Raw genomic sequence first — 115,343 nt, forward strand, 5'->3', positions numbered from 1 at the left:
GCGGGGCCGGAGGGGCGCTTCTGCCCGGCGGCGGTGTACGAGTTCGTGAAGAACGACGACGGCAGCGACCGGCTGGTGATCAACGCGCAGAACTGCGTGCACTGCAAGACGTGCGACATCAAGGACCCGACGCAGAACATCGTGTGGGTCACGCCGGAAGGCGGCGGCCCGAATTATTCACGCATGTGACATGGAGGCCGCTCAAATCCGCCCGACACGTATATCCAGCCTGGTTGGGATTTTTTGCCGCCGCTTTCCCCGGGTGGGTTAGATCCCGTGAGCGCTCGCAGGAACCACAAATTCCAACACGCGCCGACAGTATTCGAAATGAGCGCAATTGATTCCCCGTTCGCAATCCTGAATTCTCTAGTTCCGCGTGCCGCAGGTATGCTCGCCTTCGTCCGCGAGAGGAGCGATGCCGCCCGATTCTACGACGCTCTCGATGAGAGCCGTCTCACCGTGTGAGTCATGAGCGCGGGGCCCGATGTCCGCGGTTCGCACGCGCCAGAACGTCCGCCTATCGTCGCTGGTCGAGCGTGCGGACATCGGCGCCGCCCTCTCCGAATCAATCGAACCGCTATCCATCGTGGCTGTCCAGATCGGAGCGGCCGCCGCTCGTCGAACGGTGATCGACCTCGGCAACGGAAACAACGGCGTGCTCGATGCGCGCGCCGGGTGTAATTCGGACGATTCACCATCCGAGACCTTGAATACCGACACGGCATCGTTCAGGTTCGTCGCCTCATCTTCCAGCGAATGCGCCGCCGCTGCCGCCTACTCGACGAGCGCCGCGTTCTGCTGCGTGACCGTGTCCATTTGCACGACGGCTTGCTTGACCTGCCCCGTCGTCGCGCCGACCGCCATTGCCTGTTTCGCACCGTACTGAATCATGAAAACGGACGTGACGATCAATTCCTTGACTTCCTTCTCCGCTGATCCGGAATGCAGTGCGAGGCGGCGCACTTCGCTCGCCACCACGGCGAAACCGTGCCGACCATCGCACCGATGTCCTGCGTCCTACCCAGTTCACTCGGGATTCAACGCAGAACGCTACCGCGCCCGGCCGCAACCCACGCCTCGTAGTCCGCATACGCCTGCGAACTCGGCGGATAGATACCCCACAGCGGTTCACCGGCCGCGATCCGCAGCGTAAGATACGCCTCGATGTCGTCCTGCTTCTCGCAGATGTCAGCGAGTTCTTCGGCAAGATGCGCCGGCACGACCGTCAGGCCATCCTGGTCGCCGACGATCACGTCGCCCGGATAGACTGCCACGCCGGCGCAGCCGATCGGCACCTGCAGATCCGCGACATGGTGGTACGAGATCCGCGTCGTTGCGGTCACTTCGCGGGCATAAGCCGGCAGCGCCATCGCCGCGATTTCGGAACCGTCACGCAGCGCGCCATCGGTGACGATCGCACGTGCACCGCGCGCAAGCAATCGCGTGACGAGGATGTTGCCGGCCGATGCCGCGCGCGGATCATCACGGCTGTCGATCACGAGCACGTCCCCTTCCCGCACCTGTTCGACCCCCTGCCACTGGAGATTGTCCACGTTTGGCCGCGTCGTCATCGTGCCGTATGTATCGATGTCCTCGCGCGCCGGAATGAAACGCATCGTATACGCGCGCCCGGCGAACGGCTTGACTTCGTGATTCAGTGCGCGCAAACCAACGAGCGCCGGCTGCCGGAAGCCGCGCTTGAACAACTGGGTCGTCAGGGAGCCGCTGCTCACCTTCGCGAGACGCGCAAGCGTTTCGTCGCTGACATGGACGGCACGATCGATTTCGCGATCGAGCCCCTCGGAATAGGAGTGAATGGTCACGTGATGTCCTCGCTCTGAAGAGAAATGCATGGCGAGTTCCAGAATATGGAACCCGGTCGACTCAAGCGCCGACTCGGAATCGATGCTACTGCTAAAGTTTCGATCATGAATCGACCTGTTCTGCCCTACAGGCAGACGAATTCCAAAAGGTGGAAATGTGGGTATCGGAGACGGAACCGCATCGCTCGGCAAGGCGCTGACGGTGCTCGAACTGGTGGGCGCGGCCCCGCAGGGCATGACGAACGCGGAGTTGCTGGAACAGGCAGGCCTGCCGAAAACCACGCTGTATCGCATACTCGCGACACTGATCGAGCACGGATTGCTGAGGCGCGACGCGAGCCATCGCGTGTACCGGCTCGGGTTCCGCTATCTGGAACTCGTCCGCAACGCGTACCTGATGCCGGATCTTGTCGCAGCGGCCACACCCGAATTGCGCGCGCTACGCGACCTCACCGGCGAGACGACCTATCTGGCCGCACTGGACGGCAACGAGGTGATTTCGCTCGAACGCTGCGACGGCGCGCATTCGCAACGATCGGCCGCTGCGCTTGGCCGCAGCAAGCCGCTCTACTGCACCGGCCAGGGCAAGGCGATCCTGTCGCGGATGCCGCGCGACGAACGCGAAACGTTGCTGCGCAGCGTCACGCTTGCGCCGCTCACGCCACGCACGATCACGGACCGGCGGCGCTTGCACATTGAGTTACGGATCACCTCGACGCGCGGCTGGGCAGTCGACGACGAGGAGATCGTGCTCGGCGTGCGATGCGTCGCGGCGCCAATTGTCGATCCGGAGGGCCGCGTGCGTGGCGCGCTGAGCGTGGCAGGCCCCGCGTACCGGATGTCGCTCGCCCGGCTCGAGCTGCTCGGGCCGGAGTTGGTGGAGGCCGCGCGCCGCGTTGGCGCCCAACTGAATCCGGCGCGCGCGACCGCCGAGCCGGAGGAGGTGACCGCCGCAAGCCGGTCGTGGGCATTTCACGGCGCGTTCCCGGTATATTCGTCCGCGCGCCGCCTGATGTACTGGGCCGATACGCTCGCGCCGGCCATCCATGCATTCGACGGCAAAAGCGACCAGATCGTCGCGCAGCTCGATGCACCGATCGTCGGGATGCAGTTGCATCCCGACGGGCTGCTGGTCGCGCTCGCGGGCCGCCATGTGATCCTGGATGCGAAACACGAGGCGGTCGCACACGACAGCCCGAGCGTCTGGAGCGACCCTTCCGTGACGCTGCTGTGCAGCGACCCCGGCGGACGCGTATGGGGCTGGCTGCAGCGCGACGGCGGCGGCCACCTCGGTTTCGTGAACGACGCGGAACGCTTCGACGCGCGCTGGCAATTCAGCGAAGCGATCGACGCACTCGCGTGGACGGCCGACGGCACGACCGCGTATGCGACCGGCTCCGGGTCCGGCACGATCTATGTGTTGCAGCGCGGCGCGGCGGCGGTACGCCGTTTCGCGTCGATGCCGCCGGGCTCCGGCAGGCTGTCCGGCATCGCGCTCGACGATCGCGGCGGGATCTGGGTCGCGCTGAAGGACGGCTGGAGCCTGATGCGCTTCACGGGCGAAGGTGTGCTGGACCGGATAGTCAGCCTGCCGGTGGCCGCGCCAACCGGCCTTGCATTCGTCCGCGACGCGACCGGCGCGTCGATCTATGTCACCAGCGACCGCAATCATCAGCAGATCGAATCGCTCGCCAGTGCGCCGCTGTCCGGCCATCTGCTGCGGCTGAGGATCGACGGTTGATTCCCGCTGCGTCCTTCCCCTCTCCTCACACCGTGCTTCCCTGAATGATCGAATCCTCCCGTCTCACGATCGCGAACGATGACCTTCGTGCTGATGTCGCTCCGCAATTCGGCGCGCGCGTCACCCGTCTCGTCACGATCGAATCCAGTGTCGAACTGCTCGTCCCGCTCGACGCGTGGCAGGCGCCACCGCACGGCTGGCCGAAAGCCGGCGCGTATCCGTTGATTCCATACTCAAACCGGATCGCCAACGCGCAACTCCACTTCGAAGGCGAAATCCATCCATTGCCGCCGCATCCGCTCGATCCGCCAAACACGCTGCACGGTGTTGCGCAAACACTGCCGTGGGAGGTAGTCGCGCATCGGGCCGACGATATCGAGCTCGCGCTGCGCTATGACGGCGAGCACTGGCCCTGGCCATTCGAGGCCAGGATCGGCTTTCGGCTCGTGCACCGCACGCTGCACGTCCGGATGTCGGTGCGCAATGCGGGCGATCGGCCGATGCCGGCTGGCGTTGGCTGGCATCCGTTTCTCGCCGTCGATCCCGGCTCGGCGGTCCGCTTCGACGCACGCCGCCGCTGGACGCTCGACGCGCGCTTCCTGCCGACCGGCGCATCGCAGATCCAACCGGCACCGACCGTACTCGGCACGCGCGACTGGCAGGATCGTGACTGCGCAGTCTACGCGAGCGACTGGCACGGCGACGCGATCGTCGAACGGGCGGCAGGCCGCGTTCGACTGCGTGCCAACGAGCCGCTGACGCACGTCGTCGCATACGTGCCGCAGGGCGCGCCGTTCCTGTGCGTGGAACCAGTCAGCCACGTCGCGAACGGCTTCAACTTCGCTGCGGCCGGTATCGCGGATACCGGCACGTGCAGGCTCGCGCCCGGCGAAACGCTTGCCGCGCACGCGTCGCTCGAATGGGAACCGGCGGCCGGCTGAGCGTCGTTCCAGATACTGGAACTCCCCGGTCGGTATCGATACGGAGGCGGACGACACCGGTGCGACCGGCCCCTACACTCATGACGTGATTCCACGCGCGGCCTGTGTTGCCGTTGCCCGTCATTCCTGGAGGAGGCCATTCAATGGCAGAGTTCGACCCCGCCCAATCCGCCCGATATGCGGCGCTGATCCGCCGCTACTTCGACGCATGCAACGAAGCCGACTACGACAAGCTCGTATCGTGTTTCACGCCCGACGCCGTTCATTATTTTCCGGCCGGCCTGCCCGACATTCCCTGGCGCAGCGCCGATACGATCGCGCGCAAGTGGCAATGGTGCGTCGCGGAACTCGGCTCGCAATGGACGATTGAGAAGATTCTCGTATCGCACGATTCGCACGAGGCGGTGATCGAGTGGACCCACTGGAAGACCAAGCTCGGCACCGCGCTGCGCGGCGACGAGTGGTATGTGTTCGATCCCGAAACGTGTCGGATCAAGGAGATTCGCGCGTACTACGCGGCGCCGGCCGACAAGCAGGTGCCGATCAACGAAATCGTCGAATTCGATTACGCGGGCCGTGGCTACCATCTGGGGCCGCAATCATGAGCGCCGTGAACGACAATCCGACGGCATTCCCGATCATCGAGCACGAAGTCGCGCTCGCCAGCGATGCTCAGGCCTCGTACGCGGCCGCACCCGCCGCGGTGCGCAGCCAGTTGCTGCGCGGGCTCGCCGATGCACTCGAACAGCATGCGGCCGAACTCGTCGCGATTGCCGACGACGAAACGCATCTCGGCGCGCCTCGCCTGACGGGTGAGGTTGCGCGCACCGCTTTCCAGCTGCGCGGTTTCGCTGAGCGCATCGAGGCCGGAGCGCCGTTCGCCCTGACAGACGACGCGGCAGTGGCCGGCGCACCTCCTTCCGGCCGGCCGCGCCTGACGCGCGTACTCGAACCGCTCGGCCCCGTCGCGATGTTCTCCGCGAGCAATTTCCCGTTCGCTTTCTCGGTACTCGGCGGCGATACAGCGTCCGCGCTTGCAGCCGGTTGCACCGTCGTCGTGAAGCCGCACGCCGGCCATGCGGCGTTGTCGCGCCGCGTCCACGCGCTCGCTGCCGCCGTACTGCGTGAACAGGCGCTGCCGCCCGGCGTGATCGCGTTCGTCGATCAGGTGTCACGCGAAGCAGGCACCGCGCTGGTAACGCATCCGGCGATCGCCGCGGTCGCATTCACCGGCTCGTATCAGGGCGGCGTTGCGTTATGGCGTGCGGCGAATGCACGGCCTCGTCCCGTGCCGTTCTATGGTGAACTGGGGTCGATCAATCCGCTCATCGTGCAACCCGCCGCGCTCGCGGATGGCCCGAATACACCGGCCGCAACGCTCGCCGCATCGATCACGCTCGGCTGCGGCCAGTTCTGCACGAGCCCGGGCCTGATTCTCGTTCGCGACGATCCGGCTGGCGAGCGTTTCGTCGTCGCACTAGCCGATGCGCTCGCGGCTCAAGCGCCACACCGGATGCTCACGGACGGAATGCGCAGTGGGTTTGAAAGCGCGTCGGCCGTGATCGCGTCGCAGCCCGGCGTACGCACGCGGCTCGCGACGGCGAGCGCCAATGCGCCGGTTGCGCCGCCCGCGCCACGCCTGTACGAGACGGATTCGGACAACTTCGTCGCGCAACCCACATTGCACGAAGAGATGTTCGGCCCGGCGGCGCTCGTCGTGCGGGTACGCGACGATGCGGACGTGCTGCGCGTGCTCGCCGCTGTCAGCGGAACACTGACCGTCACGCTGTGGGGTGCGGACGCAGACACACCGGCAAACCGCACGCTTGCGTCGGCGGCAGCGCGGATCGGCGGACGGGTGCTGTTCGGCGGCGTGCCGACCGGTGTCGCCGTATGCGATGCGCAGCAGCACGGCGGCCCCTGGCCGGCGTCGACGCAACCGCAAACGACGTCGGTAGGTTATGCGGCAATCACTCGATTCCTCCGGCCCGTCGCGCTGCAGGATGCGCCGGACTGGGCGATCGCCGCCTGGCGTGGAGGGTTGCCGTCATGATGCAGCATGTCGTGATGTTCCGACGCCTCGCGCACGTCGACGCCGATCCGGTTCGGGAGGCGGCGCTCATCGAACGGATGCGTAGCCTCGACAGCGAGATCGAATACATTCGTGCATGGCGCGTGTCAGCGAACGAACTCGATCGCCCGATCTGCTGGGACTATCTGCTTGAGGCGACGTTCGACGACGCAGCAGCCGTCGAGCGCTATCTGCCGCATCCGGCGCATCAAGCGCTGGTCGCGGACCTGAAGACGTACTTCGAGTGGGTCGCCTGCGACTACACTCGATGATATCCGGGAGGGCGGCGCGGCAGGTCGCGCCCCCCTCCCCGCCGGCTGCGCGCTCGCACGGCCGGCGACGATTCGAACGACCATACGAGACGTACCCCGATGAAAACTCTTCTTGTGACCGGCGCGGCCGGCGGCGTCGCCACGCGCGTTCGCCCGTACCTGCGCAACAACTACCGGCTGAAGCTGCTCGACCTGCGGGAAGCGGTCGACCTGAGCGAGAACGAAACCGCGCTGGTCGGTGATATCACCGATCCGGCGCTCGTCCAGCAAGCGGCCGAAGGTGTCGACGGCATCCTGCACCTCGCATGCAGCTACGGCCTCGACATCGATTTCGAAGCGACGCTCGACGCAAACTACCGCGCGCAGTTGTATCTGCTCGACGCATGCCGCCATTTCGGCGTTCCGCGCTTCGTGTTCGCGAGCAGCCATCACGTGGTCGGCCATCACCGCATCGAAGGTTTCGCGGGCGACGCGGCGCCCGTCGCACCGGATGGGTTCTACGCGCTCAGCAAAGCGTTCGGTGAAGCCGCGTGCTCGCTGTACGCACACCGGCACGGAATCAAGGCGCTGTCGATCCGGATCGGCAATGCCGATCCCGAAATCGCGGACGGGCGTCGCCAGCACATCTGGGTCAGCGGCCGCGACCTCGCGCAACTGATCCGGATCGGGCTCGAACACGACGCGATCACGCATGATGTCGTGTACGGCGTGTCGCGCTGCCCTGCCCCGTTCTTCGACAACGCACGCGCAACCGAGCTCGGCTACGTGCCGCAGGACGATGCGGCCGCGCATCTCGCCGCGAACTTCGTGCCGCGAGAGAAGATGCCCGCGCAAAGCGGACCGGATTTCGTCGGTGGTCCGTACGTGCCGCAACCGCTGAACATACGGAGACCGGCATGAAGATCCGTTCGGTCGAATCGCGCGTCGTCGAGATTCCGTTCGAAGATCACGGCTCCGGGCTTGGCATCACGCCGTCCGCGTGGAGGACGCTCGAAACGGTGCTGATCCGCGTCGAGGATACCGACGGCAACGTCGGCTGGGGCGAGGCGTTCGGCTATTTCGTCGCCGACGCGACGCGCAGTGTCGTCGAGACCCGCGTGAAGCCGCTTGCCGAGGGTGCAACGATCGACTCGATCGCCGACTGGAACCGGCTGACGCAGCGGGCGCTGCACATCTTCGGTCGCTACGGGATCACGATGTTCGCCATCTCCGGCGTCGACATGGCGCTGTGGGATCTTGCCGCGAAGCGCGCGCGGGTGCCGCTGTACCGGCTGCTCGGCGGCGAAGCGCCGGTATCGCTGACGACCTATGCGAGCCTCGTTCGCTACGGCCAGGCCGATGCGGCGGCGGCAATGTGCCGGCGCGCGCTCGACGAAGGCTTCGGCAACATCAAGCTGCACGAAATCGCGATGCCGGTGGTCGAAGCATGTCACGCGGCGATCGGTGGCCGCGCGCCGGTATCCGTCGACGTCAACTGCGCGTGGGACGAGGCATCGTCGATCGCGAACCTTGCACGGCTGCGGGAACTCGGCGGGATCGAATGGCTCGAGGAGCCCGTTTTTCCGCCCGAGGATTTCGCGTTGCTCGCGCGGCTGCGCGGCCACGGCGTGCCAATCGCGGCCGGCGAGAACTGGTGTACCGCGATGCAGTTCCGGCATGCGATCGACGCATGCGCCGTCGACTATCTGCAGCCCAGCATCAGCAAAGTCGGCGGCGTCACCGAGTTTCTCGACGTCGTCGCGCGTGCGCGCGACGCGGGGCTCGGCGTGCTGCCGCACAGTCCTTACTTCGGCCCAGGCTTTCTGGCGACGCTGCATCTCGCGACGGCCCACCACGAACTGATGCAGCTCGAGTATTTGTATGTCGATCCCGCCGCGCAGTTGATCGATTTGTCGTCGATTCGCAATGGGCATCGATTCACCGTCGGTGACGCACCGGGGATCGGGCTCGAACCGGATGAGGCGGTGATCCGACAGTTCCTGCGCGCTCGGTAGCCAATGCGACGCTCGCGATGCCGGTACCGGCATCGCGAGCCGACAAGCTGGATAATCCCGTACGCAACACAACGGGATCGATCGCGCCTGCTTGCGTGCGACGCGAGGGTCGCGTCGCACGCCGTCTCATTCCGCTGATGCGGGTGACTCCCCATACGACACAGTTCGCTCGCCGTCACGGGCGGCCGCGATTCCGCACGCGACGAGAAACGTCGCGATCCGCTCGTACAGTTCGGATACCTTGGGCAACGTCGGTGCACGCAAGCAGCCGTGCACGAGCCCCTTTCCGACCCACACATCCGCGATGCCACCCGACGCGCGCAACCGTTCCGCGTAAGCGATTCCCTGATCGCGCAGCGGATCGTACTGGGCGACGGCGATGAAAGCGCGCGCGAGTCCATCGCCATCGCCCTCGAGCGGCATCGCAAGTGGATCGCGACGATCTTGTTCGCACGGCAAATACAGCGCGATCGATTCGGCGAGCCCGCGTGAATTGAGCATCGGTGCTTCCGCGTTCTCGTGCATCGACGCGAAGTCGGTTCTCGCACTCAGAACCGGATACAACAGCAACTGCGCATGCGGTTGCGCGTCGCCGCGTACCTGCAATGCGACGCAGAGCGCCGCGGCCAACGTGCCGCCGGCACTATCCCCCGCCACGACGCGCCGCGACGCATCGAGCGGCAGCCCGACGCCGGCCATCGCATCCCATACCGCGAGCCCGTCGACGATTGGCGCCGGAAAGCTCGCTTCCGGTGCGAGTCGGTAATCGACCGTCAGCACCGCGATGTCGACACGCGACAAAAGCGCGTGCGCGAACCAGTCGTGCGTCGTGTGATCGCCGGCCGTCCAGCCGCCACCATGGAAGAAAACGAGCACAGGCCAGCCCGTCGCGGGCGCCGGTCCGGCCGGCACGAAGCAGCGCGTACGCACGCCGCCGAGCGTGGTGTCGATGACCGTTACGCCAGCCGGCGGTGGCGGCGTGAAATGCGCGCACTGCCGCGCGAACGCCGCACGCCGGGACGGCCAGTCGTCTCGCTCGCTCGCGAAAGACGACGCGGTATCGATGAATGCTTGCATGCCGTCGCTGAGATTCGACAAATCAAAATTCATTGGGCTGGATTCCGGATATGAAAAAGCGCATGCCAGGCAATGGCATGCGCGTTCGGTGTCGCCGCGTGCTCGCGACGACGCGGATTCGCGGTATCAGGCGAGCGAAGTCTTGGGGGCCGCACCCGGACGACCGACAAAGATCGCGAGGATCAGCGAGCCGACCAGCCCGAGCGCACCGGCGAGCGCGAACGCGCTCACGTAGCTGCCGGTACCCTGGATCAGAAAGCCCGTCGCCGCAGGCCCGACGATGCCCGACACATTCGCAAGCCCGTGCATGAAGCCGCTTGCCGTACCAACCTGGTGACGCGGCACGCTATCCTGGATGATCGCCCAATATGCAGGCGCTGCGAGCATCAGGAAACCGATCGCGATCGTCATCACGGTGACGGCGGTCGCCACGGCGTCGACCAGGCCGGTCAGCCCGATGCAGACGGCGGAGATCAGCAGCGACGTGACGAGCACGACCTTGCGCGAAAACATCTGCCTGCCCGTACGCCTGAAGATCGCGTCGACGAGGAAGCCGCCGGACAGGAAGCCGAGCGCGCCGGTGATCCACGGCAGCGAACTGACGAGGCTCATATCCTTCAGGCTGATCCCCTTTGCATCGACGAGGTAGCTCGGAAACCAGGTGATGAAGAAGAACAGGATGTAGTTGTAGCAAAACAGCGAGATGCCGGTCGTCAGCACCGCGCGCGTGGTGATCACATCGAGAATCGATACGCGCTTGCCCGTCGCGGCCGTCACCGGTTCCTGCCCCGCGTCGATATCCGCGAGTTCGGCCGCACTCACCATCGGATGCTGCGCGGGCGTCTCGGTCGCGAGCCGATGCCACAGGAACGCCCACGTCAGGCCGAGCCCGGCCATCACAATGAATGCCGCGCGCCAGCCAAAGGACAGCGCGAGAAAACCGATCACCGGTCCCGCGAGTGCGCCGCCAATCGGGCCGCCCGCCTGGTTGACGCCGGCCGCGCTCGCGCGCTCGCCGATCGGGTACCACGTGTTAACCACCTTGTTTGCAGTCGCCGAGTTCGGGCCTTCGCCGGCACCAAACGCGATTCGCACGAGCAGCATCGACCAGAAGCCGGACACTGCCGCTGTCAGCCCACATGCAATCGACCAGAACGTCATCGACACGCTGAGCACGCGCTTGCCGCCGAAGCGATCCGAAAAATAGCCGCCGAGGAAATTGAACAGCGCGTAGCCGACGGAGAATGCACTGAAGATCAGGCCCTTCTCGCCTGCGGTCAAGTGAAAGTCGCGTGTGATGAACGGCATCGCGATCGATAGCGCCGCGCGATCGATGTAGTTGATGATCATCGCGGCCATCAGCATCGCAAGGATCGTGGTCCGGTACTTCCGGTAGGGTTTTCTCACTTCGTGTCTCCAAGGTTGTCGGGCCCGGCGCATCCGCTGCATGGCCGGCCCGGCGATTTCGTTCATCGTAGTGCGTGCCGCGGGCGGTTGACCCGGGCGTTGGCCGGAGCCGATCGAGCGCGTCCCAGCATCTGGAACTGCGTCAGAAACTGTGTCGCATGCCGAGCGCGACGGCGAGCTGGTTCGCGGTCGTCGACGCGGTAAACCCATAGATCGAAGCGACCGCGTTGCCGCCCGTCGAATCGTGTCCCGTTGCGTGTTGCCAGATCCCGACCAGATACAGGTCCGTGCGCTTCGACAGGAAATAGTCAACACCCGCATTGGCCTGGAGATAGCCGGCGCTGCTCGCATTGCCAGTCACGTGGCTCGCACGCGTGTACTGCACCGAGGTGCCGAACATCGTCGTCGCTGCCCAGGTCTTGCGCAGGTTCAGTTCCCAGGTGTTGAACACCGCGCTGCCCGAATAGCCGTGCGGATTCAGGCCTGCTTCGGCGCCGAGATCGCGCAGTTGCGTGTTCGTGTAGACGACGCCCGCCGTCCAGCCGCCGAACGTGTAGGCGCCTGTCGCACCGGCAATCTGCAGCGTCCTGGCCGACGCGTAACCGGAGTAGATCGGCGCCGCGGTCATGTTGTTGCCGGTCACGCTCGACGACGGGTTCGTGCCGAAGAACGAGAAGTTCGGATCCTGAGCGTTCAGGTACGCGGCGCCAAGCTGCAGCGGGCCGTTCGAGTAACCCGCACCGAGCGAGAACACACGCTTGCGGCGGAAATCGCCGGCCACGCCGCCCGGGCTGAATACGCCGCCGAACGTCACGCCGCGGACGGTCGGGCTCGTGTATTTGATCGCGTTGTTCACGCGGAAGTTGTTGCCGGTATTGTCGAGGTCGCCCGGATGGTTAGCGTAAGCACCGGCCGTATCCCCGCCGGCCTTCAAAACGCCGACATAATCGACGATCGAATCGTATTGGCGGCCGGCCGTGATCGTGCCGTACGGCGAGGCGAGGCCAACATACGCCTGCCGGCCGAACATCGCGCCGCCCTGACCGAGCGCGCCGTTGAGCGCGGAAAAGCCATTTTCAAGCCGGAAGATTGCGCGCATGCCGCCACCGAGGTCCTCCTTCCCCAGCAGACCGACACGATTGCCTTTCAAGGGACCCGCACTCAATCCGGTCACCGAGGCGCCACCTGCGTTGTTCACGTAAGTGACCGCCGTATCCATGATTCCGTAAATTTGAACGCTGCTTTGCGCCAACGCCGTACCAGACAGAGCAGACCCAATTGCAATTACCACGAATGCGTGTCTTGTCACCACCAGTCTCCACGTTGTTTTTGAACTGGACGGATGGTATTGACGAGCGTGGACAAAGAAAATGAGGGTGACGGCGCGTAATGGCCGTGATTTCCCAAGATGCGGGAACAGTTGGGCGATCCCCTGGAGACACACGAAGCGCGGCAGACACCGCTGCCGCGCAGGCAAGTACCTCATCCGCGAATCACGGATGCCGCAATTCGGAAACTGAATGATCCACTGACCTGCCTACGCCAGATCGCCATCGCCGACATGCAGGGTACCTCACTTTGGGTCAACCAAAGCTGACCTCGGGTCGTTGTGGAGTCGATCATCGATTCCCGTAGGAGGCGCGCCCGCGGCACCGAACGTGACGAAACGCACCATCCGTTCGAAATCAGCGTGACCTGACTCGTATATGGATTGCCAGAGCGAATCGATGTCCGCCATTCTTCACAGGCTGCCTAGCGATATCGCATCGTTGCTCCTCATAGAAAATCGACACGCACGTGACAAATGCCCCCCCGCCGGACACCAAGCCCTCTCAAGCTACTTCCCTTGTGACCTGCGAGCCGGCTCGCTACGATGAAGATAGACCGCATATGTGTCCCACGGCAACACAACTTCTCGACCGGACCTGGCGGACGCCTGAATCATAATGCGTCCCACCTCGCCGCGATGATATCCCCCATGGGTAACAACATGCGTCAACATCTCTTCCCGCGTCATGTACCCCTTGTCCCCATCCGTAAACTCGAACGGAACCGACTCGTGCAGCATCGCTGATGTGATTGCTTCCGCATAACGGAGATACCAGCGGTCGACTTCTACTGTTTCTGCATGCAGTTCATCGAGCTCCGGAGTGTCGGAAGTATTGGCTGAAATGAAGCCATGCCTGTCGCCAACCAGGTGCGCGGAAAATATCTTGTTGACCACGAGACAATGGTTCATCAGACGAAGCGCCAGTTTCCGCTCCTCGGCATGGTGCTCAACGTGGAGATCCCTCATTGCCTCGAGGATTTCCTTATGGGCCCATGCCTGGTAACTGAGCATCCTGAACAGAAGGTCACTTGCATCCATACGGTAGCTTCCTAGTTTCCAATGACGTGTGAGTGATGTTGTGAGCGCCTCACGACGGCCATTGGCCGTCGAATGTACGGGTCTGAGAGTGTCGATGCTCCCCGATCGAGCTTCGCAGTCTTTTGAAGACTGCGCCACTCAGCCGCGGGACGAGTCAGGCCCCGGACGTGACCTTCAGCCCGACAAGTCCGAGCACGATAAGCGAAGCACTTGCCACACGAGCGACACTCGCTGTTTCGCCCATCATGACGATGCCGAGTATGAAAGCGCCCACCGCGCCGATACCGGTCCATACCGCGTATGCAGTGCCGAGCGGCAACTGCCGCATGGCCAAAGCGAGGAGCCAGAAGCTGCCGAGTGCAGTGACGATCGTGAATAGCGACGGCCAAAGCCGCGTAAATCCCTCGGAAGACTTGAGCCCGGCGGCCCAAGCCACCTCGAGCAGACCAGCGATAACGAGAAGAAGCCAATGCAACGGGAATACTCCGTAAAGAAAGGGGTCGTCCCCGAGAAATGGACGAGCACAAGTACATTCTCGCACTCGATGTGAGGTCGTCCAAACACGAAAAGATTCTAGCAGCCCGCCAATCAGAATGAAAACATGTGAGTTAAACTCACCAATAATGTCAGTTTTTTTCGCTTTTCTAAATATTTACGATTTTTTATAATGACTTTACGTGACGATGCAGAGCGCTCGAAATTCACGCTCAACAGCGCTGCCGGATCAAAATAGATCGTGTCACTTGTACCAGATTTGAGGCAAACGATGGTTGATACGCTAACCAACTTGGAAGAAGAGGCAAATCGCCGTGCTGCTGCCATCCTGGCCGGCAGTTCGCCGATTCCACTTCAAGACGGACCAAAGTGGATAGGAAGAATTTCGAGTGAAAGAAAAAGTGATGGGGTGAACCTCGGCTACCCGCTGCAGGCCAACCTCTCCGGCCTGCTGCTTGCAATGAGGCCAGCCAATGTGATGCTGAGCGGCATCGAACCGTATGAGAACGGTTGGCTAGCCAAGTCAACCCCAGACAGCGATGGAGAATACAGCGGATATGTCTACATCGACGGTAACAAATCCATCGAAATGGTCGGCGTATTGCACGTGGGTCCGTGGCTGACCGAATCCCGAACCTGGTGGCCGGGTGTTTACGAGTTGCAGCTATTGAAGGAACTCCCCACAACAGTCAAGCAACTCATTAGCCAGCTTGATCTGCCTGCACCGCTCTATCTCTTCATGAATCTAGTCGACGTTTCAGGAACAGCAATCGTGACTGAGTCTGACGATGGCATTGAGCGCCCATTCCCCATTCCTACAGACTCCGGCACTATCAACTTCACGCCTGTTCTGCTGGACAAGCTGACCTATCACGAGTCGGTCGTGAACTCCCTCAACAAGATCCGACGGGTTATCGGATTAAAGAGCAGTCGGCCGTTTTATCTATAAACGCACCAGAGCGCGAAGACATTGGAGTTGCCTTCGCGCGCCATGCGACTCCGCTTGAATGGCGGAGCGTCATCGGTCGGATCAGTTACTTCGTAAACGTCGCCTCCAGCGCCGCGGAGATATCGGCGATGAGATCGTCCGGATCCTCGAGGCCGATCGAGAGGCGCAGGTGGCCGTACTTCTGGAACTCGGCAGGGTACTTCTCTGCCCCGCCTCGGCCATCGCCACCGACGTGAACGATGAGCGTCTCATCATGCCCCAGCGACACCGCGGAAGTGATCACGCGCAGGTTCGCGACAAAGCGGTTCTGAATATCCGGGCTACCCTCGACGGCGAACGCCATCATTGCACCGAAGTTCGTACCGCCGAACTGACGAACCGCCACTTCGTGCTGGGGGTGCGATGCGAGTCCGGGGTACATCACGTACGCCACCCGAGGATCTGCGTCGAGGAACGCTGCTACTTTCTTTGCCGACGACAGCTGGCGCTCGAAACGCAGCGGCAAGGTCACCGAGCCGCGCATGATTAGCCAGGCGTTGAACGGCGATATGGTTCCGCCGAGATCGACAAGAGCGTTGTGCTTCAGCTCGCGGATCAGCTCAGAGCGCCCGATCACCGCACCGCCCATCGCGTCGCCGTGACCGTTGATGTACTTGGTCAGCGAGTGAACCACGAAGTCGGCGCCATGCTCCGCAGCGCGATACATCGGTGCAGGCGTGAATGTGGCGTCGACCGACAGCAACGCACCACGCCGGTGTGCGATTTCAGCTACGGCCTCGATATCCGCAACCTTTGTCGTCGGGTTCGCAATCGTCTCCGTATGGACGAGCTTCGTGTTCGGTCGCATTGCCGCCTGGACAGCCGCGAGATCGCCCATGTCCACAAACGTCGCTTCGATCCCGTACCGCTCCGGCAGAAGCTCCGCAAACAACCGCCACACTGCTTCGTAGGTCACGTCACCGAGCACCACATGATCGCCGCTCTTCAAGAACGTGAAGAAAATCGCGTGAAGCGCTGCCACGCCAGTCGCGAACACGGCTGCTTCTTCACCATGCTCCATCGCAGCCAGCTTCTTCTCGAGGCAAACCTGGTTGTGGCCGGCATTGCGCGTATACGTAAGGCCGTCCGGGCTCGACCAATCCATGGTCGACGGATCCTCAGGCAGCAGATACGAATTCGCCATCACGAGCGGCGTCCGAACCGCGCCGGTCGTCACGTCAGCGACGTTACCACCGTGGACCGCCTGAGTCGAAAACGAAAGGGTCGACAGATTCCCCTTGTCCGGGCGTTGTTGCTTGCTATTGGTTGACATGTTCCACCTGTTACACGATGAATGGGAATGCATTCCCGGGTTAGTCGTTCGACGCCAGTGCTTGCCCGCCGTATTCGCGCGGCTCGGCTTGTCCACTGACCCTCAGTTCGCCGTTTGCAATGGCCTTGACGCGCTTGCGTACCAGATACCATCCAACGACCAGCGCCGCACCGTAGAAGGGAACGGACGCGATGGTGAAGGTTCCGACCGGATAGTCGAACCCGATCAGCACCAGAATGAACGCGAAGAACGCAAGCGTTGTGTAACCGCTGTAAGGGGCAAATGCCATCCTGAATTCCGGCCGTTCGACCAACCCGTCTCGCGACCATCTCCACAGCTTGATCTGGCACAGGATTATCGTTGCCCACGAGCCGATCAGCAGCACTGCAGTCAGCGTCATTGCAATCTCGAACGCTTCGCCAGGAACCAACGCGTTCATGACGACCCCGACAGAGGATGCAGCGGTGGTCAGCATGATTCCCGAGAACGGCACGCCCTGACGATTCATCTTCGCAAGGAATGCGGGTGCGGAGCCGGACATGGCGAGCGAGCGCAAGATGCGACCGGTCGAATAGATGCCTGCGTTGACGGAGGAAAGCGCCGCGGTCACAAGAACGAGGTTCATGAGCGCGTCTGCCCCCGGCACGCCGATCGAGCCAAAGAACGTGACGAACGGGCTGACGCCGGCACGATAGGCGGTGTGCGGCAACAGCATCGCGAGGAGAAGGACCGAACCGATGTAAAACACGACGATTCGAAACAGCACGGCCCGAATCGCCTTCGGCATGACGGTCTTGACGTCCTTTGCTTCACCGGCCGCGGTGCCGATCAGCTCGATGCTGCCGTACGCGAAGATTACGCCCTGTACCATCACGATGGCGGACAGCACGCCATGCGGGAACCATCCTCCGTTACTGTTGATCAGCGTGATCCCAACTTCATGTCCTGGAAGCGGCGTACCGAAGAGCACCATGTAGCTCCCGACACAAAGAAACAACAAAAGAGTCGCCACTTTCACGAACGAGAACCAGAACTCGAGCTCGCCAAAAATCTTGACCGACAGCAAGTTCAACGATGTGATGAACACTAGGGTTCCCAGTGCCAATACCCATTGCGGTATGCCGTCCAGGAACGGCGCATAGGCTTTGAAGAAACCGATGTACAACGCGATGGCCGTCAGATCGGCAATTGCAACTGTCACCCAGTTGGTCCAGTACATCCAGCCAGCCGCATAGGCCAGTTTCTCGCCGTAAAACTCGCGAGCATAGGAAACGAAAGACCCGGTAGTCGGCCGGTACATCACCAGCTCTCCCAGCGCCCGAATGATCAACCAGGCGAAGAAGCCACACACCGCGTACACAAGAACCAACGACGGTCCTGCTGCTGCCAGGCGCGCGCCAGCCCCCATGAACAGCCCGCTTCCGATCGCGCCGCCAATGGCGATCATCTGTACCTGACGTGGCCGCAACGTCTTTTGGTAGCCTTGATCCTCGCTTCCCAGAAGCACGTCTGAAACCGCTGAGCGCGACGCTTCAGCCTTCGATTGATTGGCGTGAATATTCGAACTCACTAATATCGTCTCCTTCCTGTGTGTCTCCGGAACTGGACCGGCGATGCCGATCGAGTTCCGTTTGCAAGCAAAGCGGCTCACCATTTACGGTGAGCCGTTGGGGCAAAACGTCTACTGCGCTAAATCAACGCCCCGTCTTGCGGATGCAGACGACCTTCGGTTGCGTCATGTCCTCGTACGCGAATCGCACGCCTTCACGCCCGAGGCTCCCATACTTGAAGCCGCCGAACGGCATTGCATCAAAGCGATAGTCCGAAGAGTCGTTGATCATGACCCCGCCTGCCTCGAGCTTGTCGGCGGCCTTCAGGGCGACCTCCAGGTCCTTGGTAAAAATACCGGCATGCAGGCTGTACTCGGGGCGATTCGCCAGGTCCAGTGCTTCATCGATCGAGTCGATCTTCTGCAGCACAACGACCGGGCTGAAGATTTCCTGAATCCACAGATCGCAATGGAAGCTCACGTCCTCGAGAACGGTCGGCGCATAGACTGAGTCGTCACGAACGTTGCCGCACAGCAGATTCGCGCCTTGACGAATCGCATCGTTGACAACGCCTTCAGTACGTCGCGCGGCTTGAGCCGTGATCATCGGGCCGACATCGGTGTCAGGCAGCGCCGGATTGCCGACCTTCAACGCCTGGGTGAGTGCAACGAAGCGCTCCTTGAATGCGTCGTAGATTCGCGAGTGGATGAGGATCCGTTGCGTGCCGATGCAGTTCTGGCCCGCGGCCCAGTAGGCACCCGACACGCACGATTCGACTGCGTCCTCGAGGTCGCAGTCGTCCATCACGATGACGGGTGCGTTACCGCCAAGGTCCATCGCGAGTTTCTTCAGCCCGGCAGAGCGCGCGATCTTTTCACCCGTCACGAATCCACCCGTGAACGAGATCATCCGGACATCTCGAGCGGAAACAAGCGCTTCGCCAAGGGCCGGACCACCAGTTGCGATCGAGATGACATTCGACGGCAAACCGGCGATGTTCAAGTAGTCGACCAGCTTGATTGCCGACAAAGGGGCGAGCTCCGACGGCTTAAGCACGATCGAGTTGCCGCCTGCAATCGCCGGCCCCAGCTTGTGAGCAACCAGATTGAGCGGATCGTTGTACGGCGTGATTGCAACGATGACGCCCAGCGGTTCGCGCGTGAACCAGCCTTGACGGTTTTCCGAGCCAACGTACGAAGCGAACGGCACGACCTCCCCGCCGTTGTGGCGGGCCTCATCGGCTGACAGCTTGAGCGTATTGACGCAACGAAGCACTTCTTTCCGTGCCTGCTTCAGCGTCTTGCCAGCCTCCGCGACGATGAGCTCCGCAAACGCCTCCTTGTCCCGCTCGACCAGTGCAGCACAGGTCTCCAGGATGCGAGCCCGTTCGTGACGCGGCAGATCGCGAGACACCTTTGCGCCGTCTCGTGCGATGTCAATGAGGGACTCAGCACGCTCCGCCGGCATATTCACGACGGTTCCAACTTGAGTGCCATCGAACGGATTGTTGACAGCAATTACGCTATGGGACGAGGTGACGGGAAACGCAACGTTACTCATGCTCATTTCCCCTGTGCGACTTTCGCTTTGTGAATGCTGATAATGTCGGCAAGCAGCGCGTATGCAGTTTCCACACGGCCAGCGCCCGGGCCTCGCACCGTCACATCGCCCAACATACCGGTCCGGAACGTCACGGCATTGATGGCATCACCCACTGCAGCCAGCGAGTTTTCCAGCGGCAGCAGTTTGGGCTCGACGCTGGCTCGCACCGTGCCGTCAGCCAACTTGGACGCGCTACCGATCAGCTTCCACCGCGCATTTGCCGCAGAAGCATCGTGGATGCTCTGCAGCGTCAAGCCGCTGATGCCCTTGCACGATACGTCGGTCGGTTTGAGTTTTGCACCGAGCAATTCGTTGGCCAGGATCACGACCTTCAGGCGAACGTCATGCCCTTCGATATCGGCAGTCGGATCGGCCTCCGCGTAGCCAAGACGCTGGGCCTTCTCGACCGCCTCTGTGAAGCTCAGGCCGGACTCCATGCTCGACAGCACGAAGTTCGACGTGCCATTGAGAATGCCTTCGAAGCCTTTCAAATCGGACCCGGCAAGCAGTTCCTTTGCGAGGCGAATGACAGGCGTGCCGCTCATGACCGAGCCTTCGTACTCGAAATGCACACTGTTCGCCGCAGCTTCGCGCTTCAATGCTTCCGCATGGAAGGCCACAGGCCCCTTGTTGGTCGTGACAACGCTGATGCCCTTGCTCAGCGCAAGCCGGCAGTACGACGTTGCCGGTTCACCGTTGACTGCATTGGTGAAGGTCGCTTCAGCCACGATGTCTGCTCCGGACGTCTCAATGACATGTTCCGTAGCGGCGTCGACATTGCCACCCGACAGCTTCGCCAGAGCCCCTTTCTCCGTCGGGAGATCGCGCAGTACATTCAGATCGATGCCCTCGGGGCGAACGACCGACCCCAGGTGCAAGTCGCTGATACCAACGATCTTCAACTGAAAGCCCAGCTCGCTTTGCCACTTGGCATTGTTGTCCGCTGCCAACTGCGCAAGCGCCCTGTTCACGCCGCCAAACCCGATCAATGCAACCTTGTATTCGCTCACTTCAGCACCTTCGTCGTAGTGGAAAGATGACGAAAATGTTATCCAACACGATTGGCAGTCCAAATATGGCAGCTTGAACAAAATGACGAGCAATTTGCTCGCAAATGTTCAAAGCGCTCGACTTGGGCGCGAAAGCGTTCAGGCGCCGTGCTGATTGCCCTTTGCACGGGTCAGGACGAACGAGGTGACGGTATTGAGTACCTCGGGAAGCGCAGATATTTCGTCCCAGAGCTTGTGAATTCGATCAACACTGACTGCTTCAACATGGAGGACAACGTCCAGGTCGCCACTCATGACGTCGCATGTAACGACTTCCTGCACGGACCGCACGTACTTCAATACATCCCCGCCGCGCATACGGTCCTTCCGGTACACGAACATCAGGGCTCGAATGCGCTCGGACTCCGGCGTCGCCGACCCCTTCCTGATTGTGTAGCCGCGAATGAAGCCATCGCGCTCTAATCGCTCGATTCGCAAACGTACAGCGTTGCGCGAGAGGTTCACCGTGAGGGCGATATCGTTATGAGACAGTCTCGCGTTCTCCGCCAGTTGTGCGAGGATCTTCTCGTCAACCTTGTCCAGTACACGCTTCATGATCTTCCTCGCAACGCTCCAGACATTCAGATGGTCGCCAGACCGGTGATCTCCCTGGGCAGCGCCCGACGGGACCGCACGACATCGACGAAGATTTTCCGACCGCACCGGAAGTTCAATATGCAACCCATTGTAGAACAATATATTGAACTATGCTAGCATTTTGACTGCTGCCCGAGCAACGTGCTCGCCGGAGGCCCCTCATGAGGGCAGCCCAGCAGGTCGGCACGAGGAATACGGTCTACAGCATGAAAACGAGAGAGGTCCGCGCGTGCAAGATGCGCGCCCTCAGGTCGAATGGATCCACGTCACCAGGGAAAGCCCAATGTTCTCTTCCACTTTCATTTTCAAGGCTGGCCAGTATGACGACGAGTTTCACGAACTCGATCAGCAGATCGCCAAGGTCGCCCGCAGCCTCCCGGGATATCTCGGCGAAGAGACATGGGAAAACGCCGTCGCTGGACTGATCCAGAATATTTACTACTGGGAATCTGAAGAGGCTCTATTGCGGTTGGTCAAGCACCCCGCCCACCTTGAAGCCAAGGCGAAGCAAGCCCGTTGGCTCGACGGGTATCGGGTTGTCATTGCACAGGTGCTGCGGGAGTATGGCGACGATCGCCTGAGAAAACCGACCTTCTCAGCTTAAATCTCAAGGTTTCTGGTCTGCGCATGGGTAGCACAATCGCCGCTCAGGCGTGAGGAGATGAGCCTCCCCTTGAGCGGCGAAAAGACACATTGCAGTCACAAAGGTCAGGGGTACTACTCGGATACTAAATTCAAGAGCCAGTCTCTTACCACACGGCCGACCTTATTCTCCTCAACGGGAGTACGCGCCAGCAGATAATAGGCAGAGCCGTCCTCGACAAAATCCATCGGGGCCGCGAGCAGACCGCTCTCCATTTCGCGCCTCACCAATTGCCAGGGGCCGATAGCAACCCCTACGCCTGCAGCAGCGGCTTGAAGGCTGAAATAGAAGTGTTCGAAGACCTTGCCAGCTGCCGGAACGGCATTCCCTGCACGAGAGGCCAGAGCCGCCCACGTTTGCCAAGCATCGGGCCGCGTTCTCGTGTGCAGCAGGGTCGCAGAATCTTTTAGGCTCCAGCCGTCATCCGAGGCGTCGAAAAAATCAGGCACGTACTCCGGACGACATACCGGTCCCACTCGCTCAGCAAATAAGCACGTCGCCTCGACATCCGCAGACCACTGAACGTCGTTACGGCGAATCGCCATATCGATTCCGTCTCCGAGTGCTGGACCGGATGCCGCGACAAGTCGCAGCTCGAGCTGCGGTAACTGCGCCTGCAACGAAGTCATGTTCGGAATTAGCCAACGCATCATCAGCGTTGGTTCGCACGATAGCGTCAAGACGGTATCGACGGCTCGCTCGCGAAATTCACGACACACCGCCCCAATCCGATCGAAGCTCTGCCGCACCGCCTCGGCCAACCTTTGCCCATCCGGCGAGAGAAAAACACGTCGGTTGCGGCGAGAAAATAATTGAACACCTAGATCATCCTCCAACACCCGGACCGCACGACTTACCGCACCGTGTGTCACGTGCAAAGATTCTGCAGCCCGACTGAAACTCTCCAGGCGAGCAGCCGCCTCGAAGCAAACGAGAGCCTGCAATGATGGCAAAGCTCTCGTTGTCGCCTGGGTGCTGGATCCGTCCTTGATGTCAGAATTCATCGCTTGTTCCTACCAGACTCACCGACAGACTCGACACGCCCTACTGATACCTGCGTCACCCATTCCAAAGTGCCACAACCATACAGCCGCACGCGGTCGGAAGCGCTGCAGATAACCGAGAATCGGCATTGTGGCCGACTTCCGCCTCTCACACATTCATACAGAAACAAGGCGCGCCAGGGTAAGAATTATTTCAATCGCCCCGACAAAAACTGTCCCAGTCTCTCGCTCTTCGGGTTGACGAGGATATCCTGCGGATTCCCTTCCTCCTCGATCTTTCCTTTGTGCAGGAAAATTACATGATTGGACACGTTCCGCGCAAACCCCATCTCATGCGTAACGACGACCATCGTTCGGCCCTCTTCGGCCAGCGCCTGCATGACTTTCAGTACTTCTCCGACCAGTTCGGGGTCGAGCGCCGACGTCGGCTCATCGAACAGCATCACCTCCGGTTCCATCGCAAGTGCACGCGCAATCGCGACACGCTGCTGCTGGCCACCCGACAGGTGTGACGGATACATGGTCTCGACGCGCGCGGGCAGGCCGACCTTCTCGAGATACTTTCGCGCGCGCGACATGGCTTCGTCCTTGCCGATCCCCAGTACCGCCATCGGCGCTTCGATGACATTCTCGAGGACGTTCATGTGCGCCCACAAATTGAAGTGTTGAAACACCATCGCAAGCTTGGTACGCATCCGTTGCAATTGCTTTTGGTCAGCGACTTGCAACGCACCGCGCCTGTCTTGCGTCGTTCGGATCAGTTCCTTCCCGATCGTGATCTGCCCCGAGCACGGTTGCTCGAGAAAGTTGATGCAACGGAGGAACGTGCTTTTTCCCGAGCCGCTCGAGCCGATGATGCTGATGACGTCGCCGGCCTTTGCCTTCATCGAAACGCCCTTGAGCACCTCGTTGTCCCCGAACTTCTTGTGCAGATCCTCAACGATAAGCTTGTACATACGTGTGTCCTTCTTGATTCCTCAGTGACCGCGGGGTGCGAGATAGGCGAGCCATCGGGCTTCCAGCTTTCGGAATGCCCAGATCAGCCCGAAGACGACGGTTGCATACAGAATCGCCGCGAGACCATAGGCCTGGAACGACATGTAGGTCGCAGAGTTCACATCGCGCGTGACTTTCAGGATGTCCGGCACGGTCGCCGTGAACGCAAGCGTTGTCGCGTGCAACATCAGGATCACCTCATTACTGTAGCTCGGCAACGATCGCCGCAGCGCCGACGGCAGAATGATCCGCGTATAGAGCTTGAAGCGCGACATTCCATATGCAATACCAGCTTCGATTTCTCCAGCCGCGGTCGACTTGATCGCGCCCGCGAAAATCTCCGTGGCGTACGCACACTCGTTCAGCACGAACGCAAGCAACGTACAGTTCATCGCATTGCGAAAGAACGTGTCGAGCAACACATTTTCGTGAACGACCTGCAGGCTGTAGATGCCGGTGTAGCACATCAAGAGCTGCACATAGAGCGGCGTACCACGGAACACGTACGTATACAACCACACGGGCCGCGAAATCCACTTATTGGACGATACTCGCGCGATTGCAAGAGGTATGGCAAGCAGGAATCCAAGCACAATGGATATGACCAAGAGCCACAAGGTGACAGCGAGCCCACTGAAGCCGTACCCGTCGGTGTACAGATAGTTTTGCCAGTATTGGCTGATGAGACTAATCACAGTGCGAGCCTCCGAACGCCGACCGAATAACGCTTCTCGAGGTTGTGCAGCACGATGTTCGAAACGGTCGTGATTGCGAGGTAAATTGCACCTGCCGCAAGCGTGAAGAAGAAGAAATTCAATGTGGTTTTACCCGCGTCCTGAGACGCCTTCACAACGTCGGCGAGACCAATGATCGACACCAGTGCAGTTGCTTTCACCAGCACCTGCCAATTGTTGCCGATTCCAGGCAGCGCGAAACGCATCATCTGCGGGAACAGGATTCGTCGAAATACCCGCCAGCCGCCCATCCCATACGCGAAGCCCGCTTCGACTTGACCGCGCGGCACCGAGAGAAATGCTCCACGGAACGTTTCAGTGAAGTACGCGCCATAGATGAAGCCCAGAGTCACGACTCCTGCCACAAACGGATCGATGTCAATCTGGTCCCAACCGAGCGTGTCAGTCACGTTGTTCAGCAGAATTTGCATCCCGTAGAACAACAGGAGCATCAGAACCAAGTCAGGAACAGCACGGATCAGTGTCGTATAGAAAGTCCCGAGTGCTGCCAGAACGCGATTTGACGACACCTTTGCGGCAGCACCAAGCAACCCAAGCACAAACGACGCAGCGAGCGATAGCACCGCAAGCTTCACGGTCTCGACCGTGCCGGCCCACAGCAGCGGACCAAATCCTTGGAAAAGCATGTCAAAGTATCCAGAAAGGGATGCGGCGCAACAAGGTCATTGCCGTGTGCGCCGCAAAAAGGTCAGTTCCCGTAGATATCGAATGCAAAGTACTTCTGCTCGATCTTCTTGAACGTGCCGTCCTTCTGCATGTCGGCGATCGCCTGATCAAGCTTCGCTTTCAGGTCGGCATCTTCCTTGCGCAGACCGATACCTGCACCTTCGCCGAGCGTCTTCGGATCGGTGATATCCCCACCGGCGAACTGATAGGCAGCCCCGCGCGGCGTCTTGAGAAAACCGATGTCAGCTTGCACCGCATCCTGCAGCGATGCGTCCAGTCGCCCGGCGAGCAAGTCGGAATAAACCTGATCCTGGTTTTGGTACGCAACGACGCGCACACCCTTGGGTGCCCAGTAGGTCTTTGCGTACGTCTCCTGAATCGTGCCCTGCTCGACGCCTACCGATTTGCCTTTCAGCGAATCGGCCGTCGGCTGCAGCGTGACGCCCTTCTTCGTCACTAGTCTCGTCGGCGTGTTGTACAACTTCGCGGAGAACGCGATCTGCTCCGCGCGCTGCGGCGTCATCGACATCGACGACAGCACGCCGTCGAATTTCTTCGCTTTCAATGCCGGGATCAAGCCATCGAAATCATTCTCGACCCACACGCACTTTGCCTTCAATCGCGCACAGATCTCGTTGCCGAGATCGATATCGAAGCCAACGACCTTCCCATCCGAGCTCTTCGACTCAAACGGCGCATAGGTCGCATCCACACCAAATCGGATTGTCGACCACTCTTTCGCAAATGCACTGGATGCAACGACGGCAAGCGCGACGCACGCAACGAGCTTCTTCATGACTGTCTCCGGGTAATTTTGCTTTTCAAGTACATCACTACAAGGGGGGGGCGCCTCTGCTCGATGCTGCCCCCGTTCCACCACAAATTTCGTATGCCTAATTAAATTATTAATATCGAATTACACCGCTACATACGGAACTATTGGCCTCTACATCTCAATATGTCGCTATCCTGGATAGGAGACTATCCAGGATCGGTAATGTGTGCGGTCGAATGTCGCTCTGCTCGAGCTACATCGCACCTCGGCTACGTTCGAGCGCCGATGCCACCATACCGCTGTAGGCCCCGCCACTTTTTATTCCAATACAGAAGAATCACTGGCCACTGCCGCCAGCACTTCGATTTCGCTCCCGGTGTCAGCGACGCCAGGAGCCAGTACATCAAAGTGGCACGTTACCGACCTTGATGAGTCGATAGCCAACCTTCTCCGCGCCCGCGTGAACACGGAGGATGTCAATCAACTCTTTGACAATTTGTACGATTTCCTTTCCGCCAGTCGACGGAATAGCAGCATCAATAATGAAGTAGGCATTCTTCGTCTCTTCCGTGAGCCTCGTACGTCGCCCTTGGCGCCAGTTCCAGCGCCGGCAGGTTGCGCCGAGATCATCCGTCCAGATGACTTCCCCTTCGGGCACGATCACATGGTCCGCAGAAGAGTCGTCGGCAATGTCGAAACTCTCTCGCCCCGTTGCCGGCCGCAGTTCGAGCACGCCTTGAAGCGTGTCGAGATCCTCGCCACCGATCGGCACAAGGTGACGAAGGCTCAGTGCGTTATAAAAGTCGACCAGGCAGTTGATCGTCGGAACGGTCGAGTCCGGCCGGAGCGCGCGTCGCGCAAGCGATTCGACCGAACACGGATACTTTCGCGGCTTTGCGTTAAAACGCTTGTAGATTTCGTGCCAGCAAGCAATTTTAGGGTGGTCACGGAGCCCGTCTGCATCGACGACTGTGTGCAAGGCTGCAGCAGCATCAGCAAGTGCCTTGCTGCTTTCGGCGTTCGACGGGCTGTTGTTCAGCCCGATCGCGACAATGACGGCAATCGTTGCTTCCGGGTACGTATCATCAATTGCAGCCGACACGCGGAATTGCTCCAGCGCGGCTGCTACAGGATCTTCGATTTCAACTGACACGACTCACTCCCAAGTACATTCCGGGAACGACTATAGCCCGAAAAAATCGAGAGTTCAATATATTTGTCTTTTAGTTCAGTTTGATGTCATCAGCTAAACGTTCCAGCCCCTGCGCGAGCGACCGTCCGTGGCTCGACGACCACCATCATGAAGACAACTTCGTGGTCCAGTTCGTTGGCATACCGATGCGGGACGTCCGCCGAGAACACCAACGCCTCCTGGGTAGCCACCGTTTCGCACACCGGCCCCGCGGTAACCGTCAGAGTTCCGGCCGTGACAAACAGTAGCTCCTTGGTACCCGGCGGATGAGCAATACCGTCGTAAGATTCACGCGGGCTCAGGCGCCATTCCCAGAACTCGAGTACGGATGGTTCATCGAAGCCAGTGATGAGGCGTCCAAGACCGCCCGCCGCCCCGCGCCACAGCTCGGAGGCATCAGAAAGCTTCGTTTTGTACGCAGCGGGGCGCAAATCGGTCTCGATCAGCTTGGAGATCGGAACGACAAGCGCATTGGCCAGCCTGCATAGCGTCGCGACACTAGGGTTGGTCTTGCCCTGCTCGATCTGGACGACCATTCCGCGACTGACTCCGGATGCCTGCGCCAGCTGATCTAACGTCAGCCCACGAGCCTTCCGCTGCGCAACCAGATTTCTTCCGACGATGGTGTTGATTGCGTCGACGTCGTTCATGCGAGAACCGGTACATGTTGTGAGATCAATATAATGTACCACGCATACAGATTGCTGTTGGCGCTGGACGGCGTATGCTCGTCATGGCGCGCCAAATGACAGCAAGCCGTAATCTCAGACAAGAACCTCGATGCCCAGAGGCTCGCCGCCGGCCGGCAGTGCGTTTCGTCCCCGGATCCCTCTCACGTGCAAGCGCTGCACATTCGAACGCCCTTCGACTTCATCCGTTCTGGATGCCACGTCCCAGAGCGTGCCGCCCCCGCCTTTCTATTCGTCCGGTATGCGTTCAAGGTGGTCGAGAACGCCTCCCATCGACGCGCCGTGTCACGCATGCTGCGTAGACGCAGATCCTCGGCAAATCACCCCCGATTGATCCCCAATGCCCGGACCAGATCATTTTGATTGACTAACGTGCAATATATTGTACTATTTGGCCGATACGTTGCGGTTTGTTCCACTGCGTTCGATCACGCAGCTTCGAACGATTTCTCAACCTTTCTGGCAAAAAAATGGGCTCGATACTCGCGCTTCTCTCGTCCGTCTGTTACGGGTCGGCTGACTTTCTGAGCGGTTACTCGACGCGTCGTGTATCGATCGGGCATGTGATGCTCTTCAACCAGGTCCCGGCACTTGCAATCACGGCTTTGCTCGCTATCGCGACCCATGGGCAGATGGCAGGAGCAACCGACTGGTGGTGGAGCGCCGCAGCCGGTGTGAGCATTGCAATCTCGCTACCGGCTCTCTATATGGCACTTGGAATCGGACCTATGGCCGTGGTCGCGCCTGTAACGGCTCTAATCGGGATCGTTTTGCCGGTTCTGTTCGGTGTACTGGTTGCGCACGAAAGACCGTCCCTGCAAGCCTATATCGGCTTCCTTCTCGGTGCTCTGGCTGTCGTGATTGTCAGTGGCGCAGAACATGGTGACAGTACTGCCGAAGACAAGACCCGTCTCACCAAGGGTTTGCTTCTCGCTGTTGTCGCCGGCAGCGGGATTGCGGCAACCTACATTTGCCTGAAACAGGTTTCCCTGCAGGCAGGATTCTGGTCGCTGGCCGTGGCACGCTCCGTATCCCTATCTCTGCTGATAATTGCTGCCCTCTTCAGCTATCGCGTCACACTCGAGGCACGACCCGATTTTCGCGGTGCCATCTTCATCGCTCTGGCGGGCTGTCTCGATGCTTCCGGCACGATGCTGTACAAGTCCGCGCTGATCTATGGCCAGCAATTGTCGATTGTTGCAACCCTCGTCTCCCTCTACCCACTGACCACGGTGGTACTGGCCACAACGATTCTTCGCGAACAACTCACTTGGCAGCGGGTGCTAGGTGTCCTGCTTGCTCTGTCAGGGATCGGACTATTGGTCAGTTAACTCGACGCGTTTCGTCGAGACCGGTCAGATATTCCCCCTGACATGCCCTCTTTCGGCAAGCAGTAGCGCTTCAACGCGCCCACTCACGCCTCCGTCTTGAATATCTTGTCTCTGCCAGTTATCGCCCCCCCCCAGGAGAACTTCTAACGATTGGGGTCCGGCAAATCACAAAGTCGACGACAATCGTTATTACCCACACCCCGACCCCAGCCAGATCTTGTCAATTTGGCGACCACATCCACAAGGCAGTGTGCGCTCAGCACCACCGGTATTGAGCGCGGTCGCAACATAACTTAATTCGCTTGATAGAACGTGTATCGCAGCCGACTAAATCAATCGATCGAGGCTATGCTCAAGATCAGCCCAGATGTCCTCGACATCTTCAAGCCCGACCGACAGTCTGATCATGCCGCGCGACACGCCTCTGGCGAGCTTTGCCGATGGAACAATTCGCTGCCGCGCCTCGACGAGTGCCGCAGGATGCGTGATCAGCGACTCGGTATCTCCGAGACTCACAGCCTTTCCAATCAGCGTGAGACCGTCGATCAACTTCGTTGCGCCGTCGAAGCCCGACTTCAGCTCGAACGACAGCATCCCCGAGCCCGCGCTCATTTGCGTCCGTGCCAGTTCGTACTGCGGGTGTATCGGCAGGAGCGGATAACAGACCGTCGCCACTGCAGCATGTTGATCGAGTAGCTTTGCGATCTGGAGCGCGCTTTCCCCATGCTGACGCATCCGGATCTTCAGCGTCTTCAACCCGCGCAGGACCAGAAAGCAACTCATCGGCGAGAGGCTCGAACCGGTCATGTATCGCATGCCCTTGGCTCTGATCCTGTCGATCATTTCTGCGCTGCCAATAACCGCGCCACCGAGCGTGTCCCCATGACCATTGATGTATTTCGTCAACGAATGGATGACGAGATCCGCGCCAAATGAAACCGGCTGTTGCAACGCCGGCGACGCAAATGTCGAATCGATCACCACGAGCAGACCCGCTGCCCTGGCTCGGTCTGCGATGGCGCGGATATCAAGTACCTCGCCCGACGGATTCACGGGACTTTCGAAGTATACGATTCGCGTCTTGTCCGTGAGCGCCGCGGAGAACTCGTCAGGGTTCATCAAATCGACCTTCTTGACGCCGATGCCGAGGCCAGGCAGCCCGTCATCGAGATAGCTTGATGCGGTTGAATAGATCGTATGGTGCGAAATGATTTCGTCGCCGCACTGAAGCAACGTCATCAACGTCGAACAGATGGCGCCCATCCCGGTACCCGTCACAAGCGCGGCCTCAGCTCCTTCCAGCGAGGCCAGACGAGCCTCAAGCAGCGCTTGCGTCGGGTTGTGCTGCCGACCGTACACGTATCGATCACTCTCGCCAGCGAATACCGCTTCCGCATCCGCCATCGTGTCGAACGAGTAAGTCGATGTCATGTAGACCGGCGCGTTCACCGCACCGTGAGCCTCTTGGGCATCGTAGCCAAGATGGATGGCCCTCGTCATGAAGCCCATCTTGTCGTAATCGTGCTTCTTGCTCATTGCATGCTGTCCATGTGGAATTGACCGTTTTCGAGCACCCCCGCTCGGTCTTGGCCAGATTACAGAATTTGGTTCAGAAACTGCACCGCGCGTTCGTTTTTCGGCCGCGTGAAGAACGTTTGGGGATCGTTCTCCTCGACGATTTGCCCCTGGTCCATGAAGATCACTCGGTCCGCCACCTTCCTCGCAAATGCCATTTCATGGGTCACGCAAAGCATCGTGACCTTGCTCTCCTCGGCGAGTGAGACCATGACATCAAGCACCTCCTTGACCATCTCAGGATCGAGAGCGGAAGTCGGTTCGTCGAACAGGATCACCTTGGGTTGCATACATAGCGATCTGGCGATGGCCACGCGTTGCTGTTGGCCGCCCGACAACTGTCCGGGATATTTCTCGGCTTGATCCGGGATCCTCACACGCGTCAAGTACTTCATTGCCATCTCGCGCGCCTCGTCCAACGGCTTCTTGAGCACCCAGGTCGGGCCGAGCGTCAGGTTTTCGAGCACCGTCAAATGCGGGAACAGATTGAAGTGCTGAAAAACCATTCCGACCTTCTGCCGGACAGCCTCGACCTGACGCAGGTTGTCCGTCAACTCGGTTCCGTCGACGACGATTCGCCCCTGTTGATGTTCTTCCAGCCGATTGATGCAACGAATCATCGTGGACTTGCCGGAACCGGACGGGCCGCATATCACGATACGCTCACCGGCGCGCACTACAAGATCAATCTGACGCAAAACTTGGAACCCACCGTACCACTTGTTCACCCCTTGCAGGGTGATCATCGCCTCACGTGGCGAAGCCGCCTGGGATGCCGTACTCATTTGTGCTCCTTCGAGAGAGTCGCCTCGAGCGCCCGGCTGAAGCGGGACATCGAATAGCAGAAAACGAAATAGATCGCCGAGATGAACACATACGCCTCGATGTCGAATCCTCCCCATGCCGAGTCCGCCAATGCCGCGCGCGCGCTTAGTGTCAGATCGAATATGCCGATGATTACGACGAGCGATGTCTCCTTGAACAGCGTGATGAAGGTACTGACCAGCGGGCCGATGACGACTCTAAGCGCTTGTGGCAGGATGATTTTTAAGGTCTTCTGAGCGAACGTCAGACCAATCGAGTCAGCCCCCTCATACTGCCCCTTGGGAACCGCTTGAAGCCCGCCTCGCACAACCTCGGCCACATATGCCGCGGCAAAGAAGATGATGGCCAGCTGCGCGCGCAGCAACTTGTCGATCGAAAAGCCTTCCGGCAGGAAGAAAGGCAACATCACGGACGACATGAACAACACACTGATCAACGGCACGCCGCGGATCAGCTCGATATACATCACGCACAGGGTCTTGATTGCAGGCATTCTCGAACGGCGCCCCAAAGCCAGCAAGACGCCGAGTGGAAAGGCAACCCCGATTCCGAAAGTTGCGAACATCAACGTAACAGGCAAGCCACCCCAGTTCTCGTCCGCCACATACTTGAGCCCGAGCACGCCGCCCCACATGAGCGTCGCGGCAAGCACCAGCCCCATGCCCCACAAGCCAACGATCCTGCGGTTCCAGAAGAAGCGATGCCCGCTTCCGACAATCACCCCGACCAGAAGCACCGTTGCAACAAGTGGGCGCCATTGCTCCTGATACGGATAGGTGCCGAACAGAATCAGGCGGTACTTCTCCGCGATGAATGCCCAGCAAGCCCCTGACGCATGCTGTCTGCACGCGTTCGCGCTTTCAGCCACGAAGGTCGCGTCGAAGACGGCCCAGTTTGCGAGCGGTACCAGCGCAATGCAGATCACAACCGCCAACACTAGCGTCAACGCTGCCTGCAGTGGGCTGGCAAACAAGGCTCGCCGGATCTTCTTCATGCGGGAATGCCCGGCAATGCGGGCGGCCGGCACCATCTGGCGGTCATCAGGAGACAAGGTGTTCATGCTATCGCTCCGTTAACGCCAGGCGGTCGTTGTACCAATTCATGAAGAGGGAAATCGAGAGGCTGACAGTCAGATAGGCCGCCATCACGATCAGAATGCATTCGATGGCTTGGCCGGTCTGATTCAGGACAGTGTCGACCACGGCGACAATGTCGGGAAAACCGATAGCCACAGCCAGCGAGCTGTTCTTGACAAAATTCAGATACTGGCTCGAGAGAGGGGGAATGATGACGCGCAATGCCTGCGGCAAGACCACCAGCCGGAGCACCTTCCCGTTCGACAAACCGATCGACCGGGCCGCCTCCCACTGACCACGATCGACAGCACGGATTCCTGCCCGTACGATCTCTCCGATATATGCCGTGGTGTAAATGACGAGTCCGAGCATCAATGTCGTAAATTCCGGCGAAACTGACGCGCCACCGGTGAAGTTGAATCCGCTCAACGCAGGGACCTGAAGCCGGAGATCGAGTCCGCTGATGAGGTAGGCGGCGAACGGGACCGCAACGACTGCAACAACGACGTATCGCCAGTACGGGTGCACGGCGCCCATGCGCACGCGATGGCGCTCTCGCAAACGCCACAGAACGGCAGACAACATCAGGACTCCCACAAGGCTGCCCACCATCGACGACGCCGATGCACCAGCCACCGTTGGAAATGCGAGACCGCGGTTCGAGAGAAACACGTCGGGCAGCAGGACATGCGCGTCGCGCGGCGCGGGCATGACCTGCGTGATCAGGACGTACCAGAAAAAAAGCTGAATCAACAGCGGAATGTTCCGTACGACTTCAACGTATGCCGACGCAATGCTTGACAGCAACGGATTCCGGGAAACGCGTGCGATGCCGGTCAAGGTGCCGAGGATCGTCGCCGCGACGATCCCGATCACGGCCACCCGAAGCGTATTGGTCAGGCCGACCAAAATCGCATACCCATACGTATCAAGCGGTGAATACGGCAGCCAGGATTCACTGATAGCGAAGCCCGCAGGCTGCGTCAGATATCCAAACCCGGAGGCAATGTTGTGCGCAGCCAGGTTATGAATCGTGTTGGTAACCAGAAACCAGACCAGCGATATCACCGCCACGACTGCGACAATCTGGTAGATGACGGATCGCAACTTGGGATCCGTCCACGAGAACCTTATGGAAGATGATGGTCTCATCGCAGCTTTCATGTCGAGCACTCAGCAAAAATCCCGGCGTCAATCCTGGACGGAAGTTTCACGTCGCGTGGCCCATCCGGCACTGGGTCGACCACGGACGCAGTTCCGTCATCGACTATCGAATAGGCCATCCATACATCAGGCCGCCCTGCGTATAAAGCGCATTCATACCGCGAGGCAGCTTGACAGCGCTTTCCATCCCCATCGATCGCTCGAACGTCTCGCCATAGTTTCCGACCTGCTTCACGATGTTGTAAGCCCATGCATCGCTCACCCCAAGCCCCTTTCCAAGGCCGGGCGTTACGCCCAGCAGTCGCTGCACGTTGGGATTCGAGCTCTTGCGCATCTGGTCGACGTTTTTCGAGGTGACCCCGTACTCCTCCGCTTCAAACATTGCATTGAGTGTCCAGCGCACGACGTTGAACCATGCCTCATCGCCCTGTCGGACCATCGGGCCGAGCGGCTCCTTCGAAAGCGCATCAGGCAAGATCACGAACTGCTCGGGGTTCTGGAGCGTGACACGTGCCGTCGCGAGCTCGGACTTGTCGGCAGTCACGGCGTCGCATCGGCCCGCGACAAACGCCCGCAACAACTCCTCGTACTTGCTCAACACGACCGGTCGGAACTTGAGGTTGTGGGATCTGAACCAGTCCGTGAGATTCAACTCTGTCGTGGTGCCCGGCAGCACACATATCGCGCCGCCATCCAGCCCCTTCGCGTCCTTCACGCCAAGGCTCTTTTTGACCATCAGGCCCTGTGCATCGTAAAAGTTGACGCCCGTACCGACCAAACCCAGTGTCGAATCGCGACTCAGGGTCTGCGTCGTGTTCCGCGTGAGCACATCGACTTCGCCGGCCTGCAACGCGGTAAAGCGTTGTTGAGTCGTCAACGGCGTGATCTTTGTCTTGCCGGCATCACCCAACGCAGCGGCCGCGATGGCTCGACACATGTCGACATCCAGGCCCTGCCAGTTCCCTTTACTGTCCAGATAGGCGAAGCCCGGAAGGTTCGTCGACACACCGCAAGTCACGACACCCTTCTTCTTGACACTGTCGAATGTGGTCCCCGCGATTGCGGTTGCAGACGTAGCAAGAATCACGGTACCGAGAATCCATTTCAAACCCTTCATGTCGCCTCCATTTAATAGGTGAAATATTGCGCTTGCCCGGACCAACAAACGGGCGAGACCGCTTGGGCGTGCGAACGACTCTCCAGCCTTCGCTTGGCCCGTCCACTAACCCGATTCGGTGCCGTGTTGCAACCGGTATTTGGGACGGAGTATTCGGGTCCAATTTCCTACTGGCTATGGCGGTAAATTCATACCTGCTATGACGGGAGCCGCCGCTGCTCCACCAGTAACTCGAGCAGGAGGCGGTGACGAGATTCATACGAGCTATGAGGGCAGCCCCATAGCTCCGAGTACTTGGCCCGTCTACGCTCTGCACACGTTTTTCCCTTACTTGTGTGAGACGATCCAAATGGACTTGAGAGCAAAGGAGTACTTCGACGAACGGGCCACCCGCGAGATGCATGAACATCTCAAGCCGGCCAATCGCACTCTGCAGGAAACGCTTGCGTTTGCATGTCGGATCCTCGCGATGACGGGTCAGGAAGCCGGCCTCGCCGGTCAGATCAGTGCGAGATCCGAGCGGCAAGACGCCTACTGGACCCTGCGCTTCGGGCTTGGATTTGACGAGGCAACGCCCCACGATTTCATCGAGGTCGACCGTGACCTGAATACGCTCTCAGGGGACGGCATGGCGAATCCAGCGACACGCTTCCACCTGTGGGTCTACAAAGCACGCCCCGATATCCAGAGTATCATCCATACGCATTCCCCTTACGTGTCCGCCCTCGTCGCCGCCCGCCAGCCGCTCATCGTCTCCCAGATGGACATGACGCCGTTCCATGACGATTGCGCGTTCCTCGCTGATTGGCCGGGTGTCCCCATCGCAGATCAGGAAGGCGTCATCATCTCGCAAGCCCTAGGACAAAAGCGCTCGATCCTGTTGGCGCACCATGGCCAACTGACCACCGGCAATTGTATTGAGGAAGCAACCTACCTGTCGGTCTATCTCGAACGAGCAGCACGCATGCAGATCCGCGCGCAGACATTCGGGCCGCTCACTCCGTTGTCGGATTCTCTGGCCAAGGAAGCGCACGACTACCTGCTGAAACCGTCCATCGTTCGAGGGACATTCGACTATTGGTGTCGCCAGACGGAAAAAGTCGCCTGACATGGCAACGGGGCTACTTCGCGCCGTTTTCGTGGGGTAGCCCGAATAGAGTCGGGAATGTCGACGTGATACGATGATCGCCACCATAGCCCGCCGGCCTGGCATCCCGAACGCGGCACACTTGACTCACGCGTGTCACCCTCATGTCGGATCCATAACCCGACGCACGCGACCAGTGAGAATGAAAGGGGCGTGGAAACTCTACTCACGAAAGTGACAGCCCCGATGAAATACATGGATCACCAACTGCGATTGTTCCTCGTAATCGCAAAGTCTCAGTCTTTGTCAGCCGCAGCGGAGTCGCTGGATCTCACTCAATCGAGCTTGAGTAAGCAGCTCAGCGCCCTCGAGTCGTATGTTGGCCAGCCGTTGTTCGAGCGACACGGCCGAGGCGTCTCGCTGTCCGACGCCGGGCAACGATTGCTCAATGCGGCTCGCCCTGCTTACGAGCTGATCGACAATTGCATCACGCAGATGCGGGAGCAACAAGGCATCACCGAAGGCTCGCTTCGCGTCGCAACGATCCACACACTGAGCTACTACTTTGTTGCGGATGTCATGGCGAAGTTCATGGGGCAACGCCCGAAGGTCAATATGACCCTGCTCGGGCGAAGCTCTCCGGAAGTCGTTGATCTGGTTGAGACGGGTAAGGCAGATTTGGGCTTCGTCTACGATACTGCAGTCGCGTCGGACGAAGTCAGCATCACACCTCTGTTTGACGAAGAGATGTGTCTTGTCGTGCACGAGGACTCAAACTTCGCCGAACTCGATCAGATCTCCCTGAACGAGCACGATGTTCCTCTCATTGTTTTCCCGCAGCACTATGCTCTACGGCGCATGTTGACGGGCCAGATTCCACACTTCAATATCGCTGCCGAAGTCGATACGGTGGACGCCATGCTCCGGCTCGCCTCCGTCACGACCGGCCAGTGCATTTTGCCGAGCCGCATGCCGACCAAACTGCTGCAGGACTACCACCTCAAGCGCGTCAAGATCGTCAGCCCGATACTTACTCGCAGAATCGTCGCAATCACCCGACGCGGACGAGTTCAATCGCCATTGCTGACACTCCTCCTCGACATAGCCCGGACAACACTTGAATAAGAATCGGCTGTCATAGCAGCTATGACGGTTACGTCATGGCTGCCCATGTTTTGGTTTCGCATACTGCCTTCGGTCCCGCATCGCTTCACGGTGCGGGTATTCCAATGGCACTCTCCTCCGATGCGAAGCTATGGCGCCCCCAGCCAATCATTCCGCAACAAACGCGACGACCGAACCATCGCCTCGTGCCAGTCAATCGAGAATTGTCGGCATCGCGAGCATGTTGGGTACCACGATCGAGTGGTACGACTTCTTCGTCTACGGCACCGCTGCCGCGCTGGTTTTCAATCGGATCTTCTTTCCCGCAGTCGATCCGCTGACCGGCACACTTGCCGCGTTTGCGACCTACGCCGTCGGATTTTTCGCGCGACCTCTGGGCGGCATCATCTTCGGTCACTTCGGCGACCGCCTTGGCCGGAAGTCGATGTTGCTCGTGACACTGCTCATGATGGGCGTGCCGACGATTGCTATCGGCCTCATACCTGACTACAACGCAATCGGCTACTGGGCTGCAGTCGGCCTCGTAGCCATGCGTGTCATCCAGGGTATCGCAGTCGGCGGTGAATGGGGCGGCGCAGTGCTCATGGCGATCGAACATGCACCGGCAGGCAAACGTGGTTTCTTCGGGAGTCTTCCGCAAACTGGCGTGGCTCCGGGCCTGATTCTGTCCTCGCTCGCCATGGCGGCGGTTTCCAAGCTTCCCGAGCAAGACATGTTGTCGTGGGGATGGCGGGTGCCATTCCTCGCGAGCGTTGTCTTGTTGATCGTGGGTTGGGTCATCCGGATCAAGGTCGAAGAATCGCCGGCGTTTGAAGCAATGAAGCGGACCGGCAACGCCGTTGCGATGCCGCTCGTCGCGGTCATTGAAGAGCATCTGGGCTCCGTGCTGAAAGTTGCCGGTGCGCGCATGGCAGAGGTGACCTGGTTCTACACCGTCGTCACGTTTGCTCTCTCGTATGGCACCACCACGCTCCGACTATCCAAGTCGACGATGCTGGATGGCGTGATGTGCGGAGCTGCAGTCGCCCTACTGGCCATGCCCGCGACCGGAATGCTCGGAGATCGCTATGGCCACCGCCGTGTCTTCGCGATCGGCTGTGTCGCTGTCTGTCTATTCGGCTTTCCGTTCTTCGCGATGCTGCGCACCGGAACTGCCGGGATGGTGTATCTGGCGATGGTGGTAGCGATCGGCATCATCTATTCGATCCTGTATGCGACCGAGGGCGCGCTCTTTTCAGCTCAGTTTCCCGCCCCCGTGCGATACAGCGGCATCTCGCTGGCCGTCCAGGTGTCTGGCGCGCTTGGCGGGGGGCTGGCTCCGATCCTCGCTACATGGCTTCTCAAGCTGGCCAACGGCAGCCCTTCACTGATTGCGCTCTACCTTGCGTTTCTCGGGGTTGTCGGCATAACGAGTACCTGTCTGATGAGGGAGACATCGCCATCATGAAGCGTATCGACTACTACTATTGGATCAACTCCGATTGGGCCTATCTCGGCAATGATCGCCTGGAAGAGATCGCGTCACGTCACGGAGCCGAGCTGAACTACTTACCGGTCGATCTACCGCATGTCTATTCGCGCACCGGCGGCGTATTGCTGTCCCAGCGCTCGAAGGAACGCCAGGCGTATCGGGAGGCCGAGCTCGCTCGGTGGTGCAGAAAGCTCGGGACACACGTCAATCCCACTCCGAGGTTCATGTGTCCCAATGGCGATCTCGCGTCCTGTGTCGTCATTGCGGCAAAGCTGGCCGGATTGCACCTAGCCCCTCTATCACAGGCGATCTTGCGTGCTGAATGGGTTGACGAGCAGGACATCTCCAGTGAAGCCACGTTGGCACGTGTTATTGATAGCGTCGGATACGACAGTCTGAATTTGTTGATCGACGCGCGCACTCCAACCGTGACCGCGGAATACCGCTCGTACACCCAGCGCGCAATCTCTGCCGGCGTCTTCGGGTCGCCGAGCTATGTCTTCGATGGCGAAGTTTTCTGGGGACAAGACCGGCTCGAATTTCTCGACGCTGCGCTGGCATAACAACAGCCTCGGCTAAACCGGTTGCGTGTCACCGAGCACGAACGCGCGGCGCATAGCGCTGCATGACAGGAATTCAACATAGGGCGACTGACGATGTCAGGAGCAATTGCAGGAGACTCAAGTAGCATGACAGATCTTTCGAATGGCGCGCGACTGCGCCTGGACAGCGCCCTTCATCAAATCGACCAGGATCCGGTCGAGACCGAAGAATGGCTCGAAGCGCTTGATGGCGTGGCCCAGTGTGTCGGCCCCGAGCGTGTTCGGTTCTTGATGGAGCGGTTGGCAAAACGAGCGGCTTCGCTCGGCATCGCTGTCATTCAGCCCGCCATGACGCCCTACCAGAACACGATCGCGGTGGCGGAACAACCGCCCTACCCGGGAGACGCCACACTAGAAGAGCGTCTGTCTGCCGCATTGCGTTGGAACGCCCTCGCGATGGTCGTTCGGGCCAACAAGGCCTATGGGGAACTCGGCGGGCATATCGCGAGTTATGCATCCGCAGCCGATCTGTTCGAAGTGGGCTTCAACCACTTCTTCCGCGCGGCCGACGCAGAAGGAGGTGGAGACCTCGTCTACTTCCAACCTCACTCTGCGCCGGGTGTGTACGCTCGCGCCTATCTGGAAGGCTTCCTGTCCGAGCAGAACCTCGAACACTACCGCCGGGAAATCGGCGGTCCGGGGCTGTGTTCGTATCCGCACCCGTGGCTGATGCCTGACTTCTGGCAGTTTCCGACGGGATCCATGGGCATCGGACCCATCAACGCGATCTATCAAGCGCGATTTATTCGGTATATGCAGAATCGATCGCTCGTACCTACCGCAGACAAGAAGGTGTGGGGCTTCTTCGGCGACGGTGAAATGGACGAACCCGAAGCGATCGGCGCACTATCACTCGCCGCGCGAGAGCATCTCGACAATCTGGTTTTCGTCATCAACTGCAACCTGCAACGACTCGACGGTCCAGTTCGTGGCAACGGACGAATCGTCGACGAGCTTGAGGCGCTCTTCCGTGGAGCCGGATGGAATGTCATCAAGGTCCTTTGGGGTAGCGACTGGGATGCGCTTTTCGCTCGAGATGCCAACGGCGCCCTTCTCAACGCATTTTCTCGAACCGTCGATGGCCAGTTCCAGACCTTCTCCGCAAACAGCGGCGCCTACAACCGCGAGCATTTCTTTGGTCAATCGCCGGAACTGCAATCACTTGCAGCTCACTTGAGCGACGACGAGATCGATCAACTGCGACGCGGTGGCCACGATCCGCGCAAGCTTCATGCTGCCTACGCGCGAGCAATGACCCATACCGGCCAACCGACCGTCATTCTCGCGAAGACGATGAAGGGGTTCGGGATGGGCGCGGCTGGCCAGGGGCGCATGACAACGCACCAGCAGAAGAAACTCGAGATCGACGATCTGAAGGCGTTTCGCACACGCTTCGCGCTGCCGCTGTCGGACGACGACGTTGCCGAACTCAAGTTCTATCGCCCGTCGCCCGATAGTGCGGAGATGCGATATATGCATGCCCGCCGGACGGCGCTGGGTGGCTATCTGCCGCGGCGACGCCGAACCGCCTCTCGTTCGCCGGAATTGCCCCCGCTCTCGAACTACGGCGAATTTGCCTCCGAGCTGGACGGCAGGGAGATGTCGACGACGCTCGCGCTCGTCAGGATGATGACGAATTTGCTGAAGGACAAAGCTATCGGCCCGCGCGTCGTGCCCATCGTTGCAGACGAGGCACGGACCTTCGGCATGGCGAACATGTTCCGCCAGGTCGGGATCTATTCGCCACACGGTCAGCTCTATGAGCCGGAGGACCTCGGGTCCATGCTCTACTACCGCGAAACGGCGACGGGACAGATTCTCGAGGAAGGCATTTCCGAGGCAGGCGCCGTCTCCTCCTGGATCGCGGCGGCCACGGCATATAGTGTCCACGACACGACAATGCTTCCGTTCTACATCTACTACTCGATGTTCGGCTTCCAGCGCATCGGAGACCTGATCTGGGCAGCGGCCGATCAGAGAGCCCGCGGGTTTCTCGTCGGTGCGACGTCAGGGAAAACCACCCTCGGCGGCGAGGGACTCCAGCATCAGGATGGCAGCAGCCATCTGGCTGCGTCGACGATACCCAACTGTCGTGCTTACGATCCGGCCTTTGCATACGAAGTCGCAACGATCGTCGATGCTGGTATGAAGGAAATGATCGAGGATCAGCTCGACGTCTTCTACTACGTGACCGTGACCAACGAGAACTACAGTCAACCGTCCGTACCCGAGATCGACCCGCTTCAGTTGCGTAACGGTATCGTGAAGGGGATGTACGAACTGCCTCGGCAGAAACTCGCTCAACCACTCGTACAACTTCTTGGGTCGGGTGCGATCTTGCGCGAAATTATTGCGGCTGCGGAGTGTCTCGAGGCCGACTGGCAGATTCCCGTTTCCGTTTGGAGTGTGACCAGCTTCACCGAGTTGCACCGTGACAGCATCGCCGCAGAACGCTCTTCCCGACTGGGCAATCCGACCCAATCGTATGTTTCTCAGTCGCTTGGGACCGAAGCGTCCGTGGTCGTCGCCGCGACGGATTACGTACGTGCCGTACCCGAACTCATTCGAGGTTTTGTACCCAGGAAGTACGTGACGTTGGGAACCGATGGTTTTGGAAGAAGCGATACTCGTCAGGCGCTTCGTGAGTTCTTTGAAGTCGATCGGGATTCCATTGTCATCGCGACGTTGCATGCGCTCAGCGAGATTGGCAAGGTCGATGCCGCGGTCGTCGCAGAAGCGTTGAATCGCTACAACAAGGCTCCTGGCACTCCCGCTCCCTGGACGGTCTAACAACATCCGTTTTCGCTCTCGTAGTGCCGACTGGTCCGGGGATCATGGTCCTCGGTCAGCAATGAAAGCCCCGGGAATGTTCTTCCCGGGGTTTTTGTCGTTACGCGAGAGATTGCGGGAAACAACACAGCTACTCAAGGAACGACGCCGCTTCAATGCGATCTGCATTCGATGATGCAGTCTAGCTTGGGTGGAGGGGGATTGCAGTCGAATACAAAACCTGCTTGAGTGCGAAGCTGGAACGAATGCTCTTCACATTAGGAATGCGTGTGAGCTCGTCGACGATGAGGCGTTCGAGCGCTTGCGTGTCACGTACCAACACGCGCAACAGGTAGTCCGCATCTCCGGTCATCAGATAGCACTCCATGACGCCGGAAATCGCTGCCACCGCTCGCTCGAATTCGTCGAGTCCCTCTCGTCGCTGGTTCTCGAGCGAAATATGGATGAATACGTTGACATTCAGTCCTAACCCTTCGGCTGAAAGCAACGTAACCCGCTGGCGGATCAACCCGCTGCGTTCAAGCGATCGCACCCTGGCCAGACAGGGAGACGGAGACAGGTTGACTCGCGAAGCCAACTCGACATTGGTAAGTCGTGCGTCCTTCTGAAGTTCATTGAGGATTTTGATGTCGATCGCATCGAGCTGCATCGTCGAGGTTCCGGAGGAAAGATAGATTGCGCGTTTCCGCACACGACACTCAAAAAAGTGTATCGCGAAAACGCGGCCCCCCCTCGACTCTCGCCCGACGATTTTTATTGGTACAGATCCGCTGATTTCAGCAGCATGTCAGTCAGCCCTGACCCAGAACGAACCATCGGCCAGACGTTCTCACCAGCGTCGACGATGAAGTCCATGAACACCGTCCGATCTTTCTGCGCAAGCGATTCGCGCAGAGCCGGCTCGACATCTTCCGGACGGTCGACGCGCACACCAACATGACCATATGCACGCGCCAGCGCTGCAAAGTCCGGCAGCGCATCCATGTACGAATTCGAGTAGCGATCACCGTAGTGCACATGCTGCAATTGCTTGACCATTCCCAGGTAGCCGTTGTTGAGTGAAACGATCTTTACACCCAATCCATATTGCTTGCACGTCGACAGTTCCTGGATGCACATCTGAATGGATCCGTCGCCCGTAACGGTGACAACATTGGCATCCGGAAAGGCCCGCTTCACGCCCATCGCGTAAGGCAGGCCGACGCCCATCGTTCCAAGCCCACCTGAATTGATCCAGCGTCGCGGCTTGTCGAATGCATAAAGGTGAGCCGCCCACATTTGATGCTGCCCGACATCCGAGCAAATGAACGCATCACCATGCGTCACCTCCCAGAGCTTCTCCAACACAAACTGCGGCTTGATAACTTTTCCACCGTTCTCGTATGCCGGTCGGTGACGGGTCCGCCAGTGTTCGATATCGCTCCACCAGCCGCCCCGCTCCGCACAGTTCGCCGGCGCTTTCGACAGGCATTCCCGCAGCGATTGCAGCACCATCTTGACATCACCCACAATCGGAACGTCAACCTTGACGCGCTTGTCTATCGTCGCGGGATCGATGTCCACCTGAATAATGGTGCGGTTCCGATCACAAAAATCCTCTGTGTTGCCAATGACGCGATCATCGAACCGCGCACCCAGCGCGATCATCACATCGCTATGCTGCATCGCCATATTCGCTTCGTATGTCCCGTGCATCCCCGGCATGCCAACACACTGCGGATGCCGACCGGGGAACGCCCCGAGCGCCATGAGCGTCGTGGCAACCGGTGCCTGAATCTCGTGCGCCAGCTCGAGGATCTCCTTGTCCGCTCCGGACGCGAGCGAGCCGCCCCCAACCAGGATGCACGGCCGTTGCGCGTGCCGAAGCGCCTCCGCCGCTCTCCGTATCTGCCCTTCGTTCGCCTTGATGTGCGGTTTGTACGACCGCAGCGTCACGGTTTCCGGCCACGCAAACGAAGCAGACGCCAGCAAGACGTCCTTGGGTATGTCGACGACGACCGGCCCCGGCCGCCCGGTTGCAGCGATATAGAAGGCCTTCTTCAACGTCGATGCCAGTTGCTCGACATCCACCACGAGAAAATTGTGCTTGACGATCGACCGAGTGAGTCCAATCGCATCACACTCCTGGAATGCATCCTTGCCGATAGCGTCCGTTGGAACGTTCGCGCATATCACGACGATCGGAATCGAGTCGAAATACGCAGTTGCAATCCCTGTCACGGCATTCGTCACCCCTGGTCCCGAGGTAACCAATGCAACACCCACCTTCCCTGTCGCTCGCGCGTAGCCGTCTGCTGCATGAACTGCCGCCTGCTCGTGTCGCACAAGTACATTGGTGATCGAATGAGCCGGCAGCAGGGCATCATAGATCGGCAGTACTGCGCCCCCCGGATACCCCCAAACGGTATCGATATCTTCCCGCTCCAACGCCGCAACGACCATCTGTGCGCCGGTCAGGGCTTCAGCCTGTGATCGACGCGCGGACTCGGCCCGCATGAACTGCGTAATTTCGGGTGCAACGGTACTCACTATGATCTCCGGACGGGAACACAACACTAGGTCAATACAGACGCCAACGCGCTCGATATGCAGGAACGCGAAACGATCCCAATGTTATTTCGCTCTCGAAAGCAGATGATGTCGAATTGGACGGCAGAACATGCCCGATTCAGTCAAACCCGCTGCTATATCCGGGATCTGGTTCCCACCTATGCTGAACTCACCCTGCTCGACAGAAGTGGCGACACGACGAGCGTCACCGTGTCCGCCTTTCATTGCCGCGTCGCGTCTCTTCGATTTCACTTTCATCCGACTCAGTCGGCCAAATACTGCCCGACTGGCCCCTCGCCATACTCGTACATGCGTTAGAATGGCGCTTTCTTCAAATTGGCATAGGACAAAGTGGAGATTGTCGGCACTTCGGCCTCCGAGATTTTCGAGAGCATCCGCACCCTAGTTCAACAGGGAGAACTCAAGCCTGGCAGCACGCTGCCGCCAGTACGCGATCTGGCGGAGCAACTTGCCGTCAATCGGAACACCGTCGCATCAGCCTACCGACGCTTAACCCAGGCCGGTATCGCGCTGTCCCAAGGCCGCTTGGGTACCACTATCCGCGATGTACCACGTGCAGGTGAGCAGGAAGGATTGAACGGAGGAACCGCTCTCGTCGACCTCGCAGCTGGCAACCCCAATCCCGCATGGCTGCCAGATCCACGCGAAGCACTCGCAGGAAGCACGCTCCGACCATGTCTGTATGGTGAGCCGATCATGGATCCCGCCATGGAAGCAATCGGCCAAAGGTGGCTAATTCCCGATTGTCCGAACAACAGCGTGTTGACGCTCACCTACGGTGCCGTGGACGCGATTGAGCGATTGGCGGCTGCCCACCTTGTGGCCGGGGACAAAGTGGTTGTCGAAGATCCATGCTTCCTGGGAACGATCAACGCATTGCGACTCGCCGGCATGCACGCGATCGGGGCTCGGATAGACGACTTGGGAATGGTGCCGGAGGCGCTCGACGCCGCGTTGGCGGATGGTGCACAAGCCGTGCTGATTACTCCACGCGCGCACAATCCGACTGGCTGCAGTCTAACCAAGCGTCGCGCCGACGCGTTGAAGCGCGTGCTGGACAGATACTCTAATGTGCTCGTCATCGTGGACGACCATTTTGCACTGCTGGCCGAGACGCCTTACCACTCGGTCATCCCAGCTTCCGCCAATCGATGGGCATTGATCCGCTCCGTTTCGAAGGCGCTCGGGCCGGACCTTCGCCTGGCATTCGTGGCCTGCGACCCAAGGACCGCGGATCGCTTGCATACGCGTTTGGCGCCCGGCATGACATGGGTCAGCCATATTCTCCAGGCCATGGTCGCTGCTTGCCTGTCCTCGTCCAAAAGCGTTGCACTTGTGGAGAATGCCCGGCAGCAGTATGCACATCGACGCAACGAACTCTCCGCTGCCCTCAAATCGAGAGGAATTGCCACGGTTCCCGCGACCGGCGGACTCAATGTTTGGATTCCCCTCGAACAGGACGCCAAGGAAATCACCTACGCACTGGCGCTGAAAGGTTGGCTGGTTCGGTCAAGTACCGCATTTGACGTCCAGGGCCTATCGCGGGCGATTCGAATCACCGTTTCACTTATGCAAGACGGACAAGCGGAACAGTTTTCAGCGGACCTGAAAGCGTGCCTTGGATGACTTTCGACAGCTCGGCGTACGTGCTGCCAGACTATCGACGTTATCGATATCGCGTTACTCCCGAGCACGAAACGACAGCGAGCAGATCGTGATCGGACGTCAGCAATTCAGCGCAACAGAACTTCGATGATCGAGAGTACGGATCCGAACGCAGAACATCAGATTTCAATATCGCAATACGCAAAGGAAACGGAGATGAATACAGAAACCACCACGTCGATTCGCGGAAGCATTCCCGCCATCGTCACTCCCATGCATGAAGATGGCAGTCTCGATCTGCAGGCCTTTCGCAAGCTGGTCGACTGGCACGTCGAACAAGGGTCCGACGGGCTCGTCGTCGTTGGCACAAGCGGAGAGTCGGCAACGCTGACGGTCGACGAGCATATCCTCATGGTCAAAACTGCCGTCGAACAGGCTGCACGTCGCATCCCTGTGATCGCTGGCGCAGGGGCAAATTCAACGGCAGAGGCAATCGAACTGTCGGAATTGTCCAAGCAGGTTGGTGCGGATGCCACGTTGCAAGTGGTTCCGTATTACAACAAGCCCACGCAGGAAGGCATGTATCGTCACTTCCGCACGATTGCCGAATCCGTCGACTTGCCGATGATTCTATACAACGTGCCGGGGCGCACGGTCGCAGACATGAGCAATGAGACGATCCTTCGCCTTGCCGAGGTTCCCGGCATCATCGGTGTAAAGGACGCGACGGGCAACATCGAGCGTGCAGCGCATCTCATCAAGCATGCCCCGGTGAACTTCGGGATCTACAGCGGTGACGACGCCACCGCTATCGCACTCATGTTGCTCGGCGGCCACGGCAATATCTCCGTCACGGCAAATGTCGCCCCCAACGCCATGAGCGCCCTCTGCCGAGCTGCACTTGAAGGCGACGCGATCACGGCTCGCTGCCATCACCTTCAGTTGCTGTCCCTGCACAAGCATCTCTTCTGCGAAGCCAATCCGATTCCTGTCAAATGGGCACTGCAAGCACTCGGCCGAATCGAAGGTGGTATCCGGTTGCCGCTCACACCGCTCGACGAGCGATACCATGATACCGTCCGATCGGCCCTTCGCGAAGCCGAACTGCTTGCTTGAAGCATCGCTAAACGACGTTCTATCGCAGCCGGTGGCCTTGTTATACAACAAGGCCCGCTCCATGAGCTGGCCGCACGCTTCATCATGTGTGGCAGCCATTCATCGTCGAGACACAATTTGCGTACTCGTCGTTCACTCCTCTGCCGTCGCGCGGCTGGTTCAGGCAGATTCTGACCAATCGGTCAGTCCTTCTCTCCTGTTGAGTTCCGCGAATCCGGGTGTCGCTCGAAGCCGATGTATGTAACTTGCCAGATGCGGCCATGATGTTGCTGGCCGCGGCATGTTGCGAGTCCAACGCATAAGCAGCAGACCGAGGAAATCGGCCGTTGAAAGGCGATTACCGCCCAGAAATGGCTGCCCGTCTCCGAGCACGCTATCGAGACGCTCCATCGAAGCTTCGATCTGCTTTCTGGAAAATGCCCTCACCGCTGCGGCGTCGCCCTCCTCGCCATCCACCTCTGCATAGAACCATCCGCGCATTGCCGGCAATACGGTGTTGGCAAGGTAAGCCATCAGTTGAAGCCACCCCCTACGCTCCGGGGACGCTAATTCAAGCGCCAGCCCAGCTTCCGGATGCCGCTCGGCAAGCAACATCAGCAAGGCCGCCAACTCCCCACATGGCACTCCGTCGATGATCAGAGTCGTGACCCGCCCCGACGGATTCAACTGCAAATACTGGGCTGACCGTTTCTCGCTCGTTTCCAGATCGACAAGTCGTGTTTCGAATGCTACGTTGAACTCACGCAGCATCCAGTGCACGGCCATGCTGGCCGCGCCCGGCGAGTAGTAGAGAATGTACGGCACTACGCGGTTCCTAGTGAATTGGAAGAGCCCGAAGAATGCGGCAACTTGCAGATGTTGCTCCCGCCACCCCGTGGTGACTAGCGCCAGCCGATGTGGCCGCCACGAGCGACTCGCCAGAAACGTTGTCCTGCGTTGCTAATCCGCATCGTCACATTCCCGCTCAACTCGCCTCGCAGAAAATGACTGCCGTTTGCCTTTAGCTTTGTCCTATGACAATTTAATATAAGACCTATGTCAAATCAATCACGGATCTTTTTGACATATGGCCTCCACGTTCCCAGCCGGGCCCACGGGGGGTGTCGGAGGATCCTGATTTCTGGATATGTCCTACTATCAAAGGAGCGGTACGCATGTTCACTGGCCTGAGTGCCTTCCCCTTGACTCCAGTTACCAACGACGGAATCGACGAAGCAGCGTTTGTGAGACTCGTGAAGCGCCTTTCGACGGCACGGGTTGATTCGATCGGTGCGCTGGGATCCACCGGTAACTATGCGTATCTCACGCGCATCGATCGCGAGCGCGTAGCGAAACTGGCAATCGATAACGCTGACGGTGTGCCGGTCATGATCGGCATCGGCGCCGTAGCAACTCGCGACGTGCTACTGCTTGCCGAGGATGCACAGCGTGCCGGCGCTGCAGCAGTCCTGCTGGCTCCCGTGTCATATCAACGACTGAGCGACGATGAGGTCTTCGGACTCTACGAAGCAGTGACGCAGAACCTGTCGGTCCCACTGTGCGTGTACGATAATCCCGGCACGACTCACTTCGAATTCAGTGACGAACTCCACGGTCGAATTGCACAACTTCCTCAGGTACGCTCGATCAAGATCCCCGGTGTTCCGGACGATCCTGCAGCGGCGAAAGCGCGAGTCGAACGGTTGCGGGGGAAGATCCCCGAATCGGTAACGATCGGGGTCAGCGGAGACTGGTTCGCTGCAACGGGTCTCGTGGTCGGATGCGATGCATGGTATTCCGTTATCGGCGGCCTGTTCCCTGCGCTGGCCCTGGCCATCACACGTGCGGCACAAGCCAAGGAAGTCGAGAAGGTTGCTCGACTATCGGCAGAATTGACGCCATTCTGGAACCTGTTCAAACAACATGGCAGTCTCCGCGTCATGGCCGCCGCGGCCGAGCTGATCGGGCTCGTTATCGACCCGTGCCTTCCGATGCCTTTGCGTGGGCTCGATGAGGGGACGATCCGGAAAATCAGCTCAATCCTTCAAACACTGGAACTGCATTGATCTCCCCGGCGGCACCTGCAATCGACTATGGCATGCCGCCATCCTGACACCGCATCTTCGAACCTCTTGCGAGCTTTGCCGTGTGGCGTGCGCTTCGCAGCCCACGCACGTCAGGATGCTCATTCATGGCGATAGCGACCTGCTCGGGCACATGACTCGATCGCGCCGCCATTACATTGCAACGCAGGGCCGACATGCATCCCCTCCGCCCCGACGAGTGCTTGCCGGGTGGACGACTCAACGGGTCATAGCAGATATGAACTTCCGTTCATAGGAAATCCGGAATCGGCGATCGATACTGATCGCCGACTTTTGGCCAGTTCAACCATGATCGGCCCGTTCGATTTCAACGGCAAGTGTGCACGCCCCAATGAATTCGGCAAGCGGGATCCGGTCCCAACCAAACATTCCCGACAGACACCGTCCGCATGTTGACCGACGCCGTGATCTCTCATCAAGATGAGAGAGGCGGAGAAGCAATCGATCATCCCGTACGATCCACACCAGCGAGTTCAGCAGATGCAGCAGACACCACTACAGGACGGACGACCGATCTCCCCTACGGACGTGCTGAATCTCACCAGGCTCGTTCACCTTCGTCACGAACTGCATGCACATCCGGAACTCAAATTCGAAGAGAACCGGACCTGCGCCCGAGTTCTTGCATTTCTTGAAGCGCTCAGCATTCCGGTTCGAACCGGCTTCGCCAAGACAGGTGTGGTTGCTTCGATCTATGGGGAGGGTCATGGCCCAAGCAATCCCGGCCCTACAATCGGCTTGAGAGCCGACATGGATGCTCTACCGATACTCGAAGAGAACAACTTCGCCCATGCAAGTTCCTATGTAGGAAAGATGCACGCGTGTGGTCATGACGGTCATATGGCCATGTTGCTGGGCGCCGCCGAACTTCTTGTTCGGGACCGGTGGTTCGGCGGAACCGTGCACTTGATTTTTCAGCCCGGCGAAGAAGGCGGCGCCGGCGCGCAAAAAATGATCGAGGAAGGACTCTTCGACGAGTTTCCGTGCGATGCCGTCTTCGCTCTCCACAACTGGCCCGATTTGCCCGTCGGCCAAATGGGCGTCCGCGCCGGTCCAATCATGGCCGCAGCGAAACGCTTCGAGATTCGAGTCACCGGTCGTGGAGGACACGCGGCACAGCCTCACCTGACCATAGATCCCATTCCTGTTGCATGCGCGATAGTCGAGCAGCTCCAGATGTTGGTATCGCGCCGGACCAATCCACTCGACAGTGCAGTACTCACAGTCGGGCGAATCGACGGTGGTACGAGCTTCAACGTTATTCCCGAATCAGCGACGATCCATGGCACGTGCCGGACCCTCGGCGAGCATGTCGCAAACGTCCTCCATGACGGGCTGGACCGTGTTGCCTATCATGTCGCTGCCGCCCATGAAGCGAAAGCGGAGGTGACGCTCCACGACGGATACCCATGTACGGACAACGCTCCGGAAGCTGCAGTTTTGATGGGAAAAGTGATGCAAGAAGTGGTCGGAACCACGAAAGCACATCTGGATGTACCCCCTGCCATGACCGCCGAAGACTTCAGCTTCATGCTGCAGAAAGTTCCAGGTGCCTATGGATTCATCGGGAACGGTCCTGCCCAAGGACGGGGAATCGCACTGCACAGACCGACCTATGACTTCAACGACAGCAATCTGTCGATCGGCCCGCGATTCTGGGCACTGCTGGTGCGCAGATGGTTCGAAGCGAGGACTGCAGCGTAACAAACAAATGTGATGGCCGTACCTGGAAGGTTGCAGATATAGCAACCCCGGGAAAGGAGGTGGAGGAGACTGCTTCCATTGGCCACATCGAACGAAACTGGAAATTTTTCTGGTTAGTTTTACAAAAGGAAGCGATGTGAATACACAAAAAGACTGCCCATGGAAGACGGTCATTGGCTCCACGATCGGCAACGCTCTGGAATGGTACGACTTCTTGATATTCGGGTATCTGTCGGTCTTGATAGCAAAGCAGTTTTTCCCTAGCGACAACCCGCTGACCTCACTTTTGCTGACCACCGCCACTTTCGGCGTTGGCTTCATATTCCGCCCTCTCGCAGGCGTCTGGATCGGAATGTACGCCGACAGGCGAGGACGCAAGGCGGCGTTATCGTTCGTCATTCTGTTGATGTTCGTCTCCACGGCAATGTTGGCATTTGCGCCAACCTATCAGCAAGCTGGAATGTGGGCGCCCATCATCGTAGTGATCTCGCGAATCCTGCAGGGAATTTCAGCTGGTGGTGAATTCGGAAGTGCGACCGCACTGCTCGTCGAGCTCGCCCCCGAAAACAGGAAGGGCTTCTACGGCAGTTGGCAAATGTTCGCGCAGGCGATCGGGTCGTTCATGGCCACGCTCAGCGCAGCGATGTTGACGAGTTGGTTTCCGTCGGACTCGCTCGCCTCGTGGGCCTGGAGACTGCCGTTCATCGTCGGCCTGGTCATCGGTCCGATCGGATACTGGATCCGCAGAAACATCGACGAATCCGATGAATTCAAGGAAGCAACAAAGCAACCATCCATTCCGTTCCGCAAGCTTCTTACAGACTATCCCGTGGCAATGTTCATCTCCATTGCCCTCGGTGGTGCGACGAATGTCATGGTTTACGTTCTGGTAGGATACCTTCCGATCTATGCAGTTCAGACGCTACACCTCCCGGTCAACACGCCTTTTGTTGTCCTCGCCGTAACAATGCCGATACGAATGATCTTCGTCCCGATCTTCGGTCATCTCTCCGACAAACTTGGCCGGAAGCAAGTCATGGGAACTGCTCTGGCGCTTTTTATCGCATTGGTCTACCCCGCATTCATATGGCTTTCGCACTCTCCCGGGACAGTGAGCTTGCTTGTGATCGAGCTGGGATTTTCCGTCGTCATGGCAGCAGTATTAGGTCCGTTTGCGGCAACAGCCGCCGATCTATTCCCAACAAGCGTACGTTCAACGGGCATGTCTCTCGCCTATAACCTGACTGCAGCGCTGCTTGGTGGTTTCTCGCCGTTCATCCTGACATGGTTGGTCGCGAGAACAGGCGATCTAATGATGCCAGCACATTACATGGTCATTTTCCTTGCGCTTGGGGCATTCTCGTTACTCGGCTACAAGCAAAGCAACATCCAGGATCTGGAAATGGTTAGCGGCCTCCCACGCAGGAGCTAGCGCTCACGATTGCAATGATCGCAGGACAAGACAAAGTTTCGGGGTGCGTCACTGGGGCACTTTTGCCGGATTAAGTATGCTTGAACACATGATCGAGATTCCATACAATTTAGTGGCGTCAGCATCGCGTACAAACTCGACGAAAACAGCGATTCCACCGATCTCCGGCATGCCGCCCGTTGCCTGACAGCACATCAACCTGTTCGGGGCATTCGAATTCACGCATGGTGGTGCCCCCGTTGACATCGAGGCACTGGCCGCTCACTATGCCGCCCCACATTGCGGGGCGGAATCGAACGTCCCGATCGAACGCGCCCAGACATATAGCCGATGCGCGCCCGAAGCGCGACCTCTGGGTGATGGCCGAACTGCTCGCAGTCGCACACGAAGCGTTCATGAAAGTCGCCGCTTGCAACATCTGTTGGCCGCACCATCAAAACTCATTCTGTTAGCGTTTCCAACTGCGATCACGGCGATGCCTACGCAACAGAAGACCTGAGAAAGTTACAGCGGTTACGAGTAACCCTACTCCGCTCGCGAACATCAGATCCGACGTCGAGCGTTGTTGAACGATTGCGGCACCGGCTAGCACACCAATAAATTGCCCCAGAGAGAGGAAGCACGAGAACAGCGCAACTGCCGTGCCCCGGCACTCCGGGCTCATCTGCGTGGCGTTCAGTTGAAGCGTGTTATGCAATATATAGAAGCCGAAACCGGTGCCGAAGCATGCGAGCAGGCTGAGGCTTCGTTCATGCTGGCTAGAAAGCAGTCCGAATGAACTCAGCAACAACACGCCGCCGATCGCGGCGAACACAGCCTCCTCGGCATGTTGGCGGATTGCTTTTGCAGCACGGCTATAAAAGAGACCACCGATCCCGTACAAGCCGACCACGAGCCCCGCTTCCGACATCGGGAAGCCGAGTTCGTCGTGAAAATGGGTGGGCAAAAAAGCGAGCGCACCATAAGCCAGCGCGCCTTCGCACATGGCGATCACGAGCACCACGCGAGCCCACGGTGTCCGCAATACGGAAACCATGTTGCGCCAGAATTGCGACTTCGCTGGCCCGCGGCAATCGGCATGGGCCGACGTCCACATCAGCGTCAGCATTCCGCCTGCGCCAAACGCGACGGAGAGAGTCAGGAATGCGGTCCGCCACCCTGCTAGCGATGAAATCATGCCACCGGCCCATTGACCGTAGATCGTTCCCAGTATCGTCGCTCCGAGTAGCCTCGCGAGTATTTCCTGCCGACGTTCGTAACGAATATTGTCGCCGATCCATGCCATTGCCATCGGGACAATGCCGGCGGTCATGGCGCCTGCCACGGCCCGCGCCAGAATTAGCTGATCGATATTACCGGATGCCGATGCTGCAAGATTGCCGAGGGCACTGACCGCGGCGGAGATGCCCACCACCCTGATCTTGCCGATGCGATCGCCCAACGGCCCGAAGAACAACTGTGATACACCGTACGTCAGTGCGAAGACGGAAATCGTGCGGGCGGCATGTTGCGGCGTAACTGCGAATTGGGCTTCGAGCGATGGCAGCATTGCGTCGCAAATCCTCGTCGAAGCCAGGCTGGTGAAACAGCAAAGGTAAAGCGCCCGGAGCGCGCGCGTAATCGACGCATCGGCACCGAACCGGCCATCTCCTGTTTTCACAATTGATTCGCTCCACCGGCGCCCGGGTCGATCTCACCGCTGAACGTACACCGTCGAACCCGCCTGTCGCGTGTCATGTTGGCGTATCACAACATCGGCTTCAGGACTCGCGCGCATCGATCCCGCAATCGCTTCAGCGCCAAAGAATGTTGATATATTGGTCATGCTCGATTCGTAGCGGAACCGATTCGAGTTTTTCCCCGAGACACGGGCCCAGGATGCATAGACCGTCGTCCAGCGTGAATTTCGCGCCGTGTCCATGGCAGACGATGTGCGTCATCGAATGATCGAGATAGGCATCCTTGCGCCACGGAAGCGTCGAGCCCGGCCAGTGCGGGCACGAATTCCGGTAGCCGCGAATCAACCCATCCCGGCGAACGACGAAGAGATCGTCGACACCGCGCCCCTGCACATCGAATCCGCGCGCTCCCGAGGTCGGGAGCGCGCTCAATTCACAAAGACGCATCCAGCGCAACGAGCCGGCGGCCTGCATCGGCTGTCATCCGTGCAGCGGTTCGGACGACGGCGGCGGGCCGCCCGGTGCCCACTTTTCACGCCACTGGAGCAGGAACTCCTGAGCGCGGTCCGCATGCGCAGGTGCGATGCGCGGCACCCATGAATCGTCGTGCAGGTCCATGTCAGCGTCGTACTCGATGTGGCAGCCAAACGGCGAGTTGAAATACCAGAACCAATTCGAGCCGAATTGATGACGGCCTGGGCCCCAATACGATTCATAGCCTTTTGCCGCGAACGCGCTGCCGGCACGCATCACCTCCGTCGGGCCGCCGAGGTGAAACGTGAAGTGCTCGCAACCCTGCATGAACGGCGGCGTCTGGATCAGGAAAAGCGTATGGTGATCGAGCGTGCCGGCAGGACGCAGGAACGGCCCCATGCCGATGAACTTGTCGCTCAGCCGGAATTTGAGCCGGTTGACGTAGAACGCTTCTGCCTTGTCCGTGTCCGGCACAAAATACACGACGTGCGACAGCGTCCTCGGACGCGGCGGCGGCTCGTTCTCGCCGGTCAACGCCCCCGTCACGTTGACCCCGCGGCGACCATCGCCCGGCGCGTTCACCGGCTCGGCCGGAAGCTGCAATTCGCGTCGCACGGTGACCTGAAACCCGAGCACGAACCCCGCATCGTCGACCGCTTCTATCGAACCGTCGGGCAGCAACGTCACCTCGCGGTCCCTTTCGAGTTCGCTGGCGATCTCGTCGAGCGTCGCCTGGTCTGCCACACCGTAGATGGTCTTGCGCAGCTGATTGGCCGTCGCAAACGGCCACGCCGGCAGCGAAGGATCGTCCTTGGGGCGAATGACGACCCCGGTCCCGTCCAAGGCTTCGAATCTGTCTTCGCCGTGTCGCGTGAGACCGTAGTCGAGAAGGAACTGCGTGCAGCTTTCGATGTCTTCGACACCGAAGACGAGTGTGTCAGGTCCGAGGATTTTCATTGTCGTCGTCCAGTTGATGAAACCGTCTCACCACGTGAGACGTGTTGGTTACCGTCGCATCGCAAAAACGTTCGGCCAGCAAGCACCGGGCTGTCACAAGCGCCGATCCAACTCGCACCGCGCAGCCTGCGCACCGCTATGCCTCTGCATCGATCTCCGGCCCATGACGACCGCATGGACCGGAAATGTTATGTCACATCATGCCTAGATGGGCTGACCGAGATACCGGTACGTCTCCAGCAACAAGGCGGCCGACCGGTCCTTGTTGCCGATCGAATCCTCCTGTTCGTTCAGGCAGAGCTGCAGCGAAGCGTCGTAGATCCGCTTCACCCGCTCGAAGCGACGCTGGTCATAGCCGGCGAGCGCTTCCTCGGCCGACGCGCTGCCGGCGAGGCACTCCGTCAGCACCACGGCATCCTCAACCGCCATGCCCGCGCCGGAGGTCATTTGCGGTGTCGGCGCATGTGCGGCATCGCCCAGCAACACCACGCGCCCACGATGCCACGGCGTGGGCACCAGCGTGATGTCCAACGGACGGAAAATCACCTGGGACGATTCAGTGATCAGATCAAGCGCGTCGCGAATGGCCGGCGCGTCGAACTCGGCCAGCCGCTCACGGATGAGCACATGCGAATGTTCCGGCGCGATGCGTAGCGGTTCGCGGCTGCTTTCGAGGTAGAACATGTAGCAGCTCTCGCGTGAGGTCGGGAAAATCCCCAGGACCTTGCCGGTCAGCGTTCGATACAGACAGAAGCCGTCGGCCTGTTCAGGACGCGGAGCGTTGAAACGCCAGACGCTCTGGCCGGCGAACCGCGGCTCGTAGTCGGTGCCGAAGACCCGCTTGCGCAGCTCCGAATACACGCCGTCCGCCGCGACCACCAGGTCGTACGATGCCAGTCGGCCATCCGAGAACTGCACGTCGACGCGATCGCCGCGGTCCGTCAGATCCTGGACCGTCACGCCCTTTTCCAGCACCGCGCCGCTGTCCTCCGCTGCCGTCTCGAGGATACGTGCGAGCTCCGGCCTGCGAATCCCGCAGCTCGGTGGTGCGGGATGGACGTGCTGCAGTTGGCCCGACGCGTCGAACTCCCGAAAGACTGCGAACGCCATTCCGCTTTCGCGGCAGGCATCGGCAAGGCCAAGCGTCTCGAGCGCACGCATCGTGTTGTGGAGCAGACAGATGCCCGCCCCTGCCGTTGGCCTCTCCGGCTTGATGTCGATGCAGTGAACGTCGAAACCTTGCCTGGCCAGGGTAACGGCGGCCGTGGCGCCGCCAATTCCGGTGCCGACGATCAGCACACGTTTGACCTTCATTGTCTGTCTCCTTTCTCCACTCTGATGGCGGATAGGTTTTTTGGGCCACCAGTGAAACCGATGGACACCCCGGCTGATCCGGCGTGTCCCCCGACGATTGTAGGCTCGTACCGTGACGAAGCGTGCGCGCGCGAAGCCCGTTTTACATGAAAGGCGTGCGCCGCTGCGGCCACCAGGTTTCCTGCGGTTGTTGCGCGATGCGATTGCGCAATACACCCACGCCCTTCACGTCGAGCTCGATCACGTCGCCGGGTTTCACGCTGCGTCCGAGCTCGAGCGCCGAACCGTTGCCCATCGTGCCCGAACCGATCACGTCGCCCGGTTGCGCGTAGTCGCCGAGCGACACGTAAGCAATGAGCTCTTCCGGCGTCCAGAGCATTTCCGACGTGTCGCCCTCGCCCCAGGTCTCGCCATTCACGCGCACCGACATCCGGATGTTGTCGAGCCGCTCGAACTCGTCGATCGTGGTGATCCACGGGCCGATGCCGTACGCAAAGTCCTTGCTCTTCGTCGGCCCCATGCCGATTGCGAACTCGTTGCCCTGCAGATCCCGTGCGCTGAAGTCGTTGAAAATCGTCACGCCGAACAGATACGAACGGGCGACGTCAGGCGTGATGTTGTGTGCCTGCCGGCCTACGACCCAGCCGAGCTCCAGCTCATAATCCAGACGTTCGGAGCGCGCAGGCCAGGGCACCTCGGCTTCGTGCCCGATCACCGTCCACGGCGAGCCCTTGAAGTAACCCGGCACTTCGAGCAGGGCCGGCGTCGGACTGATGTTCATCCGCTCATGGAACTGGCGGATATGCTTCGTGAAAGTGAGCCCATCGCGCACCACGGACGGGTCGCAGGCCGCCCCCCACTGCAACCCGTCGATCGCGCGCGATGCGTCGTCGCCGTATTTCGCGGCTGCTTCGGTCGCGGTGTCGAGAAAACGTTGCCCGAGTGCGATGGCAGCCGACATGCTTTCCGGGAACACGACAGATGCGTAACGCAGCGCCGCGTCGCGGGTTGCCCCTTGCGCCTGCAGCCGCAACACCTCTGCCGCACGCAGATCGACGACGCGCCCCTGCTCCGGCTGCACCAGGCAGATGCGGTGAACCGGCCCGTCCAGACCTTCGACTACAAATCGCCCCAGCTTCATATGCCGTCTCCATGTGAAGAAATTGAGATGAGCCATAATGAAACTGAACGTATCGTTTTGTCAACAGCATAAAAGCTAGGGTATTTCCCGGCGAACTTTGAAGTCGATGACGTGAAACTTAGTATACGATTCGTATCGTTTATTAATCAGGCTTCACGCGACACTCGCGGAAGACCAGAGGCCGACCGTCGGCTCTTCAGAAACGGAGCCATGGCACGCGTTTCACGAACCACATGGCAGGTGAAGGCGGACGATGCATGTGCGTTGCGAAATCCGTCGACACCCTCGCGTCTGCCCCTTCGATCAGCCCGAGTCTCACCGCAACTCCGGAGCGTTCATGCGTCGCAAAGCAATCGCTTTACAGCACTCCTACCCGTGGCTCCTCGTGTTTGTCCTGTTCTGCACGAGCGTCGTGTCGTATCTCGACCGGAACATCATTTCCCTTTTCGTCGGGCCGATCCGGCACGAGATCGGGCTGTCGGACGTGCAGATCAGCCTGCTGCAAGGGGTAGCCTTCGCATTGTTCTATTCCGTGATGGGACTGCCGTTCGGCCGCCTGGTCGACCGTCACACGCGCAGGAACCTGATTGCGGCGGGCGTCTTGCTGTGGAGCGTCATGACGATCTGCTGCGGCCTGAGCACCGGCTTCTGGCAGCTCTTCTTCTCCCGGATGGGTGTCGGCATCGGCGAGGCCTGCCTGGGGCCTGCGGCGTTTTCGATGATCGCCGACTGTTTCGTGCCCAAGCAGCGCGGACGGGCCATCGCTACCTACAACATGTCCAATTACGTCGGCGTCGGCGCATCGCTGCTGTTCGGCGGTGCGATCATTTCGCTGCTCACGCGCTTCTCCGGCTTCGGCCTGCCCGGCGTTTCCGGCATGCCGACATGGCGGCTCGCCTTCATCGTGTCAGGCTTGCCCGGCATCCTGATGGCGTTCGTCGTTCTCGCACTGAAGGAACCGGTGCGCCGCGAAGTCAAGCAGACGGCCGATGGAAACCGCGAGACGCTCGGGTTGTGGTCGTATCTGTCGCGCCGCAAACGTGCGTTCACGTCCGTCTATACCGTCTATACGCTGACCGCGATGATCGGCTACATCATCGTGGCGTGGGCGCCGTCCTTTTATATCCGTCACCACCACATGCAGCCCGCCCACGTCGGCCTCACGATGGGCGCAATGACGATCGTCAGCGGCATCGCCGGATGTCTCTGCGGCGGGTATTTGACCGACGCACTTGCGTCGAGTCGGATTCGCGGCGGCCGCTTCAGGCTTCCGCTCGCCTGGTGGCCCATCGCGTTCGGATCGGTCATCGGCATGGTATGCGCTTCCACTCCGACACTGAGCCTCCTTTTCCTCGGCCTGCTCACCTTCGGCAGCGCGTTGTCCTTTTCAGGCGCGGCAGCCGTCATCCAGGACATCGTGCCGAATCAGCTCAGGGGTCAGGCCGCCGCGCTGAACTATATCTGGACAGGAATCATCGGCCTGTCCATGGGGCCTACGTCCGTTGCGCTCGTGACGCAATACGTTCTGAAAGACAACGCGTTGCTCGGCAGCTCGCTCGTGATCGTCATCGTTCCGCTCTCCGCGCTTGGCTTTCTCGCGTGCTGGTTCGGCCAGACTAGCTACCAGAATACCCGCGACGATCTGCTTGCATGGCTCGCGAGCGACTCACACCGTCTCGCCACGCCGGAACCGGCGCTGACCGGCAATGACATGGGCACAGGGAAGACTGTCGCCTAGCGCCATCGATTCCGATAACAAAGATTTCACGAAGAAGAAAACCAAAACGGAGCAGGAGACATGAGAACACCGCTAATGGTGCTCGCCGTCACGGTGACCGCACTTTCCCCCGGTATTGCCTCGGCGCAATCGAGCGTCACCCTGTATGGCACCCTGGCCACCGGCCTGGTGTATTCGCCCAATGTCAGAGGCGGCGCCTACGCGGGAGAACTCGATAACGACCATTGGAATTCCACCGTGGGCATGAAAGGCAAGGAAGATCTGGGCGGTGGACTTTCCGCGGTGTTCAACCTGCAGATGGCTATCCGGCCTTCCAATGGCGCCTTGTCCGGAGCGGGAGGCTGCACGCAGTTCTTCTGCAAGGCATACGTCGGACTGGTCGACGCGCGACTGGGCACCGTCACCGTCGGACGGCAGCATGATTACATGGCCGACTTGCTGCCCTATCAGGCGAACTACTACTCGACGACAATGGCCGCTCATCCTGGTGGCATCGATCGCTTCAATTTCCCGGGCGTGAATAACGCAATCAAATACCGAAGCGAGCTGGGGCCGTTGACGCTCGGCTTCATGTACGCGCTGCCGGATCACGCGGCAACGGGGCAGGCGTTCTCCGGCAGGACGCTCAGCGCACTGCTCGCCTGGTCGAAGAACGGGTTTGATGCGGCGCTCGCGTGGTCGAGCTTCTCCGATTACGCGCTGAAGCCATGGTCACCCACGAGCGGACTGGGACTGCCGGGCGGCACGTTCTGGGGCGTGAACGGGACGCCCGGGAGTACGGCGGTCGTTCCGCTGGCAAGACTCGACATGGCCGGCGCAGGCACTGGCTACACATGGGGACATGCCAGGTTTGCGATCGGCGCATTCGACGTTCACCTGAAGGGTCGCGATGGCCAGTCTGCATCGATGCCGATCGTGAATGCGAACGCGGGTTACTACGTGCGACCGGACATCGTGCTCGGTTTCGGCTACTGGCACGCGAATTTCCGCGCGGCGCAGACGCGCTACGACAACGTCAACGTCTCGGCCGACTACTTCCTCTCGAAGAGTACCGATGTGTTCATTTCGCCCGTCTACGAGCACACGTCAGGTCGGGGCCTCGCGCAACTGTTCCAGCTCGGTTCCGCATCGGGTGGCAACCAGTTCGCCGTCGACATCGGGATTCGTCACAACTTCTAGGTCGGCCCGGTAGGTCGTCCGGCCGCTTCCGTCATGGCCGGACAGGCGGGGCCGCCACCGCCGCGCCGCGAGCCGGTCGACGTGGCGCCCCCCCTTCGTTGCCCTCAACCGCGCACGTCGAATACGGCGAACGACGCGGTCGCATTGGCCACGCAGCGCACACGCGCCCCGTCATACAGGTCTGCCTCGAGGAACGCGATGCGGTTCCCGAGCCGCTTCACGCGCGCTTCGGCCGCGAACTTCCCGACATGCCCCGGCTCGAGCATGTTGACCGTGAGACTGACGGTTGCGCACGTGCGGCCGTGCGGGAGTTTCGAGAGCAGCGCAAGCGCCATTGCCAGATCCAGCATCGACGCCAGCGCGCCGCCGGAGACGACGCCGTTGCCCTGGACCGAGTCGGCGGGCGCCGTAAACCCGATCGACAGCGCGCCCTTGCTTCCTCCGAGCAAGGTCGCGCCGAGCCACTGCAATGCCGGATTCATCGCGAGCGCGACGTTGCCGACGCCGGCCGCAAGGGTTTGCTGGATGAACGCGCGGTCGAGATTGTCGGGCCGCACGTTGGCTTCCGCTTCGAGCGCGTCAGCCATGGCGCCGCTCCGTGCACACCTGACGCTGACGGCCGAGCCCTTCGATCTCCGCCTCCATGATGTCACCGTCGCGCAGGAAGCGGTTGTAGTGCGTGCCGTTTCCGGCGGGCGAACCCGTACAGATGATGTCACCCGGCAAGAGCCGCGCGTACCGCGAAATGTATTCGATCTGCCACTCGATACCGAACAGCATGTCGGCCGTCGTTTCGTCCTGCATGACCTGACCGGACACGGTCAGGCGCATCCTCAGCCGGTGCGGATCCGGCACGAACGCGCTCGGAACGAAGTACGGGCCGAGCGGAAGGAATCCCGGCTGGCCTTTCGAGCGCAACCAGTCGGTGCCGAGCATCTTGTAATCGGTCCGCGGGATGAGATCGCGTGCGGAGATGTCGTTGACGATGGTATAGCCCGCCACGTGCGCGAACGCATCCTCCCGCTTGATCCGATAGCCGCCGCGGCCGATCACGACGGCCAGCTCGAGCTCCCAGTCGGGCTGCGTCGTCGTGTCGGGCAACACCAGCGGATCGAATGCACCGGAGATCGCCGACACCGGCTTGGTGAACGCATAAGGCTCGCCGTGCGCGACCCGTTCGTCGAGCATGTGTTCCGCCCACTCCCGAAGCTGCGCGTCATCCAGGCCGTCGGGGCCTACCTTCGCGTCGACGGTCAGATCGACCACATGCTTGCGATAGTTGGCGCCGGTGCAGAACACCTGACGCGGCAGGTCGATCGCCGGATGCGTACGCAAGTCGGTCAACCGGTGCCATTGCGCTTCCGGCGCCGCGACCTGGCTCGCGAGACGCTCCAGCGCCGGGCGGCTCCGATCCCAGTTCTCGAGCAGCCCGAGCACCGTGGATGTCCCCGCCAGCATGGTGTCGCCATGTCGTGCCGCAAGTTCGGCAAGCGGCGTCACGCGCTCGTCGAGGACGAAACCGACGAACCGCGCGCCATCGCCTGCAGAAAATGTTCCGAGTGAATACGGCGTCATGCCATGTCTCCGATATGTTTTCGAACCAGCGAATCGTCGACGATTGCCGAATAGTCGCTGTCAGCGCCCGCCAGGCCCAGCGCCCGGCGATGCGCAACGAGAAGCGCCACCCCGTCCGGCGCCGGCAGAAGCGACCGGGGGGACAGCGCGATCATTCCGTCGGCCGCGGCCGCCTGCAGCGATGCCGCGACCACCGCTTCCCGGGCCAGCTTCGGCTGGTCGCGAACCGTCTGCCGCGCTCTTTCAAGATCCGCCAGCCACGCACCCACGCACGCTTGCGCGCTGCCGGTGCGCATGACGATTCCCTGCCCCGGAAAATGCGGCCAGATCTCCTGGACGCTCGCCACCCTGACGAATCCGGCCTTGATCGCCATCGCATCGAACGGCGGGCCGAGCAGCGTGGCGACACCCTGCCGCGCCAGCAGCGCTTCCAGACGTTCCTGAACACCACCCGCGGTCACGAGGCGATAGGCATCGCCGTCGAGTCCCGCCTCGGCGAGCATCGCCCGCAACGCCGTGACAAAGCCGTTGTCGGGTGCGTCGATGAGAATGTCCGCGCCGCGAAGCGCGCCCACGCTCGACCGGCCGGCCCGCGCCACCAGCGTCAGCGGCGTGGTTCGCTCGATCTGGGCGACGACGCGGAAATCCGCCGGCCCGGCACGCCGGTTCCATCCGATGACGTTGTCCATCGCGGTGACGACGGCATCGACCTCGCCGGCCACCAGTGCGTCGTGCTGCTCGTCCGACGAGCGGTTGCGCACCGCTTGCGTCGTCACCGCGGCGCGCGGATCCCGGCCCGCGACCATGGCCAGCAGCGGCGGCACGAACCACATCACCCGGATCGATTGTGTCTCCATCACGTCGTTTCCTCATGGTTGGCCACCATCAATTACAGAACGCATCGTTCCGTTTTGTCAAGAAATGTTTTCGAGATACAAATTCTTTGACCTGTCATTTCCCTATTGACACTAAAACCCCAACGGTTAACGATACGAAACGCATCGACTCGTTAATGGAGAAAAAATGGACACGACGGTAGACAGGGACAGCGCGCAGCCCGTGGAAGGAAACGGTTATCGGCCCGTGCGTCGACTCATCACGGACACCAATGCCGACGGGAAGTCGTACTTTGTATCGGATGGGCCGGCCCCGAACAGGACGGCGCGCGCAGGCCTGCCGGTCGCGCATGTCCTGTGGGCGACAGGGGAAGCCCGCGCGCCCGGTGCAGAGCCCGCGCCGGCAGGCCACGCATTCGAGTTCCATTCGCGCGGAGGATCGCTGCTGCGGATCGTCGACTTCCCACCCGACGAAACCTACGACGAGGCGACGCTACAGCAATTTCTCGACGCCAACGGCGTGCGGGACAAAAGCAATCCCCGGCATTTCTGGTTCCACAAAACCGAATCGCTCGACTACGCGTTCGTCCTGGAGGGGGAAATCTGGGCCCTGCTCGACGATGGCGAGAAACTCATGCGCGCAGGCGACGTGCTGATCCAGCGCGCAACCAACCATAGCTGGGCAAACCGGTCGGGCAAGCCGTGCCGCATGGCATTCGTGCTGCTCGACCTCGTTGACGGAGAGCCGCTGTGAGCAAGGCAATCATTACGTGCGCCGTGACGGGCGGCGCCCATACGCCGTCGATGTCTGAGTTTCTGCCCGTTACGCCGGAGCAGATCGCGGCCGAGTCGATCGCGGCGGTCGAGGCCGGCGCCGCCATCGTTCATCTTCATGCGCGCAATCCCGACGATGGCCGCCCCAGCGGCGATCCGGAGATCTTCAGGCGTTTCGTGAACCCGATCAAATCGGCGACCGACGCGATCATCAACATCTCGACGGGCGGCGGCGGTCCGCACATGTCGATCGAGGATCGCGCGGCGGCAGGCCGGGCCCTGAAGCCCGAAATGTGCTCGCTCAACATGGGGTCCATCAATCTGGTGCTGGCCGAGATGGCCGAGCGAAAGCGGGACTGGAAGCATGACTGGGAGGTGCCGTTCCTGAAGGGCACACGCGGGCTGATCTTCCGCAATACCTACGACGACATCGAATGGATCCTGGAAAACGTCGGCCGGCTCGGCGGCACGCGCTTCGAATTCGAATGCTACGACGTCAGCCACCTGTACACGCTCCAGTATTTCCTAGAAAAGGGACTCGTGAAGCCGCCGCTGTTCGTGCAGACCGTGTTCGGGCTGCGCGGCGCGATGGGCGCGCACGTCGAGGATCTGCTCCACCAGAAGCGAACGGCCGACCGGCTGTTCGGCAGCGACTATCACTGGTCGGTGCTCGCGGCCGGCAAACACCAGATGCCGCTTGCGACGATGTCGAGCCTGATGGGCGGCAACGTGCGCGTCGGCCTGGAGGACAGCCTTTACATCGGCCGCGGTGAGCTCGCGCAGAGCAATGCGGACCAGGTCCGCAAAATTCGTCGGATTCTCGAGGAACTGGGCATCGAGATCGCGTCTCCCGACGAAGCGCGCCGGATTCTCGACCTGAAAGGCGCCGATCAGGTGAACTTCTAGGCAGGCTCCGCCGCGCACGCCCGGCACCCGCCGGTGCGAAACGGCTGCCGCACGTCAACGTGCGGCAGCCATCCTGACCTGAGGCGCTCCGCGCCTGGCGACCTCCAGTTCCGCGACGTTCGGGATGTCTGCACCGAGAAGCGCATAGGTGTAGTCGATGTGTTCCTGCGCGAACCGGTCATCCAGCGCGCCGACGCCTGTCATCAATCGCATATAGACTGGCGCGTACAGCAGTTCGGCCAGCATCTCCACGTTCTCCGGCGCACGGATGCGCTCGGCAACGCGCCACTCTTCCAGCATTTCTCGAACAAGCGCGCGTCGGCCGTAATGGAACCGTTCACGAAAGACCCTGAGTACGGCGGGATCGGCCTGCCCTTCGGCGATGATCTGCGCAACGATCCGCCCTGACCACCCCGCATATTCGTGGATCAGCGACACCAGGTGCGTCGCGATCGCCTTGCCGGGAGGCAGGTTGCGCGGCATCGGCGTCTTGACAATGTGGTGCTCCATGAAGGCATCGATCACCACGAGCGCCTTGGCGTCCCACCAGCGGTAGATCGTCGCCTTGCCGACGCCCGCCTCTCTCGCGATGGCCTCGATCGAAAGCGATTGGACCGTGCGGGTCTCGAGCAGGCGAGCGGTTGCCGCAAGAATCTGCATGCGCGTGCCTTCACTGCGGGGTCGGCCGACCCCTCGCGGAAGCACCACCGCGGCGGCGCCCTGGATATCTGTTTTCATCGGCTAGGAAATTGAATGGTGAACGGCGAGCGTCACGCCACGTCGCGAGGCTATCCGACAATGGGTCGCATAGCCGGTAACGCAAATTGTAATACGCGTCGCATCCAAATTATGGCAATCGTTTCCGGCACGGTTCCCGACCCGGTCGACCAACACGAGGACCTGGAAAGCGGTGATTTTTTAGCGTCTCCGACTCAGATTTCAGCAATCATCGTCGTCAAGGCGCGCCGCGGGTTTGACCCAATATCGTCGAGCGACATCACGGTTACCATATCATAAACGAGACAATCCGTTTCGTATATAAACTAAGGGCACCGCCCCACCGGAGACATGATGAGCAGATCCATTGACGGGTTGAAAAGCCGGATATCGCTTGTGCTGGGCCACTGCGCCGGCATGATCGATGTCGTTGCGTTGCCGGTGTGGGTGGGGATCGTCCTAATCCGACATGACGGGCTCGATCCGCAACGGGCCGGCGCACTCGCCACCGCCTTCCTCGGCGCAGTGGTTGCAAGCAGCCTGTCGATCGCACCGCGAATCGACCGCGTCCGCGGCACGATCGCCGTGCCCGCCGGCTTCGCCGTCGCAGCGGCTGCATTCTTCGCGATGGCGCTGACGCAGGACTATGCGACGCTTCTCGCGCTGCATGTCGTCGGCGGTCTTGCGGTCGGCTGCGGCCTGTCGCTCACCCATTCCGCGATTGGCGCGAGCCCCAATCCGCATCGCCTGATCGCGACCGGCTTCACCGTGCTCAGCCTGCTGTCGCTGGGGTTCCTCGGCGCGGTGCCGCACGCGATCGCGGCGTTCGGGGGGCAGGTGGCGTTCGTCGTTCTCGGCGCCATCATGCTCACGGCCGCGCTTGCCGCGCTCGCGGGTTTTCCGGAGCGCCGGGCGGCGGCCTCGCCCGACGGCGCGCCGCGCGAGCTTCCGAAGCTGTCCCGACACGTATGGTTTGCGATGGTGGGGACCAGCCTGCTCACCGTCAGTCACTCGATGATGCTGAGCTTCCTCGAGCCGATCGGTCTCGCGCACGGCTTCGGCACCGGTCAGGTCATGAACGTGCTGCTCGGCATCGGCCTCGTGAACATGTTGCCTGGGGTGCTCGCCGCGCTGCTCGAGCGCAAGGTGTCGAGCCGCGCCGTGATGATTGCCGGCCCGGTTCTCCAGGCGGTCCTGGGCTTCACGCTCGCCCGGTCGACCTTGTTCGGTGCTTACGCGTTTGCGGGCGTAATTTTCCCGACCGTGATGATCTTCACGCATACGTTCATCTTCGCGTTCCTTGCGCGCAACGACCCGTCGACGAGAGCCGTCGCCGCCACCCCCGTCATGGCCATGACGGGATCGGCCATCGGCCCGATTCTCGGCGGCACCGTGGCGGACCATTTCGGATACGGCAGCATCGGGTGGACCATCGTCGTCGCTGCCGGCATCAGCACCTTCTGCTTCTGGCAAGCGAGCCGCCGAGCCGAACCTGCGCTCGCTCCCGCGACCGCGTCACCGCGGTAACAGAATCCGGTGGGTTCGGCCCGAAGGAACTCACCGCGCCGTGATTTTCGCGAGCGCCGATCTGCCAACGGATGTGAATCCGTGCCACCTCTTTCTGACGACACGTTTCGCACGATGAGGGAAAGACAATGACAAGACCCACCGAAGCAGTGATTTCAGCCGCTCGGGCTAGCGCCGGCAACATGGCCGACCGCGATACCCCATTCGTGTTCGATGAGTGGTACGTGGCGGCACGATCTTCCGAAATCGGCAGGGCGCTGCTGCCCCGCACTCTGTTGGGCAAGCAGGTCGTCCTTTACCGGACGCTGGAAGGACAGATCGTCGCACTCGACGACCGTTGCGTCCATCGCTCGTATCCGCTGTCCGCAGGGACCCTCGATGACAATACGGTCATCTGCGGATACCACGGCTTTCGCTACGACGCGAAGGGTGACCTCGTTGAGGTTCCATCACAGGAACGCTGCCCTCGCGGGCTTGGCGTACATCGCTATCCGGTGCGGGAAATCGGCCCGCTGGTCTGGATCTACATGGACCCGGCCGCCGAGCCGCAAACCGAGCCGCCGAGCGAGGCATCGCTCGATCTTTCCCGATGGGCACTGTCGGACGGCTATCTGCGCCTGAACGGCAACTATGTGAGCCTGCACGAGAATCTCCTCGATCTGACACACCTCACCTACGTACATGCGAAGAGCTTCGGGACGCCGGACTACGCTAAGGCGCCGTTCGAGGTGTCTGTCGACGAAGGCCGCTACGCGGTCAAACGACATGTCGTTCCGACGACATTACCGCCGGTATGGGCAGAACCGACCGGCATCTCGAGTCCTACAGCGGCGCGCATCGCAACTTCAACATTCGTATCGCCCGGTCTGCATGAGGTGCAGGTGACGTTCTACGAAAGCACCCAGCCTGCCGCCGAGCGGACGCTTTACACGATCAAGACGCTCCATCTGCCCACGCCGGAAAACCACGAGTCGACACACTACTTCATCGTCCACTGTCGTGATTTTGGGCTCGACGATGCAGCAATGACGCAACTTATGCATGAGCGGCTCCTCACTGCATTCAGCGAGGACGTGCAGGCGCTCGAGCTGCTCGAGGACACGCTTCGCAATGCCGACGATCTGTTCTTCGAGATCTCGGTTGCCAGCGACCGTGCGTCGGTCGAAATGCGCAAATACCTGAAGCGCCGAGGACAAGCGGCGGCCGCGGGTTCAAACGGCCGCCCTCGCCCACTTCAGCAGTCTCGATAAGCCACCGGGAAAAATCGTCCGGAGCGCATGCATGAACCCGTGAGACGCGAAGCCACCGGCCTTGCGTTCGCGGCCCTTCCTGCGAATCGACGGCTCCGGTCACAATCATGCGCGACTCGTCGACGCGCTTTTTCTTACCGTCAACGCGTGCCGACCGGCGCTCTTTTTGCCGCAGGCTTTTGCTTTTTCTGACGCGTGCCGGGATTGAGCGTTTCCGGCACTTCGACGCCCAGCAACGTGTAGACATAGCTGATGTGCTCGCGCGCGAAATGCTCGTCGAGCGGGCCGTTGCCAACCAGCAGACGCATATAGACCGGCGCATACAACAACTCGGCGAGGGTCTCGATATTGGGCGGCGCCGGAATGTGCGACGAACTGCGCCATGCCTCGAGCATTTCCCTCACGAGCGCTCGCCGCCCATAGTGGAACCGCTCCCGGAATTCGCGCAGCACGGCAGGATCGGCCTGCCCTTCGGCGATGATCTGCGCGACGATCCGGCCGGACCATCCAGAATACTCGCGAATCAGCGACATCAGATGCGCGGCGATCGCTTCACCGGGCGGCAGATCATGCGGCATCGGCGTCTTGACGATGTGATGCTCCATGAACGCATCGATCACGACTAGCGCCTTCGAGTCCCACCAGCGGTAGATGGTCGCCTTTCCGACACCAGCCTCCCTGGCGATCGCTTCAATGGAAATCGACTGAATGGTATTGTTCTGGAGCAGACGGACCGTCGCCGCGAGAATCTGCGTGCGGGTTTCCTCGCTGCGTGGCCTGCCCACACCGCGCTCGACGGCTGGTGCGGGAACGGAAAGCTGGATAGTGGTCTTCATTGGCGTCCCGTGTTGACGTGTGCCGCGAACGGTATCGCTCAATTATAAGACAGCTCGTACCTTAATTCGCACCCGTGACGAAAACCGGTCGTAATGGAATGGGGCGACCGTCGCTCGGCGACGGCCGCCCCGTTTCTTGCCCGGATGGTCAATTCCTAGCGCACAATCGACGCCGACGCCAAGCCGGCACCGCACGCGTCACTCAAAGCCCACCCAGCGCCACGTACTTGATCTCGAGGTAGTCGTCGACTCCATACTTCGACCCCTCGCGCCCCAGTCCGGACGCCTTGACACCGCCGAACGGCGCCACTTCGGTCGAAATCAGCCCTTCATTAACACCCACCATGCCGAATTCGAGCTGATCGACCACGCGGAAAATCCGGCCCACATCGCGCGCGAACACGTACGATGCCAGGCCGAACGGCGTGTCGTTGGCAAGCGCTATCGCTTCCTCTTCGGTTTCGAAACGGAACAGCGGCGCGATCGGACCGAAGGTCTCGTCACGGAAGATCAACGCGTTCGTCGGAACGTCGGCCAGCACGGTAGGCTCGAAGAAGAATCCGCCCAGCGCGTGACGCTTGCCGCCCGCCAGCACGCGGGCTCCCTTCGACAGCGCATCGCCGATATGCTCTTCGACCTTCCGGACGGCATCCTCATTGATCAGCGGCCCCTGGACCACGCCCGCCTCCATGCCGTTGCCAACCTTCAGTTCCGCGGACGCGGCGGCGAGCTTCGTGGCGAACGCATCGTACACGCCGGCTTGCACGAGGATCCGGTTCGCCGCGACACAGGCCTGACCGGCATTGCGATACTTCGCGGCAAGGGCCCCCTTCACTGCGGCGTTAAGGTCGGCATCGTCGAAAACGATCAGCGGCGCATTGCCGCCGAGTTCCATGCTCGTCTTCTTGATGGTCGGCGCGCATTGCGCCAGCAGTTGCGCTCCGACCTCGGTCGAGCCCGTAAACGAGACCTTCCGGACCACCGGGTTCGACGTCAGCTCGCCGCCGATCGCACGAGCCGAGCCGGTAACGACATTGCACACGCCCGGCGGCAAGCCGGCGCGCTCCGCCAGCACGGCCAGTGCCAGCGCGGAAAGCGGCGTCTGGCTGGCCGGCTTGATCACGCCAGCGCAGCCGACGGCCCAGCCGGGCCCCGCCTTGCGCGTAATCATGGCAGACGGGAAATTCCACGGCGTGATCGCCGCAAAAACGCCGATCGGCGCCTTCTGGGCGAGGATCCGCCGACCATCGACGTTCTGCGGGATGATGTCGCCGTAGACGCGCTTCGCTTCTTCCGAGAACCACTCGATGAAGCCCGCGGCGTACAGGATCTCACCGCGCGACTCGACCAGCGGCTTGCCCTGCTCGGCTGTCATGATGAGCGCCAGGTCGTCGACGTTGGCCAGCATCAGGTCATACAAGGTACGCAACACCTTCGCGCGATCCTTCGCGAGCGTCTTGCGCCAGCCCTGCATCGCCCGTTCGGCCGCGGCAATGGCTCGACGCGTCTCGGCCGAGCCGCCATTGGGAACGTACGCGACCAGTTCGCCAGTCGCAGGATTGCGCACCTCCAGGGTCTGACCGCTGTCGGCCTGCACCCATTCGCCATCGATCAGCATCGCCTGGCGCAGCAGGCCGGCGTCTTTCAGCGGAAGCTTGACAGGTTCGTTCATGAAGCCTCCTTCAGACAGGGTTGCGGCCGACGAAGAAAGCTTCGTCCGGATCGCTCGTCGGGTTCAGGCCAGCCACTTCCTGGCCCTTGCGAAGGGATGCCATGTCCCGCTGGTAGATGCGCTGTGTCGGGTGCGGCAACGGCCCGCCGTTGTATCCTTGCAGCCACCCTTGGTATTTCCACGCCATACGGTTGAGCAAGCCATTCGGCGCCATCGGCAGGCCGGCGAACGCCTTACGCGCGGGATCGATCTTGTACCAGAGTTGGGTGGCCTCGTCGAATTCCCCCGCCTGGATAAGCTTGAAGATCTTCGGCATGACGGGTCCGTAATAGGCCGTGTAGTTCGTGCCGCAGAAAGGGATGTCCATCACCTGGGCAAGCGGCACGAACTCGTGCTCGAGCGGCGAGGAGATCACCACCTCTTTGTGGAACTCGCGATGTACCTCGATGGCGGACATGAAGTTCGGATACCCGCCTTCGGCCTTGATCGCGACAACGTTGGGGATTTCGTCCACCATACGGCGCAGCACGGGCACCGGGATGTCGGCCGGATGCAGACGCGAGAAGCCCCATGCAGGCAGCGGAAAAATGATCACGCCGAGGTTGGTTGCCTCACAGATCTTCCGCGTGTATTCGAAGACTTCGTCGTACGATTTCGGATAGAAGTACGGAGGGTAGCCAAGCAAGACCAGATCGGCGCCCGCCGCCTCGACACGACGAATTGCCTCGATGTTGTCCTCGAGCGTATTGAATACCGCATGATGGACGACCACTAGCCGGCCTGACGCCTGGTCGGCCATGATGTCGCAGAACTCGCCGTACTGTTCCAACGTGATGGCGACCTCCGAACACGACAGCGAGCCGACAAATCCGTGCTGGATGGCCAGCTCGACATCGTGGCGTACAGCCTTTTCGTTGATGCGCTTGAAGTCGGACGTCATCGTCGGGAGGGTCACGTTGGCAACGCCAACGAGATGCTCACGCGCCCATTCACGTGCTTCCTTTTTGGTGTAGCGGGCCATGCAGTGCTCCTTGTAGTCTGCGGGGATGTTCTGTGTCGCGTCCAGGCGCACGCCTAGCGCTTGGTTTCGAATTCGATCGGCAACGTCGTGGCGAGTCCGGCCTCGATCGCCTTGTCGAGGATCAGCCCGGCAACCACGATATCCTGCAAGCCGCCTCCGACCGATTTGTACATTCGGGTCCGCGCATCTTTCAGACGGTCGTCGAGCGCGCCCGCGAGCAGATCCGCGAGGCTGAACGACTTGTCGTGAAACGCGATGGCCGCCTTGTGCGCGGCGAGCATGTCGCCGGTCTCCTCCAGCACTTCTTCCAGCATGTCGCACACGATGATGTCGCTACGAGCAACCACCGACACATCAATCTCGCGCTGTTCGGGAATCGTCGAGCCAATGGAGACGACGGTCGCACCAGGTTGCAGCCAGTCGCCGAACAGGATCGGCTGCTCATCCCGCGAGCGGGCCGCGGCCAGCACGAGATCGGCCACTTCGACCGCTTCCTGCGCGGATGCCACGCCCCGCGCCGGCACGCCCAGGTCGCGCGTCACGGCTTGCGCGAAGGCCGCCCGTCGTTCGGGCGTCGGGCTGAAAACGACGACCTCGGTCAGGTTCCGCACCGCGGCAATCGCGCGGGTGTGCATCGACGCTTCGAGGCCACTGCCGAGTACGGCCAGACGTGCGGCTTTCGCAGGCGCAAGCCGGTCGAGCGCCGCAGCGGAAGTGGCTGCCGTGCGAAAACCCGTGACGAGGTTGCCGTCGACGAACGCCGCGATGCGGCTTGTTTCCTGGTCGAACAGCACGATCACGTATTCGACACCGGGCGAAGCGGAACCCATCGCCATCCCCATGACCTTGGCCCCGTAGTAGCGACTCCCCACGGGAACGGCCGGCAGCGTGCGCAGCCACGTCTTACCGGCGACTGCGACCGTCCGCGGCGGCGTGCTCCGTGGCGGAATGGATTGGGCATAGGCCGCCTGAAGGGCATGGATCGCGTCCTTCCAGACGAAAACGGAGCGGGCGGCCTCGCTGGACACGAACACGGGTGCAAACGAAGAAATAGTCATATGCAGAACCGGAAGTTAGCTTGAAGGGCTCGGCCAGCCGCGCGGCAGATGATCGATGCGCGACAGGCTCGAGAGCGATTGAGGGGTACCGGGCCGCGGAGTCGCTACATTTCATGGGAGCGTCCGGCGGCACGTGGATCACGGCTCCCGTGTAATTTCAGTCGCGATCTTCAGTCGCACGTTGTCCGACAGCGCGTGCGGTATCGCGTCCATGCCGTAAGCGCTGCGACTGATGTTCGCCGTCGCTTCGAATCCGACCACGGGATGACGCGTCCACGGATTCACCGCGCGAGCGATTAGCGTCGCGTCGAACAAGGCCGGCAGCGTGATGCCACGAATCGTGAGGTCGCCGTCGATCGCATACTGGCGGCCGTCGAGCAGTCGCACCGAACGGGAGACGAAGACGATCTTCGGATGTGCGTGAACGTGCAGCCAGTCAGTACCGCGCAAGTGCTCGTCGCGCAGGTCGAAAGCCGTGTCGATGGACGCTGCATCGATTTCGAACGACACCCGCGATGCCTCGATGCACTCGTCGTCAAACGCCAGTTGCGCATCGAAGCGCCTGAATGTCCCCGGCGTACGCGTGAGCCCGAGATGGCGAACCGAGAAGCCGATGTGGGTATGCGCGGCCTCGAATGACCATGCCGGGCGCGCCACCGAGTCCGACTCGTCGACGGCGGCGTTGCGCAGCAACGGCAGCAGGAAGTTCAACATGCGGCGTCTCCAACCCAGTCTCACCGGGCTATTCATAGCTATTCATCTTGACGCCATGCTAACCCCGAGAAAGCATCAATGCAACGATTATGACGCATCATTTTCAAAATTGATTCGCCATTTCCACGTATACCCTGAGGGTCAATAGCGGCCCGCACGCCATTCAGGCATAATGAGTCGTCGATTGATGCGTTCAATCACGCACCAATCCGCTGACATGGACCTCGCTCCACCGCCTGCCGATTCTTAGGAACGGGGCAGCGGACCATGCATGAGTCAATCGCCATCACCGGACCAAAGAGCCTTCCCGCACGGGAGGCCGAGAATATGTCTGTACAAACAAATCTGATCGATGATGATGTGCTGCGGCTGCGCGAGTACATCGAGGGCCACGTCGCCACGAGCGGCGACCTGCGTCTGCCGCCGGAACCGAAGCTCAGCGAGGCATTGGGCGTTTCGCGCGGAAGGCTGCGCACGGTGCTGAAAAGGCTCGAGGACGAAGGCGTCATTTGGCGGCACGTCGGCAAGGGCACCTTCATCGGCCCCAAACAGGTCGCGCCAGACGACGAAACCTGGTCCTCGTCCATCAGCGTCGACGACATCATGGATGCGCGGCTTGTGCTCGAGCCCCAGCTCGCCGCGCAGGCGGCCGTGCATGCGACGGCAACCGACGTCGCGGCGATGACGCAGTGCCTCGCCGACATGACGGAAACCGCGCCGTTCATGCCCTGGAAACGGCTGGACGAGCACCTGCATCGGCTTATCGCGCAATCGACGCACAACGCGCTGCTGCTGATGCTGTACGACACGATGCGAGTTCAGGTGCGCCTCAATCTGGATGCACGCATGGAAGAGGTGTTCTCTTCGCAAACGGGCCCGCGGCACGATACCGACGACGAACACCGACAGCTCGTCGATGCGATCCGCACGCACAATCCGACGCGCGCGGAGCAATTGATGCGAGAACATCTTCGCTCAGTGAGAACCCGGTTGTTCGGCTTGCGCTAGTACGCGCTTCGAGTGGCGGCGTAACTTGCCCCACCGCGACGGAAATCGTTCCGCAGGGATGACACACTTCCCGGAGCCGGCACGTCTCGCGCGTTCATCGCAAGAACCCAGTGCCGGCCCGCAGATTCCGGTGGCGCCAGCACGATCCCACGCGGGAGCCACCTTGCACGCGGCTCGTTACGCCGTCGTCTCGCTCTTTTGCGCGGCGGCCGCGCGCTCTTCTTCGAGTCGCTGGTTCACGGCCCAGCGGAACTGCGACAGCGCCGCATCGATGCCGAAGGGCATCATCTTGAAGCCGGGGTCGAGCGCGAGATTGCGGTGCTGCGCACTTACCATTTCCCGATCCTCATCAAATGCATCCACTACCGACTGGTGGATCGAGCGCGTCACTTCCGGCTGGTCGAGCGAGAAATTGTGGGGATGCGCGAAGAAGTAGTGTGTCGAGCCCTCCGTCTCCGGCGTCAGAGCCTGGCAACCGTGGAATTCCGCCGCGTCCACGCGGGTTCCCTGCGGCGCGCCGGTCCCCACGGGCGCCATGCCCGAATCCATGCGCAGGATCGCGGGAATCGTAAAGTCATAGATGTTCCAACGATCGACCTTGCCCGGCCAGTCACGAACGGCTTTCACGAACGGCGGCGGCTCGGTGTTCAGGGTCCATCGCGTAATGCGCACGCCATCCTTGATCCGCTCCACTTTCGGCCGCACCGTGGCGTAGTCTTCTCCGCCGCCCAGCGTCGTGGGATGGACGTAGGGTAGATGCGAAAAGTCCAGCAGGTTGTCGCAGATCAACAGGTAGTTGACGTCATAGTGGATGTAGCCGGGCAGCGATCGCCACTGCGGATCGTCGACCCAGTGGGTATCGGGAATTGTCGACGGATCGGCGAGTTCGGGCTCCCCCATCCAGATCCAGATCCAGCGGTGCTGCTCCACCACCGGGAACTGCCTCACCTTCGCGTGCGGCGGGATTCGCTCCTGTGCCGGCGCCTCGATACATGTGCCCTCACTGTCGAATTTCAGTCCGTGATACATGCACCGCACACAGTCGCCCTCGCGTCGGCCGAGCGACAGCGGCGCGCCACGGTGACAGCAGCGGTCCGCGAGCGCGATCACCTCGCCGGACTCCTTCCGGTAGAGCATCACCGGCGTGTTGATGATCGTACGGGAAAACAGCTTGTCTTCTTCCACCTCGTGTGACCAGGCGGCCACGTACCATGTATTGCGGATGAACATCGATTGTCTCCTGTTTGTTGTAGGACATGCTTTTGCACGTCGCTCCATAACGATAGAATCGAATCCGCAATGCAGCAATCTAATGGGATTAATTCGACCTATGCATGCCGCGCATATACGTGATCTCGATCTGAATCTGCTGGTGCTGTTCGATGCGATGCTTCGCGAACGAAGTGTCACGCGCGCAGCGGCAGAAGTCGGCCTGTCCCAGGGCGCCATGAGCCATGCGCTCAATCGTCTCAGGACGTTTTTCGAGGATCCGTTGTTCGTCAAAACTCCTGCAGGCATGGAGCCAACGCAAAAGGCCACGGAACTGGGCACGACGATCACAGAGGTGATGACGGCATTGAGGGAGCGGGTTATTTCGCAGGCAAGCTTCGATCCCGCGACGGCTCGACGCATGTTCGTGATATGCATGACAGACATGGGGGAACTCGTCTTCCTACCGCCGCTCGTGCGGCGCCTGCGGGAAGTCGCGCCCTACTGTTCGGTGCGCTCGGTGCAGGTACCGCTGGAGGACATCGAGGCCACGCTGGCCGCGGGCGACGCCGATCTCGCGCTGGGTTCTGTGCATGCCGCGCCTGACGGTCTGTACCAGCAGCAACTGTTTCTGCACACATTCGTCACGATGGTCAGCGTGCACAACAAGGCCATTGGCAAAACGATCAGCCGCGCACAGTTCGAGCGGGCACCGCAAATCGTCGTTTCACTGACGGGTCGCGCGAGCGCCGCCTACGATAGTTCATTCGAGGAATATGGAATCAAGCGGAACGTCTTTCTGACCACACCGCACTTTCTGGTCGTGCCGCACCTGATCAACTCGCAGCCGGACCTGATCGCGACAGTACCGCTGGAACTCGCGAACGTCTTTGCGAAGCTCGGTACGGTGCGTATCGTCCCACCACCCGTGCCGTTGCCGCCATTCGCACTACGCCAGCATTGGCACCCGCGTTTCCATGACGATTCAGCCAACATGTGGCTACGTCGCCTCATCAAGCAGACGTTCGACCGCTATCCGGATATCGACGGCGACTCATGATGCGAGGGCATCGCGTATGTCGAAGGCCGGCCCCGGTATGACGCTGGACCGGCCATTCGCCGCTGCAATCAGAACATGTGCATGATGCCGACGGTGGCCCCCGTCGTCGTGCCGACCGGCGCAAAGAGCGACGTCGCTCCCGCACCCGGCGAAAGACCCAGATTCGCCTTGCCGTGATTGTTGACGAAGCCGACCTGCGCATACACGCCGGTGCGCTTCGACAAGAAATAGGTCGCGCCCGCCGCACTCATCAGCGAGTGACTGGACGAATCGTTGCGATCGCTTACGTACCAGACGCCGACATTGAGATCCAGTTGCGGCAAAGCGAAGTAATCGACACCGCCACCGTACACGTTGTTAGTCGCCCCGCCCTGGACCTTGAAGCTCTCGAACGATGCCTTTGCGGTGACCGGGCCGAACTTGTACGCCGCGCCGATCAGCCGTCCGACATAAGGGACATTGCCGGCTGGAACCGTGATGACCGACCCGCCCGCATTGCTGTCGAAAAAGGCCGAATCAATGGTCAGCCCACCCCACTCGTACTTCAGACGTGCCGAATACTGGCGGCCCGACTGGAAATCGCCGGCCACGCCACCGAACGAGTACATCACACTGCCCTGGAAGCCGGACACCACCGGGCTCGTATACGAAATCGCATTCGAGCTGAACGAACCCGTCACGCTGACGTTGTTGGAATAGATGGCCAGGATGCTGCCGAATTCCGAAAACACCCGCGGGTCGAGCGCCCAAGCGGCCAGGAAAAACGGCGAAAACTGCAGGCCTGCCTTCACCTCGCCAAAGCCGCCCTTGAGTCCGACATACGCCTCGCGGCCGAACAGGTTCCCGTTTCCGTTGTTAAGGCCGCCATTGGACAATCCGATCCCGCTCTCGAGCTTAAATATCGCATGAAGCCCGCCGCCCAGGTCCTCGGTGCCGGTCAGGCCGAAGATCGCAGGAGCAATCCCTCCGTTCTGAAAACCGATGAACTTCCCTGCATTTCCCCCGGTCGCCAGGTTCATCGTTTTACTGAGATAGAGGACGCCGGTATCCGCAATTCCGTACAGCGTGACGCTGCTTTGCGCATGGGCCGATACCGCAAAAAGAAGGCTCGACGCTACTGCGGTCGTCGCCCTGAAAACGCACCTCCGGTACATGACTGTCTCCTTGATTTATTCTCTAAACAAAAAACACTTCGTATTACGAAGTACTTGTAGCAGCACTTACGACTGTCAGACATCAAATTGAAACGAGATGCCGTGTTCTTCTCGAGCGCTCGCCCCCACTTCGGTCAGCACGCTCCCCGGCACCGCAGTTGCTTTTCAGCGCAAGCCGAGACCTTCCTCCATCATCGATCTGGCAACCCACATATCGATACGACAAGGATCATAATATGCCTATGATCGCCGCCGAACAATCGCGTTTTCCCTGCTTAAAATCCCGGTATCTCCGGAGAAAACGCACATTTTATATACGACTCGAATCGTATTTAATTTAAACAGCGACCCTAACTAAACCGCGATAGCTCCGTTGCAGAACGCACGCGAGCCGCGACGCGGATCTCCACGCACGCCGCTGACGCCGTGCGCCGGCATCCCGCAATGAATCACTGGTACCGATGACCGTGCCGCTCCGCACGCTCTTGCCCGAAAGGATGGCGGCCGGCCAAACGGGTCGGTAAAAGTCATCCTCGCCCGGTTGGTGATGTGCGGGCACCAAAGACTTATACCGCCCGCAAGATGCGTGCGTGGTGAAGGATGTGATCTTCCATGAAGCTCTGGACGAAGAAAAATCCATGGTCGTAACCTTCATGGCGACGCAATGCAAGCGGCTGATGTGCGGCTTCGCACGCGCGTTCGAACACGTCAGGGTTCAGTTGTTGCGCGAGAAACTGGTCTGCCAGCCCCTGATCGATCAGGATGCCTTCACGGAACCTGTGCCGCGCGTTGCCCACGAGCTCGCTCGCGTCGTATTGTTTCCAAGTGTCCCGATCGGCACCAAGATAGCCGCTGAACGCCTTCTCGCCCCACGGACAGCGGGTCGGCGCCGCAATCGGTGCGAACGCCGACACGGACCGATAGATCTCCGGATTGCGCAGCGCCAGCACCAATGCGCCATGACCTCCCATCGAATGGCCGAAGATGCCAAGGCGTGCGCCGTCGATGGGCAACGCGCCGATCGCCGTCTCGCGCAACTCGTCCCGCACGTACGAATACATCCTGTAGTGCTTCGACCACGGATCCCGAGTCGCGTCGACGTAGAAGCTCGCGCTAGCGCCAAAGTCCCATGATGCCGACTCGCCCGGCACGCCCGCACCGCGCGGGCTTGTATCGGGCGCGATGAGCGCGACGCCGTGTTGCGCCGCGTAGCGCTGCGCGCCGCCCTTGATCGGCAACGTCTCTTCGGTACAGGTCAACCCGGCCAGAAAGAACAGCGCAGGCACCTTCCTGTCTGCCGCCTCCTTCGGCAGGAAAACCGAGAAGCGCATTGGCAGACCGATGGCCTCCGATTGATGTCTGTAGATGCATTGCGTGCCGCCGTGCGAACCGTGCGACTCGATCAATTCGAGCATTGCGCTTTCCTTTAATGGAGGACGACCGGGCGAATCGATTCGCCATTCTTGGAATCGGCTGTGCCCGGGTCGAGTCAGCCCCGATGCGCGCGCGGCGGAGCGCCAGCCGAACGCTTCCCGTCTTTCAGTTCACCGCCTGCGGCTGTCGTTGCGCCAGCTCGGCCTCGATCTGGCTGTCCAGCAGGCGGCGGACGCGAACGGCCGCGGCATCGCCAACCAGCAGTACCGGCTTGAGCGACCAAAAATCCTGCGCGCCGATCGACTCCTGCTGCTTCTCGAGCATCGGCGTGTCCTCCCTGTCGAACGTGGCCGCAAACGACTCGACAACGCTCGCCGCGATTTTCTCGCCGTGTGTGCCGCCGTCCTTCGGTATACACATCGAAAACCAGTAATGCGACGTGCTCTGCGTCTCCGGCGTGAACAGGTGCGGATTGTTGAACAGGAGCCCGACGGACTCGCTCCGGGGGCGCCCGACAGGCGTTGCGCCACCCAGCAGCAGCAGGTTCGACGGGGCGCTCCACCTGACGTCAAGCCAGCGGTCGACGCGCAGGCCACGCGGAACGCCGAACTGATCGCAAGCCGCATCGGGCAGGACTTCGTTATGGATGAAACGCAGCGACCAGACATCCTCTCTGTCTTGGCGCACTTCGGTCTGTGCGCGCTTGACCGAATCGCTGCCCAGCGAATCGGGATGTAGGAACTCGATGTGTGACAGGTCGAGAATATTGTCGACCTCGAGCCGGTAGTTCGCACGCGGCCGAAGGTATGCCTTGCCGACGTACCAGCGCTCGGGATCCATACACGAGAAATCCGGAATGCTGGCCGGATCGGCCCGCGCCGGATCGCCCATCCAGATCCACAACACGCTGTACCGCTCGACGAGTGGATACGAACGTACCGTCGCGGCAGCCGGGATCCTGCCGTCGCCGTGAGGATTGTGTACGCACCGCCCGGCCCCATCGAACTGCAGTCCGTGGTAGCCACATTGCACCGCGCCGGTAGCTACCAGAAGACGCCCGCAGGACAATGGCGCGAAACGGTGAGGGCAGCGGTCGTGCAGCGCGTGCGGTACGTTCTCGGCATCACGGAACAGCACGATCGGCTGATCGAGCAGCCTTCTCGCAAGCAACGCGCCCTTTTCGAGCTCGCTGTCCCAGGCTGCCATGTACCACGTGTTGAGCAGGTAATCCATGTTGCTGTCTCCTCTAGGTATGTGTGAGCCAATGGCTGCGGTCCGGGCACACCGCTGGCGATAGGGTTCGTACGCGAACGGCGCTCGCACGACCGCGCGCCTGGTACGCCGGCTATCCGTCGCGCTCCATCCACCGCGCAACGATGCGGCGCGCCTGGATACCGGCCGTATCGGCCTTGACGCTACGCTCGCCCACGCTCACGCGGCGAGGACGGCGGGCCACCTGCGCCTGGATGGCCTCCAGCACGGCACGGTCCTCGTCGAATCCGGTACGGATCGCGCCGACCAGATGGTCCATCGCTTCCGGCGCGGTGGCGAAATCTCGACCTATAACCCAGCAATACAGCATGTGGGTCTGATCGATCGGCGTGGTGGCATGCGCTACGCGAAAGCGGCTCGGTCCACGCCCGGGCCGGGACGGATCCTCGAAATCGACACACCCCTCCTGTAGCGCCGGCGACAGGAACGAGCCACGATGCTCGCGATGCCACGGCGTACCAGGTGGCACACCAAGCGCCATCGCATAGCCAGGCGCGAGCGGCTTGTTCACGAAACGCTGGCGGTATTCGACGGTGTCGCCGTCACCGCTCACCTCCGGGGGGATCGTCCAGTCCTCGATCTGAAAGGTCGACGCATGCACATAGCCAAAGTGCGTCAGGTCCAGCACGTTTTCCTTGAGCAGCATGTAATTGGCTGAAATTTCCATCCGGCCGGAGCGGATGGCGAACGCGGAATCGGTCGTCCAGGGCAGTTCGGGCGGCGCAGGCGTCGCGTCGATCATCGTGGGATCGCCGACCCAGATCCATACGAACGGCCCAATTTCACGGACCGGATAACGCTTTGCCGAAAAAGCAGGCGCCGCGTCTGCAGACGGCACGCGCACACAATGCCCGGCGGGATCGAAGCAGAATCCGTGGTACCCGCATTCGATCGTGTCGCCGCGCAGGCGGCCCAGCGATAGAGGCGCCTGACGGTGTGGGCAGCGGTCCTCCAGCGCGGCGACCGCGCCATCCTCCTGCCGGAAAAGCACTACGGGCGTATCGAGCAGCCATCGCCCGAGCAAAGTGCGCCCCACTTCGTTACCGAGCGCGGCAACCCACCAGCAGTTGTACGGATAGTTGCGCGCTTCGGCGATGCTTTCCGCAATATTCACGGTTGCCACGATGGCTTATCCCCTCTCTGAAAACTAGTCTGTTTTCCCGGTTCCGCATCAGATATCCCCCCGACACCGGTCCGACGCCATTTCACACAACCCGCCGCACGATCGGCGTTCGAGATGGGCGAATCACCAACTTACTAAACGAGTCGTATCGTTTCACTTTAGTAGAAGTCCGTACCGTGCACAATCGGGTTTGCCCGGACAATGCCTCGATCGTCATATCCGCGCCAAACCGCTCGGCCATGACACGACGCCGGATTCGTTCGGCACATCGCGGGTCCATACGAATTTCGCCAGCGAGACAGGGAAAAATCCCGTTGACGCCAGCGGACGCTATCGATATCTTTTTAATACGATACGACTCGTACCGTAAATAGTGCAACGAGACCCTCGATTGCGGCGAAGCGCCCAGCCAGGCGATTGTTCACGAGGCAGCGTTCCGCACGCGCGACAAGCCAGCTTCGCCCCCGCCGTCAGGGCGGTGCTGGCCAGAACCAATCAGGAGCCTTTGACATGAACACAGTAACTCGCCCGGTGCGCATCTGCGCCAAGGTGATGGAAACCCGCGACATCTGCAGCTTCGAGCTGGTAGCCGCCGACGGCGGCGAGCTTCCCCCGTTTTCGGCTGGCGCGCATATCGACGTTCATCTGCCCGTCGGGCTGGTGCGCCAGTATTCGCTCTGCAACCACCCTGCGGAAACGCACCACTACCAGATTGCCGTGCTCCGCAATGCGGACTCGCGCGGCGGCTCGGTCGGAATGCATGCACTCGAGGTCGGTCAAATCGTGGAGATCAGCGAGCCGAAGAACCATTTCCCTCTGGCATGCGACGCGCCACATAGCTTGCTGATTGCGGGCGGTATCGGTGTCACGCCGCTGCTGTGCATGGCTGAGCACCTAGCGAGCCTGGGCCGATCGTTCGAGTTGCACTACTGCACGCGTTCAGCCGATTCCGCCGCATTCACTGCGCGACTCCGCGCGTCTCCGTTTGCCGCTTCCGTGCATCTTCATTACGACGACGGCCCACAATCCCAGAAATTCGATCTGACGGCCCTGCTCGAGCCGGGTCGCTTCAGCGCACATCTCTACGTCTGCGGACCGACGGGGTTCATGGACTGGACGCTCGACAGCGCGAGAAAGGCCGGCTGGCCCGAAGAACGCCTGCACCGCGAGTATTTCGCCGGCGCGCGGAAGGATACGAGCGGAGACGGCAGCTTCGACGTGGAAATCGCGTCCACCGGTCAGGTCATCCGCGTCGCAGCGAATCAGACAGTGGTCGCTGCGCTGTCGTCGCACGGCATCAGCATACCCACGTCTTGCCAGCAGGGGGTCTGTGGCGCTTGCCTGACACCCGTCATTGACGGCAGACCCGACCATCGAGACATGTTCCTGACGCCAGATGAACAAGTCCGAGGGGACCAATTCACGCCGTGCTGCTCTCGATCCAAGAGTCCCAAACTCGTCCTCGGACTATGAACTAATACTGCACGGGTGATTTACGGTCGACCCGCGCTTAGAAGCGCGGGGCCATATTTTGCACACAATGATCCGGGACGCGTGAGTACAACCCATGTCACTTAACAGATGAATAGCGGCCGTCCCCTTCACCGAGCCCGGTGATCCGGCGAGACCGCTCAAAGGCATTCGGCGCAGTGCTATTGCGTAATGGTCCCTGCCGAGCCGAGGCTTCTGGACGAGTTGCCGACATACACCGTCGTCGCGCCGCTTGCCGGCGACCACTGCTGCGCGTCCTTGTCCCAGGTGCTCAACGGATGGTTGTTTGCCTTCGGATCGATGTTGATCGTGACCGTCTGCGACGCACCGGGATTCAGGAGAACCTTCCGGAACCCGACCAAGCGCTTCGGCGGTTCGCCGGACAACGAAGGCAAGCCGACGTAGACCTGCACGACTTCCGCCCCTGCAACCTTCCCTGTATTGGCAACCGTCGCAGTGACGTCGTACGTGCCGTTGCTACCCGGCGAAACGGCTGCGTTCTGGATCGTGAATGTCGTATAGGAAAGCCCGAAGCCGAATTCGAACGCCGGGCGCTTGCTCATCGCGTCGTACCAGCGATAACCCATGTTGAGCCCTTCGGTGTAGGTCACGGTCGGCACGCCATTGACCGCGACGCCCGGATACTGCGCGGCACTGATCGAATCCATGAACCCCTGGCCGACCTGCGGGAACGTCACCGGCAATTTGCCCGACGGATTCATCACGCCGAACAGCAGGTCCGCGACGATGTGCCCGTCCTCCTGCCCCGGGAACCATGCCTCGAGTATTGCGGCCGGTGCGGACGCACCGCCTTTGAGCAGCGTCGGGTCGAGCGCCTCGACCGCGTTGTCCTTGAGCACCAGCACGGTCTTCGGATTCGCGGCCACCACGCTCTGGATCATGGCGAGCGTATTGCTGCTCTTGACGGTACTGGTCGTCGTCAGCGCACTGGCCTTCGGCCCGTACCAGTCGAGCGTGTTGAGGTACTTGCCGGCGTCGAGACTCAAGCCGGTCGCATCGACGAACGTCGTCTGATCCGCGCCCTCTTCCGAAATCGATCCGGCCATCACCACAACCGCGTCGGCGCTGCCGATCAACGACTGGGCCGCCGCGAACGTCGACACGGTACCGTCGATGGTGGCGTTCGCGTTTGCATCGTCGACGAGAACGAGGTGGACCTTCGCCGTCGAATTGCCGAGATTTGCGAGCACGTCGCGCATCCCTTGCAGCGGCGAAACGGTATAGAGCGCGACCACGTCCGAGCTCCCGCCGCCCGACCCCATCGGGTTGCCGACGCTGCTGCCGCCCGCTACCGCTTGCTGCGCGAACACCTGCGAAGCCTTCCCGACGATCGCGACGTTCTGCACCGCCTTGCTCAAAGGCAGCGTGCCGTCATTCTGCAGCAGCACTGCGGATTGCTCGCCGATGGCTTTCGCAACGGCGCCGTCTGCGACGGTATCGATCGGCGTTTGAACCATCGGACGATCGAAGATGCCTGCCTTGAACATCTGCGTATATCGGCGCACCAGCGCCGTATCGATATCTGACGTCTTGATCGCGCCGGAAGCGAGCGCGGCGTTCAGCTTGTCCGGCGTCCACCAGGTCGCCACCCCCGGGATGATCACGCCGGGCATTTCGTTGTCCAGCCCAGCGAGCATCGTTCCAGCCGTGCTGTGCGCGGCGAAGAAGTCCGACTGCACGTAACCGCCGAATCCCCATTGCCCGCGCAGCACGTCCGTCAGGATGTGCTTGTTCTCGCACATCGAGAAGCCGTTGACCGAGTTATACGAGCACATGACGGCACCCACCTGTCCGTTCTTCACCGCCATTTCGAACGGCAGCATGTACAGCTCGTGCAGCGTCCGGTCGTCGACGTTTTCCGAGATGGTCATCCGGTTCGTCTCCTGCTCGTTCGCGACGAGATGCTTCGCCATCGCGATCATTCCGTGCGCTTGGACCGCCTGAATCTCGGCGACGCCCATCGTGCCGGTGAGATACGGGTCCTCGCCCAGGTACTCGAAGTTTCTGCCGCCGACGGGCAGCCGGGCCAGGTTCATCCCCGGCGCTTCGAACACGTGAAGCGCGAGGTTTGCGCCTTCCTTGCCGATCACGTCGCCGAATTGCGTCGCCACGGCGTGATCGAACGACGCGGCCACCGCGATTGCGGACGGCAATGCGGTGGCCTTGGCCGACGCCGCACTCGTCAGTGCCGCGGCACCGCTCGACGCTGAACCGGCGGGGACGCAATCGTTCTGGCCGATGCCGACCGGCCCATTGGTGATGCGAAGCGTCGGAATGTGGTATTTCGGGAGGCCGGGAATATGACGCGCGCCGAAGCATTGCGGAAGCTCGGCAATCACGCCGGGGCCGCCCACCAGTTGCTCTTCCTTATCGGGTAGTGCCATGGCTGCCACCAGCAAGGCCGCGCGCTGCTCCGGCTTCAACGACGTGTCCATCCATGGCGACGCATTGCCGGCCGGTGAAGATGCATTCGGACTGCTATCGCTGCTGCCGCCGCACCCGCCAAACAGAACTGTCAGTCCCGCTGCCAGACAGGCCCCCGACTTCCTGATCGAAATTCCCATGTCTCACTCCTGTGTCTTTGCAGACGATCGTTCGATATGTTTTGCAGTACTTATTTATGTCGTCGCTTCAACGCCGCCCGTCTGCTCCGACGCATTGCCGCGCAATGGATTGGCGCCTGCCAATCGATCCCGAGACGGGCCGGCGCGATGCTCTCGATGTGTGCAGTTCGCGAGCGGCCGCGACATCGCGTCGCGTGCCGCTCTCGCGGCTCCGCATGACACGCCCGTCCAACTCGGGCACTTTGGGAAAACGTTTATCCAAGAATAAAGCGGCTACCACGGTTTTTCCAGTCGGTATTAACGCGTATGGCACCGTCGTTCGCGCCCAAAGGAAGCGCCCTCGCACCACGGAATGGGTAATCGTTTATCCTTCGGAACGTCAGAAGACGGTGCGCGGCAGCGCTTTGGGCGTGGCGGAACAGAAAGGACCGAGCCTTGGCGGATGCCGTCGGCTTCGCGGCGCCTCCGCGCCGCCGACTCGTGTGCGGACGAAGGGCAATGACCCCGCGGCGGTCAGGACCGCGGACGAATCGACGTCGAGTCGCGTACGACGAGGCGGGGTTCGAGCACGAGACGCGCGGCTTCGTTCTGGCCGGAAAGCGCTGCGAATACCTTTCGAGTCGCAATCTCACCCATCTTTTCGCTCTGGGTATCGACCGTCGTCAGCGCGGGTTCCGAATATTCGCCATAGGGCGCATTGTCGATACCCGTAACGGCAAGATCTCGAGGCAGGTGGAATCCGAGCGCCTTCGCACCTTTCATGAAACCCAGCGCAATCAAGTCGTTATAGCAGATAACTGCCTGCGGGCGGCGCGGGCCGAGCAGGATCCTCGAGCAAGCCTGCTCGCCCGCCACGGAAGTCGGTGCATGTGCATCGTACACATCAAGAGAGAGCCCCTCCTCCGCCAGGCATTCGCTTGCGCCGCGAATCCGTTCGGGATCGATTGATGCTTGCCCGAACCCCAGATAGGCAATCTTCCGATGCCCGAGGTCGAGCAGATGCCGCGCCAGCATATAGGTGGCAAGGCGGTTGTCGATGCCCACTGTCGGGATGGCGAGTTCATCCAGATGTCGCAGCATCACTACCGGCTTCTTCAGGTCCAACATCCAGCCCACTTCGTGCTCCGACAGGCGTGAACTCACGACCAATCCGTCCACGCGTTGCGCGAGTGCCTCGATTAGTGAACGCTCTCGAGCCGGATCCTCGTCAGTGTCGACAAGCAGCAGCGTGTAATCGTGCGCGAGCGCAACTCGGTTTGCCCCTTTCACGACACTCGCGAAGTGCGGGTTGCTGATATCCAGAATTGCGAGCCCGATGGTACGCGTACGGCCCGTGATCATCGATCGTGCAAGGGGGCTGGTTTGGTACCCCAGCTTATCGATCGTCGCTTTCAAGCGAGACTCTACCTCCGGCGAGAAGCGTTTAGTCCCATTGACGTATTTCGATACGGTCGCGACAGACACGTCTGCTGCCATTGCCACATCACGGATCGTCGGAGTTGTGCTCTTCATAAAAGGGCGAGAGGTTCGAGAATTCGGCAATTGTCGCAGAACGTGGGAGTTCGCACCTTTGCCAGCGCGTTCTCCAACTGACACTTTGACGAGCGCTGTGCCCGCCGAATCAATCATGCGGGGGATGCCGGGCAACAGGAATGCAAGGATTTGCTCGGTCCTTGTGTCTAGATAGGCTGGTGAAACGCCAATCCAGCGCCGCGCCAATGCCGTCACCTATCGCCCCGCAAAGTGCGGGGCGCGCGTCCAAGATGCAGGCAAGCCTCCGAAGGCCACCGCCTCAAGCAGCACCGCCGGAAAGCGTCCGAACCTAAGTCGCTCCGCAATTGTAGGCGTTCACAACTAGCGCTAGCAGTGTTCACAGACGCGCTAATTTGTCCAGTAACCCTGCTAGCGTAGGGTTCTGAGCCGTGAGAAGCGGCGTGTTCGATAGCGCGTTATTGCCCGTAGACCGGCATCGATATTTGCGGCGTTTCGGAAATCGAGTGTACGAATGCAGTTTCTCATCGATCACCGAGTAGTTGCGCAGCCCATTCTGCCTGCTTTCGCGAAAGCGCGCCTCTCTCAAGCAGCCTGAACACAGATGCGACCTTCACTGCTCGAGTTTCGATCTCTTGGAGGGAAACCATGTTCACTCCAGCAGCAGTGCCGGACAGACACGTTAGCGGAATTAAAGGACACGACAGACGCGCTAGCAAAGTTAGTGAGCAGAGCTAGCTTTACTTGTTGCGTAACGGCAACACTGCGACAAATGCACCATTTCCCCTAAACCCCTTGAGACTAGGCGGTCTGCGCTTGATCGCCGTTAGCATGGTTACTGAGCACCGCTAGCGCTAATTACGAACGCCAACAGCCGACGACGAACGGCCTTATCGCGTTCTCGCATAGATTGTTCGAGATCGGCCAGTTTCCGTTCTCGATATGGCGGATCAGCTTGTGCCACTGTTCGCTCAGACTCGACGGTATGACGGTCGGCAGATGCAGTTCGCGCTTGATCGCCATTAGCATCGCTACAGAGCTCTGCTAGCGCTCATTGCGAACACCAACAGCTGCTGCAGCGCCCGGTGGCCGCGGTCACGCGTCCTGCGACAGCCGAGTTTGAGCAGCCAATCGCGCCGTGGTGATAAGGTTCCCTATCTCGTTCTTATGCCGTTTGGCGATGTCTGCAAACAGCCACGCGCGACCAAGTGGTCGTTCTGGAGCCGCCCGAATGGCTCTTTGCAATCGAAGGCAGCCATCCACCTGCCTGACTGGCCGGCCCCTTCGGAATAAAAACGACTGACAGTAAAGGCCACATTTTCGGCGATATACTCACTAGGTTTTATGGAGAGTCGGTGCTCCACAAGCGTCGACTTGTGCTGCATGGCAATGTGGCCAGAACATCCTCGACTGGATTCGCTGCTCTGCAGCGGAGTGCCGGATGCACCACATTTGAGTGCGCTGGAGACCTCGTGATAAAGAAGATTCGTGTCCGCGGATACCGCATCCATCGCGACCTGACTATCTACCCAAACCGCAAGCTCAACCTTATCGTCGGCGCTAACGAGTCCGGTAAGTCGACGCTCATGGAGGCCATCGTTCTCGCGCTGACGGGACGCATCAACGGGCGAAGCGCCGCCGAAGAACTCAATCCCCACTGGTTCAACGCGGGCGTGGTGACCGACTTCATCACAACGAGGGCGCGTGGCGAACCCCAACGGTTGCCGGAAATCGACATCGAAGTGTTCCTCGAAGACGTCCCGGAATTTCAGGAACTGTGCGGAGCCCATAACTCGGACACGCCCACCAACGCGTGTCCAGGCGTTCGGATTCGTTGTATTCCCAACCCCGATTATTCCGCCGAGTTGCAAGCGTGGGCGAAGGCGCCCTCGCCGCTCTTGCCAGTCGAGTATTACTGCGTGGAGTGGACCACGTTCGCCGACGCCCGGTTGACTACGCGCCCGCGGGTGCTGGCGACCGCGATCATTGACGCGCGCACCGTTCGAAGCACTAGTGGCGTCGACTATCACCTGCGCCAGATCTTGGGTAGTCAGCTCGAACCCCAGGAGCGAGCCAACATTTCCCGCCAATACCGCGAATCCAAGGCAGCTTTGTCAGATTCTGCGTTCAAGAGCGTGAATGAGCGAATAGCCAAGCTTCATGCGGCATTGCATGAGCAGCCGATTGCCCTGGCGATGGATCAGACTGCGCGCACGTCCTGGGAGGAGTCGGTGACCCCACACGTCGATGGTGTTCCGTTCACGATGGCTGGGCAAGGACAGCAATCTGCGATCAAGATCGCACTGGCGATGAACAAGCATGCGGGCCGAGCCAAGTTCGTCATGATCGAGGAGCCCGAGAATCACCTGAGCCACACCAGCCTGACCAGGCTCCTGCACAGGATGGAAGCGCTGGCCAGCGACGACCAGCAACTCTTCATCACCACTCACAGTTCGAGCGTGCTAAATAGGCTCGGACTTGAAGCCTTGCAGTTCCTCGGCCCCACTGCTCCCGTGAAACTCAACGAGTTGGATCCAGAGACGGTGAGCTACTTCAAGAAGCTACCGGGATTCGACACCCTGCGCATCGTTCTGGCCGACAGAATTGTGCTCGTCGAGGGCCCTTCCGATGAAATCATCTTCGAGCGGGTGTTCACGGACGTTTATGGAAAGAGGCCCATGGCGTGCGGGATCGATGTCCTGAGCATGCGGGGCCTGTCACTGTCCCGGGGGCTTGAGCTGTGTGGGCGCTTGGGCAAGAAGGTCGCAGCACTTCGCGACAACGACGGCGTCGAACCGGACGAGCTTCGAAAACCGCTCGTGCAGTGGCTCATGCCTGGCTCCCGCGAAGTCTTCATTGGCGAAGTGGCTCATGGCAGGACGCTCGAGCCGCAGATGATTCATCACTGCGGAGAGACGCACCTGCGGACCATCCTCGGAATCACGGACAAAGCGGACATCGAGACGTGGATGTCGCGCGAGAAGACCGAGGCCTCCCTGCGCATCGCGAGTTCGTCCGAGCGGTTCACGCCTCCGGCGTACATGCTCCACGCCGCGCAGTTCATCCATGGCTAAGCGGGTGACCCTGGCGGTCGCCGGCTCTCGCAAGACTCAAGGCATCGTCGAGCATTGCGCAGGATTGCCGCGTGAACGGCGCGTCCTTGCCTTGACCTACACACAAAAGAACCAGTGCGAGCTTCAGGAACGCCTTGCTCGCTACGCAGGCGACCATCTGAACGTCGAAGTGCTCGGCTGGTTCACGTTCCTCTTGCGGCACTTCGCGAAACCCTTCTTGCCGTTAAAGTTTCCCGGCGAGCGTGTGCTGGGCTTCAACTTTGAAGGCATGCCATTCCGAATGGCAACCGGCAAGGCTCGCTTTCTGGACAAGAACGGCGCAGTTTACAGGAGCGAACTCGGACGTCTGGCGTTCGAGCTGATCGCGACAAGCCAGGGTGCCCTGATCCGCAGACTGGAAGGCATCTACGATGAGATCTTGATTGACGAGGTGCAGGACCTCAGCGCCTACGATTGGGATATCGTCGATTCCCTTCTAGGCTCGTCTGTCGACCTCTGGATGGTTGGCGATATCCGCCAAGCAGTGCTCTCCACCAATGCGCGCAGCGCGAAGAACAAGAAGTACGCCTACGCCGAGGCGATCAACTGGTTCAGGAGTCGCGAAAAGAGGGGGGTCTTGGCGCTCGAGGAGAGCGTGGTCACTTGGCGGTGTCACCCGAAGATCGCTGCGTTCTCGGACTCTATCTTTGACCGGTCCTGGGCCTTTCCTAGCACCGTCTCTAGAAATGACCACATGACGGATCATGACGGCGTATTCCTTGTCCGTAGCGAGCACGTCCATGCCTACGTGGCCCAATATGGTCCCCAGTGTTTGCGTCACTCAGTTGCCTCGGCGAAGAATCTGGCCCTGGATTTCATGAACTTCAAGGTTTCCAAAGGCGCGACGTTTCCCCGCGTACTGATTGTCCCGACGTCCGCCATCACGAACTTTGTTCGAGGCGGTGTCAGTATGGACGCCATAGCTGCTTCAAGCTTCTATGTGGCGGTCACGCGGGCACAACAGAGCGTCGCAATCGTACTCGACGACCCGGGTATGTCGCACCTGCCATATTGGAACCCGGCAGCGGATCTGGCGCGACATTAGATACGGTCGGTCCCAATCCGATTGCAGCGATTAGCCGCTTCCCGCGGTGGATTCAACTGGTCATTGATCGGAACTGGGCGAACGACCGCTTCTGCCGTCGGATGCTGTCGCCTCCGGCTGTCCCACAACGCCGCATTTCCACCACCGGCGTACTTGGCTTGAGTCAAAAAAGCGTCCCGTCTTAACTCTGCGTCGCAACGGAACGCATTGTGCGTCGGAATTCAACCTAGAAATCAGGAGCTTACCGCCGGAACCCTTGGTCCACTACGCGATTTGACGACATTGATTTGGTGGGACCGTCAATAAAGTCGTCAACTCGCCTGCTGGGAGCCTTGAGACACGAAGACTCTGGAGTGACAGAATTATTTTGCTCGACGACCGCATACACCCAAGTCGCCTCTCCCAGCCCTCAAAATTCGCGCCGATTACGCGGACCAAAATAGGCAGCCGAGCATCCTGCACGACTAGCAAAAACCCCAATGTATCTTGTTGGGAAAGCCCTACACATTATTGCAAAATAATCCTATTTACTCGGCTTTTCGTCCAAGCCATCTTGCTGACACAAAAAACAGCAATGCCAGCGGCTACAGCCTCGGGGGGCGGTGCGATGGAAAAACTGCTTTTGTTGAGCGGCGCCTCGGGCGCCGGGAAATCGTCTATCGCCAAAGAATTGGAAGACAGGTTTCAATTTCGCCGCATTAGCAGCAGCGGCTACCTCCGGTCTTACGGGCAATCGCTCTCAGCCGAAGGAGAAAAACATCAGCTGCAGGAGTTAGGCGACCGGCTCGACGACGAAACCGACTTTACCTGGATTGTCGACGAAGTCGCCGCTCCAACGGTCGATCGTGCTCCCGAGCAATCGAACTGGCTTCTCGACGCTGTTCGCAAACCTCGACAGGTGTTGCATTTCCGGCGCCGCTTCGGCCCACATATCCGACATATCCACCTCACCGCGCCCGAAGCCGTGCTTGTGCAGCGCTACAACGAACGCGCCAAGCCGGGAGACACACCGTACGCAGAGGTGATCGCTCACTCAAACGAGATCACTGCGCGATCCCTCGGCCGCGTTGCCGACCACATCTTTGATACATCTGCGCTATCACCAGCGGACATCGCCCAGCGCATTATGGAAGCCTGGGGAGTCGAAGCATGAGTGACCGCCAGATCGTCATTATCAGTGGCAAAACCTGCAGCGGCAAAACTGGTCTCGCGACCTTGCTGGAAAAGGAGTTCGGCTTCTTTGTGGTTCGCACCCGGGACCTCTTAGCGGCCCAGCTAGAACTCGCCCCCTCGTCCGCCGACCGACAGCACCTCATTGAGCAAGGTTTGAAGCAAAATGTCGACACCCACTCCCGGTGGGTCATCTTGGGGGTCCTTGCTAGCCTTGAGGGGATTCCCTCCGACCGGCCAGTCGTCGTCGACCATGTCATCGATCCGAACCAGGTTGCCGAGTTTCGCAAGCACTTCGGGCCGAGTCTCGTTCATGTGCACCTATATGCGAGCCAGGAGACGCTGCTCTCCCGCTACGCATCGACCGACGGACAACAGCTAGGCGCGCCGCCCTATGAGGCAATTGACCATCTCAAAGAGCAATCGGACATCCTTGCGCTGAGGAATGACGCGGATGTGCGAATTTCAACAACCCGCACCGACGCTCAAGATACGCTGGTGCGCGTTGCGGCCCGTCTACACCTCTACACCCCGCCCGACGTGCGCTGTGTCGACGTCATCGTGGGTGGTCAATATGGCAGCGAAGGCAAAGGCAACGTCGTTTCCTATCTAGCTCGCGAGTACGATGTCATGGTACGGGTCGGTGGCCCCAATGCTGGCCATACCGTCGCCAGTGCTGATGGCGCCTATACCTACCACCACATCCCGTCCGGCGCCCGTGACGTCAAAGCGAAGCTCCTACTCGGACCGGGGATGACCATCTGGCTGCCTGGATTGCTCAAGGAGATCGCCGATTGCGGCCTCACGGCAGATCGTTTATTCATCGACCCTCACGCCACCATCATCGAACCAGCCGACCGAGAAGCTGAAGGTAAACATCTGGTAGGCACAATTGCTTCGACGGGTAGCGGTAGCGGAGCGGCAACCGCGAGGCGGATTCTGGAGCGCGGTAAGCCCAGCGTTCGTCTGGCACGCGACATCCCTGAGCTTCGACCCTATGTGGGAACAGAGGGTCATTACCATGGCTGCACAGCCGATCGCCTCGAAGAGGCCTACCGCAACGGACAATCTATCTTGCTTGAGGGAACACAAGGCAGCGGCCTCAGTTTGTTCCACGGCACCTACCCGTTCGTAACCTCGCGCGACACGAATGTAGCAGGCTGCCTGGCCGAGGCAGGCATCTCACCGAGTCGGGTGCGGAAGATCCTGGTGGTCATTCGCCCCATGCCCATCCGCGTGGGTGATCCCGATGGGGACCAGGGGCACACATCGGGGCCGCTCAAGCACGGCACAACCTTTGATGCTATTGCTGAAAAAGCAGGCCTGGACCGTGAAGCTCTGAATAAGGCGGAGAAGACCTCCACCACCAAGCGCAAACGGCGTGTGGGCTGGTTCGAATGGGACCAGTTCCGCAAGGCTTGTGCACTCAATGCGCCCACCGACATCGTCCTCACTTTCGCAGACTATATCGACGCGAGCAACAGCAAGGCCCGCCGCTTCGAACAGCTCACACAAGACACCATCAAGTTCGTGGAAGAACTGGAGCGCGTCGCACAAGCCCCGGTTTCACTCATCAACACCCGGTTCCCGCGAGAGCCTGACGGAACGAACGATCTTCGCTCCGTCATCGACCGTCGGAACTGGACCGCCCGCTCAACACGTCGGATACCTCGTGGAAATCGAAAAACTGATTGACGCTTATCCAAGAATCTTTCATATGGCCGAAGCCGATACGTGGCCCAGCATCCGAGACCGCGGCCTGATGTCGGCCTCAGCTGTACTGGACCACTTCGGCGTCACCGGCCGGGCTCGCAGCCAATATGAGACCGCTCAACGGACTAGCAAGATGGCTGTGCTTCCTCAAGCGCCTGGCGAGATCGTGCTGCGGGATCAAAAGCCGATGCCTCCCGAACGCTTGGCACGGGCACTGATAGACGGAACCACGCCCGAAGCCTGGTACAGACTCATTAATGGCAAGGTCTTCTTCTGGGCCGAAGAACATCGCTTGCATGGCCTGCTCGGGGCGCGGGATTACCGACATCTCGAACATGATGTGTTGACCATTGACAGCGGCCCATTCATCCGTGCGTACGCTCCGAGCCTCTGGTTGTGCCACATGAATTCCGGGAACACCTTTCCGATGCCTCATGCCAGGGGAATCGATGTGTTCAAGCGAATCCAGGATTATCCGGTCAATGCCCGCGGAGGTCCCGCCAAGCCAGTCGTCGAGATCGTGGTGGATGGCCAAATCCCGGACATCGCACGCTATGTCATCGAAGTGCGGCGCATGAAAGGCGACCAAACGCTCCAACAACTGGCCTGAACGCGCTCGCCCCCAGGTAATAAGGCGCCACTGGCGCACGACGGTCCATCAACTCACCAAAGGAGTATGGCAATGACTCAGCAAGAAAAGGATATGGAACAAGCCAAAGGGGACTGGTCCAGGTGAGGCTGGCCCATCCCTTCTCCGCTTTTCAAGTGGATTGCTTCCGGCATTGGCCCTTGGTCGCTAAGCGATGGTGAACGGGCTGCGCTCAGTAGCCAAGCACACGACGTTCAAAAAGGTGACAATAGCTTAGATGTCCACGAGCGCTCTGTTCCAAGAATCTGCTTTCCCAAAAGTTGCATCAGCGCGTTACGCAACGCTTGCTGCACGGGGACAGCCGAAAGGCCAGTATCGGAAGCACATGCGATGAACCGTGCGTCATTGGTGGCTGCGCTGGCGACGCTAGGATGATCATCCACGGCCAACCAATTCGTTGCTTTCCTGCGGTCCGCTTCCGACAAAATTTCCTCAAGCCTCGAGGGACCATAGGTCTCCACAACGCCGTCGAATCGGGCTCCAAGCGGGCCGAGCAGTTGGACTAGGCTCTCATCGTCGAACAGTCGGCGCCAGTCCGAACTGATCACGATTCGGATCTCGGGAAAAGGCCTGAGAAGCTGTTCGAGGATCGGTCTCCAGCGGAAGAGATCCGGATTTTCTATCAGCCGGCAGTTCTCATCGAGCGCAATCTCCCCCAATGGGTGGAGGACGCCATCAAAGTCCAGAAATAAAATAGGGGCTGCCCGTGATGCCTGGTGCGTCATTTTGATACTCCTGCTGCAGCCAGCAACTGGCGCACGCGCCTGATGACCCAAGCGATCTCAGCCAGCGAAACGTCCCACTGCCCACTGGAGACCTTGCACTGCACGCCCGCCTCGACCTTGCAAAGCGTCTCCTCCAGTAACCAGGACGGGTGTTCGGCCTGCTTCGCCAGTGGCTTCGAGCGCGTGCTGTTGCCCGAGGTCTGCGCAGGCGACGTACCGCGGAAGAGTTCCTCGTCAATCGGACCAGTGACATACTGGACACCGATCTCACGAAGCAAAGGCTTGGGTGGTTAACCAAGAAAGACACCCTTGACAGTTGTTCGAGGAAAGTCCTAAGGAACGGCTGGATGGTACATGATCGTAATCCTGCGGAAGCTCCGGGACGTGCGCCGCCAATGACAGGTCGGCTTCCTTGCGGGCCTTCAGCAACAGCATGGAGTCGGGATCTCCGCGTCGAGCAGTGCCGCCATGGCGTGCTGCCTGAAGGCCGCGTCACCGGGATGCGGGTCGCATGATCTCCTCCGAGCTCCGAGGTAGGTTCGTAAGGCAGTTCATCGCACCGCGGGCTGACGAGTTCGAGCGCAACCGGTCAGCCGCCGGCGCGACGTTCGTGGCGTGATGCTGACTTTCCTGCCCAACGCAAGAGGATAGTCTGCTCGCCGGTGCCGGCCATCAATAGATGGCCTCGATGCCCTCCCTCATTCCGCCGAGACGAGGGCAGCATCGAAATTCAATTCGTTCTCCAGCTTCCGCTGGGGCCCAAGATGGGCGCGGATGTGCGCACAAGGCCTCAGCTCACCGCGGCTGGTTGAATACCACAGCCATGACACGCCGCTCTCCTCTGCCTCATGCTCGCGCCATATACCTGTGAGCCGATCCAAGTGCACGCGGCCATCTGCAGCGGTACGATCCAGCACATAGACCTCGAAACTGCCCGACTCCCACTGCGTCGCCACCTCGACCAGCGCCTCCGCGCCACTGATGAGCCAGCCATCTGGCAGCGAAGCGTGGTCTCGCCGGTGGCGCGGTGCGACCACCAGAAAATTTAATGTTTCGTCCGTCCACCCCACGCAGCGCCAAGCCTGGTGCGGCATCGCGAGCGCCCGCCTGACCGGGTCGGCCTCCGCCCAACTTGCATCCGTAACTAACATCCCTAATCCCTGCGGTAAATACTTGATCCGCGCGTCTTGTCGACCTTCTTTCCTGTCATCCACCCAGCGTCCACTCCGGAAGCAAGCACGTTCCTGAACGGCATCTCTTTGGCAGACGGCCGTGCGCAGTTGCGCATCCCATCTAAGCACGTGTCATCGGAAAGAAGTCACCAATGGTATCAAATGAACACTATAGATTGTAGCCCTTTAGATTTCAAAATGAGTACATCAAGTCCTTTATGGGGGGACTTGCATGCACACGAAGGCCAAGCTGGGCAACGCACTACGGCTCCTTCGCGAGATCGCCAACGTTACGCAGGAAGATTTTGGGTTGGTGTCCAGCCGCACGTATATCAGCACAATTGAACGGGGAATGAAGTCGCCCACACTGGGAAAGATAGAGCAGTTGGCCAGCGTGCTAGGAGTGCACCCACTCACGTTGCTAGCCCTTGCATATATGGACCACCTCACCCCAAAAGAGGTCGAGCAGACCACGGCAGCAGTGCGCGCGCAACTGCTCGAGATTCTCGGCGAGAAATGAACTTCGCGAATTAGCAATCCCGCCGACGTGTTCGGATCACCTCCATCAGCAAGTGCGCAGCAGACTAGCCCCACGAACCGCTCACCCACGGCGTGCCAAGTGATCGGCAAACACAAGATCTCTCTCCAGGCGTCCCGCAACGGCCATCCCAACGGAATCGCGTCGTCACCCCCCCGGTCGGACGTCGCCCGGCAGTGCACCGATCGGGCCGATTCGGCCCGCCCGAAGAGCCGGAATCTTCCAACTACGCCCGGACGGAAATTGGGCTAGCCTCACCGTCGATCCAACAACGCTAACGGCAACGCGGGTACGCCGCCGGCGGACCCATCGTCGCCTCCTCAAGGGTGAGCCGAACCTCGCCCCGTCCTCGGCCGAATACGCCGGCAGCAGATAGGACAGCAGTATCTGAGCCAGCTAGGTGTCATCGTCCGACGGCGCCAGCCAGTTCGCGCAGAAGCTGTTGAAACAGCGCGCCCATGCGAGCGTTATGTGACTGTCTGGCACGCGGTGCCCGGCTTGCTGGAGGAATTCCTCATCCGGCGAGGTGCTCACGAAATTCTTTCGCCACCTCGGCACGTTCTCTCTTCCTCAACATCCCTCTCTCCTCGTGGTCATTCAGCCACTTCGCCGGCAAATCGTCGTGATCGCAACGCGTTCTGCAGGGCCATCCGGCCAGCCATCATCCTTCAAAACGCCGCGTGCACGGCATGCTTACCGTCCGTCGTCCCATGCACTCCTCGCTTTAGCGAAATCTGGTAGTTTAGCTGCGCAGCTAAACCAGCCAAATGAGCTAAATCATTCAAATTGAGCAACTGCACAGCCTGCTAGAAGGACACCCACTCGCCGACCATTACCCATAACCTTACCCCCGGAGCAAGGTCATCGCGACGGGAGGTTTGGACGGGACATTAAACAGAGTAACAAGGATACTGGCGCGAGCGACCGGCCGCCCTGCCCACCGCTGTCCGGAAATAAAGGGCGACATAGTCATAACCATCGGTCCATTTGCGGACACATTCGGATCTGTACCGCCGGCAACATCGCGCGAACAGGTTCATATGCACCCAAACGCATCGGAGGCTGTACGCACAGCGTGCGGAGCTTAGGGGTCACCGACGACACCCCGACGCTTGAAGCTCAATTGAGCAACGTCATCGAAACACCGCGCCACAAGCAGCGGCCCGCCCCTAGGGTCATGGTCTGCGCACTCGCCGATCCATCGTCATAAGATGCGATGGCACGACCGGAATCCAGCCGACTCCCGATGGGAGTGTGCGGATCTGCTCCTGCCCGAACGCAAGTAATTGCGCGACGCACTCGAGCATCTACAGCAGAAGACCAACTTACGGACAATCAACGTTTCGACTCACTACTGCCGCCTGTAACTCTACACGAGCCACAGCGACAAATCCCCCCCGGGAGTCATTGTGAATCCATCAGGGGAACACGTATTTGAACGCTCCGGCGCCGCGACGTTCACGATAGTGCAGCATGAACAGCAGGTCGATCGGCACGTACGAGTTCCAATTGAACTTCTCGAAGCCGTAGGCATTAAATTTCGCGTTTGCGTCAAACATGGACCACCGATGCAATTCTCGTTGTGTGCAGCGTTCCCAAGACTGTCGCGCAAGTTCATGGCCGTCTGGCACAACGACCGCCCAGCCGGGTACTGTAGCAACCTCCAGCGACTCACCAGCAATTTGTGCAACCGGTAATAACAGGTTGCCCTTGCCTAGCGGATTAACGATAACCTTGAGGTTGGAGCCAATATCCTGGACCTCAAGCGCCATCCAGATCCTCAGGAATTCAACGTAGAGAATGCGCGGCACCAGCTCAGCCGACGGAGCCAAACCGCCCAAGGTCGGCATACGCAGCTTCCAGCGCCTGACCGGTCGATCGGCGTCGCGCTCGGGGACCGGAGAGGGGGGCCCCGCCCAACATGTCGTCGGATGAACCGCCCCGGATTGAAACCAGCGGCTACGGGGAAACGCGGCGTTCGTTTCCCGCATCTTATGGAGCGTTTGCTCAACCGCATCGATATTCTGCTCAATTGCCTGCCTCCAAGCGATAAAGGCTAGGCACACCGCACAGGCCTGCTCGCGGTCGAGACAATGGACGTCTGCACGCTTTGCCGACGTTAGAATCGACAGGCAGCGCCGATGCGGGCGAACGAACTTTCGGAAGATTTGCCGCCGCACCGAGCGATAGCGTCGTATAGTCAGCCGCTCTATGTCAAGATCAACGACCGGACTGCGACTGCTCCCCGTCCACCGAAAAATATTCGCCGGCGTCGCACCCCTGTTGGTCAACCAACATTCCGGCGGCAGGGCGAGTCCGCACACGGCGCCCCATTGCAGCGCGCCCAAATTCAGCACCTCCCGAAAATCTGGGGCGCCCAGCGCATCCCCTATCAGCTCATTGGCAACCCGCTCCCGATCGCAGACCGACCGCCACCACGCAGTAATCTCCTTGCAACACATTTCCGCGGCCCGACGAAGATCTGGATCGGTGACACCTGCAATCCGATACGCTGGGTCGATAATCCGGGTACCGCAGGCTGGACACGTGACCGTCTCGGAGAGATCGCGCGGGCGCATTGTGCGTACCGTCGTTGCACACTGCAAACAGCCCGACGCAAGCGGAATGCGATGCCAAGGGCAGTGTGTCAAGCCACCAAGCGCAAACAACGTGCAATGGTAGCCGGCCCTCGCACAAGCCGGGCAGTGCCGAATACTCCGAGTATCCAGTAACGACGCCGGAAAACCCAACGTGTCCAGAAACCCCGTCTCAAGCACAGTACGATGCTCGCCCAGCAGCGCAGCATAGCGGTCAAGTGCAATACTTTGCGCCGAAATGAATTCGCCGCCGGCCTGGTCCGTTGCTGCCGAATGCGACACCAACTGTCGCAGTTCGTTCCATGTCAGGAAATTCGTCGCCATCACTCTCGCGAACACCGACCAGGCCGACTCGAACGGTGCAACACTGCCGGCCATCCAAGTCAGCCGCGCGCTCAGAAAATCGCGATCGCTTGCGTTCAGGATTCGCCGCATATAACTCTACCCCCCCCCAGCCAAGGTCCGAGGCATCGATGGCACTTTTGATGTCCTTTACCTCCAGCCGGAACTGCTCATCGTCAAACCGGTGAAGCGACAAGAAGAGCCATTCGATGGTCATGGCAATCGCTTCCATGCTCAATCCACTCTCCGCGTCTGACGTCGCGGCGGACAATTCACTCCAGATCAGTTCCGCGTAGTGATGGAATCGAAATCCTTGTCGATACGCCTGAGGAAAGAAAAACTCCGTGTAAGTCCAGCCGGACCCCTCCGGCCATTCGCTCTTTGTGTCGAGATAAGTAAGCACCCCGGTCAGCATCTCAACGCCTGTGCAACCATCAAACGATTTGGGGCGACGAAAGAACCGCGCAATCAACTGCAGCTTGTTCTGTTCCTGAAGGCTAGTGATAAGGTGCTCGACATCGGGTTGCCCAAATGAGATGACGGTCATCGTGATGCCACGAAGTTCGAGCAGGTTACCGAGTTCAAGCAGACTGCCCATATCGTGCTGATTGAACAGGTTGACTTCATCCAATATCAAGACAAAATGATTGCCGCCCTTGGCAGCAAGACTCGTCTCGATGTCCGACGCGACGTTGCGCAGTAACACGGTCGCGTCCGTTCGGGCCGCACATACGTGCCCTACGCTCTCGAGTATCACGCGATAGGCATGTCCGCTGACCGGACGCAACGTCGCCCGCGCTGCCGCCACGATCACGTGCGCGCTGGGAAACTCCTCGAGTAAATACTGGCGCACAGCCCGCGCACATGTCGTCTTGCCACATCGGGTCCTTCCAATAAAGACCAGACCGGTGCGACGAGCGTAGACGCGTTCCCGAATAGCTCGATACGCGTGCTCGATCACGAACGTGGGAATTGTGTAACGTCGCGTCATAAGAGGATGACGTTCGATCAGATTGGAACGATGCTCAGGCAACCAGCCACCGACGGGAATATCCAGCCGCGCGACATCAGCGTCGAGCCTGATTCGCTCAGGCACGTTAGTAGCGTGCTGATCATGTGCGGCGCTCACGTGCACCTCCTACTTGTTGTTGAACCGCTTCTTTGAGGAAAAAAAATCATCCGGAAGCGGCGACATCACAGTCAGGTTTGAAAATTCCATAATCGGCTCAACACGCAGGGTAGGCTGCCGCTTCGCCCGATCGCCCTGAACATGCGGCTTGACGCCTGCATCAAGAGCTACCCGCGCTGCCTCCGTCGCTTCTTTGGGCGCCACCATTTGCCGCTTGCTCTTCGGTTTGACTTTGCTCGCGAGCCAGTCTAGATAAGCCAGCACCGGATCCTCAGTTTTGCTCAATTGCAAGATACGCTTGCATATCAGACTGAATATCGCTTTGCGAGTGGTGAGGTTGTGCTTCGTCACCCCCCACTTTCCATGAGCGACAAGTACGCCGTACTCCTGACCATTTGCGAGAAATGCATGAACTTGCCTCATATCCTGGTCGTCGATATAGATCACAATTTTCTTTCCGAGCAGCCATGCTGAATCAGCAAGAAGTGGATTGGTATATCGCACATGCTCGAGCTGAATGTATGGCCTGCGTCCCGAATTGATCGAGCCTCGAACCGTCACCAGCTCTGCCCGACGCGCAAGACGAGGCATGCCCACTACGTTCGGCGGCAGTGTTCTAACCATGCATCTAGGTGACTCTCCGCACAGAAACTGACGCATCGCTTCAAGAGGCGAGTTGTAGTAATTCCGCTCGCCGGGCAGCGCGTTGTGCTCGGCAAAATGGATATCAATCAACTGCTCAGCCTCGTCTGCACGAATCTTGAATCGAGCCGCTGCGGCCTCCGCATCAGGCGCGCGTCCACGCCCACGATCGGCTCCGCTCGTCGAAGGAAGGCGCTGGAATACATTCCGAGCAATTTTCCCGAACGTTCTTTCCACATTCGGGCGATGTTCGAAATGACCGGGTGGTCCCCAATTGACGATGAAGCCAATGCTCTTGCGAACGGTGTCGTGAATCTGACTCGCAAGATTGGCGAGCGCCCCATCAAGCATCGTGATGCTCCAGACCGCGTGAGCTGCCTCGGGTATCACGCCACTCGGCAACCCGCTACCCGTTGGATATGCAAGCGCCGGTGCCATCAGAGTCTTAGGCTGCCATACTTCGACGACCGCCTTACGAATCAGCGCCGCCACATCTGTAGCGCGGACCTCGCTGGCATACACGACACTGTAGGCCAACACGGCGGTTGTCATGCGCTCCACCGCAGCAAGCAGCCACAATCGCCGAAGCGTGATCTCCGTTGTTGTGCCCTCCGGAGTTTCGAACGCGATCGAAAAAAATGCGTCGATCTTGTAAGCGTCGATTTCGACGGCATCATACGGTTCCGAGTAGGGAATGATCGGCAATACGCCTTTCCCCGTCGCCGCATGAGCCTTCGCCTCATCCCCCCCTTCATAGGCGACCGCACGGCTAAACGTTTGGCGAAATAACGATTGCATGTATGGCGCAATTGTCTGCCGCCCCTGATGCTTTGTTCGAAATGGCCACTCCGTGTTGGTGACGTTCTCGTGCCGGAGTGTCTCATGGAAAATGCGCACGAGGTGCGCTCCGGTCGGATGATAGTGATCCGGCTCATTGCGCTTGTCTTTTTTGAGTCGTTTGACAAGCTTGTCTTCGAGATCAGGTAACCGCGTCAATATGGCATTGAGGGCGCACGACATGCCGCCTTGCTGCTCCTGCCGCTTCTCGCGCACCTCGCTACGTCGAACATTTGGTCTGATATGCACGTACGGCAAAAGAGCGCGATACCCCTGAATACGACCATCGTCGGCAAGCTCCAGACATCGCCTGAAAAGATTGCGCACCATCGCCCCGTCCTGGCCGGTCACTGTCCTAATTTCGCGATAAGTCTTCCCTTCGGCGAACATCTTGATCGCCTTGACCCGGCTCGAGAGCATTTGCGCACGCGCTCCCGTTTCATCACCAAGCATTGCCGCAAGTTCAAAGTCGACCGATGGCCACGTGTCGAGCGATTGGGCGGTCGCTAATATTTCTGCCCGCGACCAGCGCTTACGTATTGTGGATATCATGGTTCGCCCTCCCATCGCCATGAGGTGTCGAGCGTATATCCCGTCCGAGAGAGATCCAGGCGCAACCATGCCACAATCGCCAAACGCGCAATCAAGCCCTTCACGATCGTGGCGTCGACGTCGGGCATAGCCTCGATAATTTGCCGCACGGTTCCGGTCTCGATCCTCCGGGCAATGCTCGACACAAGTGCCACCTCGGATGGGAGCCCTTGGTCCCTCAGCCCTGCAGCAAAGCAAATAACCTTAGCCCATCGCATCGCAACAGTGGCTTTCGAGCGAAGATCGGATTCTCGGATCAGTCTTACTTCGTTGGCCACATCGGAGCAGTTTGTCGGTGGCACCCCTTGGTCAACGGCCTCGTTGTCATGCACAATCCGATGCCCGACAATCCGGTTATCGCGCGTGGTCACGAGCGCGTGAACGCCCACCCATCTGGCAGACGGATCAGACTCCGCGGTGTCATCACACAATTCGAAGGAAACAATGCCTGGATCTGCCTCTAAATAAACGATCCAGTGTAGGAAGCGGTAGTCCGAGGGAACAATCCAGTCTCGGCTTGTCTTAACGCTATAGACAAGATAGAGCTGCCGATTTCGGCGACCACGATGCCGGTAAGCGCGCATGACGTTTGCGCGCTGCTGCGACGAGAGTGTTGAGCCGGGCGCCATGACGCCTCCAGTGACCGGCGAAATACATCCGGCGGGCAAGATTGAGTAAACTTTAGTTCAAACGGCAACTTTGCGTATTGTTTAGTTCAAAAATTCTGGAAGAAAATGTCTCCCATTGCAGTTGCCCAGCACCTCCGACCGACCGCTGGACATGGGCAGCCCTCGACACTCGGTGGGAGACATTTAGTTCCAGAGACTGTGACCCTGGTGTCCGAGGTGACCTTGCCCCGCCGAGTACACCGTTCGTAAGTTAATGGTCTCGCCGGTTTTCGGTTGATGCAATTGCCCGAATTGGTCCGGCGCCAATTGCCCCAACGCACTATGCGGACGCACCGAGTTGTAGTCGCGCGCCACGCTTCGATTCGCCTGCGTACATCGTCGAGACTGACGAACGCATGCTGATTCAAACACTCTTCACGCAGTCGGCCGTTGAAGCTCTCGATGTGAGCGTTCTCCACCGGTTTGCCGGGCCGAATGAACTGCGGTTTTACGCCGTGCTCGTGTGCCCAGGCGTCGAGCGCCTTGCTGACGAACTCCGGGCCGTTATCCACCTGAATCAGATTGGGTCGCCGTCCTCGCTGCCGCGACTGCTCGAGCACACGCGTCACGCGAACACCCGTCAGCGAGAAGTCGACCTCGATGTGCCAGCACGCCCGGTTCCACAAATCGATGATGGTCAACATTCGAATGCGGCGGCCATGCACCAGCGCGCAGCCGGTGCAACGCCGCTTTGCGAAGCCCCCTAACGCTTCGACGAGCGCCCGCGCGGTGCCGCCTTCGCAGTCGCAATCGGTGAGGCTTGCGTCGACGCCAGTGCCGTCCGCTTGAACCAGGGCGAACCAAGCGTGGCCGCGCTCATGTCAGCCGCAGAGGCGAGCAACAGCGGTGCGAGCTCTTTCAGCCGGGATTCCGGCAAGCGGCTTGTCGGGCCGGCGAGGCTCACGATGCCGACTACTTCGTTCGTCACGGGATTACGCACCGCTGCCGCGATCGACGTCATACCGATCTCGTACGTCTCGATCGCCACGCCGTAGCCGCGCTCGCGCGCACCCTTCAGGTCCTTCAGGAATTGCTGGATGGTCTTCGGCGCGCGCGGCACGTTCTGCGTCTTCGCGCTGAGCCCGCCCTGCTTCGACACCAGCTCGATCGCGCGCTCGTCGGGCAGCGTCGCGAGCCATGCCTGGCCGCTCGCGGTGCAATGCAGCGGCGGCTGGCTGCCCATGTCCGGGTCGTAACGCAGGCCGGATTTCGCACCCTGCGCCTTGCCGACGAACGTGATGTGATCGTCCTCGACCACACCGAGCCGCGCCAGTTCGCCGGACGACTCTGCCAGGCGATCGAGCACCGGCTGGGAAATGTCGAACACCCCGCTCGTCGACAGGTAGATCAGCGCGAGCGACACCAGCTTCAGCGCCAGCATGTACTCGCCGTGCTCTTCATCCTGACGCACGAACCCTTCATCGATCAGCATCGACAGCAGGCGATGCGTACCGCTGCGGGGAATGTTCAGCGTATCTGCAATGGTGGCCAGCGGCATGCGGCCGCCGTTCTTTGCCAGCAATTCCAGCACTGCGAGCGCACGCTCGAGGTTTCCTGCCATGGCGCCTTCTCGTCCGTATGGTGAATGTCAAATAAGAACATAATTCCATACTGGAATTCAAGCGAATTTGCGCGGCGCCGAGACCGTGGCCGCGGCGCCGCGCCCGCCATCAATGGCCGGCCGCCCCGCTCACGGCCACGAACGTGCCGCGATGGCGCGCGCCCTTGAGCAGCACCGCTGCGCCGCCCACGGCCGCCGGCACCGCAAGCGCCGCGAAGACCTGGCCGAAGCTCCAGTTCGCATGGAGCATGGCCGCGCCCAGCATCGCGCCCGCAATGCCGCCGAAACGGCCGACGCCGAGCATCCAGCTGGTCCCGGTGGCCCGCATCTCGGTCGGATAGGAGCCGGCCGCCAGCGCGCAGAAGCCCGTATTCGAACCGTTCATGCAGTAGCCGATGCCGAACGCCAGTACGCAGATCACCGTGAACGGATGGGCCGACACGCCCATGTACCAGGCAAGCGCGCCGCCGGCGAGCACGGTCGCGCCAAGCGCGGCGTGCGGATTGAAACGGTCCATCTGCCAGCCGATCAGCAGCGAGCCGACCGTGCCGCCCGCCTGGAACAGCGCGCCGACGATCGCGGCCTCGGCCAGCGAAAACCCGAGCCCGCGGATCAGCGTCGGCAACCAGTTGCCGAGCAGATACACGGTCAGCAAGCCCGCGAAGTAGCAGATCCACAGCATCACCGTGCCGAACGCATGTTCGCGCGACAGAATCGCGCGGACGGGGCTGCGCGCATCGCGCACCGGCTCGGCCGACACGAAGCGCGTGCGCGCGTCGGCAACGCCGGGCTGCACGCGGTTCAGCACGCCGATGAGCCGTGCGCGGCGCTGCTCCGACAGCGCGAGATAGCGCGCGGATTCCGGCAGCCATTTGACGAGGATGGGCACGTACGCAATCGGCAGCACGCCGCCGAGCAGCAGAACCGAATGCCAGCCCCACGTTTCGATCAGCCACGCGCTCACGAAGCCGCCGCCTGCCGCACCGAAGGTGAAGCCGCAGAACACGGCCGTCACCATCAGCGCGCGCCGCCGCGGCGGCGCATATTCGGCCATCAGCGTGGCCGCGTTCGGCATCGACGCGCCCAGGCCGATGCCGGTCAAAAAGCGCAGCACCGTCAGCGACACCACGCCCGTCGCAAACGCCGACGCAATGCTCCAGAGGCCAAAGAACGCCACCGCGCTGACCATCACCGTCTTGCGGCCGAAGCGGTCGGACATCGGGCCGGCCGTGAGCGCGCCGAACGCGAGACCGAGCAGGCCGCCGCTCATTACCGGCCCCAGCGCGTCGCGCGGAATCGACCACGCGCTGGAAATCGACGGCGCGATGAAGCCGATCATCACCGTGTCGAGCCCGTCGAGCATCACGGTCAGCATGCACAACAACAGCACGAGCCACTGGAACGCGCCCACCGGCCGCGTATCGAGAAACTGTTGAACGTCGAGCGAGCGCGCGTCTTTCGATTCGCGATCCTGAATAGTCTGCTTCGGCTTTCGGGCCGTCTGCGAGGAAGTCATGCTGATGTCTCCGGAAATGTTGTTCTTGTCGTCGTGTCGAATGCCCGATCCGCGCGCCGGCACGATGCCTGGCGCCGATCGGGCCCGTTGGGTCGCGAAGGCGACCGGCGTGTGCTCAGGCCGGCACGGCCGCCGCGTCGATCACGGCAACGGTGGCCTCGCGCAAGCGGCGCGCCCGCTCGACGGCCGGCGTCGTCTTCGCCCACGCTTCGTTCGGCACCTCGACGCTCACCGGCAAGTGAGCGGGCAGCGCGCGCAGGATGCCCGCGAGATCGAGGCCGCCTTCGCCCGGCACCATCCGCGCGCAGCGTGCCTGGAACAGCAGCGTGTCGACGTCGGTCGGCCGCTCGGCCGGCGCATCGCAGAACTGCACGTAACCGAAGTACGCGTGCGGCAACGCCCGCAACGCGTCGGGCGACGAACCGGCACGATCGAAGTGGATCGGGTCGACGATCAGCCCGGTGTTGCGCCGGCCGCACGCGTCGACGATGCGCGCCCCGGCGCCGATGTCCTTCACGTCGGTCCACGGCATCGGCTCCAGCGACGGCAACAGGCCGAGCGGCGCGGCCAGGTCGCACAGCCGGCCGAGCCGGTCGATGGTGCGCGCTTCGTCGGGATCGTTGCCGGCCACGAGGACGTAGCGCGCGCCGAGTTCCGCCGCCGTTTCGAGCATCGGCAGGTAGTGCGTCACGTCGGTATCGGGCTTCAGCCGCACGATCTCGACGTCGAGCACGCGCATGCCGGTATCGCGCAGGACCGCGAGCGTTTCGCGCTTGAGCCGCGTATCGCCGATGATCTCGTGGCGAACCTCGGTGTCGGTGGCCGGCAGCAGTCGCAGGCCGACGTAGTCGTAGCCCGCGTCGACGGCGCATTGCACCATCTGCGGCGGACTCAGTTCGAGCACGGTCAGCGCCGACAGCGACAGCGCGCGGGATTGAGGCTGGGTCATATCGTCTCCTTGAGCGTCATGGCGTAACACGCGGCAGGTTCAGCGCAACGGCGAGAACGGCGCGGGCACGCAGATCGTCGACTCCATGGTCGTGAGATGAGCCGGGCCGCCCTTCGGCGGCCAGATGCCGTCCTTGACCGCCTCGGCGCGAATGCGCGAACGCTCGTCCACGCTCGCATACGGCCAGATGTTCAGGAAGCGCGGCGTATCGCCGTCGAGCGCATACATCGCGCCGACCAGCGGCGAGCGCCGGGTGCGCTCCGGCACCGCCTGTTCCCACACATCGATCGTGTGCTGCAGGCTGCCGAGCTTCGTGCCGTACACGCGCATCTCGTAGATGCCGCCGTGCACGGCCGGTTCGATCGGCGGCAGGAACGGGAACAGCGCATAGCTGGCCGTCTTCACGTCGATGATGGATTCGCCGCAGCCGAACGGGTTGCCTTCGAGCAGCATCCGCTTGCGCTCGCCGACGAGCGCGGCCTCCGATTCATAGCCGCGCAGCACCAGCACCTGGCCGAGCGTGCCGATGTCCGAATACCACGCGCCGAGCAGCTTGCCGCCCTGCGGATCGCCGCTGGCCTGAATCCCTTCGAAGACCTGCGCGTTCGCGCCGATCTTCACCGTGAGCGTCACTACGTCATACAGTGTCATTGCATTGTCCTCGAGGATGAATCGATGCCGGCACGCGCGGGTTCGGGCGCGGCGTCGGCGAGAGAAAGGCCGGCGAGATAACCGAACGTCATCGCCGGACCGAGTGTGATGCCGCCGCTGGGATAGCAGCCGCCCATCATGCTGGCCGAATCGTTGCCGACCGCGTAGAGGCCGGCGATGACCCGGCCGGCTGAGTCGAGCGCGCGTGCATCGCGATCGGTGGCCAGGCCCGCGAACGTGCCAAGGCTGCCGGGCAACAGCTTCACCGCATAGAACGGCCCCGCTTCGATCGGCGCGAGACACGGGTTCGGCTGCTGGTCGGCGTCGCCCTGCACGCGGTTGTACGGTGTCGAGCCCTTGTGAAACGCCGGATCGCAGCCCTGCTTCGCGTACTGGTTGTAGGCCGATACCGTGTCCGCCAGCGAGGCTGCGTCGATTCCGCATTCGCGCGCGAGCGCATCGAGCGTCGCGCCGCGCTTGAGATAGCCGGAGCGCCGGTACGGGCCGGTCGGGAACGGAAACGGCTTCGAGAAACCGAGCCCGTAGCGCCGCTGAAAGCGATGGTCGCAAACGAGCCACGCGCACACTTCTTCACCGGCCGGCGTCGTGTCGAGCAGCGCGGAAATGAAGTCGTGATACGACGACGCCTCGTTCACGAAGCGCTTGCCCGCGCACGTCACCGCGATCACGCCCGGCTTCGCACGCTCGATCAGATGCGGAAACGCGACCGCATCGCCGCCCGGCTGCGGCACCAGCGAGACGGGCGCCCATGCGGCCGGCGCATCGAGCGACCGGTCGAAATGCGCGCCGATCGATTCGCCGAGCCGGATCCCGTCGCCGGTATTGCAACGCGGCGCCGCCGACCAGTGTTCGCGGCCCGACGGCGTATAGGCGAACGTCTGCGCGCGCCGCGTCTGATCGTGCGGGAAACCGCCGCAAGCCAGCACGACGCCGCGCGCCGCGCGCACCTCGTGCACGATGCCGTCGATCGCCACGCGTGCGCCGGTCACGCGTGCGTCGTCGCGCACCAGGCCGATCGCCTTCGCATTCGTGCGCAGGTCGACCCCGCGATCGGCCGCCGATTTCAGCAGGCGCGCGACGAGCGCATTGCCGTTCACCAGATGCATCGAGCGCCCGTAGCGCAACTTGTGCCACCCGAACGCGGCCAGCCGGCGGCCGACATGCAGCGCCGACTTCAGCGAGCGCGTGGCGCGATAGAAATGCGCGAGATCCTGGCCGGACGCGAGCGCCATCCCCTTGAGCGTCGTCACCGACAGCGGCTCGCGCAACCGGTCGATCAGCGGGCCCAGCTCGCGACCGTCGAACGGCATCGCGCAGACCGAGCGCCCGCCCGTGCCGGCACCCGGCGTGGTGTGGAAATCGGGAATGCGGTTGCCGTCGACGAAGCGCACGGCCGTGTTCCGCTCGAAGAATTCGACCATCTCCGGGCCGCGTTCAAGCAGCGCATCGGCCTTCGCCGCATCGAACTGCGCGCCCAGTTCGTTTTTCAGATACGTGCGCGGCACCTCGATGTCCTCGCGAATGCCGGCCCGCGCCGCGAGCGGATTGCGTGGAATCCACATCCATCCGCCCGACCACGCGGTCGTGCCGCCAAACACGGCCTCCTTCTCGGCGACGATCACGCGCAGGCCCTGCGCCGCCGCCGTGACCGCCGCTGCGAGGCCGCCCGCACCGGAGCCCAGTACCAGCACGTCGCAATCGAGTATCGGTTCACGCTTCATGTTCAATCTGCCCGTTCAGTGTCTCCAACGCCGGATGCGACCCGATCGCGACGTCTGTGGAATATTCTTTCGAAGTGAAATACTATTCCACTAAATCGGGTTTAGCAAAGACTTTAACGAAAGGGAGGCAGCGCAATGCGAGTACTGGTAACGGGTGGCAGCGGTTTTCTCGGCGCATGGATCATCAGGAGGCTGCTCGTGCGCGGCATGGAATGCGTGAGTTTCGACGTGCGCACGAACCCGCGCCTCGTCGAGGCGCTCGCGCCAGAGCGGGCCGCGGCCGTGCAGTGGCGCACCGGCGACATCGCCGACGCGGCCGCCACGGCACGCGCATTCGACGGCTGCGACGCGGTGATCCATCTCGCGGGCATCCTTACGACGGACTGCGCGGCCGATCCCGTGCGCGGCGCGCGAGTCAACCTGGTCGGCACGCTGAACGTATTCGAGGCCGCCCGCGCGTCCGGGATGCAACGCGTGCTCTATGCGAGCAGCGCCGGCGTATTCGGCCCCGACGACGGCGCCGTGCCGCTACCGCAAACCCACTACGGTGCGTTCAAGCTGGCGTGCGAAGGATCGGCGCGCGCGTACTGGCATGACCACGGGATCGCGAGCGTGGGCTTCCGTCCGCTCGTCGTCTATGGCGCCGGGCGCGAGACCGGATCGAGCGCGGGGCCGAGCCTGGCGTGCCGGGCGGCCGCGCGCGGCGAGCGCTACACGATTCCGTTTACCGGCACGACGGGCCTCGTGTTCGCCGACGACGTCGCCGCCGCCTACGAGGCCGCGCTGCTGGCCGAGATCGACGGCGCGCACGCGTTCACGCTCGCGGGCGAGATCACCCCGGTGAACACGCTGATCGAGCGGATCGCGGCCATCGTGCCGGGTGCGCACCTCGATGCCGGCGGGCCGCCGCTGCCGATCGCGACGGCGTTCCCCGACGACCCCGTGCTCGGGCGCCTGCTGCCCGGCCTGCCGCGGACCGCGCTCGACGACGGCCTGCGGCAGACGGTGGCGTTCTACCGGCGCCAGCGCTAGGCCGGTGCACGCCCCCGCGGCTATGCCGCGACGTCCGCGGGCACAATGCCCGTACGCGTCGCGGCCGCACGATGCACGGCGAGCGTCGCCGCGAGCGTGCGCGCGGCGTCGTCGGCCGAACAAAGCGGCGCCTCGTCGCCCGCGATCACCGCCGCGAAGTGGCGCAACTGCTCGTGATACGGATCGGCGCCATGCGGCGTGCAGCGCTCGACCGTCAACGGATCGTGCCAGCCCTTCCCGCTGCGGTATTCCCACAGATCGAGTTGCGGCAGCGTGAGCGAGGCATCTGTGCCGATGAGGAAATGCGTGTTCACCTGCTGGCGCGGATAGTGCGAGGCCTCGCCCGCCGCGAGATCCCAGTTCCAGGGTGACGCCGCGCAATCGGACACGGCCAGCGTGCCGAGCGCGCCGCTGTCGAAGCGAAGGAGCACGGCGGCCGTGTCTTCCACGTCGAAGCCGCGCACGCGATTGGACGCCTGGGCCTGCACCTCGACGATCTCGCCGAGCAGGAACCGCATGATGTCGATGTCGTGGATCAGGTTGATCAGCACGGGGCCGCCGCCCGCGCGACGGCGCCACTCGACCTCGAAATACGCGTCGGGCTTGTAGAAGGTCGCGAGCGCATTGGCCGCGACCGGCTTGCCGAGCCGCCCCGACTGCACGATCTCTCGCGCGCGCCTCAGGATCGGATTGTGGCGGCGATGGTGGCCGACCAACAGCGGCACGCCGGCTTCGCGTGCGGCGCGCCCCAGCTCGGCTGCCGCCGCGACGCTGTCCGATACCGGCTTCTCGATCAACGCCGGCACGCCGCGCGCGATGCACGCAAGGCCGACCTCCACATGTGTCGCATTCGGCGTTGCGACGATCGCGCCGTCCGGGCGCACCGCGTCGAGCATCGTCGCGTAATCGGCGAACCCGCGTACCCCCTCGGCACGCGCGAACTGTTCGGCCGCCGGCGATGGATCGGCGATCGCCACCACTTCCACCTGCGGATGCGTTCGTGCGCGCTCCACGTGCATCCGCCCGATTGCGCCTGCACCGATCACTACCAGCCGTCTTCTTGCCATCGCTTCATCTCCGTTGTTCGGGGCGTCCGCATCGCGTCGAGTCGTTCGCATTCCGGACCGACCGGGTGAATACCCCGATTTATTGAAATCTCCTTTGATTGTTGAATGCTATTCCACTTCAAACCAGAATTCACGAAAAAATTCGACACGTGTCGCGCGGCCTGCCCAAGGACCGCGCGGAATCGACCTTGACCAGGAAACAGGAGGCCAGACACATGACTGACCAGCACGAGCAGAACGACACCCTTTCCAGCCACCCGGCGGACGCGCCCGACAGCCCGGCGTTGTCGCGCCGCGCGTGGCTCGTCACCGCGGGCAAGGCGCTCACGGGCGGTGCGGCGGCGCTCGCCGCGCCGGCGATCGTGCGCGCGCAGGGCGAGCAGCCGCTGAAGCTGGGCCTGCTGATGGCCAAGCAGGGCGTGTGGACCGAACAGGGCGAGGTGATCGCGAACGGCGTGAAGCTCGCGCTCGACGACGCGGGCAACCAGGCGCGCGGCCGGCGCGTCGATCTCGTCTGGTACGACGAACCGAATCCGCAGTCGGCGCAGCAGAACATGCAGAAGCTCGTCGAGCAGGACAAGGCGATAGCGGTGATCGGCGGCACGAACAGCGGCACGTCGCTGGCGATGTCGTCGGTCGCGTGGCGCACCAAGACGCCCTACATCGCACCGAACGCCGCGGCGCGCGAGCTCACCGGCAGCAGCTGCAACCCGTACACGTTCCGCGTGCTGAGCCCGACGCCCGTCGCGTGCCGCGCGCTCGCGCCGTCGCTGCTCGCGATCGGCAAGAAATGGCACTTCCTCGTCGCGAACTATGCGTACGGGCAGGACATCCAGCGGGCGATGTCGGACTTGCTGAAGCAGTCGGGCGGCTCGATCACCGGCGCCGACGTCACGCCGCTCAACACCACCGATTTCAGCTCGTTCATCCTGAAGATCCGCCAGTCGAAACCCGACGTCGTGCTGCTCGGCCTGCCGGGCGGCGACCTGTCGACGTTCCTGAAGCAATACGCGGAAATGGGCATGAAAGGCCGGATCCCGGTGGCGTGCCCGATCATCGGCGACTCGGATCTGTGGTCGATCAACGCCGATGCGGCGACCGGCTACTACGGCAAGCCGTGGCATTTCAGCTCGCCGGGCCATTCGCCGGAAGAAGTCGCGTTCGTCAGGAAGTACACGGCGAAGTACGGCAAGCCGCCGGCCGACAAGGCCTGGATCGGCTGGTTCACGGCGCGCGCGCTGCTGCAGGCGATCAACCACGCGAAGAGCACGTCCGGAGCGGACATCGTGCAGAGCCTGGAAACCATTCAGCTCACCGACGGCAGCGGCCCCGCGAATTTCCGCCCGTGGGACCACCAGCTGCTGCGGCGCTGGAGCGTGTTCAAGGTGAAGGACCGGATCGCGGACAAATGGGACTGGCTCGACCCGATCTCCGTCGTGCCGCAGAACCCCGCCGAGCTCGACCGCCTGTTCGGCACGCGCCAGGAGATCGGCTGCCGGATGGCCGCGCGCTGAGCCCGCGCGCCGCCGCTGCGGCGGCGGCGCCCGAATCGACACGGCCCCAAGCGTATCCCGCGCGCGTCGCGGCCCGCCGCTCGCCCGTCACCACGCGGCGCGGCGCGGCGGCGGCGGGCCGCACTCTGGAGTAAGGGCATGGCTGAAATGTTGTTGTCCCAGGTCGCCAACGGACTGGTGCTGGGATTCCTCTATGTATTGCTCGCGATCGGACTGTCGATCATCTGCGGGCTGCTCGGCATCGTGAATTTCGCGCATGGCGCGCTGTTCGCGCTCGGCGCCTATTTCGCGATCGCGCTGTCGACGCAGTTCGGATGGGTCGCCGTCGTGCTCGCGCCGGTGCTCGTCGCGGCGGTGGGCGTGCTGATCGAACTGGTGTTCATCCGACGCCTGTACGGCAAGGAGCCACTGCTCGGCCTGATCGTCACGTTCGCGCTGTCGCTGCTGCTGACCGCGCTGGTGCGCCTCGTGTGGGGCGCGGGCGGCCTGCCGTTCAGCCCGCCCGAAATGCTCAACGGCTTCCTCGTGTACGGGCCGCTGCTGATCACGAAGTACCGGCTGTTCGTGCTCGCCGCGACGGTCGCGATCCTCGTCGTGCTGTG

General features: G+C 60.9%; 103 protein-coding genes and 2 pseudogenes (1 of these 105 running past the window's edge). 41 read left to right on the forward strand and 64 right to left on the reverse strand.

The window, feature by feature from the left end:
- A partial coding sequence (locus DIE11_RS04195) for a 4Fe-4S dicluster domain-containing protein (protein WP_185633709.1) occupies positions 1 to 189 on the forward strand: 189 nt, incomplete at its 5' end.
- A 177-nt stretch (positions 190 to 366) separates the two neighbouring features.
- Here the strand turns inward: DIE11_RS04195 and DIE11_RS37500 are convergent.
- Positions 367 to 987: pseudogene (locus DIE11_RS37500) on the reverse strand (hypothetical protein); the annotation flags it as partial.
- 50 nt (positions 988 to 1,037) lie between these two features.
- Positions 1,038 to 2,015, reverse strand: a complete 978-nt coding sequence (locus DIE11_RS04205) for a ribonuclease activity regulator RraA (RefSeq protein ID WP_260437071.1) — start codon at positions 2,013 to 2,015, stop codon at positions 1,038 to 1,040.
- On the opposite strand from DIE11_RS04205, the gene DIE11_RS04210 reads away from it, so the two are divergent.
- The 7 genes from DIE11_RS04210 (at position 1,981) to DIE11_RS04240 (ending at position 8,842) form a co-directional block, all read left to right on the forward strand.
- Positions 1,981 to 3,564, forward strand: coding sequence for an IclR family transcriptional regulator C-terminal domain-containing protein (locus DIE11_RS04210; protein WP_124621691.1), 1,584 nt, complete (start codon positions 1,981 to 1,983; stop codon positions 3,562 to 3,564). The genes DIE11_RS04205 and DIE11_RS04210 overlap by 35 nt on opposite strands.
- 44 nt (positions 3,565 to 3,608) lie before the next feature.
- Positions 3,609 to 4,505, forward strand: a complete 897-nt coding sequence (locus tag DIE11_RS04215) for an aldose 1-epimerase (protein ID WP_124621693.1) — start codon at positions 3,609 to 3,611, stop codon at positions 4,503 to 4,505.
- Positions 4,506 to 4,648: 143 nt separating this feature from the next.
- Entirely contained in the window at positions 4,649 to 5,110 is a 462-nt protein-coding gene (locus tag DIE11_RS04220) for a nuclear transport factor 2 family protein (protein WP_124621695.1), read from the forward strand.
- Positions 5,107 to 6,558, forward strand: a complete 1,452-nt coding sequence (locus DIE11_RS04225) for an aldehyde dehydrogenase (NADP(+)) (protein ID WP_124621697.1) — start codon at positions 5,107 to 5,109, stop codon at positions 6,556 to 6,558. Before DIE11_RS04220 ends, DIE11_RS04225 begins: the two co-directional genes overlap by 4 nt.
- Positions 6,555 to 6,848 carry a Dabb family protein gene (locus DIE11_RS04230; protein ID WP_124621698.1) on the forward strand — a complete coding sequence of 98 codons (294 nt, stop codon included), beginning with the start codon at positions 6,555 to 6,557 and terminating at the stop codon, positions 6,846 to 6,848. The genes DIE11_RS04225 and DIE11_RS04230 overlap by 4 nt, the downstream gene beginning before the upstream one ends.
- A gap of 99 nt (positions 6,849 to 6,947) precedes the next feature.
- Positions 6,948 to 7,748, forward strand: a complete 801-nt coding sequence (locus tag DIE11_RS04235; protein WP_124621700.1) for an NAD(P)-dependent oxidoreductase — start codon at positions 6,948 to 6,950, stop codon at positions 7,746 to 7,748.
- A complete protein-coding gene (locus DIE11_RS04240; RefSeq protein WP_124621702.1) occupies positions 7,745 to 8,842 on the forward strand; it encodes a mandelate racemase/muconate lactonizing enzyme family protein in 1,098 nt (365 codons plus the stop codon). Before DIE11_RS04235 ends, DIE11_RS04240 begins: the two co-directional genes overlap by 4 nt.
- A 126-nt stretch (positions 8,843 to 8,968) precedes the next feature.
- On the opposite strand, the gene DIE11_RS04245 is transcribed toward DIE11_RS04240, so the two are convergent.
- From DIE11_RS04245 to sugE, 5 genes are all read right to left on the reverse strand, one after another.
- Entirely contained in the window at positions 8,969 to 9,952 is a 984-nt protein-coding gene (locus DIE11_RS04245; RefSeq protein WP_124621704.1) for an alpha/beta hydrolase, read from the reverse strand.
- 93 nt (positions 9,953 to 10,045) lie between these two features.
- Entirely contained in the window at positions 10,046 to 11,326 is a 1,281-nt protein-coding gene (locus tag DIE11_RS04250; RefSeq protein ID WP_260437072.1) for an MFS transporter, read from the reverse strand.
- A 142-nt stretch (positions 11,327 to 11,468) separates the two neighbouring features.
- Complete coding sequence (locus DIE11_RS04255; RefSeq protein WP_311767581.1) at positions 11,469 to 12,803, reverse strand: porin; 1,335 nt, start codon at positions 12,801 to 12,803, stop codon at positions 11,469 to 11,471.
- A gap of 360 nt (positions 12,804 to 13,163) precedes the next feature.
- The gene (locus DIE11_RS04260; protein ID WP_124621708.1) at positions 13,164 to 13,694 is read right to left on the reverse strand and encodes a DinB family protein; all 531 of its coding nucleotides are present in this window, start codon (positions 13,692 to 13,694) and stop codon (positions 13,164 to 13,166) included.
- 154 nt (positions 13,695 to 13,848) lie between these two features.
- Entirely contained in the window at positions 13,849 to 14,169 is a 321-nt protein-coding gene (gene sugE, locus DIE11_RS04265) for a quaternary ammonium compound efflux SMR transporter SugE (protein ID WP_124621710.1), read from the reverse strand.
- Between the two features lie 291 nt (positions 14,170 to 14,460).
- Here sugE and DIE11_RS04270 point away from each other — a divergent pair, with 291 nt between their 5' ends.
- Entirely contained in the window at positions 14,461 to 15,138 is a 678-nt protein-coding gene (locus tag DIE11_RS04270) for a hypothetical protein (protein WP_124621712.1), read from the forward strand.
- Between the two features lie 85 nt (positions 15,139 to 15,223).
- Here DIE11_RS04270 and DIE11_RS04275 read toward each other — a convergent pair whose 3' ends face one another.
- The 5 genes from DIE11_RS04275 to DIE11_RS04295 all read right to left on the reverse strand — a co-directional run bounded on the left by DIE11_RS04275 (position 15,224) and on the right by DIE11_RS04295 (position 21,206).
- The gene (locus DIE11_RS04275) at positions 15,224 to 16,450 is read right to left on the reverse strand and encodes a PLP-dependent aspartate aminotransferase family protein (protein WP_124621714.1); all 1,227 of its coding nucleotides are present in this window, start codon (positions 16,448 to 16,450) and stop codon (positions 15,224 to 15,226) included.
- Between the two features lie 40 nt (positions 16,451 to 16,490).
- Positions 16,491 to 18,020, reverse strand: coding sequence for an amino acid permease (locus tag DIE11_RS04280; RefSeq protein WP_221622443.1), 1,530 nt, complete (start codon positions 18,018 to 18,020; stop codon positions 16,491 to 16,493).
- A 124-nt stretch (positions 18,021 to 18,144) separates the two neighbouring features.
- Complete coding sequence (locus DIE11_RS04285; protein WP_221622444.1) at positions 18,145 to 19,560, reverse strand: aldehyde dehydrogenase family protein; 1,416 nt, start codon at positions 19,558 to 19,560, stop codon at positions 18,145 to 18,147.
- Between the two features lie 2 nt (positions 19,561 to 19,562).
- On the reverse strand, positions 19,563 to 20,612 hold the full coding sequence (locus tag DIE11_RS04290) for a homoserine dehydrogenase (RefSeq protein WP_124621720.1): 1,050 nt from the start codon (positions 20,610 to 20,612) through the stop codon (positions 19,563 to 19,565).
- A 138-nt stretch (positions 20,613 to 20,750) separates the two neighbouring features.
- Positions 20,751 to 21,206, reverse strand: coding sequence for an Lrp/AsnC family transcriptional regulator (locus tag DIE11_RS04295; protein ID WP_124621722.1), 456 nt, complete (start codon positions 21,204 to 21,206; stop codon positions 20,751 to 20,753).
- Positions 21,207 to 21,531: 325 nt separating this feature from the next.
- Between DIE11_RS04295 and DIE11_RS04300 the strand changes: the two genes are divergently transcribed.
- A complete protein-coding gene (locus DIE11_RS04300; protein WP_124621724.1) occupies positions 21,532 to 21,852 on the forward strand; it encodes an antibiotic biosynthesis monooxygenase in 321 nt (106 codons plus the stop codon).
- 113 nt (positions 21,853 to 21,965) lie between these two features.
- Here DIE11_RS04300 and DIE11_RS04305 read toward each other — a convergent pair whose 3' ends face one another.
- The 7 genes from DIE11_RS04305 to DIE11_RS04335 form a co-directional block, all read right to left on the reverse strand.
- On the reverse strand, positions 21,966 to 22,895 hold the full coding sequence (locus DIE11_RS04305; RefSeq protein WP_124621726.1) for a LysR family transcriptional regulator: 930 nt from the start codon (positions 22,893 to 22,895) through the stop codon (positions 21,966 to 21,968).
- Positions 22,896 to 23,083: 188 nt separating this feature from the next.
- Complete coding sequence (locus DIE11_RS04310) at positions 23,084 to 23,851, reverse strand: ABC transporter ATP-binding protein (protein ID WP_124621728.1); 768 nt, start codon at positions 23,849 to 23,851, stop codon at positions 23,084 to 23,086.
- 21 nt (positions 23,852 to 23,872) lie between these two features.
- Complete coding sequence (locus DIE11_RS04315; RefSeq protein WP_124621730.1) at positions 23,873 to 24,586, reverse strand: ABC transporter permease; 714 nt, start codon at positions 24,584 to 24,586, stop codon at positions 23,873 to 23,875.
- A complete protein-coding gene (locus tag DIE11_RS04320) occupies positions 24,583 to 25,272 on the reverse strand; it encodes an ABC transporter permease (protein WP_124621732.1) in 690 nt (229 codons plus the stop codon). The genes DIE11_RS04315 and DIE11_RS04320 overlap by 4 nt, the downstream gene beginning before the upstream one ends.
- Before the next feature lie 62 nt (positions 25,273 to 25,334).
- Positions 25,335 to 26,108 (reverse strand): ABC transporter substrate-binding protein, encoded by a 774-nt coding sequence (locus tag DIE11_RS04325; protein ID WP_124621734.1) that lies wholly within the window; start codon positions 26,106 to 26,108, stop codon positions 25,335 to 25,337.
- Between the two features lie 382 nt (positions 26,109 to 26,490).
- Positions 26,491 to 27,240 (reverse strand): B3/4 domain-containing protein, encoded by a 750-nt coding sequence (locus tag DIE11_RS04330; RefSeq protein WP_124621736.1) that lies wholly within the window; start codon positions 27,238 to 27,240, stop codon positions 26,491 to 26,493.
- 89 nt (positions 27,241 to 27,329) lie between these two features.
- Positions 27,330 to 27,929, reverse strand: coding sequence for a helix-turn-helix domain-containing protein (locus tag DIE11_RS04335; RefSeq protein WP_124621738.1), 600 nt, complete (start codon positions 27,927 to 27,929; stop codon positions 27,330 to 27,332).
- Positions 27,930 to 28,438: 509 nt separating this feature from the next.
- Between DIE11_RS04335 and DIE11_RS04340 the strand changes: the two genes are divergently transcribed.
- A complete protein-coding gene (locus DIE11_RS04340; protein ID WP_124621740.1) occupies positions 28,439 to 29,299 on the forward strand; it encodes a DMT family transporter in 861 nt (286 codons plus the stop codon).
- Between the two features lie 327 nt (positions 29,300 to 29,626).
- Here the strand turns inward: DIE11_RS04340 and DIE11_RS04345 are convergent, their stop codons facing one another.
- From DIE11_RS04345 to DIE11_RS04365, 5 genes are all read right to left on the reverse strand, one after another.
- Positions 29,627 to 30,835 (reverse strand): PLP-dependent aspartate aminotransferase family protein, encoded by a 1,209-nt coding sequence (locus DIE11_RS04345; protein ID WP_124621742.1) that lies wholly within the window; start codon positions 30,833 to 30,835, stop codon positions 29,627 to 29,629.
- Between the two features lie 59 nt (positions 30,836 to 30,894).
- Entirely contained in the window at positions 30,895 to 31,659 is a 765-nt protein-coding gene (locus DIE11_RS04350) for an amino acid ABC transporter ATP-binding protein (RefSeq protein WP_124621744.1), read from the reverse strand.
- A complete protein-coding gene (locus tag DIE11_RS04355) occupies positions 31,656 to 32,729 on the reverse strand; it encodes an amino acid ABC transporter permease (RefSeq protein WP_124622227.1) in 1,074 nt (357 codons plus the stop codon). The genes DIE11_RS04350 and DIE11_RS04355 overlap by 4 nt, the downstream gene beginning before the upstream one ends.
- Before the next feature lie 31 nt (positions 32,730 to 32,760).
- Positions 32,761 to 33,939 carry an amino acid ABC transporter permease gene (locus DIE11_RS04360; RefSeq protein WP_124621746.1) on the reverse strand — a complete coding sequence of 393 codons (1,179 nt, stop codon included), beginning with the start codon at positions 33,937 to 33,939 and terminating at the stop codon, positions 32,761 to 32,763.
- A 103-nt stretch (positions 33,940 to 34,042) separates the two neighbouring features.
- Positions 34,043 to 35,056: an amino acid ABC transporter substrate-binding protein gene (locus DIE11_RS04365; protein WP_124621748.1), complete on the reverse strand. Its 1,014-nt coding sequence runs from the start codon at positions 35,054 to 35,056 to the stop codon at positions 34,043 to 34,045.
- Between the two features lie 349 nt (positions 35,057 to 35,405).
- Here DIE11_RS04365 and DIE11_RS04370 point away from each other — a divergent pair, with 349 nt between their 5' ends.
- The 5 genes from DIE11_RS04370 to mdeB all read left to right on the forward strand — a co-directional run bounded on the left by DIE11_RS04370 (position 35,406) and on the right by mdeB (position 42,131).
- Positions 35,406 to 36,164 carry an aldolase gene (locus tag DIE11_RS04370; RefSeq protein WP_124621750.1) on the forward strand — a complete coding sequence of 253 codons (759 nt, stop codon included), beginning with the start codon at positions 35,406 to 35,408 and terminating at the stop codon, positions 36,162 to 36,164.
- 234 nt (positions 36,165 to 36,398) lie between these two features.
- Complete coding sequence (locus tag DIE11_RS04375) at positions 36,399 to 37,268, forward strand: LysR family transcriptional regulator (RefSeq protein ID WP_260437073.1); 870 nt, start codon at positions 36,399 to 36,401, stop codon at positions 37,266 to 37,268.
- 220 nt (positions 37,269 to 37,488) lie between these two features.
- Positions 37,489 to 38,715: an MFS transporter gene (locus DIE11_RS04380; RefSeq protein WP_124621752.1), complete on the forward strand. Its 1,227-nt coding sequence runs from the start codon at positions 37,489 to 37,491 to the stop codon at positions 38,713 to 38,715.
- Entirely contained in the window at positions 38,712 to 39,302 is a 591-nt protein-coding gene (locus tag DIE11_RS04385) for a 2-hydroxychromene-2-carboxylate isomerase (protein WP_124621754.1), read from the forward strand. Before DIE11_RS04380 ends, DIE11_RS04385 begins: the two co-directional genes overlap by 4 nt.
- Positions 39,303 to 39,428: 126 nt before the next feature.
- Complete coding sequence (mdeB, locus tag DIE11_RS04390) at positions 39,429 to 42,131, forward strand: alpha-ketoglutarate dehydrogenase (protein ID WP_124621756.1); 2,703 nt, start codon at positions 39,429 to 39,431, stop codon at positions 42,129 to 42,131.
- Between the two features lie 181 nt (positions 42,132 to 42,312).
- Here the strand turns inward: mdeB and DIE11_RS04395 are convergent, their stop codons facing one another.
- A complete protein-coding gene (locus DIE11_RS04395; protein ID WP_124621758.1) occupies positions 42,313 to 42,780 on the reverse strand; it encodes an Lrp/AsnC family transcriptional regulator in 468 nt (155 codons plus the stop codon).
- Positions 42,781 to 42,884: 104 nt separating this feature from the next.
- Positions 42,885 to 44,627, reverse strand: coding sequence for a biosynthetic-type acetolactate synthase large subunit (gene ilvB / locus DIE11_RS04400; protein ID WP_124622231.1), 1,743 nt, complete (start codon positions 44,625 to 44,627; stop codon positions 42,885 to 42,887).
- Positions 44,628 to 45,032: 405 nt separating this feature from the next.
- On the opposite strand from ilvB, the gene ptsJ reads away from it, so the two are divergent.
- Both ptsJ and dapA read left to right on the forward strand, forming a co-directional pair.
- Positions 45,033 to 46,328 carry a transcriptional regulator PtsJ gene (gene ptsJ, locus DIE11_RS04405; protein WP_124621760.1) on the forward strand — a complete coding sequence of 432 codons (1,296 nt, stop codon included), beginning with the start codon at positions 45,033 to 45,035 and terminating at the stop codon, positions 46,326 to 46,328.
- Between the two features lie 195 nt (positions 46,329 to 46,523).
- Entirely contained in the window at positions 46,524 to 47,423 is a 900-nt protein-coding gene (dapA, locus tag DIE11_RS04410; protein ID WP_124621762.1) for a 4-hydroxy-tetrahydrodipicolinate synthase, read from the forward strand.
- A gap of 159 nt (positions 47,424 to 47,582) precedes the next feature.
- Here the strand turns inward: dapA and DIE11_RS04415 are convergent, their stop codons facing one another.
- Positions 47,583 to 48,227 (reverse strand): glutathione S-transferase family protein, encoded by a 645-nt coding sequence (locus DIE11_RS04415; protein WP_124621764.1) that lies wholly within the window; start codon positions 48,225 to 48,227, stop codon positions 47,583 to 47,585.
- Between the two features lie 350 nt (positions 48,228 to 48,577).
- Between DIE11_RS04415 and DIE11_RS04420 the strand changes: the two genes are divergently transcribed.
- From DIE11_RS04420 to DIE11_RS04430, 3 genes are all read left to right on the forward strand, one after another.
- Positions 48,578 to 49,468, forward strand: coding sequence for a dihydrodipicolinate synthase family protein (locus DIE11_RS04420; protein ID WP_124621766.1), 891 nt, complete (start codon positions 48,578 to 48,580; stop codon positions 49,466 to 49,468).
- Positions 49,469 to 49,987: 519 nt separating this feature from the next.
- On the forward strand, positions 49,988 to 51,211 hold the full coding sequence (locus DIE11_RS04425; protein ID WP_124621768.1) for a M20 aminoacylase family protein: 1,224 nt from the start codon (positions 49,988 to 49,990) through the stop codon (positions 51,209 to 51,211).
- Between the two features lie 136 nt (positions 51,212 to 51,347).
- Positions 51,348 to 52,643, forward strand: coding sequence for an MFS transporter (locus DIE11_RS04430; RefSeq protein WP_185633711.1), 1,296 nt, complete (start codon positions 51,348 to 51,350; stop codon positions 52,641 to 52,643).
- Positions 52,644 to 53,091: 448 nt separating this feature from the next.
- On the opposite strand, the gene DIE11_RS04435 is transcribed toward DIE11_RS04430, so the two are convergent.
- The 5 genes from DIE11_RS04435 to DIE11_RS04455 form a co-directional block, all read right to left on the reverse strand.
- Positions 53,092 to 54,303, reverse strand: a complete 1,212-nt coding sequence (locus DIE11_RS04435) for an MFS transporter (RefSeq protein WP_260437074.1) — start codon at positions 54,301 to 54,303, stop codon at positions 53,092 to 53,094.
- A gap of 133 nt (positions 54,304 to 54,436) precedes the next feature.
- A complete protein-coding gene (locus DIE11_RS04440) occupies positions 54,437 to 54,796 on the reverse strand; it encodes a Rieske 2Fe-2S domain-containing protein (RefSeq protein ID WP_260437075.1) in 360 nt (119 codons plus the stop codon).
- A 6-nt stretch (positions 54,797 to 54,802) separates the two neighbouring features.
- The gene (locus tag DIE11_RS04445) at positions 54,803 to 55,753 is read right to left on the reverse strand and encodes a VOC family protein (protein ID WP_124621772.1); all 951 of its coding nucleotides are present in this window, start codon (positions 55,751 to 55,753) and stop codon (positions 54,803 to 54,805) included.
- Positions 55,754 to 55,957: 204 nt separating this feature from the next.
- On the reverse strand, positions 55,958 to 57,067 hold the full coding sequence (locus tag DIE11_RS04450; protein WP_124621774.1) for an FAD-dependent oxidoreductase: 1,110 nt from the start codon (positions 57,065 to 57,067) through the stop codon (positions 55,958 to 55,960).
- Positions 57,068 to 57,209: 142 nt separating this feature from the next.
- Positions 57,210 to 58,208, reverse strand: a complete 999-nt coding sequence (locus DIE11_RS04455; protein ID WP_260437076.1) for a fumarylacetoacetate hydrolase family protein — start codon at positions 58,206 to 58,208, stop codon at positions 57,210 to 57,212.
- 337 nt (positions 58,209 to 58,545) lie between these two features.
- Here DIE11_RS04455 and DIE11_RS04460 point away from each other — a divergent pair, with 337 nt between their 5' ends.
- Both DIE11_RS04460 and DIE11_RS04465 read left to right on the forward strand, forming a co-directional pair.
- The gene (locus DIE11_RS04460; protein ID WP_260437077.1) at positions 58,546 to 59,946 is read left to right on the forward strand and encodes an MFS transporter; all 1,401 of its coding nucleotides are present in this window, start codon (positions 58,546 to 58,548) and stop codon (positions 59,944 to 59,946) included.
- A gap of 75 nt (positions 59,947 to 60,021) precedes the next feature.
- On the forward strand, positions 60,022 to 61,125 hold the full coding sequence (locus DIE11_RS04465; protein WP_124621776.1) for a porin: 1,104 nt from the start codon (positions 60,022 to 60,024) through the stop codon (positions 61,123 to 61,125).
- A gap of 104 nt (positions 61,126 to 61,229) precedes the next feature.
- Here the strand turns inward: DIE11_RS04465 and DIE11_RS04470 are convergent, their stop codons facing one another.
- From DIE11_RS04470 to DIE11_RS04480, 3 genes are read right to left on the reverse strand one after another with little or no spacing between them, the layout of a single operon-like run.
- Positions 61,230 to 61,712, reverse strand: a complete 483-nt coding sequence (locus tag DIE11_RS04470) for a PaaI family thioesterase (RefSeq protein ID WP_124621778.1) — start codon at positions 61,710 to 61,712, stop codon at positions 61,230 to 61,232.
- The gene (locus DIE11_RS04475) at positions 61,705 to 62,700 is read right to left on the reverse strand and encodes a fumarylacetoacetate hydrolase family protein (RefSeq protein ID WP_124621780.1); all 996 of its coding nucleotides are present in this window, start codon (positions 62,698 to 62,700) and stop codon (positions 61,705 to 61,707) included. Before DIE11_RS04475 ends, DIE11_RS04470 begins: the two co-directional genes overlap by 8 nt.
- The gene (locus DIE11_RS04480) at positions 62,697 to 63,557 is read right to left on the reverse strand and encodes an ABC transporter substrate-binding protein (RefSeq protein WP_124621782.1); all 861 of its coding nucleotides are present in this window, start codon (positions 63,555 to 63,557) and stop codon (positions 62,697 to 62,699) included. The genes DIE11_RS04475 and DIE11_RS04480 overlap by 4 nt, the downstream gene beginning before the upstream one ends.
- A gap of 166 nt (positions 63,558 to 63,723) precedes the next feature.
- On the opposite strand from DIE11_RS04480, the gene DIE11_RS04485 reads away from it, so the two are divergent.
- Both DIE11_RS04485 and DIE11_RS04490 read left to right on the forward strand, forming a co-directional pair.
- Complete coding sequence (locus DIE11_RS04485) at positions 63,724 to 64,290, forward strand: cupin domain-containing protein (RefSeq protein WP_124621784.1); 567 nt, start codon at positions 63,724 to 63,726, stop codon at positions 64,288 to 64,290.
- A complete protein-coding gene (locus DIE11_RS04490) occupies positions 64,287 to 65,216 on the forward strand; it encodes a 3-keto-5-aminohexanoate cleavage protein (protein WP_124621785.1) in 930 nt (309 codons plus the stop codon). The genes DIE11_RS04485 and DIE11_RS04490 overlap by 4 nt, the downstream gene beginning before the upstream one ends.
- Positions 65,217 to 65,270: 54 nt before the next feature.
- Here the strand turns inward: DIE11_RS04490 and DIE11_RS04495 are convergent, their stop codons facing one another.
- The gene (locus DIE11_RS04495; RefSeq protein WP_260437078.1) at positions 65,271 to 65,954 is read right to left on the reverse strand and encodes a TetR/AcrR family transcriptional regulator; all 684 of its coding nucleotides are present in this window, start codon (positions 65,952 to 65,954) and stop codon (positions 65,271 to 65,273) included.
- A 15-nt stretch (positions 65,955 to 65,969) separates the two neighbouring features.
- On the opposite strand from DIE11_RS04495, the gene DIE11_RS04500 reads away from it, so the two are divergent.
- The 3 genes from DIE11_RS04500 (at position 65,970) to DIE11_RS04510 (ending at position 68,710) form a co-directional block, all read left to right on the forward strand.
- Positions 65,970 to 66,233, forward strand: coding sequence for a hypothetical protein (locus DIE11_RS04500; RefSeq protein ID WP_124621787.1), 264 nt, complete (start codon positions 65,970 to 65,972; stop codon positions 66,231 to 66,233).
- A 51-nt stretch (positions 66,234 to 66,284) separates the two neighbouring features.
- The gene (locus tag DIE11_RS04505) at positions 66,285 to 67,460 is read left to right on the forward strand and encodes an MFS transporter (protein WP_260437079.1); all 1,176 of its coding nucleotides are present in this window, start codon (positions 66,285 to 66,287) and stop codon (positions 67,458 to 67,460) included.
- A gap of 128 nt (positions 67,461 to 67,588) precedes the next feature.
- A complete protein-coding gene (locus DIE11_RS04510; protein ID WP_185633712.1) occupies positions 67,589 to 68,710 on the forward strand; it encodes an aromatic ring-hydroxylating dioxygenase subunit alpha in 1,122 nt (373 codons plus the stop codon).
- A gap of 140 nt (positions 68,711 to 68,850) precedes the next feature.
- On the opposite strand, the gene DIE11_RS04515 is transcribed toward DIE11_RS04510, so the two are convergent.
- The 5 genes from DIE11_RS04515 to DIE11_RS04535 form a co-directional block, all read right to left on the reverse strand.
- Positions 68,851 to 69,546, reverse strand: coding sequence for a TetR/AcrR family transcriptional regulator (locus tag DIE11_RS04515; RefSeq protein ID WP_124621789.1), 696 nt, complete (start codon positions 69,544 to 69,546; stop codon positions 68,851 to 68,853).
- A 202-nt stretch (positions 69,547 to 69,748) separates the two neighbouring features.
- Positions 69,749 to 71,218, reverse strand: coding sequence for an NAD-dependent succinate-semialdehyde dehydrogenase (locus DIE11_RS04520; RefSeq protein ID WP_124621791.1), 1,470 nt, complete (start codon positions 71,216 to 71,218; stop codon positions 69,749 to 69,751).
- Between the two features lie 10 nt (positions 71,219 to 71,228).
- The gene (locus DIE11_RS04525) at positions 71,229 to 72,239 is read right to left on the reverse strand and encodes a dihydrodipicolinate synthase family protein (protein ID WP_124621793.1); all 1,011 of its coding nucleotides are present in this window, start codon (positions 72,237 to 72,239) and stop codon (positions 71,229 to 71,231) included.
- Positions 72,240 to 72,292: 53 nt separating this feature from the next.
- Positions 72,293 to 73,297 carry an ornithine cyclodeaminase family protein gene (locus tag DIE11_RS04530; protein WP_124621795.1) on the reverse strand — a complete coding sequence of 335 codons (1,005 nt, stop codon included), beginning with the start codon at positions 73,295 to 73,297 and terminating at the stop codon, positions 72,293 to 72,295.
- A gap of 138 nt (positions 73,298 to 73,435) precedes the next feature.
- Positions 73,436 to 74,011 (reverse strand): YceI family protein, encoded by a 576-nt coding sequence (locus DIE11_RS04535; protein ID WP_124621797.1) that lies wholly within the window; start codon positions 74,009 to 74,011, stop codon positions 73,436 to 73,438.
- Positions 74,012 to 74,278: 267 nt separating this feature from the next.
- Between DIE11_RS04535 and DIE11_RS04540 the strand changes: the two genes are divergently transcribed.
- Entirely contained in the window at positions 74,279 to 75,019 is a 741-nt protein-coding gene (locus DIE11_RS04540; protein ID WP_260437080.1) for a FadR/GntR family transcriptional regulator, read from the forward strand.
- A gap of 177 nt (positions 75,020 to 75,196) precedes the next feature.
- Here the strand turns inward: DIE11_RS04540 and DIE11_RS04545 are convergent, their stop codons facing one another.
- A complete protein-coding gene (locus DIE11_RS04545) occupies positions 75,197 to 76,249 on the reverse strand; it encodes an aromatic ring-hydroxylating dioxygenase subunit alpha (RefSeq protein WP_124621799.1) in 1,053 nt (350 codons plus the stop codon).
- Between the two features lie 100 nt (positions 76,250 to 76,349).
- Between DIE11_RS04545 and DIE11_RS04550 the strand changes: the two genes are divergently transcribed.
- A complete protein-coding gene (locus DIE11_RS04550; RefSeq protein ID WP_185633713.1) occupies positions 76,350 to 77,288 on the forward strand; it encodes a LysR family transcriptional regulator in 939 nt (312 codons plus the stop codon).
- A gap of 68 nt (positions 77,289 to 77,356) precedes the next feature.
- On the opposite strand, the gene DIE11_RS04555 is transcribed toward DIE11_RS04550, so the two are convergent.
- From DIE11_RS04555 to DIE11_RS04570, 4 genes are all read right to left on the reverse strand, one after another.
- On the reverse strand, positions 77,357 to 78,442 hold the full coding sequence (locus DIE11_RS04555) for a porin (RefSeq protein WP_124621801.1): 1,086 nt from the start codon (positions 78,440 to 78,442) through the stop codon (positions 77,357 to 77,359).
- 566 nt (positions 78,443 to 79,008) lie between these two features.
- The gene (gene fghA, locus DIE11_RS04560; RefSeq protein WP_124621803.1) at positions 79,009 to 79,857 is read right to left on the reverse strand and encodes an S-formylglutathione hydrolase; all 849 of its coding nucleotides are present in this window, start codon (positions 79,855 to 79,857) and stop codon (positions 79,009 to 79,011) included.
- A gap of 124 nt (positions 79,858 to 79,981) precedes the next feature.
- On the reverse strand, positions 79,982 to 81,049 hold the full coding sequence (locus tag DIE11_RS04565; RefSeq protein ID WP_124621805.1) for an aromatic ring-hydroxylating dioxygenase subunit alpha: 1,068 nt from the start codon (positions 81,047 to 81,049) through the stop codon (positions 79,982 to 79,984).
- 112 nt (positions 81,050 to 81,161) lie between these two features.
- Positions 81,162 to 82,211, reverse strand: a complete 1,050-nt coding sequence (locus DIE11_RS04570; RefSeq protein ID WP_221622446.1) for an aromatic ring-hydroxylating dioxygenase subunit alpha — start codon at positions 82,209 to 82,211, stop codon at positions 81,162 to 81,164.
- Positions 82,212 to 82,721: 510 nt separating this feature from the next.
- Between DIE11_RS04570 and DIE11_RS04575 the strand changes: the two genes are divergently transcribed.
- Positions 82,722 to 83,684 carry a PDR/VanB family oxidoreductase gene (locus DIE11_RS04575; protein ID WP_124621808.1) on the forward strand — a complete coding sequence of 321 codons (963 nt, stop codon included), beginning with the start codon at positions 82,722 to 82,724 and terminating at the stop codon, positions 83,682 to 83,684.
- Positions 83,685 to 83,863: 179 nt separating this feature from the next.
- On the opposite strand, the gene DIE11_RS04580 is transcribed toward DIE11_RS04575, so the two are convergent.
- Entirely contained in the window at positions 83,864 to 86,107 is a 2,244-nt protein-coding gene (locus DIE11_RS04580) for a beta-glucosidase (protein ID WP_260437081.1), read from the reverse strand.
- On the opposite strand from DIE11_RS04580, the gene DIE11_RS36800 reads away from it, so the two are divergent.
- Positions 86,106 to 86,555, forward strand: coding sequence for a hypothetical protein (locus DIE11_RS36800; protein WP_260437082.1), 450 nt, complete (start codon positions 86,106 to 86,108; stop codon positions 86,553 to 86,555). The two genes, DIE11_RS04580 and DIE11_RS36800, sit on opposite strands and share 2 nt — an antisense overlap.
- Positions 86,556 to 86,800: 245 nt before the next feature.
- Here DIE11_RS36800 and DIE11_RS04585 read toward each other — a convergent pair whose 3' ends face one another.
- On the reverse strand, positions 86,801 to 87,799 hold the full coding sequence (locus DIE11_RS04585) for a LacI family DNA-binding transcriptional regulator (RefSeq protein WP_124621812.1): 999 nt from the start codon (positions 87,797 to 87,799) through the stop codon (positions 86,801 to 86,803).
- An 852-nt stretch (positions 87,800 to 88,651) separates the two neighbouring features.
- Positions 88,652 to 88,780 (reverse strand): annotated as a pseudogene (locus DIE11_RS36190) (transposase); the annotation flags it as partial.
- Positions 88,781 to 89,250: 470 nt separating this feature from the next.
- Between DIE11_RS36190 and DIE11_RS04595 the strand changes: the two are divergent.
- From DIE11_RS04595 to DIE11_RS04615, 5 genes are all read left to right on the forward strand, one after another.
- A complete protein-coding gene (locus DIE11_RS04595) occupies positions 89,251 to 90,852 on the forward strand; it encodes an ATP-dependent endonuclease (protein WP_124621814.1) in 1,602 nt (533 codons plus the stop codon).
- Positions 90,845 to 91,936, forward strand: coding sequence for a UvrD-helicase domain-containing protein (locus DIE11_RS04600; RefSeq protein ID WP_124621816.1), 1,092 nt, complete (start codon positions 90,845 to 90,847; stop codon positions 91,934 to 91,936). The genes DIE11_RS04595 and DIE11_RS04600 overlap by 8 nt, the downstream gene beginning before the upstream one ends.
- A gap of 607 nt (positions 91,937 to 92,543) precedes the next feature.
- Entirely contained in the window at positions 92,544 to 93,089 is a 546-nt protein-coding gene (locus DIE11_RS04605; RefSeq protein WP_185633714.1) for an AAA family ATPase, read from the forward strand.
- Positions 93,086 to 94,801: an adenylosuccinate synthetase gene (locus DIE11_RS04610; protein WP_124621820.1), complete on the forward strand. Its 1,716-nt coding sequence runs from the start codon at positions 93,086 to 93,088 to the stop codon at positions 94,799 to 94,801. The genes DIE11_RS04605 and DIE11_RS04610 overlap by 4 nt, the downstream gene beginning before the upstream one ends.
- A complete protein-coding gene (locus tag DIE11_RS04615) occupies positions 94,779 to 95,429 on the forward strand; it encodes a DUF7002 family protein (RefSeq protein ID WP_260437084.1) in 651 nt (216 codons plus the stop codon). Before DIE11_RS04610 ends, DIE11_RS04615 begins: the two co-directional genes overlap by 23 nt.
- Positions 95,430 to 95,662: 233 nt before the next feature.
- On the opposite strand, the gene DIE11_RS04620 is transcribed toward DIE11_RS04615, so the two are convergent.
- The 4 genes from DIE11_RS04620 to DIE11_RS04630 all read right to left on the reverse strand — a co-directional run bounded on the left by DIE11_RS04620 (position 95,663) and on the right by DIE11_RS04630 (position 97,407).
- Entirely contained in the window at positions 95,663 to 96,193 is a 531-nt protein-coding gene (locus DIE11_RS04620; RefSeq protein ID WP_185633715.1) for an HAD domain-containing protein, read from the reverse strand.
- Positions 96,190 to 96,471, reverse strand: coding sequence for a hypothetical protein (locus DIE11_RS04625; RefSeq protein ID WP_124621823.1), 282 nt, complete (start codon positions 96,469 to 96,471; stop codon positions 96,190 to 96,192). Before DIE11_RS04625 ends, DIE11_RS04620 begins: the two co-directional genes overlap by 4 nt.
- Entirely contained in the window at positions 96,461 to 96,628 is a 168-nt protein-coding gene (locus DIE11_RS36195; protein ID WP_185633716.1) for a hypothetical protein, read from the reverse strand. Before DIE11_RS36195 ends, DIE11_RS04625 begins: the two co-directional genes overlap by 11 nt.
- A 263-nt stretch (positions 96,629 to 96,891) precedes the next feature.
- The gene (locus DIE11_RS04630; RefSeq protein ID WP_124621825.1) at positions 96,892 to 97,407 is read right to left on the reverse strand and encodes a hypothetical protein; all 516 of its coding nucleotides are present in this window, start codon (positions 97,405 to 97,407) and stop codon (positions 96,892 to 96,894) included.
- A 190-nt stretch (positions 97,408 to 97,597) separates the two neighbouring features.
- Between DIE11_RS04630 and DIE11_RS04635 the strand changes: the two genes are divergently transcribed.
- On the forward strand, positions 97,598 to 97,885 hold the full coding sequence (locus tag DIE11_RS04635; RefSeq protein WP_124621827.1) for a helix-turn-helix domain-containing protein: 288 nt from the start codon (positions 97,598 to 97,600) through the stop codon (positions 97,883 to 97,885).
- 1,436 nt (positions 97,886 to 99,321) lie between these two features.
- Here DIE11_RS04635 and DIE11_RS04640 read toward each other — a convergent pair.
- The 10 genes from DIE11_RS04640 to DIE11_RS04685 form a co-directional block, all read right to left on the reverse strand.
- Complete coding sequence (locus tag DIE11_RS04640; protein WP_124621829.1) at positions 99,322 to 100,824, reverse strand: hypothetical protein; 1,503 nt, start codon at positions 100,822 to 100,824, stop codon at positions 99,322 to 99,324.
- Positions 100,715 to 101,971, reverse strand: coding sequence for an ATP-binding protein (locus DIE11_RS04645; RefSeq protein WP_124621831.1), 1,257 nt, complete (start codon positions 101,969 to 101,971; stop codon positions 100,715 to 100,717). The genes DIE11_RS04640 and DIE11_RS04645 overlap by 110 nt, the downstream gene beginning before the upstream one ends.
- 9 nt (positions 101,972 to 101,980) lie before the next feature.
- On the reverse strand, positions 101,981 to 104,002 hold the full coding sequence (locus DIE11_RS04650; protein WP_124621833.1) for a hypothetical protein: 2,022 nt from the start codon (positions 104,000 to 104,002) through the stop codon (positions 101,981 to 101,983).
- Positions 103,999 to 104,670 (reverse strand): hypothetical protein, encoded by a 672-nt coding sequence (locus DIE11_RS04655; RefSeq protein WP_124621835.1) that lies wholly within the window; start codon positions 104,668 to 104,670, stop codon positions 103,999 to 104,001. Before DIE11_RS04655 ends, DIE11_RS04650 begins: the two co-directional genes overlap by 4 nt.
- An 86-nt stretch (positions 104,671 to 104,756) precedes the next feature.
- Complete coding sequence (locus tag DIE11_RS37505; RefSeq protein WP_124621837.1) at positions 104,757 to 105,353, reverse strand: integrase core domain-containing protein; 597 nt, start codon at positions 105,351 to 105,353, stop codon at positions 104,757 to 104,759.
- 59 nt (positions 105,354 to 105,412) lie between these two features.
- On the reverse strand, positions 105,413 to 106,270 hold the full coding sequence (locus DIE11_RS04665; protein ID WP_059600127.1) for an IclR family transcriptional regulator: 858 nt from the start codon (positions 106,268 to 106,270) through the stop codon (positions 105,413 to 105,415).
- Between the two features lie 109 nt (positions 106,271 to 106,379).
- The gene (locus DIE11_RS04670) at positions 106,380 to 107,786 is read right to left on the reverse strand and encodes an MFS transporter (RefSeq protein WP_124621839.1); all 1,407 of its coding nucleotides are present in this window, start codon (positions 107,784 to 107,786) and stop codon (positions 106,380 to 106,382) included.
- Positions 107,787 to 107,901: 115 nt separating this feature from the next.
- Positions 107,902 to 108,735, reverse strand: coding sequence for a sugar phosphate isomerase/epimerase (locus DIE11_RS04675; RefSeq protein ID WP_124621841.1), 834 nt, complete (start codon positions 108,733 to 108,735; stop codon positions 107,902 to 107,904).
- 39 nt (positions 108,736 to 108,774) lie between these two features.
- Entirely contained in the window at positions 108,775 to 109,386 is a 612-nt protein-coding gene (locus tag DIE11_RS04680; RefSeq protein WP_059600129.1) for an NIPSNAP family protein, read from the reverse strand.
- Positions 109,383 to 111,128, reverse strand: coding sequence for an FAD-dependent oxidoreductase (locus tag DIE11_RS04685; RefSeq protein WP_124621843.1), 1,746 nt, complete (start codon positions 111,126 to 111,128; stop codon positions 109,383 to 109,385). The genes DIE11_RS04680 and DIE11_RS04685 overlap by 4 nt, the downstream gene beginning before the upstream one ends.
- Positions 111,129 to 111,263: 135 nt before the next feature.
- Between DIE11_RS04685 and DIE11_RS04690 the strand changes: the two genes are divergently transcribed.
- Positions 111,264 to 112,160: an NAD(P)-dependent oxidoreductase gene (locus DIE11_RS04690; RefSeq protein ID WP_124621845.1), complete on the forward strand. Its 897-nt coding sequence runs from the start codon at positions 111,264 to 111,266 to the stop codon at positions 112,158 to 112,160.
- Positions 112,161 to 112,180: 20 nt separating this feature from the next.
- On the opposite strand, the gene DIE11_RS04695 is transcribed toward DIE11_RS04690, so the two are convergent.
- A complete protein-coding gene (locus DIE11_RS04695; protein WP_124621847.1) occupies positions 112,181 to 113,227 on the reverse strand; it encodes a Gfo/Idh/MocA family protein in 1,047 nt (348 codons plus the stop codon).
- Between the two features lie 215 nt (positions 113,228 to 113,442).
- Here DIE11_RS04695 and DIE11_RS04705 point away from each other — a divergent pair, with 215 nt between their 5' ends.
- A complete protein-coding gene (locus tag DIE11_RS04705) occupies positions 113,443 to 114,741 on the forward strand; it encodes an ABC transporter substrate-binding protein (RefSeq protein WP_124621849.1) in 1,299 nt (432 codons plus the stop codon).
- A gap of 138 nt (positions 114,742 to 114,879) precedes the next feature.
- On the forward strand, positions 114,880 to 115,343 hold the 5' portion of the coding sequence (locus tag DIE11_RS04710; protein WP_124621851.1) for a branched-chain amino acid ABC transporter permease. Its footprint extends 406 nt past the window's final position; 464 of the gene's 870 nt are visible here — the first part of the coding sequence; the start codon lies at positions 114,880 to 114,882; its stop codon lies beyond the right edge, outside the window.

It is taken from the genome of Burkholderia sp. Bp9012 (assembly GCF_003853825.1).
GTDB classification, from domain to species: Bacteria; Pseudomonadota; Gammaproteobacteria; order Burkholderiales; family Burkholderiaceae; genus Burkholderia; species Burkholderia diffusa.

What these genes read in the sequence shown, in the direction of transcription:
- DIE11_RS04530 (WP_124621795.1), bottom strand. Translation starts at nt 73,297, where the DNA reads ATGACTATTTCTTCGTTTGCACCCGTGTTCGTGTCCAGCGAGGCCGCC.
- ilvB (WP_124622231.1), bottom strand. Translation starts at nt 44,627, where the DNA reads ATGCGGGCCGAGTCCGCGCGTCGATCACAGGCTGAAGCCCTGACCGGC.
- DIE11_RS37505 (WP_124621837.1), bottom strand. Translation starts at nt 105,353, where the DNA reads ATGTTGACCATCATCGATTTGTGGAACCGGGCGTGCTGGCACATCGAG.
- DIE11_RS04495 (WP_260437078.1), bottom strand. Translation starts at nt 65,954, where the DNA reads ATGAAAACAGATATCCAGGGCGCCGCCGCGGTGGTGCTTCCGCGAGGG.
- DIE11_RS04380 (WP_124621752.1), top strand. Translation starts at nt 37,489, where the DNA reads ATGTTGGGTACCACGATCGAGTGGTACGACTTCTTCGTCTACGGCACC.
- DIE11_RS04235 (WP_124621700.1), top strand. Translation starts at nt 6,948, where the DNA reads ATGAAAACTCTTCTTGTGACCGGCGCGGCCGGCGGCGTCGCCACGCGC.
- DIE11_RS04475 (WP_124621780.1), bottom strand. Translation starts at nt 62,700, where the DNA reads ATGACGCCGTATTCACTCGGAACATTTTCTGCAGGCGATGGCGCGCGG.
- DIE11_RS04665 (WP_059600127.1), bottom strand. Translation starts at nt 106,270, where the DNA reads ATGGCAGGAAACCTCGAGCGTGCGCTCGCAGTGCTGGAATTGCTGGCA.
- DIE11_RS04680 (WP_059600129.1), bottom strand. Translation starts at nt 109,386, where the DNA reads ATGACACTGTATGACGTAGTGACGCTCACGGTGAAGATCGGCGCGAAC.
- DIE11_RS04245 (WP_124621704.1), bottom strand. Translation starts at nt 9,952, where the DNA reads ATGAATTTTGATTTGTCGAATCTCAGCGACGGCATGCAAGCATTCATC.
- DIE11_RS04310 (WP_124621728.1), bottom strand. Translation starts at nt 23,851, where the DNA reads ATGTACAAGCTTATCGTTGAGGATCTGCACAAGAAGTTCGGGGACAAC.
- DIE11_RS04445 (WP_124621772.1), bottom strand. Translation starts at nt 55,753, where the DNA reads ATGAAAATCCTCGGACCTGACACACTCGTCTTCGGTGTCGAAGACATC.
- DIE11_RS04440 (WP_260437075.1), bottom strand. Translation starts at nt 54,796, where the DNA reads ATGCAGGCCGCCGGCTCGTTGCGCTGGATGCGTCTTTGTGAATTGAGC.
- DIE11_RS04600 (WP_124621816.1), top strand. Translation starts at nt 90,845, where the DNA reads ATGGCTAAGCGGGTGACCCTGGCGGTCGCCGGCTCTCGCAAGACTCAA.
- dapA (WP_124621762.1), top strand. Translation starts at nt 46,524, where the DNA reads ATGAATACAGAAACCACCACGTCGATTCGCGGAAGCATTCCCGCCATC.
- DIE11_RS04520 (WP_124621791.1), bottom strand. Translation starts at nt 71,218, where the DNA reads ATGAACGAACCTGTCAAGCTTCCGCTGAAAGACGCCGGCCTGCTGCGC.
- DIE11_RS04555 (WP_124621801.1), bottom strand. Translation starts at nt 78,442, where the DNA reads ATGTACCGGAGGTGCGTTTTCAGGGCGACGACCGCAGTAGCGTCGAGC.
- DIE11_RS04705 (WP_124621849.1), top strand. Translation starts at nt 113,443, where the DNA reads ATGACTGACCAGCACGAGCAGAACGACACCCTTTCCAGCCACCCGGCG.
- DIE11_RS04640 (WP_124621829.1), bottom strand. Translation starts at nt 100,824, where the DNA reads ATGGCGACGAATTTCCTGACATGGAACGAACTGCGACAGTTGGTGTCG.
- DIE11_RS04635 (WP_124621827.1), top strand. Translation starts at nt 97,598, where the DNA reads ATGCACACGAAGGCCAAGCTGGGCAACGCACTACGGCTCCTTCGCGAG.
- DIE11_RS04305 (WP_124621726.1), bottom strand. Translation starts at nt 22,895, where the DNA reads ATGAATTCTGACATCAAGGACGGATCCAGCACCCAGGCGACAACGAGA.
- DIE11_RS04480 (WP_124621782.1), bottom strand. Translation starts at nt 63,557, where the DNA reads ATGGAGACACAATCGATCCGGGTGATGTGGTTCGTGCCGCCGCTGCTG.
- fghA (WP_124621803.1), bottom strand. Translation starts at nt 79,857, where the DNA reads ATGCTCGAATTGATCGAGTCGCACGGTTCGCACGGCGGCACGCAATGC.
- DIE11_RS04225 (WP_124621697.1), top strand. Translation starts at nt 5,107, where the DNA reads ATGAGCGCCGTGAACGACAATCCGACGGCATTCCCGATCATCGAGCAC.
- DIE11_RS04370 (WP_124621750.1), top strand. Translation starts at nt 35,406, where the DNA reads ATGGACTTGAGAGCAAAGGAGTACTTCGACGAACGGGCCACCCGCGAG.
- DIE11_RS04425 (WP_124621768.1), top strand. Translation starts at nt 49,988, where the DNA reads ATGCAGCAGACACCACTACAGGACGGACGACCGATCTCCCCTACGGAC.
- DIE11_RS04350 (WP_124621744.1), bottom strand. Translation starts at nt 31,659, where the DNA reads ATGAGTACGGCATCCCAGGCGGCTTCGCCACGTGAGGCGATGATCACC.
- DIE11_RS04470 (WP_124621778.1), bottom strand. Translation starts at nt 61,712, where the DNA reads ATGGCTGACGCGCTCGAAGCGGAAGCCAACGTGCGGCCCGACAATCTC.
- DIE11_RS04385 (WP_124621754.1), top strand. Translation starts at nt 38,712, where the DNA reads ATGAAGCGTATCGACTACTACTATTGGATCAACTCCGATTGGGCCTAT.
- DIE11_RS04365 (WP_124621748.1), bottom strand. Translation starts at nt 35,056, where the DNA reads ATGAAGGGTTTGAAATGGATTCTCGGTACCGTGATTCTTGCTACGTCT.
- DIE11_RS04295 (WP_124621722.1), bottom strand. Translation starts at nt 21,206, where the DNA reads ATGAAGCGTGTACTGGACAAGGTTGACGAGAAGATCCTCGCACAACTG.
- DIE11_RS04260 (WP_124621708.1), bottom strand. Translation starts at nt 13,694, where the DNA reads ATGGATGCAAGTGACCTTCTGTTCAGGATGCTCAGTTACCAGGCATGG.
- DIE11_RS04275 (WP_124621714.1), bottom strand. Translation starts at nt 16,450, where the DNA reads ATGTCAACCAATAGCAAGCAACAACGCCCGGACAAGGGGAATCTGTCG.
- DIE11_RS04505 (WP_260437079.1), top strand. Translation starts at nt 66,285, where the DNA reads ATGATGAGCAGATCCATTGACGGGTTGAAAAGCCGGATATCGCTTGTG.
- DIE11_RS04460 (WP_260437077.1), top strand. Translation starts at nt 58,546, where the DNA reads ATGCGTCGCAAAGCAATCGCTTTACAGCACTCCTACCCGTGGCTCCTC.
- DIE11_RS04240 (WP_124621702.1), top strand. Translation starts at nt 7,745, where the DNA reads ATGAAGATCCGTTCGGTCGAATCGCGCGTCGTCGAGATTCCGTTCGAA.
- DIE11_RS04585 (WP_124621812.1), bottom strand. Translation starts at nt 87,799, where the DNA reads ATGAAGAGCACAACTCCGACGATCCGTGATGTGGCAATGGCAGCAGAC.
- DIE11_RS04610 (WP_124621820.1), top strand. Translation starts at nt 93,086, where the DNA reads ATGAGTGACCGCCAGATCGTCATTATCAGTGGCAAAACCTGCAGCGGC.
- DIE11_RS04605 (WP_185633714.1), top strand. Translation starts at nt 92,544, where the DNA reads ATGGAAAAACTGCTTTTGTTGAGCGGCGCCTCGGGCGCCGGGAAATCG.
- DIE11_RS04575 (WP_124621808.1), top strand. Translation starts at nt 82,722, where the DNA reads ATGAACACAGTAACTCGCCCGGTGCGCATCTGCGCCAAGGTGATGGAA.
- DIE11_RS04670 (WP_124621839.1), bottom strand. Translation starts at nt 107,786, where the DNA reads ATGACTTCCTCGCAGACGGCCCGAAAGCCGAAGCAGACTATTCAGGAT.
- DIE11_RS04395 (WP_124621758.1), bottom strand. Translation starts at nt 42,780, where the DNA reads ATGCAGCTCGATGCGATCGACATCAAAATCCTCAATGAACTTCAGAAG.
- DIE11_RS04650 (WP_124621833.1), bottom strand. Translation starts at nt 104,002, where the DNA reads ATGATATCCACAATACGTAAGCGCTGGTCGCGGGCAGAAATATTAGCG.
- DIE11_RS04325 (WP_124621734.1), bottom strand. Translation starts at nt 26,108, where the DNA reads ATGAAGAAGCTCGTTGCGTGCGTCGCGCTTGCCGTCGTTGCATCCAGT.
- DIE11_RS04510 (WP_185633712.1), top strand. Translation starts at nt 67,589, where the DNA reads ATGACAAGACCCACCGAAGCAGTGATTTCAGCCGCTCGGGCTAGCGCC.
- DIE11_RS04340 (WP_124621740.1), top strand. Translation starts at nt 28,439, where the DNA reads ATGGGCTCGATACTCGCGCTTCTCTCGTCCGTCTGTTACGGGTCGGCT.
- DIE11_RS04455 (WP_260437076.1), bottom strand. Translation starts at nt 58,208, where the DNA reads ATGAAGCTGGGGCGATTTGTAGTCGAAGGTCTGGACGGGCCGGTTCAC.
- DIE11_RS04565 (WP_124621805.1), bottom strand. Translation starts at nt 81,049, where the DNA reads ATGGATTACCTGCTCAACACGTGGTACATGGCAGCCTGGGACAGCGAG.
- DIE11_RS36800 (WP_260437082.1), top strand. Translation starts at nt 86,106, where the DNA reads ATGGCTGCCACCAGCAAGGCCGCGCGCTGCTCCGGCTTCAACGACGTG.
- DIE11_RS04420 (WP_124621766.1), top strand. Translation starts at nt 48,578, where the DNA reads ATGTTCACTGGCCTGAGTGCCTTCCCCTTGACTCCAGTTACCAACGAC.
- DIE11_RS04535 (WP_124621797.1), bottom strand. Translation starts at nt 74,011, where the DNA reads ATGTTGAACTTCCTGCTGCCGTTGCTGCGCAACGCCGCCGTCGACGAG.
- DIE11_RS04335 (WP_124621738.1), bottom strand. Translation starts at nt 27,929, where the DNA reads ATGAACGACGTCGACGCAATCAACACCATCGTCGGAAGAAATCTGGTT.
- DIE11_RS04345 (WP_124621742.1), bottom strand. Translation starts at nt 30,835, where the DNA reads ATGAGCAAGAAGCACGATTACGACAAGATGGGCTTCATGACGAGGGCC.
- DIE11_RS04285 (WP_221622444.1), bottom strand. Translation starts at nt 19,560, where the DNA reads ATGAGTAACGTTGCGTTTCCCGTCACCTCGTCCCATAGCGTAATTGCT.
- DIE11_RS04320 (WP_124621732.1), bottom strand. Translation starts at nt 25,272, where the DNA reads ATGCTTTTCCAAGGATTTGGTCCGCTGCTGTGGGCCGGCACGGTCGAG.
- DIE11_RS04270 (WP_124621712.1), top strand. Translation starts at nt 14,461, where the DNA reads ATGGTTGATACGCTAACCAACTTGGAAGAAGAGGCAAATCGCCGTGCT.
- DIE11_RS04540 (WP_260437080.1), top strand. Translation starts at nt 74,279, where the DNA reads ATGCATGAGTCAATCGCCATCACCGGACCAAAGAGCCTTCCCGCACGG.
- DIE11_RS04655 (WP_124621835.1), bottom strand. Translation starts at nt 104,670, where the DNA reads ATGGCGCCCGGCTCAACACTCTCGTCGCAGCAGCGCGCAAACGTCATG.
- DIE11_RS04690 (WP_124621845.1), top strand. Translation starts at nt 111,264, where the DNA reads ATGCGAGTACTGGTAACGGGTGGCAGCGGTTTTCTCGGCGCATGGATC.
- DIE11_RS04300 (WP_124621724.1), top strand. Translation starts at nt 21,532, where the DNA reads ATGTTCTCTTCCACTTTCATTTTCAAGGCTGGCCAGTATGACGACGAG.
- mdeB (WP_124621756.1), top strand. Translation starts at nt 39,429, where the DNA reads ATGACAGATCTTTCGAATGGCGCGCGACTGCGCCTGGACAGCGCCCTT.
- DIE11_RS04215 (WP_124621693.1), top strand. Translation starts at nt 3,609, where the DNA reads ATGATCGAATCCTCCCGTCTCACGATCGCGAACGATGACCTTCGTGCT.
- DIE11_RS04230 (WP_124621698.1), top strand. Translation starts at nt 6,555, where the DNA reads ATGATGCAGCATGTCGTGATGTTCCGACGCCTCGCGCACGTCGACGCC.
- DIE11_RS04220 (WP_124621695.1), top strand. Translation starts at nt 4,649, where the DNA reads ATGGCAGAGTTCGACCCCGCCCAATCCGCCCGATATGCGGCGCTGATC.
- DIE11_RS04550 (WP_185633713.1), top strand. Translation starts at nt 76,350, where the DNA reads ATGCATGCCGCGCATATACGTGATCTCGATCTGAATCTGCTGGTGCTG.
- DIE11_RS04580 (WP_260437081.1), bottom strand. Translation starts at nt 86,107, where the DNA reads ATGGCACTACCCGATAAGGAAGAGCAACTGGTGGGCGGCCCCGGCGTG.
- DIE11_RS04620 (WP_185633715.1), bottom strand. Translation starts at nt 96,193, where the DNA reads ATGACGCACCAGGCATCACGGGCAGCCCCTATTTTATTTCTGGACTTT.
- DIE11_RS04375 (WP_260437073.1), top strand. Translation starts at nt 36,399, where the DNA reads ATGGATCACCAACTGCGATTGTTCCTCGTAATCGCAAAGTCTCAGTCT.
- DIE11_RS04360 (WP_124621746.1), bottom strand. Translation starts at nt 33,939, where the DNA reads ATGAAAGCTGCGATGAGACCATCATCTTCCATAAGGTTCTCGTGGACG.
- DIE11_RS04355 (WP_124622227.1), bottom strand. Translation starts at nt 32,729, where the DNA reads ATGGTGCCGGCCGCCCGCATTGCCGGGCATTCCCGCATGAAGAAGATC.
- DIE11_RS04515 (WP_124621789.1), bottom strand. Translation starts at nt 69,546, where the DNA reads ATGAAGACCACTATCCAGCTTTCCGTTCCCGCACCAGCCGTCGAGCGC.
- DIE11_RS04500 (WP_124621787.1), top strand. Translation starts at nt 65,970, where the DNA reads ATGGTGAACGGCGAGCGTCACGCCACGTCGCGAGGCTATCCGACAATG.
- DIE11_RS04485 (WP_124621784.1), top strand. Translation starts at nt 63,724, where the DNA reads ATGGACACGACGGTAGACAGGGACAGCGCGCAGCCCGTGGAAGGAAAC.
- DIE11_RS04545 (WP_124621799.1), bottom strand. Translation starts at nt 76,249, where the DNA reads ATGTTCATCCGCAATACATGGTACGTGGCCGCCTGGTCACACGAGGTG.
- DIE11_RS04525 (WP_124621793.1), bottom strand. Translation starts at nt 72,239, where the DNA reads ATGGCCCGCTACACCAAAAAGGAAGCACGTGAATGGGCGCGTGAGCAT.
- DIE11_RS36195 (WP_185633716.1), bottom strand. Translation starts at nt 96,628, where the DNA reads ATGCTGTTGCTGAAGGCCCGCAAGGAAGCCGACCTGTCATTGGCGGCG.
- DIE11_RS04685 (WP_124621843.1), bottom strand. Translation starts at nt 111,128, where the DNA reads ATGAAGCGTGAACCGATACTCGATTGCGACGTGCTGGTACTGGGCTCC.
- DIE11_RS04675 (WP_124621841.1), bottom strand. Translation starts at nt 108,735, where the DNA reads ATGACCCAGCCTCAATCCCGCGCGCTGTCGCTGTCGGCGCTGACCGTG.
- DIE11_RS04465 (WP_124621776.1), top strand. Translation starts at nt 60,022, where the DNA reads ATGGTGCTCGCCGTCACGGTGACCGCACTTTCCCCCGGTATTGCCTCG.
- DIE11_RS04450 (WP_124621774.1), bottom strand. Translation starts at nt 57,067, where the DNA reads ATGAAGGTCAAACGTGTGCTGATCGTCGGCACCGGAATTGGCGGCGCC.
- DIE11_RS04695 (WP_124621847.1), bottom strand. Translation starts at nt 113,227, where the DNA reads ATGGCAAGAAGACGGCTGGTAGTGATCGGTGCAGGCGCAATCGGGCGG.